Annotated in this window: 127 protein-coding genes and 2 riboswitches (1 of these 129 only partly in view); of the genes, 96 read left to right on the forward strand and 31 right to left on the reverse strand. The window is 37.2% G+C overall.

Annotated elements, in window-relative coordinates:
* A partial coding sequence (locus ACE198_RS03420; protein ID WP_375374853.1) for a transposase occupies positions 1–135 on the forward strand: 135 nt, incomplete at its 5' end.
* Between the two features lie 210 nt (positions 136–345).
* The gene (locus ACE198_RS03425) at positions 346–930 is read left to right on the forward strand and encodes a DUF2087 domain-containing protein (RefSeq protein WP_375374854.1); all 585 of its coding nucleotides are present in this window, start codon (positions 346–348) and stop codon (positions 928–930) included.
* 32 nt (positions 931–962) lie between these two features.
* Here ACE198_RS03425 and mtnK read toward each other — a convergent pair whose 3' ends face one another.
* Together mtnK and ACE198_RS03435 are read right to left on the reverse strand one after the other, a co-directional pair.
* Positions 963–2,147: an S-methyl-5-thioribose kinase gene (gene mtnK, locus ACE198_RS03430; RefSeq protein ID WP_375374716.1), complete on the reverse strand. Its 1,185-nt coding sequence runs from the start codon at positions 2,145–2,147 to the stop codon at positions 963–965.
* A gap of 101 nt (positions 2,148–2,248) precedes the next feature.
* A riboswitch (SAM riboswitch) is annotated at positions 2,249–2,400 on the reverse strand.
* 65 nt (positions 2,401–2,465) lie between these two features.
* The gene (locus tag ACE198_RS03435) at positions 2,466–3,251 is read right to left on the reverse strand and encodes a carbon-nitrogen family hydrolase (RefSeq protein ID WP_375374717.1); all 786 of its coding nucleotides are present in this window, start codon (positions 3,249–3,251) and stop codon (positions 2,466–2,468) included.
* A gap of 124 nt (positions 3,252–3,375) precedes the next feature.
* Here ACE198_RS03435 and ACE198_RS03440 point away from each other — a divergent pair, with 124 nt between their 5' ends.
* The 6 genes from ACE198_RS03440 to ACE198_RS03465 all read left to right on the forward strand — a co-directional run bounded on the left by ACE198_RS03440 (position 3,376) and on the right by ACE198_RS03465 (position 8,504).
* The gene (locus ACE198_RS03440; RefSeq protein ID WP_375374718.1) at positions 3,376–4,596 is read left to right on the forward strand and encodes a pyridoxal phosphate-dependent aminotransferase; all 1,221 of its coding nucleotides are present in this window, start codon (positions 3,376–3,378) and stop codon (positions 4,594–4,596) included.
* Positions 4,597–4,730: 134 nt separating this feature from the next.
* A riboswitch (SAM riboswitch) is annotated at positions 4,731–4,841 on the forward strand.
* A gap of 74 nt (positions 4,842–4,915) precedes the next feature.
* Complete coding sequence (gene mtnW / locus ACE198_RS03445) at positions 4,916–6,127, forward strand: 2,3-diketo-5-methylthiopentyl-1-phosphate enolase (RefSeq protein ID WP_375374719.1); 1,212 nt, start codon at positions 4,916–4,918, stop codon at positions 6,125–6,127.
* Positions 6,124–6,795 (forward strand): 2-hydroxy-3-keto-5-methylthiopentenyl-1-phosphate phosphatase, encoded by a 672-nt coding sequence (locus ACE198_RS03450; RefSeq protein WP_375374720.1) that lies wholly within the window; start codon positions 6,124–6,126, stop codon positions 6,793–6,795. The genes mtnW and ACE198_RS03450 overlap by 4 nt, the downstream gene beginning before the upstream one ends.
* Entirely contained in the window at positions 6,792–7,412 is a 621-nt protein-coding gene (locus tag ACE198_RS03455) for a methylthioribulose 1-phosphate dehydratase (protein ID WP_375374721.1), read from the forward strand. The genes ACE198_RS03450 and ACE198_RS03455 overlap by 4 nt, the downstream gene beginning before the upstream one ends.
* A 40-nt stretch (positions 7,413–7,452) precedes the next feature.
* Entirely contained in the window at positions 7,453–7,983 is a 531-nt protein-coding gene (locus ACE198_RS03460) for a 1,2-dihydroxy-3-keto-5-methylthiopentene dioxygenase (RefSeq protein WP_098572563.1), read from the forward strand.
* A 278-nt stretch (positions 7,984–8,261) separates the two neighbouring features.
* Positions 8,262–8,504 carry an aspartyl-phosphate phosphatase Spo0E family protein gene (locus ACE198_RS03465; protein WP_098572564.1) on the forward strand — a complete coding sequence of 81 codons (243 nt, stop codon included), beginning with the start codon at positions 8,262–8,264 and terminating at the stop codon, positions 8,502–8,504.
* A 47-nt stretch (positions 8,505–8,551) separates the two neighbouring features.
* Here the strand turns inward: ACE198_RS03465 and ACE198_RS03470 are convergent, their stop codons facing one another.
* A complete protein-coding gene (locus tag ACE198_RS03470) occupies positions 8,552–9,286 on the reverse strand; it encodes a ZIP family metal transporter (RefSeq protein WP_098572565.1) in 735 nt (244 codons plus the stop codon).
* Positions 9,287–9,693: 407 nt separating this feature from the next.
* Here ACE198_RS03470 and ACE198_RS03475 point away from each other — a divergent pair, with 407 nt between their 5' ends.
* Genes ACE198_RS03475 through ACE198_RS03490 form a run of 4 tightly spaced genes read left to right on the forward strand, consistent with a single transcriptional unit; the run spans position 9,694 to position 13,157 of the window.
* Positions 9,694–10,518 (forward strand): electron transfer flavoprotein subunit beta/FixA family protein, encoded by an 825-nt coding sequence (locus tag ACE198_RS03475; protein WP_375374722.1) that lies wholly within the window; start codon positions 9,694–9,696, stop codon positions 10,516–10,518.
* 35 nt (positions 10,519–10,553) lie between these two features.
* A complete protein-coding gene (locus ACE198_RS03480) occupies positions 10,554–11,585 on the forward strand; it encodes an electron transfer flavoprotein subunit alpha/FixB family protein (protein WP_375374723.1) in 1,032 nt (343 codons plus the stop codon).
* Positions 11,578–12,873, forward strand: a complete 1,296-nt coding sequence (locus ACE198_RS03485) for an FAD-dependent oxidoreductase (protein WP_098572568.1) — start codon at positions 11,578–11,580, stop codon at positions 12,871–12,873. The genes ACE198_RS03480 and ACE198_RS03485 overlap by 8 nt, the downstream gene beginning before the upstream one ends.
* The gene (locus ACE198_RS03490; protein ID WP_026566270.1) at positions 12,873–13,157 is read left to right on the forward strand and encodes a ferredoxin family protein; all 285 of its coding nucleotides are present in this window, start codon (positions 12,873–12,875) and stop codon (positions 13,155–13,157) included. The genes ACE198_RS03485 and ACE198_RS03490 overlap by 1 nt, the downstream gene beginning before the upstream one ends.
* 136 nt (positions 13,158–13,293) lie before the next feature.
* Here ACE198_RS03490 and ACE198_RS03495 read toward each other — a convergent pair whose 3' ends face one another.
* Positions 13,294–13,641, reverse strand: a complete 348-nt coding sequence (locus tag ACE198_RS03495; RefSeq protein ID WP_098572569.1) for a hypothetical protein — start codon at positions 13,639–13,641, stop codon at positions 13,294–13,296.
* A 223-nt stretch (positions 13,642–13,864) separates the two neighbouring features.
* Here ACE198_RS03495 and ACE198_RS03500 point away from each other — a divergent pair, with 223 nt between their 5' ends.
* Positions 13,865–14,386 carry a hemerythrin domain-containing protein gene (locus ACE198_RS03500; protein ID WP_257148469.1) on the forward strand — a complete coding sequence of 174 codons (522 nt, stop codon included), beginning with the start codon at positions 13,865–13,867 and terminating at the stop codon, positions 14,384–14,386.
* Positions 14,387–14,410: 24 nt separating this feature from the next.
* On the opposite strand, the gene ACE198_RS03505 is transcribed toward ACE198_RS03500, so the two are convergent.
* Positions 14,411–15,652, reverse strand: coding sequence for an MFS transporter (locus ACE198_RS03505; RefSeq protein WP_375374724.1), 1,242 nt, complete (start codon positions 15,650–15,652; stop codon positions 14,411–14,413).
* Positions 15,653–15,887: 235 nt separating this feature from the next.
* Here ACE198_RS03505 and ACE198_RS03510 point away from each other — a divergent pair, with 235 nt between their 5' ends.
* Positions 15,888–16,328, forward strand: a complete 441-nt coding sequence (locus tag ACE198_RS03510) for a MarR family winged helix-turn-helix transcriptional regulator (protein ID WP_251456282.1) — start codon at positions 15,888–15,890, stop codon at positions 16,326–16,328.
* Positions 16,329–16,431: 103 nt separating this feature from the next.
* Positions 16,432–18,126: a M3 family oligoendopeptidase gene (locus ACE198_RS03515; protein ID WP_375374725.1), complete on the forward strand. Its 1,695-nt coding sequence runs from the start codon at positions 16,432–16,434 to the stop codon at positions 18,124–18,126.
* 50 nt (positions 18,127–18,176) lie between these two features.
* Here the strand turns inward: ACE198_RS03515 and ACE198_RS03520 are convergent, their stop codons facing one another.
* The gene (locus tag ACE198_RS03520; RefSeq protein ID WP_375374726.1) at positions 18,177–20,330 is read right to left on the reverse strand and encodes an ATP-dependent Clp protease ATP-binding subunit; all 2,154 of its coding nucleotides are present in this window, start codon (positions 20,328–20,330) and stop codon (positions 18,177–18,179) included.
* Positions 20,331–20,522: 192 nt separating this feature from the next.
* On the opposite strand from ACE198_RS03520, the gene ACE198_RS03525 reads away from it, so the two are divergent.
* The gene (locus ACE198_RS03525; RefSeq protein WP_375374727.1) at positions 20,523–21,572 is read left to right on the forward strand and encodes a YkvI family membrane protein; all 1,050 of its coding nucleotides are present in this window, start codon (positions 20,523–20,525) and stop codon (positions 21,570–21,572) included.
* Positions 21,573–21,605: 33 nt separating this feature from the next.
* Here the strand turns inward: ACE198_RS03525 and ACE198_RS03530 are convergent, their stop codons facing one another.
* Positions 21,606–22,217: a CPBP family intramembrane glutamic endopeptidase gene (locus ACE198_RS03530; RefSeq protein ID WP_375374728.1), complete on the reverse strand. Its 612-nt coding sequence runs from the start codon at positions 22,215–22,217 to the stop codon at positions 21,606–21,608.
* A gap of 145 nt (positions 22,218–22,362) precedes the next feature.
* Between ACE198_RS03530 and ACE198_RS03535 the strand changes: the two genes are divergently transcribed.
* Complete coding sequence (locus ACE198_RS03535; protein WP_222127323.1) at positions 22,363–22,482, forward strand: DUF6254 family protein; 120 nt, start codon at positions 22,363–22,365, stop codon at positions 22,480–22,482.
* Between the two features lie 69 nt (positions 22,483–22,551).
* On the opposite strand, the gene ACE198_RS03540 is transcribed toward ACE198_RS03535, so the two are convergent.
* Positions 22,552–22,740: a YkvS family protein gene (locus ACE198_RS03540; RefSeq protein ID WP_026566278.1), complete on the reverse strand. Its 189-nt coding sequence runs from the start codon at positions 22,738–22,740 to the stop codon at positions 22,552–22,554.
* Positions 22,741–22,990: 250 nt separating this feature from the next.
* On the opposite strand from ACE198_RS03540, the gene ACE198_RS03545 reads away from it, so the two are divergent.
* From ACE198_RS03545 to ACE198_RS03585, 9 genes are all read left to right on the forward strand, one after another.
* A complete protein-coding gene (locus ACE198_RS03545) occupies positions 22,991–23,185 on the forward strand; it encodes a hypothetical protein (RefSeq protein ID WP_098572576.1) in 195 nt (64 codons plus the stop codon).
* 412 nt (positions 23,186–23,597) lie between these two features.
* Positions 23,598–23,864, forward strand: a complete 267-nt coding sequence (locus tag ACE198_RS03550; protein ID WP_026566280.1) for a phosphocarrier protein HPr — start codon at positions 23,598–23,600, stop codon at positions 23,862–23,864.
* On the forward strand, positions 23,864–25,576 hold the full coding sequence (gene ptsP, locus ACE198_RS03555) for a phosphoenolpyruvate--protein phosphotransferase (protein ID WP_375374729.1): 1,713 nt from the start codon (positions 23,864–23,866) through the stop codon (positions 25,574–25,576). Before ACE198_RS03550 ends, ptsP begins: the two co-directional genes overlap by 1 nt.
* 234 nt (positions 25,577–25,810) lie before the next feature.
* Positions 25,811–25,957 (forward strand): hypothetical protein, encoded by a 147-nt coding sequence (locus ACE198_RS03560; protein WP_180230028.1) that lies wholly within the window; start codon positions 25,811–25,813, stop codon positions 25,955–25,957.
* A gap of 114 nt (positions 25,958–26,071) precedes the next feature.
* Positions 26,072–26,707 carry an FMN-dependent NADH-azoreductase gene (locus tag ACE198_RS03565; protein WP_375374730.1) on the forward strand — a complete coding sequence of 212 codons (636 nt, stop codon included), beginning with the start codon at positions 26,072–26,074 and terminating at the stop codon, positions 26,705–26,707.
* A 126-nt stretch (positions 26,708–26,833) separates the two neighbouring features.
* On the forward strand, positions 26,834–27,619 hold the full coding sequence (locus tag ACE198_RS03570; protein WP_375374731.1) for an SDR family oxidoreductase: 786 nt from the start codon (positions 26,834–26,836) through the stop codon (positions 27,617–27,619).
* 86 nt (positions 27,620–27,705) lie between these two features.
* On the forward strand, positions 27,706–28,179 hold the full coding sequence (locus ACE198_RS03575; RefSeq protein WP_098572580.1) for a hypothetical protein: 474 nt from the start codon (positions 27,706–27,708) through the stop codon (positions 28,177–28,179).
* A gap of 162 nt (positions 28,180–28,341) precedes the next feature.
* Positions 28,342–29,220, forward strand: coding sequence for an NAD(P)-dependent oxidoreductase (locus ACE198_RS03580; protein ID WP_375374732.1), 879 nt, complete (start codon positions 28,342–28,344; stop codon positions 29,218–29,220).
* A gap of 74 nt (positions 29,221–29,294) precedes the next feature.
* A complete protein-coding gene (locus tag ACE198_RS03585) occupies positions 29,295–29,474 on the forward strand; it encodes a hypothetical protein (protein ID WP_144548723.1) in 180 nt (59 codons plus the stop codon).
* Positions 29,475–29,524: 50 nt separating this feature from the next.
* Here ACE198_RS03585 and ACE198_RS03590 read toward each other — a convergent pair whose 3' ends face one another.
* From ACE198_RS03590 to ACE198_RS03610, 5 genes are all read right to left on the reverse strand, one after another.
* Positions 29,525–30,679 carry an aminotransferase A gene (locus ACE198_RS03590; RefSeq protein WP_375374855.1) on the reverse strand — a complete coding sequence of 385 codons (1,155 nt, stop codon included), beginning with the start codon at positions 30,677–30,679 and terminating at the stop codon, positions 29,525–29,527.
* A gap of 160 nt (positions 30,680–30,839) precedes the next feature.
* Complete coding sequence (locus ACE198_RS03595; protein ID WP_098572582.1) at positions 30,840–31,040, reverse strand: hypothetical protein; 201 nt, start codon at positions 31,038–31,040, stop codon at positions 30,840–30,842.
* A gap of 155 nt (positions 31,041–31,195) precedes the next feature.
* On the reverse strand, positions 31,196–31,672 hold the full coding sequence (locus ACE198_RS03600) for a YkyB family protein (protein WP_098572583.1): 477 nt from the start codon (positions 31,670–31,672) through the stop codon (positions 31,196–31,198).
* 183 nt (positions 31,673–31,855) lie between these two features.
* Positions 31,856–32,728: a metallophosphoesterase gene (locus ACE198_RS03605; protein ID WP_375374733.1), complete on the reverse strand. Its 873-nt coding sequence runs from the start codon at positions 32,726–32,728 to the stop codon at positions 31,856–31,858.
* 156 nt (positions 32,729–32,884) lie between these two features.
* A complete protein-coding gene (locus ACE198_RS03610) occupies positions 32,885–33,733 on the reverse strand; it encodes a C39 family peptidase (protein ID WP_375374734.1) in 849 nt (282 codons plus the stop codon).
* Between the two features lie 139 nt (positions 33,734–33,872).
* Between ACE198_RS03610 and ACE198_RS03615 the strand changes: the two genes are divergently transcribed.
* From ACE198_RS03615 to ACE198_RS03665, 11 genes are all read left to right on the forward strand, one after another.
* Positions 33,873–35,084, forward strand: a complete 1,212-nt coding sequence (locus tag ACE198_RS03615; protein WP_375374735.1) for an EAL domain-containing protein — start codon at positions 33,873–33,875, stop codon at positions 35,082–35,084.
* Positions 35,085–35,305: 221 nt separating this feature from the next.
* Positions 35,306–35,542, forward strand: coding sequence for a YkuJ family protein (locus ACE198_RS03620; RefSeq protein ID WP_026566292.1), 237 nt, complete (start codon positions 35,306–35,308; stop codon positions 35,540–35,542).
* Positions 35,543–35,692: 150 nt separating this feature from the next.
* Entirely contained in the window at positions 35,693–36,145 is a 453-nt protein-coding gene (gene cbpB, locus ACE198_RS03625; RefSeq protein WP_375374736.1) for a cyclic-di-AMP-binding protein CbpB, read from the forward strand.
* Between the two features lie 55 nt (positions 36,146–36,200).
* Entirely contained in the window at positions 36,201–37,712 is a 1,512-nt protein-coding gene (locus ACE198_RS03630) for an MDR family MFS transporter (protein ID WP_375374737.1), read from the forward strand.
* Positions 37,713–37,745: 33 nt separating this feature from the next.
* Entirely contained in the window at positions 37,746–38,633 is an 888-nt protein-coding gene (locus tag ACE198_RS03635; RefSeq protein ID WP_098572588.1) for a transcriptional regulator CcpC, read from the forward strand.
* A 76-nt stretch (positions 38,634–38,709) separates the two neighbouring features.
* Complete coding sequence (gene dapD, locus ACE198_RS03640) at positions 38,710–39,420, forward strand: 2,3,4,5-tetrahydropyridine-2,6-dicarboxylate N-acetyltransferase (RefSeq protein WP_375374738.1); 711 nt, start codon at positions 38,710–38,712, stop codon at positions 39,418–39,420.
* A gap of 92 nt (positions 39,421–39,512) precedes the next feature.
* A complete protein-coding gene (locus tag ACE198_RS03645; RefSeq protein WP_375374739.1) occupies positions 39,513–40,634 on the forward strand; it encodes an N-acetyldiaminopimelate deacetylase in 1,122 nt (373 codons plus the stop codon).
* A 264-nt stretch (positions 40,635–40,898) separates the two neighbouring features.
* On the forward strand, positions 40,899–41,447 hold the full coding sequence (locus tag ACE198_RS03650; protein ID WP_098572591.1) for a peroxiredoxin: 549 nt from the start codon (positions 40,899–40,901) through the stop codon (positions 41,445–41,447).
* A 64-nt stretch (positions 41,448–41,511) separates the two neighbouring features.
* A complete protein-coding gene (locus ACE198_RS03655) occupies positions 41,512–41,967 on the forward strand; it encodes a TlpA family protein disulfide reductase (protein WP_098572592.1) in 456 nt (151 codons plus the stop codon).
* A 140-nt stretch (positions 41,968–42,107) separates the two neighbouring features.
* Positions 42,108–43,016 (forward strand): DUF4349 domain-containing protein, encoded by a 909-nt coding sequence (locus ACE198_RS03660; RefSeq protein ID WP_375374740.1) that lies wholly within the window; start codon positions 42,108–42,110, stop codon positions 43,014–43,016.
* A gap of 83 nt (positions 43,017–43,099) precedes the next feature.
* A complete protein-coding gene (locus ACE198_RS03665) occupies positions 43,100–43,759 on the forward strand; it encodes a potassium channel family protein (RefSeq protein ID WP_098572594.1) in 660 nt (219 codons plus the stop codon).
* A gap of 85 nt (positions 43,760–43,844) precedes the next feature.
* On the opposite strand, the gene rnjA is transcribed toward ACE198_RS03665, so the two are convergent.
* From rnjA to def, 3 genes are all read right to left on the reverse strand, one after another.
* Positions 43,845–45,512, reverse strand: a complete 1,668-nt coding sequence (rnjA, locus tag ACE198_RS03670) for a ribonuclease J1 (protein ID WP_251456255.1) — start codon at positions 45,510–45,512, stop codon at positions 43,845–43,847.
* 6 nt (positions 45,513–45,518) lie between these two features.
* Positions 45,519–45,728, reverse strand: a complete 210-nt coding sequence (locus tag ACE198_RS03675) for a DNA-dependent RNA polymerase subunit epsilon (RefSeq protein WP_098572596.1) — start codon at positions 45,726–45,728, stop codon at positions 45,519–45,521.
* 500 nt (positions 45,729–46,228) lie between these two features.
* Entirely contained in the window at positions 46,229–46,783 is a 555-nt protein-coding gene (def, locus tag ACE198_RS03680) for a peptide deformylase (RefSeq protein ID WP_098572597.1), read from the reverse strand.
* 178 nt (positions 46,784–46,961) lie between these two features.
* On the opposite strand from def, the gene ACE198_RS03685 reads away from it, so the two are divergent.
* From ACE198_RS03685 to lpdA, 5 genes are all read left to right on the forward strand, one after another.
* Positions 46,962–47,624, forward strand: a complete 663-nt coding sequence (locus ACE198_RS03685) for a YkyA family protein (RefSeq protein WP_375374741.1) — start codon at positions 46,962–46,964, stop codon at positions 47,622–47,624.
* Positions 47,625–48,122: 498 nt separating this feature from the next.
* Positions 48,123–49,238 carry a pyruvate dehydrogenase (acetyl-transferring) E1 component subunit alpha gene (pdhA, locus tag ACE198_RS03690; RefSeq protein WP_251456248.1) on the forward strand — a complete coding sequence of 372 codons (1,116 nt, stop codon included), beginning with the start codon at positions 48,123–48,125 and terminating at the stop codon, positions 49,236–49,238.
* 3 nt (positions 49,239–49,241) lie between these two features.
* Complete coding sequence (locus ACE198_RS03695) at positions 49,242–50,219, forward strand: alpha-ketoacid dehydrogenase subunit beta (protein WP_375374742.1); 978 nt, start codon at positions 49,242–49,244, stop codon at positions 50,217–50,219.
* A 79-nt stretch (positions 50,220–50,298) separates the two neighbouring features.
* The gene (locus tag ACE198_RS03700; RefSeq protein WP_375374743.1) at positions 50,299–51,627 is read left to right on the forward strand and encodes a dihydrolipoamide acetyltransferase family protein; all 1,329 of its coding nucleotides are present in this window, start codon (positions 50,299–50,301) and stop codon (positions 51,625–51,627) included.
* Between the two features lie 4 nt (positions 51,628–51,631).
* Positions 51,632–53,047, forward strand: coding sequence for a dihydrolipoyl dehydrogenase (lpdA, locus tag ACE198_RS03705; RefSeq protein ID WP_375374744.1), 1,416 nt, complete (start codon positions 51,632–51,634; stop codon positions 53,045–53,047).
* Between the two features lie 461 nt (positions 53,048–53,508).
* On the opposite strand, the gene ACE198_RS03710 is transcribed toward lpdA, so the two are convergent.
* Entirely contained in the window at positions 53,509–53,943 is a 435-nt protein-coding gene (locus ACE198_RS03710; RefSeq protein ID WP_375374745.1) for a DUF1885 family protein, read from the reverse strand.
* Between the two features lie 168 nt (positions 53,944–54,111).
* Between ACE198_RS03710 and ACE198_RS03715 the strand changes: the two genes are divergently transcribed.
* Together ACE198_RS03715 and ACE198_RS03720 are read left to right on the forward strand one after the other, a co-directional pair.
* A complete protein-coding gene (locus ACE198_RS03715) occupies positions 54,112–54,411 on the forward strand; it encodes a DUF3055 domain-containing protein (RefSeq protein ID WP_375374746.1) in 300 nt (99 codons plus the stop codon).
* A 165-nt stretch (positions 54,412–54,576) separates the two neighbouring features.
* Positions 54,577–54,699: a GapA-binding peptide SR1P gene (locus ACE198_RS03720; protein ID WP_375374747.1), complete on the forward strand. Its 123-nt coding sequence runs from the start codon at positions 54,577–54,579 to the stop codon at positions 54,697–54,699.
* A gap of 51 nt (positions 54,700–54,750) precedes the next feature.
* On the opposite strand, the gene ACE198_RS03725 is transcribed toward ACE198_RS03720, so the two are convergent.
* A complete protein-coding gene (locus ACE198_RS03725; RefSeq protein WP_375374748.1) occupies positions 54,751–56,223 on the reverse strand; it encodes an aminotransferase class I/II-fold pyridoxal phosphate-dependent enzyme in 1,473 nt (490 codons plus the stop codon).
* A gap of 201 nt (positions 56,224–56,424) precedes the next feature.
* On the opposite strand from ACE198_RS03725, the gene ACE198_RS03730 reads away from it, so the two are divergent.
* Positions 56,425–57,384 carry an NAD(P)H-dependent flavin oxidoreductase gene (locus ACE198_RS03730; RefSeq protein WP_375374749.1) on the forward strand — a complete coding sequence of 320 codons (960 nt, stop codon included), beginning with the start codon at positions 56,425–56,427 and terminating at the stop codon, positions 57,382–57,384.
* 42 nt (positions 57,385–57,426) lie between these two features.
* Positions 57,427–57,699 (forward strand): UPF0223 family protein, encoded by a 273-nt coding sequence (locus ACE198_RS03735; RefSeq protein ID WP_375374750.1) that lies wholly within the window; start codon positions 57,427–57,429, stop codon positions 57,697–57,699.
* A gap of 45 nt (positions 57,700–57,744) precedes the next feature.
* On the opposite strand, the gene ACE198_RS03740 is transcribed toward ACE198_RS03735, so the two are convergent.
* Positions 57,745–58,377 carry a YktB family protein gene (locus ACE198_RS03740; RefSeq protein WP_375374751.1) on the reverse strand — a complete coding sequence of 211 codons (633 nt, stop codon included), beginning with the start codon at positions 58,375–58,377 and terminating at the stop codon, positions 57,745–57,747.
* Positions 58,378–58,554: 177 nt separating this feature from the next.
* Between ACE198_RS03740 and ACE198_RS03745 the strand changes: the two genes are divergently transcribed.
* Together ACE198_RS03745 and ACE198_RS03750 are read left to right on the forward strand one after the other, a co-directional pair.
* Entirely contained in the window at positions 58,555–58,749 is a 195-nt protein-coding gene (locus ACE198_RS03745) for a hypothetical protein (RefSeq protein WP_098572623.1), read from the forward strand.
* 268 nt (positions 58,750–59,017) lie between these two features.
* Positions 59,018–59,815 (forward strand): inositol monophosphatase family protein, encoded by a 798-nt coding sequence (locus ACE198_RS03750; RefSeq protein WP_098572624.1) that lies wholly within the window; start codon positions 59,018–59,020, stop codon positions 59,813–59,815.
* Between the two features lie 30 nt (positions 59,816–59,845).
* Here ACE198_RS03750 and ACE198_RS03755 read toward each other — a convergent pair whose 3' ends face one another.
* The gene (locus ACE198_RS03755; protein ID WP_098572625.1) at positions 59,846–60,031 is read right to left on the reverse strand and encodes a YlaF family protein; all 186 of its coding nucleotides are present in this window, start codon (positions 60,029–60,031) and stop codon (positions 59,846–59,848) included.
* A gap of 162 nt (positions 60,032–60,193) precedes the next feature.
* Here ACE198_RS03755 and typA point away from each other — a divergent pair, with 162 nt between their 5' ends.
* Genes typA through ACE198_RS03770 form a run of 3 tightly spaced genes read left to right on the forward strand, consistent with a single transcriptional unit; the run spans position 60,194 to position 62,663 of the window.
* A complete protein-coding gene (typA, locus tag ACE198_RS03760; RefSeq protein WP_098572626.1) occupies positions 60,194–62,032 on the forward strand; it encodes a translational GTPase TypA in 1,839 nt (612 codons plus the stop codon).
* Between the two features lie 19 nt (positions 62,033–62,051).
* Positions 62,052–62,357 (forward strand): YlaH-like family protein, encoded by a 306-nt coding sequence (locus ACE198_RS03765; protein WP_098572627.1) that lies wholly within the window; start codon positions 62,052–62,054, stop codon positions 62,355–62,357.
* A 15-nt stretch (positions 62,358–62,372) separates the two neighbouring features.
* A complete protein-coding gene (locus tag ACE198_RS03770) occupies positions 62,373–62,663 on the forward strand; it encodes a hypothetical protein (RefSeq protein ID WP_098572628.1) in 291 nt (96 codons plus the stop codon).
* A gap of 81 nt (positions 62,664–62,744) precedes the next feature.
* Here ACE198_RS03770 and ACE198_RS03775 read toward each other — a convergent pair whose 3' ends face one another.
* Positions 62,745–62,945, reverse strand: coding sequence for a YlaI family protein (locus ACE198_RS03775; RefSeq protein WP_098572629.1), 201 nt, complete (start codon positions 62,943–62,945; stop codon positions 62,745–62,747).
* A 171-nt stretch (positions 62,946–63,116) separates the two neighbouring features.
* Between ACE198_RS03775 and ACE198_RS03780 the strand changes: the two genes are divergently transcribed.
* Positions 63,117–63,572, forward strand: coding sequence for a pyridoxamine 5'-phosphate oxidase family protein (locus ACE198_RS03780; protein ID WP_251456227.1), 456 nt, complete (start codon positions 63,117–63,119; stop codon positions 63,570–63,572).
* A 25-nt stretch (positions 63,573–63,597) separates the two neighbouring features.
* Here the strand turns inward: ACE198_RS03780 and ACE198_RS03785 are convergent, their stop codons facing one another.
* On the reverse strand, positions 63,598–64,182 hold the full coding sequence (locus ACE198_RS03785; RefSeq protein WP_098572631.1) for a YhcN/YlaJ family sporulation lipoprotein: 585 nt from the start codon (positions 64,180–64,182) through the stop codon (positions 63,598–63,600).
* Positions 64,183–64,385: 203 nt separating this feature from the next.
* Between ACE198_RS03785 and ACE198_RS03790 the strand changes: the two genes are divergently transcribed.
* A complete protein-coding gene (locus ACE198_RS03790) occupies positions 64,386–65,714 on the forward strand; it encodes a PhoH family protein (RefSeq protein WP_098572738.1) in 1,329 nt (442 codons plus the stop codon).
* 40 nt (positions 65,715–65,754) lie between these two features.
* On the opposite strand, the gene ACE198_RS03795 is transcribed toward ACE198_RS03790, so the two are convergent.
* Positions 65,755–66,252, reverse strand: coding sequence for a peptidyl-prolyl cis-trans isomerase (locus ACE198_RS03795; protein ID WP_375374752.1), 498 nt, complete (start codon positions 66,250–66,252; stop codon positions 65,755–65,757).
* Between the two features lie 221 nt (positions 66,253–66,473).
* Between ACE198_RS03795 and ACE198_RS03800 the strand changes: the two genes are divergently transcribed.
* From ACE198_RS03800 to pyc, 3 genes are all read left to right on the forward strand, one after another.
* On the forward strand, positions 66,474–66,755 hold the full coding sequence (locus ACE198_RS03800) for an Fpa/YlaN family protein (protein WP_251456731.1): 282 nt from the start codon (positions 66,474–66,476) through the stop codon (positions 66,753–66,755).
* Between the two features lie 193 nt (positions 66,756–66,948).
* On the forward strand, positions 66,949–68,154 hold the full coding sequence (locus tag ACE198_RS03805; RefSeq protein ID WP_375374753.1) for an FtsW/RodA/SpoVE family cell cycle protein: 1,206 nt from the start codon (positions 66,949–66,951) through the stop codon (positions 68,152–68,154).
* Positions 68,155–68,221: 67 nt separating this feature from the next.
* On the forward strand, positions 68,222–71,665 hold the full coding sequence (pyc, locus tag ACE198_RS03810; RefSeq protein ID WP_375374754.1) for a pyruvate carboxylase: 3,444 nt from the start codon (positions 68,222–68,224) through the stop codon (positions 71,663–71,665).
* 37 nt (positions 71,666–71,702) lie between these two features.
* Here the strand turns inward: pyc and ACE198_RS03815 are convergent, their stop codons facing one another.
* The gene (locus tag ACE198_RS03815) at positions 71,703–72,611 is read right to left on the reverse strand and encodes a COX15/CtaA family protein (protein ID WP_375374755.1); all 909 of its coding nucleotides are present in this window, start codon (positions 72,609–72,611) and stop codon (positions 71,703–71,705) included.
* 584 nt (positions 72,612–73,195) lie between these two features.
* Between ACE198_RS03815 and cyoE the strand changes: the two genes are divergently transcribed.
* From cyoE to ACE198_RS03850, 7 genes are all read left to right on the forward strand, one after another.
* A complete protein-coding gene (gene cyoE / locus ACE198_RS03820) occupies positions 73,196–74,131 on the forward strand; it encodes a heme o synthase (RefSeq protein ID WP_098572636.1) in 936 nt (311 codons plus the stop codon).
* A gap of 112 nt (positions 74,132–74,243) precedes the next feature.
* Positions 74,244–75,302 carry a cytochrome c oxidase subunit II gene (gene coxB / locus ACE198_RS03825; RefSeq protein WP_098572637.1) on the forward strand — a complete coding sequence of 353 codons (1,059 nt, stop codon included), beginning with the start codon at positions 74,244–74,246 and terminating at the stop codon, positions 75,300–75,302.
* Between the two features lie 31 nt (positions 75,303–75,333).
* Positions 75,334–77,205, forward strand: a complete 1,872-nt coding sequence (gene ctaD, locus ACE198_RS03830) for a cytochrome c oxidase subunit I (protein WP_098572638.1) — start codon at positions 75,334–75,336, stop codon at positions 77,203–77,205.
* Entirely contained in the window at positions 77,205–77,831 is a 627-nt protein-coding gene (locus tag ACE198_RS03835) for a cytochrome (ubi)quinol oxidase subunit III (protein WP_375374756.1), read from the forward strand. Before ctaD ends, ACE198_RS03835 begins: the two co-directional genes overlap by 1 nt.
* Before the next feature lie 4 nt (positions 77,832–77,835).
* On the forward strand, positions 77,836–78,171 hold the full coding sequence (gene ctaF / locus ACE198_RS03840; RefSeq protein ID WP_098572639.1) for a cytochrome c oxidase subunit IVB: 336 nt from the start codon (positions 77,836–77,838) through the stop codon (positions 78,169–78,171).
* 143 nt (positions 78,172–78,314) lie between these two features.
* Positions 78,315–79,220, forward strand: a complete 906-nt coding sequence (ctaG, locus tag ACE198_RS03845; protein WP_257148472.1) for a cytochrome c oxidase assembly factor CtaG — start codon at positions 78,315–78,317, stop codon at positions 79,218–79,220.
* Positions 79,221–79,339: 119 nt separating this feature from the next.
* Positions 79,340–79,804 (forward strand): DUF420 domain-containing protein, encoded by a 465-nt coding sequence (locus ACE198_RS03850; protein WP_098572641.1) that lies wholly within the window; start codon positions 79,340–79,342, stop codon positions 79,802–79,804.
* Positions 79,805–79,874: 70 nt separating this feature from the next.
* Here the strand turns inward: ACE198_RS03850 and ACE198_RS03855 are convergent, their stop codons facing one another.
* Positions 79,875–80,234 carry a YugN family protein gene (locus ACE198_RS03855; protein ID WP_251456209.1) on the reverse strand — a complete coding sequence of 120 codons (360 nt, stop codon included), beginning with the start codon at positions 80,232–80,234 and terminating at the stop codon, positions 79,875–79,877.
* A gap of 191 nt (positions 80,235–80,425) precedes the next feature.
* Between ACE198_RS03855 and ACE198_RS03860 the strand changes: the two genes are divergently transcribed.
* Both ACE198_RS03860 and ACE198_RS03865 read left to right on the forward strand, forming a co-directional pair.
* Positions 80,426–80,860: a CBS domain-containing protein gene (locus ACE198_RS03860; protein WP_098572643.1), complete on the forward strand. Its 435-nt coding sequence runs from the start codon at positions 80,426–80,428 to the stop codon at positions 80,858–80,860.
* A gap of 178 nt (positions 80,861–81,038) precedes the next feature.
* Entirely contained in the window at positions 81,039–82,121 is a 1,083-nt protein-coding gene (locus tag ACE198_RS03865) for a CAP domain-containing protein (RefSeq protein WP_375374757.1), read from the forward strand.
* A 97-nt stretch (positions 82,122–82,218) separates the two neighbouring features.
* On the opposite strand, the gene ACE198_RS03870 is transcribed toward ACE198_RS03865, so the two are convergent.
* Together ACE198_RS03870 and ACE198_RS03875 are read right to left on the reverse strand one after the other, a co-directional pair.
* Positions 82,219–82,497, reverse strand: coding sequence for a hypothetical protein (locus ACE198_RS03870; RefSeq protein ID WP_375374758.1), 279 nt, complete (start codon positions 82,495–82,497; stop codon positions 82,219–82,221).
* Positions 82,498–82,517: 20 nt separating this feature from the next.
* Positions 82,518–83,003 (reverse strand): PaaI family thioesterase, encoded by a 486-nt coding sequence (locus ACE198_RS03875; RefSeq protein ID WP_375374759.1) that lies wholly within the window; start codon positions 83,001–83,003, stop codon positions 82,518–82,520.
* Between the two features lie 148 nt (positions 83,004–83,151).
* Here ACE198_RS03875 and ACE198_RS03880 point away from each other — a divergent pair, with 148 nt between their 5' ends.
* The 5 genes from ACE198_RS03880 to ACE198_RS03900 all read left to right on the forward strand — a co-directional run bounded on the left by ACE198_RS03880 (position 83,152) and on the right by ACE198_RS03900 (position 85,232).
* Complete coding sequence (locus ACE198_RS03880) at positions 83,152–83,559, forward strand: YlbD family protein (protein ID WP_098572647.1); 408 nt, start codon at positions 83,152–83,154, stop codon at positions 83,557–83,559.
* A 19-nt stretch (positions 83,560–83,578) separates the two neighbouring features.
* Positions 83,579–83,818, forward strand: coding sequence for a YlbE-like family protein (locus ACE198_RS03885; protein ID WP_098572648.1), 240 nt, complete (start codon positions 83,579–83,581; stop codon positions 83,816–83,818).
* Positions 83,819–83,926: 108 nt separating this feature from the next.
* Positions 83,927–84,292, forward strand: coding sequence for a hypothetical protein (locus tag ACE198_RS03890; RefSeq protein WP_098572649.1), 366 nt, complete (start codon positions 83,927–83,929; stop codon positions 84,290–84,292).
* Between the two features lie 61 nt (positions 84,293–84,353).
* Positions 84,354–84,797 carry a YlbF/YmcA family competence regulator gene (locus ACE198_RS03895; RefSeq protein WP_098572650.1) on the forward strand — a complete coding sequence of 148 codons (444 nt, stop codon included), beginning with the start codon at positions 84,354–84,356 and terminating at the stop codon, positions 84,795–84,797.
* Positions 84,798–84,956: 159 nt separating this feature from the next.
* Positions 84,957–85,232, forward strand: coding sequence for a YlbG family protein (locus ACE198_RS03900; RefSeq protein ID WP_026566347.1), 276 nt, complete (start codon positions 84,957–84,959; stop codon positions 85,230–85,232).
* 36 nt (positions 85,233–85,268) lie between these two features.
* On the opposite strand, the gene ACE198_RS03905 is transcribed toward ACE198_RS03900, so the two are convergent.
* The gene (locus ACE198_RS03905; protein ID WP_098572652.1) at positions 85,269–85,658 is read right to left on the reverse strand and encodes a DUF7147 family protein; all 390 of its coding nucleotides are present in this window, start codon (positions 85,656–85,658) and stop codon (positions 85,269–85,271) included.
* A gap of 407 nt (positions 85,659–86,065) precedes the next feature.
* Between ACE198_RS03905 and rsmD the strand changes: the two genes are divergently transcribed.
* Both rsmD and coaD read left to right on the forward strand, forming a co-directional pair.
* The gene (rsmD, locus tag ACE198_RS03910) at positions 86,066–86,626 is read left to right on the forward strand and encodes a 16S rRNA (guanine(966)-N(2))-methyltransferase RsmD (RefSeq protein ID WP_098572653.1); all 561 of its coding nucleotides are present in this window, start codon (positions 86,066–86,068) and stop codon (positions 86,624–86,626) included.
* 12 nt (positions 86,627–86,638) lie between these two features.
* A complete protein-coding gene (gene coaD / locus ACE198_RS03915; protein ID WP_098572654.1) occupies positions 86,639–87,121 on the forward strand; it encodes a pantetheine-phosphate adenylyltransferase in 483 nt (160 codons plus the stop codon).
* Between the two features lie 38 nt (positions 87,122–87,159).
* Here the strand turns inward: coaD and ylbJ are convergent, their stop codons facing one another.
* On the reverse strand, positions 87,160–88,374 hold the full coding sequence (ylbJ, locus tag ACE198_RS03920; RefSeq protein WP_098572655.1) for a sporulation integral membrane protein YlbJ: 1,215 nt from the start codon (positions 88,372–88,374) through the stop codon (positions 87,160–87,162).
* Positions 88,375–88,607: 233 nt separating this feature from the next.
* Between ylbJ and ACE198_RS03925 the strand changes: the two genes are divergently transcribed.
* Genes ACE198_RS03925 through ACE198_RS03935 form a run of 3 tightly spaced genes read left to right on the forward strand, consistent with a single transcriptional unit; the run spans position 88,608 to position 90,629 of the window.
* Positions 88,608–89,387, forward strand: coding sequence for a patatin-like phospholipase family protein (locus ACE198_RS03925; RefSeq protein WP_375374760.1), 780 nt, complete (start codon positions 88,608–88,610; stop codon positions 89,385–89,387).
* A gap of 8 nt (positions 89,388–89,395) precedes the next feature.
* On the forward strand, positions 89,396–90,415 hold the full coding sequence (locus ACE198_RS03930) for a SepM family pheromone-processing serine protease (protein ID WP_098572657.1): 1,020 nt from the start codon (positions 89,396–89,398) through the stop codon (positions 90,413–90,415).
* Between the two features lie 7 nt (positions 90,416–90,422).
* Positions 90,423–90,629 carry a hypothetical protein gene (locus tag ACE198_RS03935; protein WP_375374761.1) on the forward strand — a complete coding sequence of 69 codons (207 nt, stop codon included), beginning with the start codon at positions 90,423–90,425 and terminating at the stop codon, positions 90,627–90,629.
* 9 nt (positions 90,630–90,638) lie between these two features.
* Here ACE198_RS03935 and ACE198_RS03940 read toward each other — a convergent pair whose 3' ends face one another.
* A complete protein-coding gene (locus ACE198_RS03940; protein WP_375374762.1) occupies positions 90,639–91,853 on the reverse strand; it encodes a nucleotidyltransferase in 1,215 nt (404 codons plus the stop codon).
* Between the two features lie 254 nt (positions 91,854–92,107).
* Between ACE198_RS03940 and ACE198_RS03945 the strand changes: the two genes are divergently transcribed.
* The 4 genes from ACE198_RS03945 to ACE198_RS03960 all read left to right on the forward strand — a co-directional run bounded on the left by ACE198_RS03945 (position 92,108) and on the right by ACE198_RS03960 (position 94,479).
* Entirely contained in the window at positions 92,108–92,629 is a 522-nt protein-coding gene (locus ACE198_RS03945) for a YceD family protein (RefSeq protein WP_098572659.1), read from the forward strand.
* 89 nt (positions 92,630–92,718) lie between these two features.
* Positions 92,719–92,892, forward strand: a complete 174-nt coding sequence (rpmF, locus tag ACE198_RS03950; RefSeq protein ID WP_026566356.1) for a 50S ribosomal protein L32 — start codon at positions 92,719–92,721, stop codon at positions 92,890–92,892.
* Between the two features lie 112 nt (positions 92,893–93,004).
* Positions 93,005–93,766, forward strand: a complete 762-nt coding sequence (locus tag ACE198_RS03955) for an enoyl-CoA hydratase/isomerase family protein (protein ID WP_375374763.1) — start codon at positions 93,005–93,007, stop codon at positions 93,764–93,766.
* Positions 93,767–93,849: 83 nt separating this feature from the next.
* Positions 93,850–94,479 (forward strand): RsfA family transcriptional regulator, encoded by a 630-nt coding sequence (locus tag ACE198_RS03960; RefSeq protein ID WP_251456189.1) that lies wholly within the window; start codon positions 93,850–93,852, stop codon positions 94,477–94,479.
* Between the two features lie 35 nt (positions 94,480–94,514).
* Here the strand turns inward: ACE198_RS03960 and ACE198_RS03965 are convergent, their stop codons facing one another.
* Entirely contained in the window at positions 94,515–94,994 is a 480-nt protein-coding gene (locus ACE198_RS03965; protein WP_098572661.1) for an N-acetyltransferase, read from the reverse strand.
* Positions 94,995–95,229: 235 nt separating this feature from the next.
* Here ACE198_RS03965 and ACE198_RS03970 point away from each other — a divergent pair, with 235 nt between their 5' ends.
* The 17 genes from ACE198_RS03970 to murG form a co-directional block, all read left to right on the forward strand.
* A complete protein-coding gene (locus ACE198_RS03970; protein ID WP_375374764.1) occupies positions 95,230–96,567 on the forward strand; it encodes an acetyl-CoA carboxylase biotin carboxylase subunit in 1,338 nt (445 codons plus the stop codon).
* A 13-nt stretch (positions 96,568–96,580) separates the two neighbouring features.
* Entirely contained in the window at positions 96,581–96,793 is a 213-nt protein-coding gene (locus ACE198_RS03975) for a biotin/lipoyl-containing protein (RefSeq protein WP_098572663.1), read from the forward strand.
* A gap of 19 nt (positions 96,794–96,812) precedes the next feature.
* Positions 96,813–98,354: an acyl-CoA carboxylase subunit beta gene (locus ACE198_RS03980; protein WP_375374765.1), complete on the forward strand. Its 1,542-nt coding sequence runs from the start codon at positions 96,813–96,815 to the stop codon at positions 98,352–98,354.
* Between the two features lie 121 nt (positions 98,355–98,475).
* Positions 98,476–99,378 carry a 2-dehydropantoate 2-reductase gene (locus ACE198_RS03985; RefSeq protein ID WP_375374766.1) on the forward strand — a complete coding sequence of 301 codons (903 nt, stop codon included), beginning with the start codon at positions 98,476–98,478 and terminating at the stop codon, positions 99,376–99,378.
* Positions 99,375–99,770, forward strand: coding sequence for a DUF3397 domain-containing protein (locus ACE198_RS03990; protein ID WP_098572666.1), 396 nt, complete (start codon positions 99,375–99,377; stop codon positions 99,768–99,770). The genes ACE198_RS03985 and ACE198_RS03990 overlap by 4 nt, the downstream gene beginning before the upstream one ends.
* A gap of 87 nt (positions 99,771–99,857) precedes the next feature.
* Positions 99,858–101,492, forward strand: coding sequence for a bacillithiol biosynthesis cysteine-adding enzyme BshC (gene bshC, locus ACE198_RS03995; RefSeq protein ID WP_375374767.1), 1,635 nt, complete (start codon positions 99,858–99,860; stop codon positions 101,490–101,492).
* Positions 101,493–101,637: 145 nt separating this feature from the next.
* Positions 101,638–102,069 carry a division/cell wall cluster transcriptional repressor MraZ gene (gene mraZ / locus ACE198_RS04000; protein WP_098572668.1) on the forward strand — a complete coding sequence of 144 codons (432 nt, stop codon included), beginning with the start codon at positions 101,638–101,640 and terminating at the stop codon, positions 102,067–102,069.
* A gap of 63 nt (positions 102,070–102,132) precedes the next feature.
* The gene (gene rsmH / locus ACE198_RS04005; RefSeq protein ID WP_098572669.1) at positions 102,133–103,065 is read left to right on the forward strand and encodes a 16S rRNA (cytosine(1402)-N(4))-methyltransferase RsmH; all 933 of its coding nucleotides are present in this window, start codon (positions 102,133–102,135) and stop codon (positions 103,063–103,065) included.
* 61 nt (positions 103,066–103,126) lie between these two features.
* Positions 103,127–103,480, forward strand: coding sequence for a cell division protein FtsL (ftsL, locus tag ACE198_RS04010; RefSeq protein WP_098572670.1), 354 nt, complete (start codon positions 103,127–103,129; stop codon positions 103,478–103,480).
* Between the two features lie 2 nt (positions 103,481–103,482).
* Positions 103,483–105,729 carry a penicillin-binding protein gene (locus ACE198_RS04015; protein WP_098572671.1) on the forward strand — a complete coding sequence of 749 codons (2,247 nt, stop codon included), beginning with the start codon at positions 103,483–103,485 and terminating at the stop codon, positions 105,727–105,729.
* Between the two features lie 116 nt (positions 105,730–105,845).
* Complete coding sequence (locus ACE198_RS04020) at positions 105,846–107,765, forward strand: stage V sporulation protein D (RefSeq protein ID WP_098572672.1); 1,920 nt, start codon at positions 105,846–105,848, stop codon at positions 107,763–107,765.
* Between the two features lie 190 nt (positions 107,766–107,955).
* On the forward strand, positions 107,956–109,416 hold the full coding sequence (locus tag ACE198_RS04025; RefSeq protein WP_098572673.1) for a UDP-N-acetylmuramoyl-L-alanyl-D-glutamate--2,6-diaminopimelate ligase: 1,461 nt from the start codon (positions 107,956–107,958) through the stop codon (positions 109,414–109,416).
* 2 nt (positions 109,417–109,418) lie between these two features.
* Positions 109,419–109,862, forward strand: a complete 444-nt coding sequence (locus tag ACE198_RS04030; RefSeq protein ID WP_098572674.1) for a hypothetical protein — start codon at positions 109,419–109,421, stop codon at positions 109,860–109,862.
* Position 109,863: 1 nt separating this feature from the next.
* Entirely contained in the window at positions 109,864–110,838 is a 975-nt protein-coding gene (mraY, locus tag ACE198_RS04035; protein WP_098572675.1) for a phospho-N-acetylmuramoyl-pentapeptide-transferase, read from the forward strand.
* Positions 110,839–112,191, forward strand: a complete 1,353-nt coding sequence (gene murD, locus ACE198_RS04040) for a UDP-N-acetylmuramoyl-L-alanine--D-glutamate ligase (protein ID WP_375374768.1) — start codon at positions 110,839–110,841, stop codon at positions 112,189–112,191.
* A 96-nt stretch (positions 112,192–112,287) separates the two neighbouring features.
* The gene (gene spoVE, locus ACE198_RS04045) at positions 112,288–113,394 is read left to right on the forward strand and encodes a stage V sporulation protein E (RefSeq protein WP_375374769.1); all 1,107 of its coding nucleotides are present in this window, start codon (positions 112,288–112,290) and stop codon (positions 113,392–113,394) included.
* A 152-nt stretch (positions 113,395–113,546) separates the two neighbouring features.
* On the forward strand, positions 113,547–113,868 hold the beginning of the coding sequence (gene murG, locus ACE198_RS04050) for an undecaprenyldiphospho-muramoylpentapeptide beta-N-acetylglucosaminyltransferase (RefSeq protein ID WP_375374770.1). The gene runs 782 nt beyond the window's last position; 322 of the gene's 1,104 nt are visible here — the first part of the coding sequence; its start codon is at positions 113,547–113,549; its stop codon lies beyond the right edge, outside the window.

Genomic DNA, 113,868 nt, shown 5'->3' on the forward strand with positions numbered 1-113,868 from the left:
AAAGAAAAGCATGGTATGCGTTGGACAACCTTAAGAGGCCTAAAAAAATTGTCCATGCAAGCGATGCTTACTTTTGCTGCCATGAATTTGAAAAAGATGGCCAACTGGACATGGAAAAGTCCAGAAAAGGCCTAGATAAAGGTATAGAAAAGGTCAAAATTTGCTCTTACGAGCAAAAAAACCATAAAAAGGCATTCGATTAAGCTCATCGAATGCCTTTTGTCTACAATCTGAGACACTTCCTTTTGGGAGTGTTTTTTTTAAATTATTGACATGGTAAAGTTAATTTGATATATATCTAATTAGATGGTTATCGAAATTATAAAAAAGTGAGGTAGGAAATTGATCCAATTAGATAAAATCGTATCTTTTTATAAAACAATGGGAGATCCAACAAGAATTCGAATAGTAGCCATATTGGCGAAAGGCCCACTCCACGGTCAGGCGATTGCTGGAAAGCTTGGCCTGTCTGCTCCAACGATTACACATCATTTAAAGAAATTACGGGAAGTTCATGTGGTTTATGACAGAAGAGTCAAGAATACTATCTACTTTTACCTAAACGAATCATTGATAAATCAGCAGGCAAAGGTGTTTACAGAACTGTTAGAAAAAAAGGGAGAGGAGTTGGATGAAATGGTCGAGTCTAGTCTCGAGAGACAAAAAATCATCGAAAATTTCTTTACGAAAACTGGGAAACTAAAAAATATTCCAGCACAACGAAAAAAGAAATTAATCGTATTTGAACACATGATACAGGGGTTAAAAATGGGTGAAAAATACGAAGAAAAACAATTAAATGAGTTTATAAAACAATTCCATGATGACTATGCAACCATTCGCCGGGAATTTATCATTAATCACTATATGTTTCGAGAGAAGGGTATTTATGAACTAAACCCAGAAGAGATGTGGGCAAAAATCGACTAGAAAAGCAATCCAAAGTGGATTGCTTTTCTTACCTATATACGTTCTTTTATAGTTGCGATAAATGATGTTAGATCCTTAATTTCATTTCGTTGTTTTATTAGGATTCTTCCGAGCTCAATCGTTTTTTGTTTAGCAGTGATTCTGGTTTGCTCGTCCTCAATCCCATCTAAATCTGCAACATGTGCAAGGCCAATGGTTCTTCTGATTAATTCACAGCCTGCAAACCCGAGGGTATCCCCAAAAAACTTGGATATCTGATAGTTTAAGAATGTAGAAGTTTTTACAGCAATCTCTTTATTTTCTGTATTCCATAGGAATGTATATTGTTCCTCAAACACATTCCATACGGTTTCAATGTGGTTGATGAAAAGATCATGTTTTTTTTCATTCGCAATAACCTGGAAAAGGAGGTTCGCAAATACTTGACCTAAATCAAAGCCTGCAGGTCCGTAGAAAGCAAATTCAGGGTCAATTACTTTGGTTTCAGAAATACTAGCAAACACACTTCCAGTATGTAAATCTCCATGCAGGAGGGCCTCAGCCTCCGTTAAAAAGCTTTTCTTCAAGACATTTACATGAAATTTTAGTTCTTCATCATGCCAAAGAGCTTCGACTGCTGGACGAAGGCTATCCTCAAATTCATTTGTATCTGCATCCATAAATGGGTCGGTAAAGATCAAGTCCTCAGTGATTTTGCATAATTCGGGATTAATAAATTGTTGGACACGTTCTTTTTTTACTCCAGGGCCTAATCCGTAATCTGAAGTGTAAAATAATGTCTTAGCAAGATATTCACCCAGATGTTTAGCAATTAATGGATAGCTTTCACCTTTAATAAAGCCAGTTCTTGCGATCAAAAGATGGGAAAGATCCTCCATAATAGTTACAGCAAGGACATCATCTGTGAATAATACTTCTGGAACATATTCAGGAGCAATTTGCCCGAAAATTTTTAAGGCATCTGCTTCAATCTTTGCTCTTTTCAGTGTTAATGGCCAGCTTTCACCAACTACTTTTGCATATGGGAGAGCTTGTTTAATAATAATACTTTTTCCTTTTAATTCTTCGACAATATGAAAAACAAGATTGAGATTTCCGTCGCCAATCTCTTTGCAGGAGAGTTTAGCAGTGCCTGGAAAAATATTTAATTCCAGTGCAAGTTCTACCGCACTCTCGTTAGTTAATGGTTGGTATGTTTTCTGTTTTAGTAGACTCATAATGCTCCTCCTTGTTTTTGGGAGGCTTCATTGTGCATTAGGCACAAAAAAGCCTCTTTCTCATTTGAAAGAGGCTCGGGAAGACAAATTGTCTATCGCACCTCTCATCTCTCAGAAAGATAATCCTTCTGTTGGAATTAGCACCGTGCCTTATTGGAATCGTTAAGCGCAGGAAGCACTCTATTATCCAATTTGTTTAAGGTCGGTTGCTGGGCTTCAAAGGGCCAATCCCTCAGCCAGCTCGTGATAAGAGAATATTTATTTAACTGGTGAAAATCATATCAGCAATAAAATAATATTGTCAATATTTTTTGAAAATTAATTATAGTATTCGGGTTTTCTATCGATGAAAATAGGGATCTGTTTACGAATCTCTTTGACTAAATCCGTCTCAATTTCTGCAGATAAAATTTCTTCGCTTTCTTCAGCTTCCACTATTACCTCTCCCCACGGATCGATAATTAAGGAATGTCCAGCGAACTGGTTATTAGGATCTTGACCGGCACGGTTACAAGCAATGACATAACATTGGTTTTCAATGGCTCTGGCAATTAAAAGGGCTCTCCAATGAGACAATCGCTGCGCTGGCCATTCGGCAACCACAAACAGTGCCTCAGCCCCTTCAGATGTATGTGCTCGAATCCACTCCGGAAAGCGAATGTCATAACAAATAGTCCCGGCAAATTTATTATTTTCAATTTCAAAAAGTCCTTTTTGAGAGCCTGCTTCTAAATAAACATGTTCATCCATTAGCTTAAATAGGTGAAGTTTACTATACTGGTGAACGAGTTTACCCTCCTTATTGACGATGAGCAAGGTATTTTTTATACCGTTTTCTTCTCGGTTGGCTACAGATCCGCCAACAAAATTTACTTGGTACCTTTTTGCTGCCTTTTGAAGGAAATCAATGGTCTTACCAGCATGATTATCTGAAATTTCATTTAGACGAGTTAAGTCATACCCTGTTGTCCACAGCTCTGGTAGTACAATGATATCGGGCTGGCCGGCTACAGCCTTTTCAATGAGTCTTTCAGCAGATTGATAGTTTTTATTTGGATCCCCAAAGGCGATATCCATTTGTATACATGAAATTTTTAATTTCACGAATCTTCACCTCGTTTGAACTTTCGGAATTTTTTCTTTACAAGCTCTTATAAAAGTTATATCATTTGTGACTAGAATTTAACAATAGAATTACTTTTATAAATCATAAAAGCAGGTGAGAACCATGAAGCAATTTTCAACATCAGAGATATTAAATAGTCTTCCTAAGCAGTTTTTTGCTTCACTCGTTAAAAAAGTCGGGGAATATATTTCACAGGGGTATGATGTGATTAATTTGGGGCAAGGGAACCCCGATCAGCCAACACCGGCACATATCGTAGCAAAACTTCAGGAAGCCGCGGTGAATCCATTAAATCACAAATATTCTCCCTTTCAAGGGCACCAGTATTTAAAACAAGCTGCAGCTGATTTTTATTTTAGAGAATATGGAGTTCCCATTGATCCAGATAAAGAAGTGGCTATACTGTTTGGCGGTAAGGCGGGTCTTGTCGAAATTCCGCAGTGTTTATTGAATCCCGGCGACACCATCCTCGTGCCCGATCCAGGCTACCCGGATTATTTGTCAGGGGTTGCACTTGCAAAAGCCGAAATGGTAAGAATGCCGCTAAGGGAGGAAAATAATTTTCTACCGGATTATGGTGAGTTGAATGGGAATGTTTTAGATAGAGCAAAACTAATGTTCCTCAATTATCCTAATAATCCAACTGGTGCGGTAGCGACTCATGAATTTTTTGAGGAGACAATCAAACTAGCGAATGAACATGATATCTGTATAGTTCATGATTTTGCCTATGGTGCCATCGGGTTTGATGGTAAGAAACCAGTAAGTTTTTTACAGGTTCAAGGGGCAAAGGAAGTTGGAATTGAAATTTATACCTTATCTAAAAGCTATAATATGGCAGGCTGGCGTGTTGGTTTTGCAATTGGGAATGAAAGCGTCATTTCTGCTATTGAACTTTTACAAGATCATTTGTATGTCAGTTTATTTGGAGCCGTACAGGAGGCTGCTGCGGAGGCCTTAATTGGACCTCAAGACTGTGTAAAGGAATTAAACGAGTTGTATGAGCGAAGAAGGGATGTATTGATAAGTGGGCTTCATTCCTTGGGTTGGAATGTCAGCGCACCAAGGGGATCCTTTTTTGCCTGGCTTAAGGTTCCTGAAGGCTTTTCCTCTACGGAATTTGCTAATATTCTCCTTGAACAGGCACATATTATGGTTGCACCTGGAATTGGATTTGGTGAATTTGGAGAAGGGTATGTTCGGGTGGGACTACTTTCAACAGAAGAACGATTAGCTGAAGCCGTCGAAAGAATTAGTCGTTTAGAAATATTTAAAGAAAACTCCCCGAATGGCGAGCCCCTTAAGGCGGAGACGGAAGAGTAGTTGCACTTATGCGTTCAGAATTTTGTTTAAAATTCTGATTAGCCAGTTAAATCAATTGACATTTTATTTTTTTCTTGCGATAATGCAAATTAAAGTTAAACACACATTAATAACTGAATAATATACGAATCGTTTTCTTATCAAGAGCAGGCGGAGGGAAAAGCCCAATGAAGCCCGGCAACCGACTTAAATCTAGTTTTAAGCACGGTGCTAATTCTTGCAGCAACAAGGCTGATAGATGAGAAGATGTTAGTTAGCGGCTAACCTCTTCTTTGTTGAAGAGGTTTTTTATGTTTGAATAAAAGGAAGTGTTTTTATAATGACTGAAATTATTGCTACATATCTACTAAATAACGAAAAGAAACCATCCAAGAAGGCAGAAGAAATTGCCCTTGGTTTAACAGTTGGGTCATGGACGAATCTGCCTGAATTAGAACAAAACCAATTGCGTAAACATAAAGGAAGAGTTGTATCAGTCGAAGCGAATCCCTCAGAAACAGAAGAGCAAGCACTGATTAAAATTGCCTATCCAACGATAAACTTTTCTAATGACCTCCCTGCTATCTTAACAACCGTTTTCGGTAAACTTTCATTGGATGGAAAAATTAAATTACTTGATTTGCAATTTGATGAGGGATTAAAGAGGCAGTTCCCTGGTCCAAGATTTGGGATTGATGGACTAAGGAATAAATTAAACGTTAATAATCGACCGTTATTAATGAGCATCTTTAAAGGCGTACTCGGGAAAGACCTCACGTTTTTAGTCGAACAGTTAAAACAACAAGCCCTTGGTGGTGTTGATTTGGTCAAGGATGATGAAATCCTGTTTGAAAATGAATTAACACCATTTGAAAAAAGAATTGTCGAAGGGAAAAAAGCACTGCAAGAAGTGTTTGACCAAACAGGACACCGCACTTTATATGCTGTTAATCTAACAGGCAGAACTTCGCAGCTCAAAGAAAAAGCTAGAAAGGCTGCTGAACTTGGAGCAGACCTCTTATTATTCAATGTTTTTTCCTATGGGTTAGATGTGCTGCAGGAATTAAGAGAAGATGATGAAATTGCATTACCTCTTATGGCACATCCTGCTTTCAGTGGTGCATTGGCATCATCACCCGTATATGGAGTATCTCATTCTTTATTACTAGGTAAACTGCTTCGATATGCCGGTGCTGATTTGTCACTGTTCCCATCGCCGTATGGGACAGTTGCATTAGAAAAACCAAAGGCACTGTCGATTGCTAATGAATTAACAAGTGAGGACAGTTTTAAAAAGTCGTTCCCCGTTCCATCGGCTGGAATTCATCCTGGCTTGGTTCCATTGTTAATAGGTGATTTTGGTATCGATTCGGTTATTAATGCTGGAGGTGGAGTACATGGACATCCAGACGGTGCCCGGGGCGGCGGTCTTGCATTCCGACAAGCGATTGAAACTAATCTCCAAGGCAAGTTATTGTCTGAAGGGGCTGAAATGTATCCAGAACTTAAGCTGGCGCTAAAGCTATGGGGAAATGCAGAGGTAACAGTATGACAAAACCTGTAATCTTTTGTGATTTTGATGGAACCGTAACGGAAAGTGATAACATTATCCGGATGATGGAAGAATTTGCTCCTCAGGGATGGGAAGAAATTAAAGATCAAATTCTCACTTGCCAAATTTCCATTAATGAGGGAGTAGGAAAATTGTTCTCCTTATTACCTAGTCAATTGAAGGAAGAGTTGACTGCGTTTGCGATTGAGCATGCAAAAATCCGCCCGGGATTTAAAGAATTTGTAGAATTTTCGCATAAAGAAGAGATTCCTTTATATATTGTTAGCGGTGGGATTGACTTTTTTGTTTATCCGATATTAGAGAAGTTTGGACCATTTGCTGGTATTTATTGTAACGAATCTGATTTTTCAGGTGAGAGGATTAAAATTCTTTGGCCGAACGAATGCGATTCGTTATGTGACAATAATTGTGGCTGCTGTAAGCCGAGCATTATTCGAAAGCTGACCCATGAAAACGACCTGTTCAAGATTGTCATCGGAGATTCGGTCACAGATCTTGAGGCAGCGAAACATGCTAATTTTGTGTTAGCAAGAGATTTACTGCAGGAGAAATGTGAGGAATGGGGCATTAATCATCAAGAATTTAGTACGTTCTTCGAATGTATCGAGGAAATAAAAAAAAGAATTGAGGTGAGGGAATTAAAATGATAAAGGAGAGATGGAATGATCTAGCAGATGTAAAAGATGAACTTGCAAATCGTGACTGGTTTATGGGTACGAGTGGCAATCTAGCGATAAAAGTAAATGATCATCCACTCCAATTTCTGGTTACAGCTAGTGGTAAGGATAAGCGGAAACGTACGGATGAAGATTTTTTACTTGTTGATGAGTTTGGTCATCCTGTCGAACAAACACATTTAAAACCCTCAGCCGAGACACTTCTTCATGTTGAAATTTATCGTAAAACGAATGCTGGCTGCAGTCTTCATGTTCATACAATTGATAATAATGTTATTTCAGAAATATATGGTGATCAGGGTGTGGTCACCTTTAAAGGACAAGAGCTAATTAAAGCATTTGATATATGGGAAGAGGATGCAACCTTAAAAATACCGATCATTCGAAATTATGCACATATACCGACTCTGGCTGCTGAATTCTCTGAACATATTTCAGGTGATACAGGTGCTATTTTAATTCGTAACCATGGAATCACGGTATGGGGGAGAACTGCATTTGAAGCGAAAAAAATACTTGAAGCTTCTGAGTTTTTATTTCGGTATCAATTACGGTTATTAGAACATAAACCATCCCCAATTATTTAACGCAGTCTAATCAACCAAAAATGGAAAGGAAGAATATAAAATGGCATATATTACATTTCAAAACAAAGAAGAGCAAATAAATGTTCAAGAAGAGGTTGCAAGTTTCCTTGAATCTCAAGAAGTTATTTATGAAAATTGGGATATTAGCAAGCTCCCTAGTGATTTGGTAGAAAAGTACCTTTTGAGTGAGGGAGAAAAAGAAGAAATATTAAGTGTTTTTTCTGAAGAAATCGCTGATATCTCTGCTAGACGGGGGTACAAAGCTCAAGATGTCATTTCACTATCAGAAAATACGCCGAATTTGGATGTTTTGCTGACAAATTTTAAAAACGAACATCATCATACAGATGATGAAGTTCGCTTTATTGTCAGTGGTCACGGTGTATTTGTCATTCAAGGAAAAGATGGTGAGTTCTTTGAGGTACATTTAAATCCTGGCGACTTGATTTCAGTACCCGAAAATACAAGACACTATTTTACCTTAGAAGAAGACAGAAAAGTTGTTGCAGTAAGGATATTTGTAACAACCGAAGGATGGGTTCCAATTTACGAGAAGTTAGAAGTTCAATAATAGTAAGAGGAAAACTGGCTGCTGTGTTAAAGCGGCCAGTTTTTTTAGCTCCCAACTTATTAATTTACTGGAATAGGGTTTTTATGAAAAATGAAGAATTTTGTCGCAAAACCGATATATTAAACAAAGAAATTGTCGAAAAACAAAAGAAATAGGAAGTTTTGTCTACTTTTGCGAATGTGTTTACTTTTAGTAAAATTCTTGTCATAATTCATCAAGTAGTCTAAATTTTAGTGGTTTACTGCAATTGGGTAATAGGTAGGGGGAAGCGGAAACACATGTACGAGCATTGTAATAATTATAATGAAATGATTGAAGAGATTAAGAAAAAAAGGCAACTAATGATTAATAGTGCCAACTCACTTGGGTTTACGAGTGAAGTAACTATAAAATATAGTCAAGAGCTGGATGAATTAATAAACAAGTATCAAAAGGCTATGGAAGGATCCTCCAAGCCAAATGATGAAATTAAGTTTGCTTTTAAACAAATGATTATGATTTGGCCTAAAATATTGATTTAATAACAATACAAAAACAACCATTTCGATTAGGCCCCGTTTTTTTAAACCTATGAAAATATATCAATAATGTACACCATGACCAGCAGTCCCATGATAAATGCATAGGTGGACACCCGCTCATTTCCGTCTCCATGGCTTTCGGGTATCAATTCCTTATAAATGATAAATAACATTGCCCCGGCTGCAAAAGAAAGCCCATAGGGTACTAGACCTTGAACATATGATGTCAAGAAATATCCTAATAAAGATGTAACGATTTCAATGGCTCCCGTCAAGGTCGCTATAATGAAGGCCTTCCACTTACCTATCCGCTGATTAATTAAAAATAATGCGACAAGAAGGCCTTCCGGTGCATTTTGAAATCCAATTGCCAAAGCGATAAGATTGCCTGTATCGCCTTGCTCCGACGCGTAACTGACACCAACTGATAATCCTTCAGGAATATTATGCAGCGTAATCGCAGAAATAATTAATAGAGCTTTCTCGTCAAACTGAATTCCAGATTTGTTATGTTGTAAGTCAATATGAGGGATATTTTTTTCTAATAGAGTAAGCGTCCATACTCCTAGACAGATTCCTACAAAAAGTGATGCAAATCCACCGTATTTCAATGCCTCAGGAATTAAACCTATCGTAGAAGCTGCCATCATAATACCAGCACTAAAGGCTAATAAAATATCCTTCCAGCGATGTGTAATAGAATGTTGAATAAATAGAATGAGTAGTGCACCTGCCCCAGTAGATAGCGCTGAAAGTACACTGCCAAAAATAACCTCAGTCATCACATACTTCCTTCCTTATCCAATAATCCTAATCAAGACATCTACAAAATTAGACATGAACTGTGATTTTTATCATTGTTTATATCTAAATATTTCATATAGTTATATTAGTACTATTAATCAAATATTTACATCACGATTAACTACATATCTTACCACAACTTGTCATAACTTCAAATTGTTAATACTTTTATCACTGCCTCTTAGATATTGCATAAAGATTTGTTTGGAATCTTTTACACATCACTAGTTTAAGTAAAATCCAGTAAGAAATTTAGAAATCTATCAATGTTTGGTACTATGCTTCTGTTGCGATACATATATCGTTAATAAAAGCATTTTTCAACCATAAGGGAGCAAACGCTTTCGCTAATTCTAGAGATCATATGGAGGAGGGAAATTCCTACATGCATATTGTCGTATGTGTCAAACAAGTACCCGATACAAAAATTATTAAAATCAACCCAAAAACGAACACACTCGACCGCCGCAGTGCACCTGCTATCTTGAATCCTTACGATGCCCACGCTGTTCAGGAGGCGGTAAAAATCAAGGAGAAAACTGGGGGGATTATTTCTGTTTTATCAATGGGTCCGCCGCAAGCGACTGAAATCATAAGAAAGAGTATAGAAATAGGTGCAGATAAAGGATATCTAATTTCAGACCGTGCCTTTGCAGGAGCAGATACACTGGCAACAAGTTACGCTCTTTCAAAAGCTTTAGAAAAAATAAATAAAGAGCACCCAGTGGATCTGATTATTTGTGGAAAGCATGCAATCGATGGTGATACAGGACAAGTTGGGCCCGGAATCGCAAGAAGGATGGATATCCCGCCAATTACCAATGTAATTGAAGTGACAGAGGTCAATCAGAAAGAAAAGACAGTACTGATAAAACGAAAATTAACAAACGGCTATGAGTTGATTCAGTCAGAAATACCTTGCTTATTAACAGTTGAAAAAGAGATTAATGAGATTGAGTATTCACCAATGACCAACATGATTAAAGCTGCAAGGTATGAACCGATAATTTGGGCAGTAAGTGACTTTGAAAATGTTGAACGATCACAGCTAGGACTAAAAGGTTCACCAACAATTGTAGGGAAGATGTTTACACCGCCTCGTCCAGAAGGTGGAAAAAGACTAGAAGGTGCTATAGATGAGCAGGTTAAGCAACTTATGGACCTTTTGATGGAGAAGAAGGAACTATTAACAATCCAGATATCTAAATAATATAGAACAATTTTTTGTCAAGGGGGGAAATTAATATGAATCTAGACGATTATCGAGGAGTCTGGGTATTCATTGAACAAAATGATGGCAGGGTCGAAGGCGGTTCTCTAGAATTACTTGGTGCAGGAAGAGAGTTAGCAGATAAATTACAAGTCCCATTAGCTGGCTTTTTACTTGGTCATGAAATAAGACCATTGGCTGATAAAATCATTTCTTATGGTGCAGACATTGTATATATGGTTGATCATCCTGTTTTAATGAATTATCGTACAGAATCATATATGAAGGGTGTAATGCTCCTTGCAAAAAAATACAAACCAGAGATCATCCTTTACGGTGCAACACCCAATGGGAAAGATTTAGCAAGTGCCGTAGCTACAGATTTAAACACTGGTTTAACGGCAGATACAACCATGCTGGACGTGGATATTGATAACAGATTACTAGAAGCAAGCAGACCTGCCTTTGGTGGTAATATTATGGCAACCATCCTTTGTAAGAAACATCGACCGCAAATGGCAACAGTGAGACCAAAGGTAATGAAGGCATTAGAACCTGAGTCAAGGAGAACTGGCAAAATCATTGAGGAAAAAATATCACTTCATGAAGAAGATATGCGTACAAAGGTATTGCAAATTGTGAATGACGTAACAAAAAAAGTCAATTTAGCTGATGCCCATGTCATCGTCTGTGGCGGAAAGGGAATGGGAGATTTGCAGAACTTCCAGCTTCTATATGAATTTGCAGAAACCATTGGTGCAACGGTTGGTGGTACACGTGATGTTGTTGAGGCTGGCTGGCTGCCGCATCACCTTCAAATTGGTCAAACAGGTGAGACAGTCACTCCAAAAATTTATTTTGCCGTTGCCTTATCTGGAGCCATTCAGCATGTCGTTGGTATGAAAAATTCTGATTTCATTATCGCGATTAACAAAGATCCCAATGCGCCAATTTTTGATGTTGCGACATATGGAATTGTTGGAGATGCCTTGGAAATCATTCCAAAATTAACCGAACAATTTAGGCAGATTAAATCTGTAAAGGGCGGTGAAATAAGTTATGTCTGAAAAATTTGATGTAATTGTCGTTGGTGCTGGACCAGCAGGTACTTCATGTGCCCTTACCTGTGCAAAAAGTGGACTAAACGTTTTACTACTTGAAAGAGGGGAATACCCAGGGGCTAAAAACGTAATGGGCGGGGTATTGTACCGAAAGCAAATGGAGGAATTAATTCCTGAATTTTGGAAGGAAGCACCTTTGGAACGACCTGTGATTGAACAGCGTTTTTGGATGATGGATAAAGAATCTGTTGTTCAATTTGGATACAAAGGTCTCGAATGGGGTGTAGAACCATATAATAATTTTACAGTCCTACGTGCACAGTTTGATCAATGGTTTGCCAAAAAGGCAGTAGATGCAGGTGCCCTCCTTATAAATGAAACAGTAGTAACTGAATGTATTGTTGAAAACGGTAAGGTCGTTGGAGTTCGTACTGACCGTCCAAATGGTGAGGTATATGCTGATGTCGTTGTGCTTGCAGACGGGGTTAACTCGCTCCTTTCAAAACAGTTGGGCTTCCATAAAGAATTTCGACCAGATGAAGTTGCTTTAACAGTAATGGAAGTGATTAATTTACCAAAAGAAAAAATCAATGATCGTTTTAATTTGGAAGATAATCAGGGGTGTACCATTGAAATCTTTGGGGACTCAACAAAAGGCAACCTAGGAACCGCGTTTGTATACACCAATAAAGAAAGCTTAAATATTGGAGTAGGTACAACACTATCGAGTATGATCAAAGCGAAAATAAAGCCATATGAGCTCCTAGACTACTTAAAAACTCACCCTATGGTAAAACCAATGCTCGCTGGGGGAGAATCGGCTGAATATCTTGCCCATCTCATACCAGAAGGCGGCTACCGTTCCGTTCCTAAAGTGGCTGGAAATGGAGTCATTGTCGTTGGAGATGCAGCACAGCTAGTCAATGCGATTCATCGTGAAGGTTCGAACATGGCGATGTCATCTGGAAAAATGGCTGCAGAAGCTGTAGTTCAGGCACATAGTCGCGGGGATTTCAGTGAATCAAGCTTAAATAGCTATCGTGATGCACTAAATAGTAGTTTCATAATGAAGGATTTAGAGAAATATAAGGATGCTGCACATACCTTTGAGAAGTATCCACAATATTTTAATGAATATGTTCCAATGATGAATAAAGCTATGAGCAAATTCTTTACCGTTGATGGAACACCGAAGCGGGAAAAACAAAAACAAATCATGAAGAGTGTGACTTCAGAACGTGGAACCATCCGTGTGATACAAGATATTTATCGTGCTTGGAAGGCGGTGAAATAATGTCAACGAAAAATATCGAGGAAAAACAGTATCTCCTCCGTTTTAAATGTGATACGAAATCTCATTTGACCGTACTGGATCATGACGTCTGCATGACAAAATGTCCCGATAAGCTTTGTACAGTATTTTGCCCTGCTGAGGTTTATAAGTGGGAAGGAACACGCATGCAGGTAGGCTATGAGGGCTGCCATGAATGCGGAAGCTGTCGGATCGGCTGTCCATATCAAAATATTAAATGGGAATACCCTAAAGGCGGACATGGAATTGTCTTTAGGTTAGCTTAAGTTTCAAATGAAAAAAGTGCTGTCTGCAATCGCAGACAGCACCTTTTTTATGTAAATTTTTCTTTTTTACTATATGTGGGTTATTTCACAAATGAAGGTAAAAAGAAGGTGAAGCAGAAGGTAATATTTTTAGGGGTTAGCTTATCTTCTCTAGAAGCGTTGCTGAAGAAAGTTTATCGTTTTTGCCGGCTGTAACGAGAGAAGATGCAAATGCGTTTGCATGATCAATTAACTCCATGTTTGGAGAACAATAATAAGGCTTTTTCCAATCGAAGTCTCCTTCACAATCAGCAGGGTATATACTTACTTTCCAATGAAAATATATTTTTGTCTGTGGGAGTTGAACCCCTTCTACGGCAATCAGCCAATGGGTTGAAGGTGAGTTCGCATAATATGCACTGGATTCCTGTAAGGCAATTTGGTCATTTACACCAATGGGGATTAGTGCCTTTTGATAAAAATCGTGATAATTTGGGGTTTTCATTTCTTTTCCCTCCCTTATAATTGTCTACCTCTATTATATGAAACATTTAATCTTTTTTTGTGTGATAAATGTTAAAATTATTAAAAAAATTAGTGAACTTTCATTAAACTGACAAAATTTCATTAATTGATTCCCAATGTTACATAAATGTGAGCAAAGTCACTACATAGACTACTGGTTGATTTTATACTTGTACCAATAAAAGTGATTGAGGTGATTGTAGATGAGTGGCTGTATGAGTGCGTTTGGAGGCATGCCCCAAGCTGAATTAAGTAAAGGACTTAAGCAATTAAAAGGTGAACATCCACCGTTATTAAAGCAATTAGATGACATGTACGAGTTGACACAAAAAATTGACCAAGAAATAGGTATTGAGACTAATTTCTCAGCATTAATTACAAGTGTAAAAGAATTTAAGACCGCATTAGACCCCCATTCCGAACGAGAAGAAGGTGTTCTTTTTCCGATGATGGGTGTTTATATCGGAACAACTTCAGGACCTATTGCTGTAATGGAGTATGAGCATGACCAAGCAAAAACCAAAATTGGCGAATTTCTTACAAATATAGAAAATAAATCGGGGGCCATTGAAGAAATGAAAAAAGCAGCACAGCTCGTTCAAAGTGCTTACTTTATCTTAACAGAGCATTTCTCCAAAGAGGAAAATGTTTTATTCCCAATGGCGGAAAGAATGCTAACAGACGAGGAAAAGGAAGAACTATATCAAAAAATCCAGGAAAAATAAAAGGATGGGCTCCGTGCCCATCCTTTATTTTTCCTGCTTATTCCATTCCAAAATCTTCTTATCGGTCGGAAGAAGGAAAGCTATTATACCAAGTATTGGGAGCACTCCGAGCCATCGGATCATTGATTGCAGTCCAATCCAGTCTGCAATATAACCAAGGCCTACAGAACCAATTGCCCCCATACCAAATGCAAGGCCAACTGTTAATCCTGACATCGTCCCAATTTTACCTGGGACTAATTCCTGAGCGTATACTACCGTAACTGAGAAACTAGTCATTAAGATAAATCCAGTGATAATCAGGAAAATAAACGCCAGCGTGGGCGGTGTATACGGAATTAAAATAGAAAAGGGAACGGTCATTAACATTGAGATCGTAATAATGGTTTTCTTTCCAAAGCGATCTGAAAGCGGCCCTCCGAAAAAAGTACCAACTGCTCCCGAAACTAAAAAAGCGAAGAGGAAGAGTTGAGACTGTTTAATCGTCAAAGAATATTCCTTGATTGCATAAAAAGTGTAAAAATTTGTAATTCCAGAAGTGTACCAAGTTCTAGCAAAAATTAATAACAGAATCAAAACTAATGTAGTTTTTACCTCTTTCGTTAACCCTTTATTCGTTCCTGCACTAGATTTCTTTTTCTTTAATACATTTGGAGAAACTATTAATCTCTGATGGTACCAATTAGCGATATAGACTAATAAAATTACCGCAAGTGCAGCGACAACCGTAAACCAGGAAGCTCCAATTTGCCCAAGAGGAACTAAAATTAATGCTGTAATTAAAGGGGCTAGTGCCTGCCCTGTGTTACCGCCGACCTGATATATGGATTGAGCCAATCCACGGCGATTTCCCGCTGCCATATATGCAACTCTAGAACCCTCTGGATGAAATACCGCTGACCCAAGACCAATGAACAGAACTGACAGTACAATCAATCCGAAGCTTGAAGCAAATCCTAATCCAAGAATACCGACTAAAGTGAAAGTGAGCCCAATCGGCAGTGCGTAGGGCATTGGTTTTTTATCGGTAATAAACCCGACAATAGGCTGCATAACGGACGAAACCATATTTAAGGAAAAAGCAATTATCCCAAGTTGGGTAAAACTCAAGCCCATTGATTTTTCCAGAATAGGAAACATCGCAGGAACGACGGCCTGAATGGCATCATTTAATAAATGGCACAATCCAATAATAAATAAAATTTTGTAGATGGTTGCTTCAGAAGTATTGGATTTGCGTGATGGTAAAACTGCTGATTGACTCATAAACATCCCTTCTTTATTAAAGTAGTTGTAAATATATGCTAACCTTATCTTACTATTGAAAGAGGGAAATAAGAAATATTTATTCTTTATTCAACAAAAATTCTTAGCTCCTCTTTGTTGGGTAAATTGACAACTAGTCAAAAATTCCTTATAATAATCTTGAAATCAAGATATTTATAAGAACCGGTCACTTATATTAATGAAATTTATATAAAACTAAAAGGATGAGTTTTTTATGGAAAATAATTCAACTGCTAATTCATTAAAGCTTTTTATCGTCCTTTCAAGAGCATATAAAGCTATTAACGAACATGTAAATAAAGTAATCCAGGCAAACGGGTTAAACCCTACGGAATTTGCCGTTCTGGAACTTCTGTATCATAAGGGTGACCAGCCCATGCAGCAAATTGGCGGGAAAATCTTGCTTGCAAGTGGAAGTATTACTTACGTGGTCGACAAGCTTGAACAAAAAGGAATGTTAAGAAGAATTGCCTGTCCGAAAGATCGCCGTGTCACTTATGCACAAATCACAGAAGACGGGAAAAAATTTATTCAGGAAATTTTCCCTGAACATGCAGAGCAAATCAATAGTCTCATGTCATCGCTTAGTGAATCTGAAAAACTAGAAGCGATTGAATTGTTAAAAAAGCTGGGAATACCTGCTGGTAAATTCTAATACGGTCATTTGGCCGTATTTTTTTTGTTGTCAGGAATGTTAAGCGATAGTATATAATAAAATAGGTGGAAATATTAGAAAAATTTACTAAGGGGTTGTTTCAATGGGGTTTGAAAACTATACATACATACGGCCAAATTTAGAAGAAGTAACTAAAAAATTTAATTCTGCAATTGAGAGTTTTAAAAACGCAACTTCACTAGATGAACAAAACGCGGTAATGAATGAGATTAATACACTAAGAAATGACTTGGGTACGATGTTCAATCTTTGTTATATCCGTCATTCCATTGATACGAATGATGAGTTTTACAAGGAAGAACAAGATTATATGGATGAAATTCAGCCTGAAGTGGAAGGGTTAGTGACAAAGTATTACCAAGTATTGGTTGATTCTAAGTTTAGGTCTCAATTAGAGGCAAAATGGGGGGAACAGCTTTTTGCCCTTGCCGAGGGACAGCTGAAGACATTCAAACCAGAAATCGTTCCATTACTTCAGAAAGAAAATCGATTGTCAACGGAATATACGAAGCTAATGGCATCTGCAAAGATTGACTTCGAAGGGGAAGAAAGAACTCTAGCCCAAATAGAACCGTTCGCTCAGTCAACGGACAGAGAAATGAGAAAAAGGGCAAATGAAGCGAAATTTGGATTTATGGTTGAGCATGAAGCAGAGTTTGATCGTATTTATGATGACCTTGTTAAAGTTAGGACTGAAATCGCTCAGAAACTTGGTTTTAAAAACTTTGTTGAACTTGGTTATTACCGGATGATGAGAACCGATTACAATGCAGAAATGGTTGCCAATTTCCGTAATCAAGTTAAGGAATATATTGTACCAATTGCAACAAAATTAAAGGCGCGCCAACAAGAAAGAATCGGTCTCGATAAGCTTAAATATTACGACGAATCTTTTAATTTTCAAACGGGAAACGCCACTCCAAAGGGCACTCCGGAATGGATTATTGAAAATGGGCAGCAAATGTATGAGGAACTTTCACAAGAAACTGGGGCATTCTTTCAATTTATGCAAGAAAATAATTTGATGGATCTTGTAGCGAAGAAGGGAAAAGCTGGCGGTGGCTATTGTACTTTTATTGAAAATTATAAAGCACCTTTCATTTTTTCAAATTTCAACGGTACCTCTGGAGATATTGATGTTCTAACACATGAGGCTGGTCATGCATTCCAAGTTTATTCGAGTCGTCATTTTGAGATTCCTGAATATGCTTGGCCGACATACGAAGCATGTGAAATTCATTCCATGAGTATGGAATTTTTCACATGGCCATGGATGGATTTGTTCTTTAAGGAAGACACCGATAAGTACAAGTTTTCTCATCTAAGTGATGCCCTATTATTCCTGCCTTACGGGGTATCCGTTGATGAATTCCAACACTGGGTCTATGAAAATCAAGAAGCAACCCCAAAAGAGCGTAAGCTTCAATGGCGTGAAATTGAGAAGAAGTATTTACCTCATAAAGATTACGACGAGAATGAATACTTAGAAAATGGCGGCTTCTGGCAGCGCCAAGGACATATCTATAATTCACCGTTTTACTATATAGATTATACACTTGCACAAATTTGTGCTTTTCAATTCTGGAAGCGCTCGAGAGAAAATCAAGAAGAGGCATGGGCAGACTATGTTAAACTATGTAAATTAGGCGGTAGTATGTCATTCACTAAGTTAGTTGAAGCAGCGAATTTAATCTCGCCATTTGAGGCCGGTTGTGTAGAATCCGTAGTGGGTGTGATTGAAAATTGGTTAAACTCTGTAGATGATAAAAAACTATAAATGAAAAAAGCGAAGCCCTTCTAGAATTTCTAGAAGGGCTTCGCTATTATTTATTTAACCACAGTAACATGGGAAACAACTTTTAGCTCATCTTCTTCAACAATAGCAGTTAATTTTTTAATCTCTGGCTGCTCTAAGATAAAATCCGCTATTTTATCTTCAAGCTGCTCTTGGATGACACGGCGGAGCGGGCGTGCACCGAAAGCTGGATGGTATCCAAGCCTTGCGAGTTTTTCTTTCGCTTCTTGTGTCACCATTAATTCAATCTTTTGTGCCGTAAGCATTTCTTGTAACTCATTAATCATTAAATCGACAATATAAAGGATATGCTCTTTGCTGAGTGAATTAAACTCAATGATACTGTCGAAGCGGTTCAGGAATTCAGGTTTAAAGAAACTGCCAAGTGAGTCAAGGATACTTGCTTCTTCAATCGCCTCGTTTGTACCGAATCCAACATGAACGGTCTTGTGGCCTACGCCAGCATTGCTTGTCATAATGATTACGGAATCCTTAAAGCTCACAATTCTTCCTTGACTATCCGTCAGGCGGCCATCTTCAAGAATTTGCAGGAATAGATGTTGAACATCTGGATGTGCCTTTTCAATTTCATCTAATAGAATAATGCAGTAAGGGTTTCTGCGTACTTTTTCTGTTAGCTGTCCTGCTTCTTCGTGACCTACATAGCCAGGAGGTGAGCCAATCAATTTAGAGATACTGTGTTTTTCCATGTATTCACTCATATCTAGTCGAATCATCGAATCCTTTGAGCCAAATAGTTCTTCGGCAAGTGTTTTAGTTAATTCTGTTTTACCAACTCCGGTGGGTCCAACAAATAAGAAGGAACCGATTGGGCGATGTTTTGATTTTAAACCGGCCCGACTGCGTCTAATTGCTTTCGCTACTTTATTTGCTGCTTTTTCCTGACCGATAACCTTAGACTTTAGATTTTCTTCTAAAGATTTCATTTTTAACTGTTCATCTTGTTGTAGTTTTCCAACTGGAATACCTGTTTTTTCTTCGATGATTTCTTGGATATGAGATACATCCACAAGAGGTCTCTCTATACCTGAAACCTTATTTAATGCTTTTTCCAGTTTGGCTTCTTCATCGCGAAGTGTAGCTGCCTTTTCATAATTCTCGCTTTTCAGTGCCTCTTCTTTTTCAACACCAATCTCTTTTAAGCGCTGTTCAATTTGTTCATTGTTTTGATAATCTGAATTAAGATTTAATTTTGAACCAGCCTCATCCAGTAAATCAATCGCCTTGTCAGGTAAGAAGCGGTCCTGGATATAGCGATGTGACAAGTGAACACAGGCAAGAATTGCTTGCTCAGAATAGGTCACTTGGTGATAATCTTCATATTTCTTTTGAATCCCTTTTAATATATCAATTGCAGCCTCTGGTGTTGGTTCAAGAACATGTACGGGCTGGAAGCGTCGTTCTAAAGCCGAATCTTTCTCGATTTGTCGATACTCCTTAAGTGTGGTTGCACCAACCAATTGAAGCTCACCGCGGGCTAAGGCAGGCTTTAAGATATTTCCTGCATCCATTGACCCTTCTGCGGAACCAGCACCAACAAGAAGGTGGATTTCATCGATAAAAAGAATAATATTTTTCCGGTCTTGTAATTCGGAAATGAGTTGTTTCATTCTCTCTTCAAATTGTCCGCGAATTCCTGTATTGGCAACGAGGGAAGCAACGTCTAGCAAGTAAACCTCTTTATTACGCAACTTACCAGGAACATCTCCTTCCGCAATTTTCTGCGCAAGACCCTCAGCTATCGCTGTTTTTCCCACTCCTGGTTCACCAATTAGGACAGGATTATTTTTATTACGTCTATTTAATATTTCGATAACACGCTTTACTTCTCCATCACGACCAATTACCGGATCAATTAATCCCGCTTTAGCCAGATGAGTTAAATTTCGTCCGAATTGATCTATAAAACTGCTATGTCCGCTTTTTCTCCCAGTTTGTGTAACAGGTTGACTGATGTCATCTTTCCCATGGGCTGCACTTGACATGAAAAAGTCTTCGAACGGGAAACCTTGGAAAAAGTTCATATTTTGACCCAGCCCTGCTCCTAAAGATTGCTTTTCTTTTGCATAACATTCATGACAAAGTTTAATTTCCTTACGCTGCCCATTAATAATCATATTTAATTGTACGTTTGCATTATTTTCATTACATTTTTGACAAAGCATAAGTAAATAACCTCCTATTAAATTATGGAATAATATTGTTTGACTTTGACTATATTTGACCTTATGTCGATAGTATACTCTGACCTTTTTTGACTTTCAAGAGAAATGTTTTGGCAATGCTTTCTAATTAAGGAAAAAAGCTCGTCTTTGTTTGTCCCTATCATCATATATTGATGATAAGGAGGAGATGATGTGAAGAGGGAATGGACGCAAGCGTTTCAGATAGCTGCAGTCTATGTAGGGACTGTAGTAGGGGCTGGTTTCGCCACGGGAAAAGAAATCGTTGAATTTTTTTCACGGTTTGGTTTCTTTGGCTTAATAAGTATAATAATGAGCGGATATCTCTTTATTTCATTGGGGTCGAAATTAATGAGAATGGCTGCACATATAAATGCAAAATCCTATCAAGAGTTTAATGAGTATTTGTTTGGCAAATGGCCAAGTCGTGTCATTAATATCTTTATGCTTTTTATGCTTCTTGGAGTTAGTGCAGTCATGCTTTCCGGAGCAGGGGCTGTATTTGAGGAGCAGTTAGGTTTGCCAAAAGCGGCCGGCGTTTTCTTGACCATTTTTTTATCCTTTTTAGTCATGTTAGTTGGAACAAAAGGTCTTTTTGCAGTTAATACATTTGTTGTTCCACTTATGATAACTTTCAGCCTTATCTTAATGCTCTTTTCAGTGCAAATGCCCCACTTTATCGATCAATTACTTTTTATTCCGCATGCGGATGATGGCTGGAGGAGTGTCATCGCCCCATTTTCTTATGTGGCATTAAATCTTGGCCTATCTCAAGCAGTTTTAGTGCCAATTGCTACAGAAGTGAAGGATGATTGGACGATTAAATGGGGAGGAATTCTTGGAGGGGCTGCTTTAACTATCATCTTAATTGCAAGTCACTTTTCGTTAATCATGCTTCCTAGTTTAGAAATATATAACATCCCAATGGCCATTGTCATGAAAAATTTAGCCCCTTTTTTATTTTGGATTTTTGTTCTCGTTATTTATGGAGAAATTTTCACCTCTGTGATTGGAAATGTGTTTGGACTCGATCGGCAGTTGAAACAATATTCGTCTATTCCGACAGTCCTATCTGTAACACTCATTTTTGTTGTTTCTTATTTAATCAGCCTTGTAAATTATGGGACGCTGCTCTCCTATTTATATCCTTTGTTTGGGTATATTTGTATGATTTTTTTTATTTTACTTTGGATAAAGCCATTACCAACAAGTGTCAGAAAATAAAAAAAAGCAGTTGTTCAGGAGAGCAACTGCTTTTTAATGCAAAGGTAAGAAAATAAACATCATCAAATCAAAAATGATATGAGAAACAATCACCAAAGGCATACTCTTTTTCCAAAGGTACAGATATCCCCAAGCGAAACCAGAAATAAAGGCTGCAAGTACTAATAAAAATGAGCCGGCATAAATATGGACAGAAGCGTACAGGATTGACGCTGCCAAAATACTGAACCCAGGCTTAAACATTTTGCTCAATCTTTTTTGGATAAACCCCCGCCAGAAAAGTTCTTCTCCTGGGGCTGCAACTAATACAAGGGCAATATATTGCCAAAATATTGTAGGAGCAAACCATTTATATAGGTTCCTAAGACTTGTATCATAGGGTAGATGCAGGATCTTCATTCCCCGAATCCCAAGCCAAAAGATACTATATAATAATAAACCGGTAAGTGCCCCAAGAAAAATATACTGAATAAAGGATACGTTATCATCCACCTCTTCTTGAAACATAGCATAAGCGATTAAGATTAAAATCGAACCAGCAAAAATATACCAAAAGATCACTTTATCATGAAAGGAAAAAAATAAAAGTACATGTGCAATAATTAATCCAATTAGTACGCGCGGGTCTTGGAAGAATTTCTTCATTACGCGATCTCCTTTTTACAAAACATAAAATATATTTTATCAAATAAGTTTTTCGAATGGAAATCATTACATCTCAAATTTTACGGTTTCGTTAGGTTAGAACATAAAGAAAAGAAAAAAATAAAAAAGGAAGGGAGTGAAAGAAATGAGCAAATCAAAAAGTGAACAAGAAAGAGAATGGACTGTCCGAAAGCAAGATCAAAATCCACATGGAAAAGTAAAAACAAAAAAGCAATTGGCAAATGAAGCTGGAAAGGGCCAATAACTATATTGGCTAATGTCAAAAAAAAAAGGCAGCCATAATAAGGGCTGCCTTTTCTAGGATACTATTATTTTAATAAGCGCTTTCTTTTATAACTTTATAGTTTTTGTGATTGACAACAGTCCGCTGATCCAATTCTAAATCACGATAATTATCCATAACTGTTAGGTCGACAATGACAGAATTTTCATTTACCTTTTCAACAATCCCTTTCAAGCCACCACGGAATTCTATGATATTTCCAACTTCTGCTTTTCTCATAATGTCTCTCTCCTTTACCTCAAAAACTATAAATAAAATCCAGTTAAATAACAGTTTGCACTACTTTTTTCGTTTCGTAAAGCCTTTTATTTGACAATTATGTTAATTCTTTATTAACAATATAATTATATGAGAAAAAAGGCAACAAAAGAATAGAAAACGCTTTCAAAAATCGCTGAAGAAATTTACAATGCTGGCTTAAGGAAAGGCGGTTGCGTTAAAATAAAATCAGGTGAAGGTGGTGTTTGGAATGACAGAAGAAATGATTACAGATATATTGAATCGCCTCATGTCAGGGGAACTTTCTGAGTATTATGTCACAAATGATCAGTTTATGGAATTTCGTCAGGTGCTAGTGAAAAGGGCAGACTTTAAACATTTCCGCGGGATTGGTCAAAGGGGCGGAGATGTATTGTATCAATATCTAGAGGAGCCAAGAAGTTAATGGCTGACACAGAAGAACTCTCGCAATAGGGAGTTCTTTTTCTATATAGTAATAAAAAATCCGGATAACTAAAATGCTGTAGAAGTTATGTTGAAGGATTTTTTATGTTTATTAAAAAAATGAAAGATTTTGATTGTTTTTGACAGATTTGTGACATAAAATATAAATTAGCTTTTTCAGTTGTTTGAATATGAAGAAAATGATATTCTAGCAATTGTATAAATCAAAACATTATCATCAGAGTTAATAAGCATTACATGTTTGTTTCTTTTTGGGAAAAAATAGTTGGAAAGAAATGATTTTACTATTACTCTTTAGTTAGTTATTGATTTAGTTGACTAAATGATGAGAAATGTTTATTTTTAATGAAGCAAGTTTTATCTTATATAAATACTAAAGGAGTTTGATTAGCATGTCAGAAAAACAATTTAAAATAGTCGCAGAAACAGGAATTCACGCTAGACCAGCAACTTTATTAGTTCAAACAGCAAGCAGATTTGATTCTGAGATTCATTTAGAATATAAAGGTAAAAAAGTTAACTTAAAATCAATTATGGGCGTTATGTCTTTAGGTGTTGGCCAAGGAGCTGATATTACCATTTCTGCAGAAGGAAACGATGCAAACGATGCATTAAATAGCCTTGAAGAGACATTGAAAAAAGAAGGATTGGCAGAATAATGACTTTTTTACAGGGAATAGCCGCATCAAACGGGATCGCTATTGCAAAAGCATACCGTCTTGTTGAACCAGATTTATCTTTTGAATCCAGAACAATTGATGATGCTGCTGCTGAGGTTGACCGTTTCCGCAAGGCTATAGAGAAATCTAAAACAGAACTCGAAGCAATTCGTGACCGTGCAAAAGTAGACCTTGGAGCTGATAAAGCAGCGATTTTTGAAGCACATCTACTTGTATTAAGTGACCCTGAATTAAATTCACCAATTGAAGATAAAATTCAATCTGATAAAGTAAATGCTGAATCTGCATTAAAGGAAACAGCAGATATGTTCATTATGATGTTTGAACAGATGGATAATGAATATATGAAAGAACGTGCAGCAGATATTCGTGACGTAACGAAGCGTGTATTAGCTCATCTATTAGGTGTGCAGCTTGTTAATCCAAGTATGATTGCTGAAGAAGTGATTATTGTTGCTGAAGACTTAACTCCTTCCGACACAGCACAATTAAACAGACAATTTGTCTTAGGATTCACAACAAACATTGGTGGACGTACCTCTCATTCAGCTATCATGGCTCGTTCAATGGAAATTCCAGCGGTAGTTGGAACAAAGGCAGCGACAGAGGAAATCAATAATGGAGATCTTGTTATTGTTGATGGACTTAAGGGTGAGGTACATATTAACCCAACACCTGAGCTTGTTGAACAGTACCGTAAAATTCATAATGAGTACGAAGTTCAAAAAGCCGAATGGGCAAAGCTTGTTAATGAACCAACTGTAACAAATGATGATCACCATGTTGAGTTAGTAGCCAATATCGGAACTCCAAAGGATTTAAAAGGAGTTATTGAAAATGGCGGTGAGGGTGTAGGTCTATATCGGACTGAATTCCTCTATATGGGAAGAGATCAACTACCAACAGAAGAAGAACAGTTTGAATCCTACAAGGCTGTTTTAGAGGGTTTAAATGGTAAGCCTGTGGTTGTTCGTACCCTGGATATTGGTGGAGATAAGGAACTTCCTTACTTGGATCTTCCAAAGGAAATGAATCCATTTTTAGGCTTCCGTGCAATTCGCTTATGTTTAGAAGAGCAAGGCATCTTCCGAACTCAGCTTAGAGCACTGTTACGTGCGAGCAGCTATGGAAACTTAAAAATCATGTTCCCAATGATTGCAACACTAGATGAGTTCCGTGCTGCCAAAACAATTCTTGAAGAAGAAAAGCAAAAACTTCTTGCTGAAGGCCAGAAAGTTGCTGAAGGTATTGAACTTGGTATTATGGTTGAAATTCCGTCAACGGCCGTCTTAGCGGATCAATTTGCAAAAGAAGTAGACTTCTTTAGTATCGGTACAAATGATTTAATTCAATATACAATGGCTGCAGACCGAATGAATCAGCGTGTCTCTTACTTATACCAGCCATATAGCCCATCCATTTTACGATTAGTAAAAATGGTTATTGATGCAGCACATGCACAAGGAAAATGGACAGGTATGTGCGGGGAAATGGCAGGAGATGAAACAGCTATTCCAGTTCTCATTGGACTTGGACTTGATGAATTTTCAATGAGTGCTACATCAATTTTAAAAGCTCGTTCTCAAATCAGGAATTTGAAAAAATCTGATATGGAGAAGCTTGCTCAAGAAGTTTTAAATATGCAAACAACTGATCAGGTTATCGAAGCAGTTAATGCTGCAACAAAGTAAATATATGAAACAAAAAGACCGGCTGAAGATTAGCCGGTCTTTTTGTGATACATACACATATTTTTTTGACTTTTCATATATTTGTCTTTTTTATTATCGATCTTTGAGTATAATATGTAATGCTAAATACCTATTTTAAGGAAGTTCTTTTGGGTGGTTAATAGACAAAAACAGGAAATATATTAGGTGATAATTATACATACTATAGTAGTAATGGTGGAGGTGAAAGGACATATGGAACAAAAACCTGTACATTATGATGGGAGTTCACTACTAGGTCAGGCAACAAATGAGTCATTGGTTAATGAAACATTCCAGATGACTGATGAAATGAGAAGTAATATTGGTCGGAACCCTTACTCCCTTGATACAAATGAATAAATGATGGATGATGGAAGAAAAAGGATTTGTCTTCGGGCAGATCCTTTTTGATTATTTTCCTGCCTTTAAACTGATAATAATAATGTCTTTATTCAAATGAAAGGTGGAGCATGAATGGTACGCGTATTGTATATCACTGCACATCCTCACGATGAAACACAATCCTATAGTATGGCAGTAGGTAAGGCTTTTATTGATAGCTATAAACAAGTTAATTCTGGTGACGAGGTTATACATTTAGATTTGTATAAAGAAAATATACCTCATATTGATGCTGATGTATTTAGCGGCTGGGGTAAACTCCGTTCCGGTCAAAGCTTTGATGACCTAACAGGAGAGGAAAAGCAAAAAGTCAGCCGACTTAATGAGTTAAGTGAGCAGTTTGTGAGTGCCGATAAATATGTATTTGTCACGCCTCTATGGAATTTCTCGTTTCCACCCATTATGAAGGCATATCTTGATTCAGTAGCAGTTGCAGGAAAGACCTTTAAATATACGGAAAAAGGTCCAATAGGTTTGTTAACTGATAAAAAAGCCTTGCACATACAAGCACGCGGTGGATTTTACTCAGAGGGGCCTGCAGCAGAGATGGAAATGGGACACCGGTATATTAGTGTGATGATGAGTTTCTTTGGAGTTCCTTCTCTTGAAGGATTGTTTGTAGAAGGTCATAATGCTATGCCAGACAAGGCGCAAGAAATTAAAGAAAATGCAATTGCAAGAGCAAAAGATTTGGCACATACCTTTTAAAGACAACTCTAGTTTTTGGAAAAGAGGCAGAATAAATCTGTCTCTTTTTTTATGAAATTTTACCAAGTATTCCCTCGATATATCCTGTATACTAGTAGTAGATTTATGAAGGAGGAATCGAACACGATGGAGTTGAATTTAACTGGTAAAACAGCTTTGGTTGTTGCTTCGAGCCAGGGTCTAGGGTTTGCAATAGCTGAACGTTTAGTAAAAGAGGGAGCCAATGTTATGATTTCTGGACGTGACGAGGAAAAGCTAAGACAGAAAGCAAGTCAGCTTGAATCTCTCGGAATGGGAAAAGTAGCCTACCAAAAAACTGACATAATGAATGTAGAGGATATTAATCAGTTGGTAAAAGTAACTGCAGATACATTTCAAAGTATCGATTTGCTAGTGAACAATGCTGGAGGTCCCCCTGCAGGTTCGTTTGAGGAATTAACAGATGATGAATGGCAGAGTTCCTTTGAATTGAATTTATTATCATATGTTCGAATGATTCGTGCAGCATTGCCCTATTTAAAACAACAAGGCGGGAAAATTCTTAACATCGCATCTACTTCAATTAAAGAACCGATTCCAGGATTAATACTCTCAAACACTTTCCGGACTGGCATTGTTGGGCTTTCAAAGACACTAGCGTCTGAGTTAGCTCCATATCATATTTTAATTAATACGATTGCACCTGGTCGGATTGCCACGGACCGCGTTAATCATTTAGATCAAGTAAACGCAGATAAATTAGGGGTTGACAGAGAAACCATTGCATTGAAGGCCAAGGAAGGAATTCCTTTAAAGAGATACGGTACTCCTGAGGAATTTGCAAATGTTGCGGCATTCCTATTATCTGATGCTAATTCTTATATGACAGGCAGTTCATTTTTAGTAGATGGAGGGATGATCAAAGCAATTTAAAAAAGTTTTTTCCTATATTAACCTTTCTTTACGTTTATTACCGATGTAATTTGGCTATGGTAAAAATATTAAGGGAGTGTTATTACATGCTGAAGAATATTCGTTTCATGACTGTTTTGCTCTTGGTTCTATGTGGGTCCATGCTAATGAGTGGCTGTGGTTTACTGTTTTCCAATGAATTAATTGTCAATCGTTATGCAGATGCTTTGTTGACAAAAAATAATGAATTACAGTTCCGATTTCGAATTAACAATGAAATATTATCAGGACAGCAATTATATAAAGTGAAAGTAACTATTCATGATGATAAACTAGCAGCCGCAATTGGTAAAAGAGAAATAGTATACGGCGAAGATCAAGTGTTAAACGGTGAATATTTAGAAGTAAAAGGAAAAAGCGAAAAATATATTTTTATGGACCCGCTTCCACTAAAAGAAGATTTACATATTCATGAACTTAAAAACATGATTGAAAAGAATAATGCCGTTTCGATTGAAGTCTTTAATAATCAAGAAGTTTTCGGCCGTGTCTATCTCACAAACTTTTCATCAGAGTTGTAATTTATGATTATGTTGGAATGAAAAAGGGCAAAATAAAGATGTGCATAATATTGGAGATGGAGCACAAAGACTGGAGCGATTGGGACGCTCCGGTTTTTTTTTGCGATATTTTTAATGGATAATGCTAAAATAAATAAGAAAATAGACATGAGAGGAATGATGATGTTGCTTTCACCAGAAAATACGGTGGTTGGTTTTATTGGTACTGGGGTTATGGGAAAAAGTATGGCAGGTCATTTAATAAATGCTGGATACTCCTTAGTTGTTTATTCAAGGACAAAGGAAAAAGCACAAGAACTTTTAAATCTAGGTGCAGAATGGGCATCAACTCCCAAAGTGGTGGCTGAAAAGGCATCGGTGACATTTACAATGGTAGGTTATCCAACAGATGTGGAGGAAATATACTTCGATGAAGATGGTTTAATTTTTAATGGAACTCCAGGTAGTTACTTTATCGATATGACAACCTCCTCCCCTTCACTTGCGGTTAGAATTTATGAGGAGGCAAAGAAAAAAGGAATTCAGGCTATAGATGCACCAGTATCTGGTGGAGATGTGGGAGCGAAAGAAGCTAAACTTTCGATCATGGCTGGGGGTGAAAAGGGAGCATTTGAAGAGGTGCGGCCTATTTTAGAACTTCTTGGAACTAACGTAGTCTATCAAGGTAAACCTGGTGCAGGTCAGCATACAAAAATGTGCAATCAAATTGCGATTGCTTCAAATATGATGGGTGTCTGTGAAGCGATTAATTATGCTGAAAAAGCTGGTCTGGACCCTGAAAATGTCCTTAAAAGTATAACCACGGGAGCTGCTGGCAGCTGGTCGTTGAGCAATCTTGCTCCTAGAATGTTAGCAGGAAATTTTGAACCTGGTTTTTACATAAAGCATTTTATTAAAGATATGAAAATCGCGATAGATGAAGCAGAACGAATGGAGATGGAAGTGCCAGGTCTTTCCTTGGCCAAGTCTTTATATGATCAATTGGCAGAAAGAGGAGAAGAAAATAGCGGTACCCAAGCGCTTTATAAATATTGGAAGTGATAAATTGGATTGAATAAATTCCTCCTATCTATTTGAAACTATGAGAGATATCTTGATATAGGAGGAATTGTAACATGGCTAAAAGGACGAAAAAGAACGACGCTAAACAAAAGAATAAAAAGGGATTTGATTCTGCAGTTGCCAACGAAGAATTCGCCACTGAAATAGGTTCAGCAGCGGCAAATCAAGCTCATAAAGAAAAAGCAAAAAAAGAAAAAGCACCTAAAAATAATGGGAAATACAAAGGGCAGTAATACTTACATCTTAAGACCCTCACATTCATTGTGAGGGTCTTGAATTTTCCCTATTTCAAGTTTTTCAAGAATGGTTCTAGCCGGTTTAGGCCGAGTTCTAATAATTCCATCGAACAAGCAAACGATAAACGGAAATAGCCCTCACCATATTCTGAGAAAGCACTACCTGGAACAACAGCCACTTTTGTATCTTGAACAAGCTTAAGGCAGAAATCAAAGCTGTTTAATGCGATGGTTTCAGGGATTTTTATAAAGAAATAAAATGCACCGTCTGGCTTAACTACATGAAGTCCCATAGCAGATAAACGCTTGTAAACATACTCTCTTCTTTTTAAATATTCTTCTTTCATAACAATCGCATCATCAATACCTGTTGTTAATGCCGCATAGGCTGCCTTCTGTGCTATGGAAGTGGCACAAGAAATATTATATTGATGAACCTTTAAAATATGTTTTGCGATGCTATCAGGGGCAAATAAAAAGCCGATTCTCCAGCCTGTCATTGAATGGGATTTTGATAAACCATTAATGAGGATGGTTTGTTCCTTTAGAAAAGCAGCAATTGACTTATGTGGCTGATCATAGGTAAGCTCGCTATATATTTCGTCTGCCAGGATAAAGATATTTTTATTCTTAAGATAATCGGCTATTTCTCTTAACTCTGATTCTGTAAGACTCACTCCCGTTGGGTTTGAAGGGTAGGGGAGTACGATACAGCGGGTCTTCTCAGTAATTAAGGGTTTAATCATTTCTAGAGTAAAGCGAAACTGATTTTGTCGAATATCGACATGGACTGCGGTGGCTCCCATCATATTAATAATTGGTTCATAGCCAGGGTAAATCGGCCCCGGTAAAAGAACTTCCGAACCCTCTGTTAAAATAGTCCGAAATGCAATATCGATTGCTTCGCTTGCCCCTGCAGTAACAATAACCTCTGATTCAGGTTTATAATCCAAGCCATATTTAGTTTTAACAAAATTACAAGCAGCTTCCCTTAATTCTATCGTTCCTGCATTATGGGTGTATGAAGTGAAGTTTTGCTTAATCGCATCAATACCGGCCATTTTCACATGCTCTGGAGTAGGAAAATCAGGCTGCCCAATCGTAAAGGAAATTAAGTCATCGACATCGGCTACCATATTGAAAAACTTTCTAATTCCGGAGATTTCGATATTTTTTACGCGTTGATTGATTAAATGCTCCAACATTGTCCATCCTTCCGAGTAAATCTTCATTTCTTTTTATGTATAAAATGATTATAGACTATTTTTGGGTGAAGATTCTACCAAACAGGAATGAAAAAAAACGATCTGAGCTCTCAGATCGTTTTTAGAGGGTGGTGGTGTATTTAAAATGACAGTGTCTTTAGTAGCCATAGTCCCAGTCAACTTCGTCTTCGTGCCAAAATACAGGCGATACAGCACCGAAATTAACTAATTTATTTTCGAGTTTGCAATGACATTGTTCACAACCACACTGTTCTTTAATTTCTTCATAAATAGAATGATCAACATCTTCAATAAATGTAACATTTTGCTCCTGAAAAAGAATCGCAGTTCCTTTCATTGGTAAAGCACCTCTTTGAATTATTTATCTATAACTGTATTGTAAATCTGCTGTGAATACACGTCTATATTTTAGTGATATTGTTCACAAAATCATCACGAAGCTGTTGCGAAAAAGGACAGATGTTCCAAATGAAAAAGCCAGGAGACCTGGCTTCAAGAGTATCTTTCGCCTAATTTTTTGAAGATGGGCTTTTGATAGGTTTTGCTTTTTTTATTTTTCGGTGGAATTTGCTCTAGATCTGAAATACCTGTATAAAGTTGAAGTAATGCTTTTGCTGAATTAAGGGAAAGTGTTGCTTTTGGATTTCTTACTCGTTCGTCTAATTTCCCAAAATGAGGTAGATTTAGAAAGTCAGTTTTCGTTGGAGGCATATGGAATGTGTACCTTCCACATTCAACTAGCACGTCGGACTGCTGTTGACTATTTCGCGGATTTTCAGAAAAATGGAGACCCACTTTTTTCGCTTTACCTTCGTTAATTAATTTCTTAAGTGTTTCCTGTTTTAATTTGTACAATAATTTGGGATTAGGTGCTGTTTTGGCATGGCGATTCACAATAAAGATAGCTTGTGCGAGGTTGTCGATGGTTAGATTTAGATTGATTAGGGGGCCTTTCTGATCACGATTCAAAATATGTTCTCCTTTCAGTTATATAAAACATCTATATTATACCTTTTTTATTAATAAAAAGAAATATAACGTTAATTTCATTGTAAAATATAAATAATCGAATGTACAAACATTATTGTAAAGAACTTTTTCTAATTTAAAAAAACTTCCCATCAAAAATAATGGAAAGGAGTTTTTTCTTGATTACTTTTCGTGTCTAAGCGTAAAAATAGTTAACTCAGGTTTTGACAAAAAGCGAAAAGGGAGGCGAGTGGTTCCAATTCCTCTGTTCACATAGAGTGATAGGGAGGAATCATCACCAACTGAATAAAGACCCTCTGGGTATAATTGGCCAAAGGGGGGAGTCACAAGTGCTCCCAAAAATGGGATTTTAATCTGTCCCCCATGGCTATGGCCGCTAAGTTGCCAATGGACTGGATATTGTGCCGCGGTTTGTGCAAGATCAGGGGCATGCGATAATAATAGTTTAAAAGTATTTTGAGGCACATTTCTTAATGCCAATGGCAGATTGGGATTCCCTAACATCGCATCATCAATTCCGAGCAAACAGATCATGCTTCCATCACTCATTTTAACTGGAGCTGATTCATTTAAAAGGACGTTGAAATCAGAGTTCTCCATGATATTTCTGTAAATATCAGAACCATATCCGCCATGATCGTGATTTCCAAAAATGCAGTATTTTCCAAGTGGAGCATGTAAACCCTTTAAAATCGGCAGCAATTTATTAATTTCTGTATATTGATTGGGCTCATCCATTAAATCTCCAGTAAACAAAATTATATCAGGTTGAAGACTATTAATTTTTTTTGCTAATTTAGTAAATTGGTGAAGACTATACTGAAAACCTAAATGAGTATCACTAAATTGTACTAGTTTTATCCCATCAAAGCTTTTTGGGATTAATGGATGTTTTATTTGAAGTTCTTGTATATCGAGTAAGGAAGGCTCTATTCGGTTAGCATATAGAAATCCACCCGAACTTAAGCCAAGAAGGGTAAGGACTGAGCCAAATGATCGTCTTAAAAACGTTCTCCTCGTCTGTTTTTTAGCCATTTTTTCTACCAGCCTATCTGTTATTTACCAAAAAAGCAGCATCTTTCTGTATTTTCATTAAAAACGATAAATAATGCAAGTGGAAAGGTACTTTGTATGTGTTTATTCATAAAAAGATAAAATATTCATAAAAGCAGCCAAATTTGGCTGCTTTTCCTAATGATAACTAACTGCTCGGCTTTTTAATGCTTTCCACGATGATATAAATTGTTGTTTACCAACCCGTACTTTTTTTCTACCTGATAGGGGGTCATTCAAGTAGACATAATTGTTGTCATACCCTACTAAGACGACGGCATGTAAATCAAGGGGAGTTTTAATATATTGCTTCCCGTGGTACCATCCCTCCCAACGGTCAGGCAGGCGGTAATCCCCGGTTGTCCAAACTACAACAGGATATCCAGCAGATACATGCTCTAATACTTGATCGAAGGGCTTGTTTGTTAAATTAACCGCTCTTCCAGGAAGTTTTTGGTTGATTAAGTCAATCATTGGTTTGTCAAACACAGCATAACCTGCTCTTCGGCCAGTCATATCCCCAACAAAGCCATCAGCAGGGTTTCCCCAACGTAAAATATCACCTTTTGGTGATTTGATTAACGGGTCTGAATCTTTCCGAACAGATCTGTAAAGGTCGAACTTGCTTGTTTTTACCCCGGCATAATTTAACACCATTGCAAGACTTGTGACTTCACAACCGTATCGTAACTCAGGATTTTGCTTAATTAGCACTACGTTCAGCATTACGGATTCTTTTTTCTTTTGGGTGGTAGTAACCGACTTGCTTTTATTTACTTTATTCTTAACATTTATCACTTGCTCTTTTACATCGTGAATATTGTAAGGAGTACTATTTAACTTAGATGTTGAAGAGTTGGGTGTGCTCTCTTCTACTGTTACCGCGGAGAGAGGCTGTTTAATTTCACTGTTATCATTGGTATCAGCATCAAAATGGCTACATCCAAACATAGGAAGGATCATGGTTAATAAACAAAGTCTTTTCAAAACATATCCTCCTTATCATACAACTTGGGTATAGGATATGATTGTTTCTAGGCGGTTATAATGGTATCCTTTTGGAAAAGAACGATAAACCTTACATAAGCGTATGGTATAATAAGAAAAAATTTTTGGAGGTACTTGGATGGATGCTTTGGAAATACTATCGGATCTTGAAAATGTATTTCCCTATTTTCAACCGATTTTTAGTGCCGATCAACAAAGTGTAATTGCCTATGAGGTGTTAGGGAGATATAAATCTGAAGAGAATATCATTAGTTTAGGGAACTTTTTTCAAGATGATCAAATTCCTGATGAATATAAATACGAAGTAGATTTGTTATTAGTTAAAATGGCGCTAGAAAAAGCACTGACCCTAGATGAGGATGTAAGTATATTTTTAAATAGACATGCTGATTTATTAATGTACGGGCATGGTGAGCCTTTCTTACAAGAACTGCTCTCTTTTGAAAAAAAAGGGTTTAATCTCACTCGAATTGTCCTTGAAATATCTGATCGGAATTATTCTGGGGATTTAAATCAATTTGATCACTTACTCCAATATTATCGAACATATGGAATAAAAATAGCCATTGCAAGAATTGATAGTGAAAGTCATTATTTTGAACGGATTGGGCAGCTGGAACCAGATATTTTGAAAATTAACTTACAGGCTTTAAAATCAACATCAACAGGAATAAATTTTAATGATGTATTGTATTCGTTATCCCTGCTGGCAAGGAAAATAGGTGCAACCCTCTTGTTTGAGAATATTGAGATGAGTTATCAGCTGCAATTTGCATGGAAAAATGGCGGCCGCTATTATCAGGGATATTATTTACATCCGCCTGCACCTGACTTTATTCAACATGATTTGTTGAAAGAGCGATTAAGAGATAAGTTTCATGACTTTATTTCCTATGAAAAAAAGAAATTAGAGGCTGTTTATACGACCGCAGAAACCTTTCAAGCTAAGGTCCAAGAGATTGTGATGAAAAACAGGAATGGAACATTTCAAACCCTTTTTCAGGCTTTAATAAAAGAATTAGACCAGATAGCTTTTAGGATGTATGTCTGTGATGAGGATGGCTTCCAGAAATCTGTCAATATTTTCAAAGGGATAGATGGATGGATTGAACAAGCAGAATACATTCATAAGAACTGGAGCTGGCGGCCATATTTTTTAGAAAATATTATTAAAATGAGAAATGAGCGGAAAGGGATCTTATCTGACTTATACTCTGATATAGAAACTGGAGAAACCATTCGTACTTTTTCTTTTCCTATGAATGGGGATGATTATTTATTTATTGATATTGCCTATCAATACTTATTCCAAAACGATCAATTACTTTAAAGGATTGTTATATGTTTAATACCCAAACTTCGGTCACATAGAAAAAATTACCCTATTTTATTATTTTTACTTGGACAAATGGTCAGTGTTATTTTATTCTTTTAATATTGGCATATTTAATTACGTCTGGAAAATTGTGAAAGTCATCCACTCGGATAGAAAAATGCTAAATGAGAAATATAATTGTAGATGTTTGTTTGGTTGGAAAGGAGTCGAAGCATATGTCACAGCTTCAAGGTATATTAACGAGGTTAAAAAATCTTCAGGAAACAGCAAATAGTGGTGAACCAGCACAACGCTATTTCGAAGTTAACGGAGATCGGAAGTGTCAAGTAACATTTCATCCGAAAACGGAGACATTTGAATTAGAAGTCTATAATGAAAAGGAAAAACCAAAACGTTATCAATTTGATAATATTGATATGATTACAATTGAAATTTTTGATTTGATTCAATAAGGGACCTTAAGGGTTCCTTTCTTTTTCATGTCGTGCACAATGGTGCAGGAGGAGGAAACGTTTCCAACGTTACGGTACCAAATTTAACACAGACTCCTGGATACTATGGTAGAATGTAACTGTAGAAAAACAAATTGAGGAGTTACGGCGATGATCAGTCTTCCTAACGATGAATTTTTAAAATTAACGATAAAAGAATTAATGATCCCCTCTGAACGGGTCGCACATGTGCAAATTGGGAATAACCTCGAACATGCCTTATTAGTTTTAACAAAAAGCGGTTATACGGCAATTCCTGTGTTAGATCCCCATTACAAACTTCATGGGTTAATTAGCACACCAATTATTATGGATTCAATTCTAGGATTAGAACGAATTGAGTTTGAACAACTTGAAAAAAAGCGTGTAGAAGAGATTATGAAAAGCTCGGTACCGCGCGTGAAAATTTCGGCATCAATTAAAACATGTCTTGAGTTACTTGTTACTCAACCTTTTTTATGTGTAGAGACTGATGATGGTTATTTTGAAGGAATATTACCAAGAAGCACTTTATTAAATCAATTAAATAAAATAATTAACAAAATTCAAAACACTGAAAAATGATGCTTTTAGGCTCCCGAAATGGGAGCTTGATTTTTTTAACGTTTGAGGTGGTAATATGAGTATCCCTACTGGAAAGATTACCAAAGAAAGTTCACGAAAAAAGCAAACAAAAAAACCACTAGTATTAGCATCAGTGATGTTAGCAATGTTTATGGGAGCGATTGAAGCCACGATTGTTTCCACTGCTATGCCGGCCATAGTTGCAGACCTAGGCGGATTCACCCTTTATAGCTGGGTATTTTCTGCGTACTTATTAATGAATTCTGTAACCGTGCTCATCTATGGGAAATTATCTGACTTATTCGGTCGGAAACCAATACTTACAATCGGTATTATATTCTTTTTAATCGGTTCGATACTATGTGGGTTCGCTACTTCCATGAAAATGTTAATAGTATTTCGTTTGATTCAAGGGTTTGGCGCTGGGGCTGTCACGCCAATCGCGACAACCATCGTTGGTGATATCTACACTACTGAGGAAAGAGCGAAAATTCAGGGATATCTATCTAGTGTTTGGGGTATTTCGGCAATTACAGGACCAGCAGTTGGGGGATTACTTGTTCAATATGTTAGCTGGCATTATGTTTTCTGGATTAACATTCCACTTGGGATTCTTTCATTAGTGGGTCTCTGGATGTTTTTACATGAAGATATCAGTAAGAAAAAACATGAGATAGATTATCTTGGTGCGCTATTGATGACGTTCATGATCTCTTCGCTGATGTTTATTCTTGTGGAGGGTGGAAGCCGCTTTGCTTGGGATTCATGGCAGACACTTAGTTTATTTGCATTTTGTGCCTTAACATTCCTTTTGTTTGTGTTACAAGAGAGCCGTGCTAAGGAACCAGTTATGCCATTTTCGCTATGGAAAGAACGTTCCATTCTTATCGCTAACACAACATCGCTTACAACAGGTATTATGTTAATTGGAATCTCCAGCTTTTTACCAACATTTGTCCAAGGTGTGATGGAACAAACCCCTATTGTCGCAGGATTTACATTGACAACGATGTCAATAGGCTGGCCTATCGCATCCACTCTAGCAGGACGATGGTTAATTACCATTGGCTATCGAAAAACTTCGATTATTGGCGGGGTGTCCTTAATCATCGGCAGTATAACTTTTGTGACAATGTCAGCATCATCTGGGCCACTATGGGCAGCGTTTGGTTCATTTTTGGTAGGATTAGGGATGGGCTTAACATCAACAGCATTTATTGTCTCGATTCAAAGTACTGTTGGTTGGGAACAAAGAGGAATCGCCACCGCATCTAATATGTTTATGCGGAATCTTGGAAATACCATTGGTGCCGCATTACTAGGAGGTATCCTAAATAATCGGCTAAGTCAGTATTTCAGCCAAAATAGACATTCCTATTCAGTGGATGATGTCAATATCCTCTTAAAATCTACTGAACGAGACCAACTCTCAGAATCAGCCCGAAGTATCTTACAGAATGGTTTGACCCATTCCCTTCACTTTGTTTATTATGTTGTCCTTGCATTTGCTGTTATTAGTTTACTATTAATATTATTTATACCGAAAAAGATTGATAGCTCTGTGTAACTTTCACAGGGCTTTTTTTAAGGAGTGGTCCGTTTGTCCTCATTATCTGAATTTCAGCTACTATCTGTATTGGCTCAGGAAATGAATATGCGAAAGGCGTCGGAACGACTATTTGTTTCACAACCCGCCCTTTCACAACGCTTGCAAACAATTGAAAAAGATTGGGGCACTAAACTATTTATTCGCTCACAAAAAGGTTTATCACTAACTCCTGCTGGTGAACATGTCATTGAATTTGTCAATGATGTACTTACCAAGCAAGAAAAGGTTCGTGAAACTATTTATTCTCTCCAATCGGGGGTGTCAGGCACTTTAAAAATTGCTGTTGCTTCGATTGTAGGGCAAAACTGGCTTCCGCAGGTGTTAAAGAAATTTATTGATAGATACCCTCAAGTTAAGATTTCATTAGTGACCGGATGGAGCAGCGAAATTTTAAAATTCTTATATGAGGACCAAGTTCATATTGGAATTATTCGGGGAACTCCTGATTGGAAAGGGGTTAAGGTTCACCTTTTTAATGACCCGTTATATTTAGTTGACAGGGAAATTACTAGTCCTGAACAAGTGTTACATACAGACCGTCCTTTCATTCAATTTAAAAGTGATTCAAATTATTATCAAGAAATTCAGGATTGGTGGATGAGAAATTTTAAGACTTCACCAAAAAGAACAGTAGTCGTCGATCAAATTGAAACCTGTAAACAAATGGCCTTTAATGGTATCGGTTATGCTATACTACCGGCGATAACATTAACGAAAACTGACAGGGAAATTTTCAAAATACCGCTTGTAGATGAGAATAATCACCCCTTAAAACGTGATACATGGCTTTTGGGCTATGAATCAGCCTTTCAACTAAAGCAAGTTAAAGCTTTTGTCGAATTAATTAAGGAATATATCGCAGAATCTTCAGAAGAATAAGGTGGTTTTTCCTTGTTTTCAGTTCTTTTGTTTGATAAAGTAATTTTTAGTAACGACAACAATAGGGGGCCTACTAATGAAAATGATGGATGCAAATGAAATTATTTCTTTTATTCAAAATAGCAAAAAATCTACACCAGTAAAGGTTTATGTAAAAGGTCAATTAGAGGGTATTGATTTTGGTAATGAAACAAAAACTTTTATTAATGGGAATACTGGTGTTCTTTTTGGTGAGTGGTCTGATATTAATGAAATATTAGAAGTGAATAAAGCAAATATTGAAGATTATGTAGTTGAAAATGACCGCCGTAATTCTGCAATCCCTTTATTAGATATGAAGCATATTAATGCACGAATCGAGCCAGGTGTTGTTATCCGTGATCAAGTAGAGATTGGGGATAATGCAGTTATTATGATGGGGTCTGTTATCAATATTGGTGCAGTGATTGGCGAAAAATCCATGATTGATATGGGTGTTGTCCTTGGCGGCAGAGCAACGGTTGGAAAGAATTGTCATATTGGAGCTGGAACAGTATTAGCGGGAGTAATTGAACCACCATCTGCTAAGCCAGTTGTAATTGAAGATGACGTTCTTATTGGTGCAAATGCCGTGGTCCTTGAGGGGGTAACAGTTGGACAAGGTTCAGTAGTTGCTGCTGGTGCAGTAGTTACTCAAGATGTAGCGCCGTACACAGTTGTAGCTGGTATGCCTGCTAGGAAAATAAAAGACATCGATGAAAAAACAAAATCGAAAACTGAAATTATGCAAGAACTTCGACAACTATAAAAGCGGAATTGCCTAGAGGTACTAGGTTAGATAATAAAAGTGGAAGCGTGGATTCTTTCCACGCTTCTTTTATAGGGGGGAAAGGTAATTAAATGAATCATTTTATCAAAATCCGCCGTGACCTTCATCAAATTCCAGAACTAGGATTCCAAGAGTTTAAAACACAGGCATACTTGTTAAATTACCTTGAATCTTTGCCACAAGACCGTATGACCATAAAGAAATGGAAGACTGGTTTGTTTGTTAAGATCCACGGTATCGATCCTCATAAAACAATTGGTTATAGAACAGATATTGATGGATTACCTATAAGTGAAGATACAGACTTACCCTTTTCATCTACACATAATGACAAGATGCATGCTTGTGGCCATGATTTTCACATGAGCATTGCTCTTGGGGTACTTACTTATTTCACAGAGAATCCAATTAAAGATGACCTTTTATTTGTTTTCCAACCGGCCGAGGAAGGACCTGGCGGAGCAGAACCAATGTTAAAATCAGAAGAAATGCAAAAATGGAAGCCAGACCTGATTTTCGCCTTACATATTGCACCAGAGTATCCCGTTGGATCAATAGCATTGAAGGAAGGGTTATTATTTGCAAATACCTCTGAATTGTTTATTGATCTAAAGGGCAAAGGGGGGCATGCAGCAAGACCGCACGAAACGAATGATATGGTTGTTGCCGCATGTTCATTGGTCAATCAGCTCCAAACCATTGTTTCGAGAAATGTTGACCCATTAGATAGTGCTGTTATAACCATAGGGAAAATTACTGGAGGCACAGTTCAAAACATTATTGCTGAAAATGCAAGACTGGAAGGAACGATTAGATCGCTTTCAGCTGAATCAATGAAAAAGGTTAAACATCGCATTGAAGCAATTGTTAAAGGAATCGAAGCAGGCTTTGAATGTGAAGCCTCAATCGATTATGGTTCGATGTATCATCAAGTATATAACACGGAGTCGATCACAAGAGACTTTATGCAATATATTGAAGAAGAAACCAATGTGGATGTCATTGAGTGTAAGGAAGCGATGACAGGTGAAGACTTTGGTTATATGTTAAAAGAAATCCCCGGGCTTATGTTTTGGCTTGGTGTAGAATCACCATATGGATTGCACCATGCAAAGTTAAATCCACAGGAGGAAGCAATAGGTGTAGCAATTAAAGTTATTAGATCTTATTTTTCTCATCTGGGGAATAGATAAGCAGGCTGATTATTTTATTCTGATTCGCAATCATGATAAAATAAAAGAGAATTAAAAGGGAAATTGTTACATATCGTCGTTTTATTCTGAAGTAAATAGGGTAAACTTATGGAGGGGAAATAGGGTTATAATTAATAATAATTATTTAATTAAATTGATTATAATTTAATATTGACTCGAAATAAGTTCTACCCTATAATTAGTATTGTGATAAAGGATAGCAAATGAGAATTGCTATAACCATTAATATTTGGAGGGATTTGAATGCCTGAACGTATGGTAGGTAAACAAGCACCACGTTTTGAAATGGATGCAGTATTGCCAAACAAAGAATTTGGTAAAGTAAGTCTAGAAGAAAACATGAAAAACGATAAGTGGACTGTATTATTCTTCTATCCAATGGACTTTACATTTGTTTGTCCAACTGAAATCACAGCTTTATCAGACCGCTATGAAGAGTTTGATGATTTAGATGCAGTTGTTATTGGTGCATCTACTGATACTATTCATACTCACCTTGCTTGGATCAAAACAGACCGTAAAGAAAATGGTCTTGGTGATTTAAACTACGCATTAGCAGCTGATACTAACCATGTTGTAGCTCGTGACTATGGTGTTCTAATTGAAGAAGAAGGGATCGCATTACGCGGATTATTCATTATCAGCCCTGAAGGTGAATTAATGTATTCTGTTGTGAACCACAACAATATCGGCCGTGATGTTGATGAAACTCTTCGTGTACTTCAAGCATTACAAACTGGTGGTCTTTGCCCAGCTAACTGGAAGCCTGGACAAGCTACATTGAATGTATAATTTGTAGAAAATAGATTGACCTAACCTATTATAGTGTTAGGTCTTTTTAATAGGGGGATACCACATGAAATTACGTGAACCAATGCCAGAATTAACTGGGGCTGTTGAATGGTTAAATGGTGAAGTAACAAAGTCTGACCTTATTGGTGAAAAACCAACATTAATCCATTTTTGGTCGGTCAGCTGCCATCTTTGTAAAGAAGCAATGCCTCAAGTCAACCAATTTCGTGATGATTTTAAGGACAAATTAAATGTGGTTGCTGTTCATATGCCGCGTTCTGAAAACGATTTGAATATCGAGGAAATTAAACAAGTAGCCGCAGAACATGGTATCAATCAACCGATTTTTGTAGACAGTGAACATAAGTTAACAGAAGCGTTCGAAAATCAATATGTCCCTGCGTATTATGTCTTTGACCGTGAAGGGAAGCTCCGTCATTTCCAAGCAGGTGGAAGCGGCATGAAAATGCTCGAGAAACGTGTAAACCGTGTCTTGGATGAATTGGAAAAAACAGAATAATAACCATTGAAAAGCTGCCCGTTGTAATTCAACGGGCAGCTTTTTTATATGACTGTAACCTTGCAGCCTTTTACTCGTCGGTATTTATAAGTAAATATTTATACATGCCATAACAATAAGAATTAAAGGGGTGTTTGAAGATGAAAAATAGAATACGAAGGTTACCTATCCTATTTATTATCTTATTAGTTTGGATTGCTGGTTGCAGTGCGGGCAGTGAGGAAAAAAGTGAAAAAATGTCTCAAAGTAATGATGTGGCTTTAAATAAAGCTCAATCTGGAAGTAGCGAGCAAGCAGACTTTTATTCAGGTGAATCGGGAAAGGCGGAAAAACCAACTGAACCCAATAATATAAAAATTCAAAACCAAATGGTCATTTATCAAGCGGATCTCGAACTACGTGTAAAAAAATTCGATAAAACGGTCCAAACTCTTGAAGAGAAAGTAATCAAATATGGTGGCTATATTACTGAGTCCAATGTGTACAAAGAGGGGAAGGAGCAAGTAAGTGGCAGCATTAGAATAAGAATACCACAAAAAAACTTTCAAGCTTTTTTACATGATGCAGAGAGCCAAGCTGCTGAGGTTCTGCATAGAAGCATTACGGGGCAGGATGTAACGGAGGAATATGTTGATCTTGAATCAAGATTAAAATCAAAAAGGGTAGTGGAAGAGCGGTTAACAGCATTCATGAAAAGTGCTGTAAAGACAGAAGATTTATTGAAAATCTCTGCTGATTTAGCAGTTGTCCAAGAGGAAATCGAGGCCATTGAAGGAAAGATGAAATTCTTAGAAAATCAAACATCCCTATCGACGGTTAACATCACTTTATATGAAAAAAGCGTAGTTATTCCAACGATCGATAAAGACAAGTTAAATACTTGGGAAAAAACAAAAAAACAATTTATGAAAAGTATCAATATGTTGTTGGCTGGCTTATCGAGTTTAGTTGTATTGATTATTGGCAATATCCCTATCATAGCTATTTTATTATTATTAGGATTTCTTTTCGTTTTCTTTTATAGAAAGAAGAAAAACAGACCTGAGTAAATAGAAGTACCATACTATATATCTTTAATGAATAATGCTAAAATGGATCGTAGTAAGAATGTTTGATGCAGAGGGGGAATACTATGAAAATGAGCTTTGCAGTCATTGGGCTGGGCCGATTCGGTGGAAGTATTTGCCGTACACTGACCGATGAGGGGATGGAAGTACTGGCAATTGATAAAAATGAGGAACGTGTCAATGAATATGCTATGATTGCTTCCCATGCAGTTGTAGGTGATACAACAGACGAAGCCGTTTTAAAAAGCTTAGGGATCCGGAACTTTGATCATGTAATCGTTGCTATTGGCGATGATATTCAATCAAGCATACTAACAACCCTTATTCTTAAAGAACTAGGTGTCGTACGTATTACAGTAAAGGCTCAAAATGATTACCATGAAAAAGTCCTCCGTAAAATTGGAGCAGACAGTGTTGTTCATCCAGAAAGAGATATGGGAAGACGTATAGCAAACAATATGGCCTCTAGTAACGTTGTTGACTATCTTGAACTTTCAGATGAACACAGTATTGTTGAAATTGTCGCGAATGGAAGACTTAGTGGTCATACGATTATGGATTTGGACATTCGGAAGAGATATGGTTTAAATATTGTTGCTATTAAAAGAGGAGAAGAGATTATTGTTTCTCCACAAGCGAAAGAAACCTTTCACGCTAATGATGTGTTAATTGTAATCGGAACAGACCAGGATATCGATCGATTTGAAAAAAAGGTATTGGAATAAGAAAAGCTCCAGCGCCTAGGCGCTGGAGCTAGACAATAAAGAAAAGCGGAAGCGCCCCTACAGGTGCTTCCGCTTCTTTTATTATTTACACTTCCATAATGATTGGTAAGATCATTGGTCTGCGTTTTGTTTTTTCGTACAGGAAAGGAGCTAATGTATCGGTAATTTCGTTTTTAATTTCCGACCATTGGCTTGTCTTTCTTTCCATTACCCTATTCAAGTGTTTGGTGATGAGGTTTTGTGCGTCATTGATTAAATCGCCTGATTCTCGCATATAAACAAATCCACGTGAAATTAAATCTGGTCCTGATGCAATTTTAAATTCTTTCATATTAATACTTACCACCACAACCACTAACCCCTCTTCTGAGAGGATCCTACGGTCACGTAAGACGATATTTCCGATGTCGCCTACTCCGCTGCCATCAATATAAACGGAACCAGATGGGATCTTTCCTGCAACTTGTGCTGTATCCTCGGAAAGAGCTAATACTTCACCATTATCCATGATAAAACAGTTTTCTTCTTGTACGCCACAATCAACGGCAATCTTAGCATGCATTCTTTGCATACGATATTCACCATGAATAGGCATAAAGAACTTCGGTCTGATTAAGCGAAGCATAAGCTTTTGTTCTTCCTGTCCACCGTGACCAGAGGTATGAATATTACTGAGTTTTCCGTGAATGACTTCAGCACCTGCTCTGTAGAGCATATTAATAGTTCTGCTCACGCTGATTGTGTTCCCAGGAATTGGTGAAGATGAAAAAACAACGGTATCTCCGGGAATGATTTGAATTTGTCTGTGTGTACCATTTGCAATTCTTGATAGGGCAGCCATCGCCTCGCCCTGACTTCCAGTACAAAGGATAGTAACTTTATCAGCAGGCAGTCGATTAATTTGATTTGCTTCAATAAAGGTCTCTTTAGGTGCATTAATATACCCTAATTCAAGTCCAATATTTATGGCAGCTTCCATGCTGCGTCCAAAAACTGCAACTTTCCTTCCATATACCACGGCAGCCTCTACTACTTGCTGCAATCGGTGAATATTCGATGCAAAGGTAGCAAATATAATTCGGCCATCCACTTTACGGAAAATATCGTTAATACTGTCGCCTACGCGGCGTTCTGACATCGTAAATTCAGGTATTTCACTATTCGTACTGTCTGAGAGTAAACAAAGTACGCCTTCCTTACCGATTTCGGCCATTTTAGTTAAATTAGCTGGTTCACCGACAGGAGTAAAATCAAATTTAAAATCACCAGTATGAACAATTTGACCTGGTGGTGTTTTAACAACAATTCCATAAGAATCAGGAATACTATGAGTGGTGCGGAAAAAAGTAACCGATGTTTTGCGGAACTTAATGACATCGTCTTCTTTTATATCAATCAGCTTTGCATTTCTTAATAAGCCGTGTTCTTCAAGTTTATTTTTAATTAATCCAAGAGCCAGTTTGCCACCATAAATTGGAACATTGACTTCACGTAATAAATAGGGAATACCACCAATATGGTCCTCGTGTCCATGAGTAATAAATAAACCTTTTATTTTTTCTTGATTTTTAACCAGATAGGTATAATCCGGAATAACATAATCAATGCCTAATAGCTCGTCCTCTGGAAATTTTATGCCGGCATCAATTAAAATTATTTCATCCTGGAACTGAACTGCATATGTGTTTTTGCCAATTTCGCCTAATCCACCCAGGGCAAAAACTGCAGTTTGATCATTCTTAACAAATTTCATAAATTATCATTTCTCCAATACGTTATAGTCTTCATTTTGTTGTTCATAACTAAGGTGTGCTCCCTTAACTTCTTGAACGGATTCAACATTATAGCCACGGTCAGCAATTTTTGAACGGACGTCTCTTACTGATTCACCTTCAATAAAAAGGGTTTTTGTATTCTCTCTGACAGGTACTTCTGTGATGCTTTCCTGATAATATACTTTAAATATCATTACAATATCGCTCCTAACTTGGGACATAGCTTTTTCTATTATATAAAACATTTTCATCTTTTTCATTTATTTTCTTTGGAAAACATTAGTCTTGTATGAAAAGTATGTAAAAAGAATCGTTATTTTTACAATTTACAATAATGAAGGAGCCCTTCGCAAGTTTGAAGGGCCCTAAATAAATTTAGGCAATGTATTTATGCAATAGATTTTTTTCGTAGTAAATCATTCCACTGTTTTAAGAGCTTCTTTCTAAGCTTCTTTAACATAGTGGATCATCTCCTTATCTCCTATTTTATACGAACCTTGTCCAATGTAAAGTAAGCTATGGCAGATTATTGAAGTTTTTTTAAAATAAGAGTATTTTTACTTTATTATATGAAGAAAATGCTGATTCAATCATGGTTAAACATGGAATTAGATTGACAATATAAAATTCAGTTAAAAAAGAACCGACCCTTGGGCCAGTTCTTTTATGTTTTTACAACTTCAAATATGGCGATTTACCGCTCGATTGCAATGGCACCTTCGATCGGTCTTAATGGATCTTCATGATTAATATAATCATAAAACATAATCCCATTTAAATGATCAATTTCGTGTTGAAAACAAATAGCAGGAAGTCCTTTTAAACGAAGTTTCACTTCTTCACCGTTTAGAGTTGTTCCCTTTACCGTGATTCTTGCATATCTCGGGACGTAGCCAGGAATCGCTCTATCAACGGACAGGCAGCCTTCGCCTGAGTTCAAATAGGATTTTTCAACAGAATGGCTAATAATTTTTGGGTTAAATAGCGCATAACTATAAAGAGTCCCTGTCTCATCCATTAAATGGACAGCAATCATTCGTTTTAAGACATTGATTTGTGGGGCGGCTAAACCGATTCCAGGGCGCAGGCCGTATTGTATAGACATTTCAGGATTTTGGCTATTAATGACATATTCTAATAAGCTGCTTAGTATTTGTTTATCCTCTTCAGAAGGCGGCATGGATACTTCTGCTGCCACTTTTCTAAGGGAAGGATGGCCATCTCGTATGATATCACCCATCGTTATCATGAAACACTCACTCCTGTACTCTAACTGAATTATTGATAATAATTAGTCTATCAGACAATTAATAAAAAGTTAACAATTGATTAAAGCTCACCTGATGAATCCTTTTCACAAACTTGTTATTGTCAAACAAACCAAGTGCCGATATAGTAGAATATGGAATAAGCAGGAGGTTTAAAACATGTCATTTATAAAAAATTCTGGTTTTATTTTTTTTATATTGGTTTTGGCAGTGATTTTTGCAGGATGTACAAAAGAAAAAACACCTGAAGAAAAAATGTATACCGTGTTAGAAAAAGTCGTAACGGCAGAAAAGGTATTCGAGGAACAACAGAATCCGCTTTTTGAACTTGAAAAAAAGGAAAAAGCGATTTATGACCAAATTATTGAACTCGGCATGAAAGAATATGATCAAATCGTTAAGCTTTCAGATGAAGCCCTTTTATTAGTAGATCAAAGAAAAGAACTTATGGATAAGGAAACAAACAGTATCAAGCTCTCAGAAAAGGAATTTTCAAAAGCTAAAAAAATAAAGGATAAATTTGAAGATCCAAGCCTTACGAAATTAGCTAATGAAATGTATGAGACGATGATGAAAAGATATGAAGCGCATGAAGAGTTATACACTGAATATAATGAAGCCCTTAAAAATGATAAAGCATTATACGAAATGTTTAAAAATAAAAACCTCCCACTTGATGATCTTGAAGCCCAAGTAAATAAACTCAATGAAACATATAAAAGGATTTCTAATGCAAATGAAAAATTTAATATGCTGACAGAACAATACAATGACAAAAAGTTGTCATTTTATAAGCAGGCCGGACTTAATTCAAGTAACTAAATAGTATTTAATATAAAAAAATCGGCATACCATGCCGATTTTTTTATATTATAACAACTTCGAAAAAAGAATATATATATATAACAGATTTTGAAATCTAATGATACAGAAGGAATAATAAACAATTAATTAGCAACATGTTAGTGTTGAAAAATATTAATATATACTATTTGACGTGTAAAAACTAATGAGGTAAACTTGTAAAAGAGTTCATTAATTGTATCAATGATGTTACATAAAATAGTGGTACAGAATAAAATAATTGTGAGGTAAAAGAAAATTTGTTTTATCTTATCTTTTCTGTGAAAAACTATTTATTAGTATGTGAAGAACTAAGATAACCAAAATTCTATGTAATATCACGGGTTTATCCAATACAAAGTATAAAATGGATAGGACTTATTATCTGCTTTTATTCTTTAGGTTTTGGGTAATCTAACTTAGTGGATAATATTTTCAAAAATTTAGCTCCTGAATTGAAAGGAAGAGGTGACCTAAATGGTTTCTAAAACTCAAAACGCTAAGCTTGATGCGAAGAAAACACTAGAAGTTGTTGAAGAACAATTTCAAACACTTCAAATTCTAAATGAATCTGGTGAAGTCGTTAACGAAGCGGCGATGCCAGACTTAAGCGATGAACAACTACAAGAATTAATGCGTCGCATGGTCTATACACGAATTCTTGACCAGCGTTCTATTTCTTTAAATCGTCAAGGAAGATTAGGTTTCTATGCTCCAACTGCAGGGCAAGAAGCTTCTCAATTAGCTTCACAGTTTGCATTAGAAAAGGAAGATTTTATTTTACCTGGATATCGTGATGTTCCTCAAATTGTTTGGCATGGCTTACCGTTATCTCAAGCATTTTTATGGTCAAGAGGACATTTCCAAGGTATGCAAATTCCGGACGGAGTAAATGTTCTTCATCCTCAAATAATCATTGGTGCCCAATATGTACAAACTGCCGGTGTTGCTCTTGGTTTTAAAAAGCGTGGAACAAAGGCAGTAGCCATTACTTATACCGGTGATGGAGGTACATCACAAGGGGATTTCTATGAAGGTATGAACTTTGCAGGTGCCTATAAAGCTCCAGCTATCTTCATTGCTCAAAATAACCGATTCGCGATTTCAACTCCTGTTGAAAAGCAATCTGCTGCCAAAACTCTTGCTCAAAAAGCTGTTGCAGCTGGAATTCCAGGAATTCAAGTTGATGGTATGGATCCACTTGCTGTTTATGCTGCTGTCCGTGAAGCACGCGAGAGAGCAATTAATGGTGAAGGTCCAACATTCATTGAAACTTTAACATATAGATATGGTCCACATACTATGGCTGGTGATGATCCAACTCGTTATCGTACAGCAGATCTTGACAATGAATGGGAAAAGAAAGATCCATTAGTTCGTTTCCGTAAATTCCTTGAGAACAAAGGTCTTTGGTCAGAAGAAAAAGAAAATGAAGTAATCGAACAAGCGAAAGAAGACATTAAAGAAGCAATTAAATTAGCTGATGCTGCACCTAAACAAAAGGTTACCGACTTAATGTCTATTATGTATGAAGAAATGCCTCAAAACTTAAAAGAACAATATGAAATATATAAAGAAAAGGAGTCGAAGTAAGCCATGGCTCAAATGACAATGATTCAAGCAATTACAGATGCATTACGTTCGGAATTACGCAACGATCCCAATGTTTTAGTATTCGGTGAAGACGTTGGTGTAAACGGTGGTGTATTCCGTGCAACCGAAGGGTTGCAACAGGAATTTGGCGAAGATCGTGTATTTGACACTCCACTCGCTGAATCAGGAATCGGCGGCTTAGCAGTAGGTCTAAGTTTACAAGGATTCCGCCCAGTTCCCGAAATTCAATTCTTTGGATTCGTATTTGAGGTAATGGATTCCATTGCTGGTCAGTTAGCCCGCCAACGTTTTCGTTCAGGTGGAAAGACTAGTGCGCCAGTAACGTTTCGTTCGCCATTTGGTGGAGGGGTACATACTCCTGATATGCACGCTGACAGTTTAGAAGGACTTATGGCTCAGACACCAGGAGTAAAGGTTGTTATTCCGTCAACTCCGTATGATGCTAAGGGGCTGCTCATTTCATCTATCCGTGACAATGATACAGTTGTTTTCCTTGAGCATATGAAGTTATACCGTTCTTTCCGTCAAGAAGTTCCTGAAGAGTCATATACAATTCCACTAGGAAAAGCTGAAGTTAAACGTGAAGGTACAGACGTTACAATTGTTACCTATGGTGCAATGGTACATGAGTCATTGAAAGCTGCAGAAGAGTTAGAAAAAGAAGGTTTTTCTGCGGAAGTAATTGACTTACGGACTGTAAGCCCGATTGATATTGAGACAATTATTGCATCCGTTGAAAAAACAGGCCGTGCGATTGTTGTTCAAGAAGCACAAAAACAAGCTGGTATTGCAGCAAATGTTGTTGCTGAAATAAATGATCGTGCAATTTTAAGTTTGGAAGCACCAGTTTTACGTGTGGCTGCTCCAGATACAGTTTTTCCATTCCCGCAAGCAGAAGCTGTTTGGCTTCCGAATTATAAAGATGTAATTGCAACAGCTAAAAAAGTTTTAACCTTTTAATTAACTTATTTAATCGTACACTAATATTTCTATAGTTATGTTGCTCAAAAAAACATGTAATTTAGGAGGATGAATCCTAGTGTCATTTCAATTTAAAATGCCTGACATCGGTGAAGGTATACATGAAGGCGAAATTGTTAAATGGTTCGTAAAACCAGGTGACAAAGTTCAAGAAGATGATGTACTTTGTGAGATTCAAAATGATAAAGCTGTAGTAGAAATCCCTTCCCCTGTTGAAGGAACAGTAGTTGATGTATTAGTTGGCGAAGGAACTGTCGCTACAGTTGGACAAGTTTTAGTAACCTTTGATGCTCCTGGTTACGAAAACCTTCAATTTAAAGGCGATGAACATGCTGATGAACCGAAACAAGAAGAGAAGCCAGCGGCAGCAGCTCCTGCGCCAGAGGTTAAACAAGATGCAGCACCACAACCAGCAGCAGTAGCAGTGGCACCGCAAGTTGAAGTAGATCCAAATCGTCGAATTGTAGCAATGCCGTCTGTTCGTAAATACGCTCGTGAAAAAGGAATAAATATCCAGTTGGTTCCAGGTACAGGAAATCTTGGACGAATTTTAAAGACTGATATCGATGCCTTTGTCAGCGGTGGAGCTGCACCTTCAGCACAAGCTGTTACTAATGCAGCTGCAGTAACGGAACCATCTGAAGTGGAAGCACCAAAAGCAGCCGCTGCTATTCCACAAGGTGAATACCCAGAAACACGCGAGAAGATGAGTGGTATTCGGAAGGCAATTGCTAAGGCCATGGTTAACTCTAAGCACACTGCACCACACGTAACACTTATGGATGAAGTGGATGTAACTAAACTTGTTTCACACCGTAAGAAGTTTAAAGAGGTAGCTGCAGCCAAAGGCATTAAGCTTACATTCTTACCATACATCGTTAAAGCATTAACAAGTGCATTACGTGAATTCCCTGCATTAAACACATCACTAGATGATGCAACAAGTGAAATTATTCATAAGCATTATTATAATATTGGAATTGCAGCTGACACAGAAAAAGGCTTACTTGTACCAGTTGTAAAAGATGCAGACCGTAAGTCAGTTTTCACAATTTCTAACGAAATCAATGAATTAGCTGGAAAAGCACGTGACGGAAAACTTGCTCCTAATGAAATGAAAGGTGCTTCATGTACGATTTCCAACATTGGTTCAGCGGGCGGTCAATGGTTTACTCCAGTAATTAATCACCCTGAAGTTGCCATCTTGGGTGTTGGCCGTATTGCAGAAAAACCAATCGTTAAAAATGGTGAAATTGTTGCGGCACCAGTATTAGCTTTATCTTTAAGCTTTGACCACCGCATGATCGATGGAGCAACAGCACAAAATGCATTAAATCATATTAAACGTTTGTTGAACGATCCAGAACTATTGTTAATGGAGGCGTAATATAATGGTCGTTGGAGATTTCCCAATTGAAACAGATACTATAGTCATCGGAGCTGGTCCAGGAGGATATGTTGCAGCTATTCGTGCAGCACAGCTTGGACAAAAGGTGACAATTGTTGAAAAAGAATATGTAGGCGGCGTTTGTTTAAATGTCGGTTGTATTCCATCGAAAGCGTTAATTTCGGCAGGACACCGTTACGAAACAGCCATGCATTCGGATACTTTTGGAATTACCGCAGAAAATGTAAAAGTGGATTTTACAAAAGTTCAAGAATTTAAGGCAGGCATCGTTAAAAAGTTAACAGGTGGTGTCGAAGGTTTATTAAAAGGTAATAAAGTAAACATTGCTCGTGGTGAGGCCTATTTTGTTGATGCCAATACATTACGTGTTATCAATGAAGATTCAGCACAGACTTATACCTTTAAAAATGCAATTATTGCAACTGGTTCTCGTCCTATCGAGCTCCCAGCCTTTAAATATTCAAAACGTGTTCTAAATTCTACAGGTGCACTTAACTTAAATGAAATCCCTGAAAAAATCGTTGTTATCGGCGGTGGAGTAATCGGAATTGAACTAGGTGGTGCTTATGCAAACTTTGGCAGCCAGGTTACCATTTTAGAAGGTGCGGAAGAAATACTCGGTCTTGGCGTTTTTGACAAGCAAATGGCTGCTCTTGTAAAGAAAAGCATGAAGAAAAAAGGTGCAGAATTCTTTACAAAAGCATTTGCTAAGGGCGTTGAAGAAACTGAAAACGGCGTTGTTGTAACGTTCGAAACAAAAGGCGAAGAAAAGAAAATCGAAGCAGATTATGTGTTTGTAATGGTCGGAAGACGCCCTAACACTGATGAAATGGGATTAGAACAAGTGGGTGTTAAGTTATCTGACCGTGGTTTGATTGAAATTGACAAACAATGTCGCACGAACCTTAGCAATATCTATGCTATTGGTGATGTTGTTGCTGGTCCTCAATTGGCACATAAAGCATCATATGAAGCGAAAATTGCTGCTGAGGCAATTGCTGGTCACACCTCTGAAATTGATTATTTAGGTATTCCTGCAGTTGTCTTCTCTGAACCTGAACTTGCTTCAGTTGGTTACACAGAAGCCCAAGCAAAAGAAGAAGGAATTACTGTAAACGCGGCTAAGTTCCCATTTGCTGCTAATGGTCGTGCGTTATCATTAGACAGTGGTGATGGATTCTTGAAACTAATTACTCGGAAAGAAGATGGACTTGTAATTGGGGCACAGATTGCTGGAACAAGCGCATCAGATATGATTGCAGAATTAGGCCTAGCGATTGAAGCAGGAATGACTGCAGAAGATCTTGCTATGACCATCCATGCACATCCAACACTTGGAGAAATCACAATGGAAGCGGCAGAAGTTGCATTAGGAAGCCCAATCCATATTATGAAATAATTTAGAAACAAAAAAGTCCTTTTCGCTAAATAGCGGAAAGGACTTTTTCTATTTAGGATGATTTGATTTATGTACTGAGGCGTAAAAATATCCCTGGTATCATAAAAACAAAATATATCTCTCGTTTTTAGAACATATACTTAAAAGAAACAGCATTCTAATATCAATTTTGAATGTATTAAGAGTGGTGATAAATATGAGGGTCTATATTGTCGTGATACTACAATTTATCATTTGGAGCGGTTATACATTTATTGAATGGTTGTCAAAGCATGACCAGCTTATATATAAAGTCATCATGTTTTTTGTGTTTTTTTATCTAGCCTTTTTAATTGGAAATCATGTAACCAAATCAGCGCGTAAAACTCTTTTTATCACTACCTTAAGCCTCGTTATATACACTTCGATTCACTATACCATGGAAATGTTTACGCACTAAAAAAGCCCCTCAAGGAGCTTTTTTATTTTCGTGGATAATAATACATGATCCGTTCATTGAATAGATGGAGTTCCCCTTGCAGTTTTTTCGCAAGGTATTTACAAAATTCATTGGCTTTTCCTTTATCACCGTAAGTAGATTGATCAGGTAAAGTGACTTGTATGTATGTTTGTTCAAATTCCTGACCGTCTTCATTACGAATCGTTTCCTGATCAATTCCAACTAAAATGGCATAGTAGCGTTCATCATTTGAGTGTAAATAGAACCATTTTCCTTTGGCCTCTGTTGTTTCTTTCATTTCATATGGGAAGGCTGACTCTCCGTATTCCCATCCTATTTGGTTTCCTGTTTTTGTTGTATTTTTTTTATACTCGTGAAATAAATCTTTTACTTCCTCAATTGTTACATTTTGTTTAGCAGATGAAGGCACTAGCTTAATGTATGCGTTAACAGCCATCATCATTCCCCCCCACTAGTCAGTTAATATTAACTATCTCTATTCTAGCACTGAATAAAATCTTATGACAACTGCCGCATGAAATAATTGTACAAGTTTCTTGTTTCTTGTTAAAATTTGAATTATAATAATATTCTAAATATTAAATTCTGAAAGAAGGAGGAACTTATGGGAATTTTTGAGAAGCTCTATGATGAGCATGAAAATTCAAAAGTGAGATTTATTGGATTTACCACGGAAAGTACTCGTTATGATTTTGGAATTATTTATACCAACATGTTTTTTGGGAAGCCGTTAGTTGTTTGCATGCAAACAGGCCGATCCACTCTCCTTGACCCCAAAGATATTGAAGATATTGATTACCTTCAAACTATATTCCGTATACCAGACCAACAGCAGGCCGAAGATTTAGCTGACTTCTTCAGAGAAACACTCCCATCCATCCCATTTATCACCCAATATGAGTAATAATTCAAAAAAGAAGGCCTGTTTAGGCCTTTTTTTTACGAATATTTTTTAAATGTGATATACAATTTGGGCTTGAAATTTATAATGTGATATATTATTATGTGTTTAAGGATATATAAATACTTCGCTTTAATGACATTCATTAATGAAAAGGGGATTGAGCAAATGGGTACTTTAGTATGCCAAACATGTAATTCTACTATTGATCATTTTGAAGATGAAAAAGTAACGGTGCTTTATTCTAAGTGCAATTGTTGCGAGGATCATCATACAGAGGAAGATAAATAATAGCTAATAAAAATAAAACAGGATTCCTAAATGGAATCCTGTATTTTTGTTCTATTTTATTGCTTTATACTCCTTAATCACAAGAAGTGATTTGAGCTCATCATCCTCCGGTCCTTGTACAGGAAGGCCAGCTTCGAGGTTTTTCCGGATGTAATGGAGGTTTTCCTTTGTAATAATTTCACCAGGGATAAAAATTGGGATACCTGGTGGATAAACCATCACAAATTCTGCAATAATTCTTCCTTCTGATTCTTCAAAAGGAATAACTTCTGTTTCCGCATAAAATGCATCTCTAGGTGTTAATGCAAGCACTGGGATTTCAGGTAGTAGAACTTCTACAGGCTCAATTCTATCGGTACTGTGCTGGCATATGTCCGCTAATTCCTTGAGAGCATTTACTAGTAAGTCAGCTTCAGTTTCTGTGTCTCCAAGTGTGATAATACAAAGAATATTATATAAATCGGAAAGTTCCACTTCAATATTATGTTTTTCTCTTAGCCATTTTTCTACATCATAACCAGTTAATCCTAATTCTTTTACTGAAATAATTAATTTAGTTGGATCGTAATCAAAGGTAGCTTTTGATCCTAAGATGTCTTCACCAATACAATGTAGATTTTTGATTTCATTAACTCTTTTTCGAATCGATTGTGCTAATTTAATGGTATTATCAATTAATTCCCTTCCCTTAGTAGCTAATTGCTTACGTGCAACATCGAGTGAAGCAAGCAATAAATACGAAGTAGAGGTGGTAGTAAGCATACTTAATATGGATTGGACATGTTTGGCAGAAACGAGGCCTTCTTTTACATTGAGAATCGAACTTTGAGTCATCGAACCACCTAGTTTATGAACGCTGGTAGCTGCCATATCTGCACCTGCTTGCATTGCAGAGAGTGGAAGTTCTTCATGAAAATGAATATGCACTCCATGGGCTTCATCAACTAAGACAGGGATATCATATGAGTGTGCAATTTCAACAATCTTTTTCAAATCCCCGGAAATACCAAAATAAGTTGGGTTGATAACTAATACTGCTTTCGCATCTGGATGCTGTTTAAGAGCTCTTGCCACGGCATCAGGAGTGATTCCATGAGATATACCTAGTTCCTTATCAATTTCGGGCTGGATAAACACTGGAATAGCTCCTGAGAAAACAATGGCAGACATGATAGATTTATGAACATTTCTAGGTACGATAATTTTATCATCTGGACCACAAACAGCCATAATCATCGCAATTATCGCTCCGCTTGTGCCTTGTACAGAAAAGAATGTTCTATCTGCACCAAAGGCTTCGGCTGCTAAATCTTGCGCTTGTTTGATAATCCCTTTTGGCTGATGTAAATCGTCTAGCGGACCAATATTTATTAAGTCGATAGACAGGGCGTTATCCCCGATAAAGTTACGAAATTCAGGATCAATCCCAGCGCCTTTTTTATGACCGGGAATATGAAACTGAATTGGATTCTTCTTTGCATGTTCTAATAAACCGCTAAATAACGGTGTTTGATTTTGAGACAATTTATAAACACACCTCTTTGTAAAAAATACTCTAATTATGTCGAATTTCAATAATAAACAAAGGAATTATAGCATTATTCCCATTCATTGCAAAGAAATTTATGTTATTCCTTATCCAGTTTACGATAGTTTCCCTTTAACACAGGAAAATTACCCTAAAGTAACGAAATAACAAGTAGAAAGTTTTTAGGAGGGCTTCAATTGGAATGGAAAACACGAGTGACTCAATTATTAAACATACGTTATCCGATCATTCAAGGGGGATTAGCCTATTTAGCCTATTCTGAATTAGCGGCGGCTGTTTCAAACGCAGGTGGTCTTGGGCAGATCACAGCTATGTCATTAGCTGAACCTGAACAACTTCGAGCAGAAATACGTAAAGTAAGACAACTAACAAACAATCCTTTTGGGGTGAACTTTGCGATTGGACAGCATGGCAGACCATTTGCCGATTTTCTACAAGTGGCTATTGATGAAAAGGTTCCGGTTGTTTCAATGACAGGAGGAAATCCTGCTCCCATATTTGAGCAATTAAATGGTACACAGATAAAAACACTTGTCCTTGTTGCGGCCAGAAGACAGGCAGTTAAGGCAGAGGAACTTGGTGCAGATGCTGTTATGGTTGTGGGGCAGGAAGGTGGGGGCCACCTTGGCCGAGATGATGTAGGTACAATGGTACTGGTGCCTCAAGTGGTAGATGCTGTTTCTATACCTGTTATTGCTTCAGGGGGAATAGGTGATGGACGTGGACTAATGGCTGCCCTTAGTTTAGGTGCAGAGGGTATTGAAATGGGTACAAGATTCATTGCAACAAAAGAATGTGTTCATGCCAATGAACTATATAAGAATACCTTAGTGGAAGGCAATGAATCTGGCACAGTGGTGATTAAAAGGACTATCGGTGCTCCGGCTAGAGCATTAGCTAATAGTTGGACAGAAAAAATTCTAGAAATTGAAAAAAACAATGGGGGATATGATGATTTAAAAGATTACATTAGTGGAACTGCAAACCAACGCTATATTTATGATGGTGTACCTGATAATGGTTTTGCATGGGCAGGGCAAGTGATGGGTTTAATAAAAGATGTCCCTACAGTTGAAGAATTATTTCATCGAATGATACATGATGCTGAGCAAATTCGTGCAAAATGGGGAAAATAAGTATATGATTCTGTTTAGTTGATTTAGTAAGAAGGTGAAATTATGGAATACCAATACCCTATTAACCATCATTGGAGTACAGAAGAAATTGTGGATGTAATTGCATTTTTTGAAACAATTGAAAAGGCATATGAACAGGGAATTGACCGCGATGTCGTATTGAAGGCATATCGCCGCTTTAAAGAAATCGTTCCCAGCAAAGCCGAAGAAAAGACAATTTGTAATGAATTTGAAGAAATGAGTGGCTATTCTTCTTATAGAACTATAAAAAAAGTAAAAGATGCAGCCTCCGGGGATAGAATTAAAATGAAATAGGATAAACACGATCCTGCACCTCTTGTGCAGGATCTGATTTTTTTCTTACTTTCTATTTTGTGAAATTCGATATAAAGTGGCAACTTTCTCAAAAACACCCTCAATTTGCTGAATTAATTGATCAGAACCTAATTGAATGACTTTTTCTCTTTCAATTGTATAACCACATAATAATTCTGCTTTTTTTACGTTATGCAGGCGGTCAAAAAGCGAACGAAGTTCTTCCTTTGATAAATGACTGTGGGCAATGGTCTCTGGTTTTGTATGATCCACTGACCAAACATAGTCCTTTGGTGTATCTTTGTAAATTTTTGCTATTTTTTTTGAAAATCTTTCAGCAATTAATTCTTTTTGCGGTGCTTCATAAATAACAGCAAACCATATAAACAAATGGGTATTCCACATGCCGATTTGAAAATGGGGGAGCATCTTATAACCACGAGGATTATTTGAGAATGCAACCCAGGTATCTTTAGGCGGATTAATGGTCCTTCTAGCATGTTTTGCCACATGAACAAACATTTCATCATCCGTATGTGAAGAAATGAAAGGGGCGAAATAATTTCCTAATTCTCCCAATTTAGGTCTGACCGTTTCCTTCAAAGCCTCCATCCTTGCCTCTAAACCATCTATTAAAAAAACATCAAAATCTTCGTTTGTAAATCCTGTAAAACCCATATATAAACCTCCAAATAAACATTTGTTTCTAATTGTAGCATAACAATCAGAGAGACCTATAGTTTGATGCTTTCTAGGTTAGAGCACATATTTGTTGCAACATATCTCCCTGACTCATATTATACAGTAAAAAAATAATCTGAAAAATGAATCAAATCCAGGAAGGGGAGGAGAAACGTGAAACAATTGATGAATACCTCACTAAAAAAAGCAAGCGAAAAGGAAAGGACTGCAGTATTAAGATTGGAAATGGATTATGAATTAGCTACATTATTCGAAGCGATTGAAGAAAAGAATGAGAAAAAAATGAAAGAATGCAAACAAAAATTAGAAAAAATCCGCCAAGAATTATTACGATTAAAAGCACTTTGATAAATTTATGATGTTTTTTATCCAAGGAGAAATAAAGCAGGATGGAGAGAAATAGAATATACTCTGAACTTATCAAAACGAACTCCAGCAAAAATGAAGGGGGTTCGTTTATTATTGTCCTTTTTGATGTGGTACGTGTACCTCTTAAAAGTTGATGTGTTCTAACAATTTGATTAAGCTAAAGGTACATTATTTAATTTATCATGCATCATACTACATACATTGAAATCTAGACAGGAATTTATTTAGATGTGTTTGGAGGAGTGTTATGAACTGGGATCAAATTTATTCTCATGCAAAGGAATGGGTTAATGACGCTGGAGCTAGAATTAGATTATCTTTTGATGAAACATTGAATATTCAAACGAAGTCAAATGCTAATGATTTGGTTACAAATATGGATAAAGAAATTGAGCAATTTTTTATTAGTAAAATCAGAGCGGTATATCCCGATCATAAAATATTGGGAGAAGAAGGGTTTGGAGACACACTTGAAAGTCTTGATGGTGTGGTTTGGATGATTGATCCAATCGATGGAACGATGAATTTTATACACCAACAAAGAAATTTTGCTATTTCTCTTGGGATATATGAGAATGGGATTGGTAAAATTGGACTCATTTACGATGTGGTCCATGATGAACTGTATCATGCCAAAAAGGGAAATGGAGCCTATTTAAATGAAAAGACTCTGGTACCACTCAAGGATACACTGGTTAAGGAATCCATCATTGCACTAAATGCAACATGGGTAATGGAAAATCACCGTATTGATCATAATTTAATGATACCTCTAGTGAAAGATTCACGGGGAACAAGGTCATATGGTTCAGCAGCCCTTGAAATGGTGTTTGTTGCGACAGGAAGGGTTGACGCATACCTCTCGATGCGCTTATCGCCTTGGGATGTTGCTGCAGGAGCAGTAATTATTGAAGAACTAGGCGGGGTGGTTACAAATCTAAGGGGAGAAAAACTTAATTTTCTTGCACAGGATTCATTATTTACTGCAAATCATGGATTGCACCAATCAATCTTGAAGGACTACTTAAAAGAGGGTAGATGGTAAAAAGAAGAAGCCGATGCAGGCTTCTTCTTTTTATAATTCTCCATTTTCACGCATTTTTCTTTTTGTTTTAAAGCCCATCCCCATAATTACGATAATTGCAATGATACAGCCAAGTGCACCGATTATGCTTTTTTCGCTAATTGCAATGCCAATCCCCATTATACTCGCGGCTGCAAGGATGGCATAAACGAGTAATGACCACTTCACGTTTTTCATTTTTTGATACCCCTTTTTTAGTTCAAAAATTGAGTGCTTTAGTATAATTTTAATTCTACAATAAAATGGTTAGGGGTTTCCACTTTAATTGTGGTATAATGTTTTAGTTGTGAATGGGAAACTACAAATAGACTTATTTTTAGAATATAGGAGTGGAATTTTTTGAATATAAGAAATGATATACGTAATATTGCGATCATTGCCCACGTTGACCACGGGAAAACAACATTGGTAGACCAATTGTTGAAACAATCTGGAACATTTCGTTCTAACGAGCATGTTGAAGAACGTGCTATGGATTCGAATGATTTAGAAAGAGAGCGTGGAATCACCATCCTCGCGAAGAACACGGCGATTCAATACAAAGATACTCGTATCAATATTTTGGATACTCCAGGACACGCTGACTTTGGCGGAGAAGTGGAACGGATTATGAAAATGGTTGATGGGGTATTGCTAGTAGTTGATGCCTATGAAGGCTGTATGCCACAAACTCGTTTTGTTCTTAAAAAGGCATTAGAGCAGAATTTAACTCCAATTGTTGTTGTTAATAAAATTGACCGTGACTTTGCAAGACCTGCAGAAGTAATCGATGAAGTTATCGATTTATTTATTGAACTTGAAGCAAATGAGGATCAACTTGAATTCCCAGTTATTTACGCTTCAGCGATTAATGGTACAGCAAGTACTAACCCTGAGAAGCAAGATGAAAATATGCAATCCTTGTATGATGCAATTGTTGAATATATACCTGCTCCAGTTGATAATCGTGAAGAACCATTACAATTTCAAGTTGCACTTCTTGATTACAACGATTATGTTGGCAGAATCGGGATCGGCCGTGTTTTCCGCGGTACGATGAAGGTGGGTCAACAAGTTGCCTTAATGAAATTAGATGGTTCAGTGAAACAATTCCGTGTGACCAAGATTTTCGGTTTCTTTGGATTAAAGCGTCAAGAGATCCAAGAAGCAGTAGCGGGAGATTTAATTGCAGTATCAGGTATGGAAGATATCAACGTTGGTGAAACAGTTTGCCCGGTTGAACATCAAGAAGCACTGCCAATCCTAAGAATAGATGAACCAACATTACAAATGACATTTGTTGTTAACAACAGTCCATTTGCAGGTAGAGAAGGTAAGTATTTAACTGCAAGGAAAATTGAAGAAAGATTACGTGCTCAATTGCAAACAGATGTAAGTTTACGAGTGGATAACACAGATTCACCTGATGCATGGATCGTTTCTGGCCGTGGTGAACTTCATTTATCAATCTTAATTGAAAACATGCGTCGTGAAGGCTATGAACTTCAAGTTTCTAAACCGGAAGTTATTGTTAAAGAAATTGATGGTGTACGTTGTGAACCAGTGGAAAGAGTCCAAATCGATGTACCTGAAGAGCATACTGGTTCTGTAATGGAATCAATTGGTGCCCGCAAAGGCGAAATGCTGGATATGATCAATAATGGTACCGGCCAAGTTCGTTTAATCTTTAATGTGCCAGCACGTGGATTAATTGGTTACACTACTGAATTCTTAACTATGACTCGTGGTTATGGAATTATTAATCATACCTTTGATAGCTACCAGCCGATGTTACCAGGCCAAGTTGGTGGACGACACCAAGGTGTGCTTGTCTCAATGGAATCTGGAAAAGCTTCGACATATGGTATCATGCAAGTGGAAGACCGTGGAACTATTTTTGTTGAACCAGGTACTGAAATTTACGAGGGGATGATCGTGGGTGAAAATACTCGTGAAAATGACATCACCGTTAATATTACTAAAATGAAACAAGCAACAAATGTGCGTTCAGCTAACAAAGATCAAACATCAGTGATTAAAAAGCCGCGCATTATGACCTTAGAAGAGTCATTAGAATATTTAAATGATGACGAATATTGTGAGGTTACACCGGAATCAATTCGTCTTCGTAAGAAAATTCTTGATAAAAATGAACGTGAAAGAGCTGCTAAAAAGAAAAAATATGCTGAACAGAGTTAAGTAAAAGGAGTGCAAGAAGATGGAAGGATTCTCTCCTAGCCTTAGATTTTTCATTGAACTAACAGATGTAAAAACCGCTGTGTGGTTACAGTATGTATATATTGTTATTTTAGCGGCCATTGTCTATAAGTTAGGCTTTGCAAAAAAATTGCCTCTTTTGAAAAACATTGTTATTTATATTTGTCTCTTGATTGGATGCTTTGTGATGCTGATTTTTTCTTATGCGTTGCCAATCGCTGAAGGACTCGCAGGTGCGGCCGTGTTATTGATTATCTATAAAATACGCTTACATCAGACGAAAAAGCATCAGGCAGAAGCGAAATAACGGGGGTTTTGGTAAATGAAATCCGTACAGGATACACTATATAATTGGCTTACAATTAAGGTTGTATGCGACGCACGGCCTGATGATACAGCAGCTCGAGATACATTACACCTTTTTGAGGAAATGCTGGCGGATCTTAACCTCTCGAACATTGAGGTAACAACAGATGTAGTCATGTATTATGTTTCCTATCAACAAGGAGAAGAAACGAAAAATACTCGCTTTCCGCGGGAATTAATTGAAGTCATGCTGCAGCAGATTAATCATGAACCAGAAAAATATGAGAACTACCCTATCGAAGAATAATAAAAAACCATCAAGTCATTCCAGTTGGAATTGACCTGATGGTTTTTTTTTACTCACCTCATAGGGTCTGGATTTTTCGTTTTACCAATCGTCTTCCTCAGTTTTATTACGAAATAATCGAAAATTTCCTGTTTCAAATCTGGCATTCGTTTTTTCTGTTATTCTTGAATTGCACTCTTTACACATATATGTATGGATGGGACGATTGCGAAGTCGTTTAGCAACAAACGATTCATCCTCGATTGCTTCGATTTTATCGCAAATTACACATTTAACTCTCATAAGACACCTCTTTAACTATTTCTAATAACCGATGTTTCCTCTAGTATATCATGGCAGAATGTTTGTAAGTAATCAATGGGTTAAATTTGATGAAAGAATGGGATAGTAGTAATATGAGAATATCTGTTTCTTTAAACAGAGCAAAGGACTAATGTAAGGGGATGTAGAAAAATGGCAAATCAAGTAGAACCAGTGCTAATTAAGCCTTTATATGATGAACTGCAAAAAGAGCGGTTCGTGACATTGGCAACAGTTGATTATGAAACAGGGGGTCCTAATGTCAGCTCGATTTCCTGGGTGCTTGCAAAGGATGAAAGTACCATCTATTTTGCAGTTGATAATCGCTCTAGGATCATCGAAAATATTCATAAAAACAATCAAGTGGTTATTAATTTGATTGCGAACGAATCTACATATGCTATTCACGGGAACGCTCAGGTAAAAGAGGAAAGACTGCAGGATGTTCCACTAAAACTTGCTCTAATCCAGGTGGACATTACTGCTGTAAGGGATGTAATGTTTTATGGTTCAAAAATAGTCACAGAGGTTCAATATGATAAAACCTATGATAAAAATGCTGCCCAAAAGTTAGACAATCAAGTAATGGATGCAATAAGAAAAGCTTAGGAATTACCCTAAGCTTTTTGCTTTTCTATTTGTAGTGGTTAGATTGGTCTTCTTGTTCTTTTTCCAGCTTCTTTTGATCGTTAGAATTTAGCTTCTTATCTGGCTTTTCAGGGGCATTTTTAGGGCTTGGGGTAAGTATATCTCCAGGGATCTCGGGCATTAATCGACCCGCTACATCGGCAAGTTCTTCCATAATCCCTTGGATTGGCCTTCCCTTATTAATATCCTCTTGAATCTCTCGCAAACGCTGTGTTGTATCCGCATCGGCTACGACTACTGATTTGGCACCATACGGATCCTTTTTTAAACTTTCAGCCACGGAATACTTAATAGACCCTACTTGTGAACGATCAATTTTTGCGTTTACATCAATTCCGACAATTGCATATCTTCCTAAAACGACAGCAGTTGCATCTTTAACATTTGGAATACTTGTTGCAAGTTTTACCAATCGTTTGGAGATTTCTTGCCCTGTTTTTCGATCAACATTTTCAATATAACTGTTTTTTACTTTAACGGATGAATCATTTACATTGTTTGAGAGCTCCTTCTTTGTACTGCAGCCCGCTAGGATGAGCAATAATGCAGTTATGATTAAGGTTTTCTTCATTTTTATTCCACCTCCGCAAGCTTTATAAATAATTGAGATAAAGTCAAAATCATTTATCTGAATTGAATGTCTCACTAACATTTATTGTGCGGAAATCCTTCTATCTTTATTCCAATAAACATATATTTTACCAAAGTCCAATCTAGCAGAAGGGTTGTTTGCAAGATGCAATCCAAACAACAAGTAAAGCAGGAGGCGTTGCTTTGAGTAAGATATACGTGTTAGATACGAATGTCTTGTTGCAAGACCCGTATTCACTCTTCTCCTTTGAAGATAATGAGGTTGTAATTCCTGCAGTGGTTCTTGAAGAAGTGGACTCAAAGAAAAGGTACATGGATGAAGTAGGGAGAAATGCAAGACAAGTATCAAGGTTAATTGATGGTTTTAGAGCTTCAGGAAAACTCCATGAAAAAATTCCTCTTGAAAACGGAGGGACCATCCGAATTGAGTTGAATCATCGTACCTTTCATGAACTTCAGGATATATTTGTAGAAAAAACAAATGATAATCGAATTTTGGCTGTGGCGAAAAATTTATTTTTAGAAGAACAAACCAAAGAAAATGGAAAGCCGGTTATTCTAGTAAGTAAGGATGCTCTTGTCAGGGTCAAAGCAGATGCAATTGGTTTAGATGCCGAAGATTTTTTGAATGATCGAGTGGTTGAAATTGATCATATCTACACAGGCTTTTTTGAAGTGTTGATTCCCATCGAATTATTGGGTCGTTTTTATGAAAAAGGTGAACTGAATCTCTCGGAGATAGCAAATCACCCATTTTATCCCAATCAATTTTTAGTAATGAAAGATGCATTGGGCAGTTCTGCCTCTGCCATAGGAATGGTAGATAAAACCAGTAAGAAAGTAAAAAAATTAGCTTTAAATCAAGAGCATGTTTGGGGCATCCATTCTAGGAATGTTCAGCAGACAATGGCAATTGAATTGTTATTACGAAAAGATATTCACTTAGTTACATTAACTGGGAAAGCAGGAACAGGGAAGACGCTGTTAGCACTTGCTTCTGGTTTAATGCAAACGGAAGATTTCCGGGAATATAAAAAACTTTTAGTGGCAAGGCCGATAGTACCGGTAGGGAAGGACTTAGGTTTTTTACCGGGAGAGAAACAGGAGAAGCTTCGACCATGGATGCAGCCCATTTTTGATAATCTAGAATTTCTATTCAACACCAAAAAGCCTGGTGAACTTGATGCGATTTTAGCAGGACTCGGATCAATTGAGGTGGAGGCATTAACGTATATTCGTGGCAGAAGTTTACCGAAGCAATTCATCATAATAGATGAAGCGCAAAATTTAACGAAGCATGAGGTGAAAACGATTCTTACGCGTGTTGGAGAAGGTAGTAAAATTGTGTTAATGGGAGACCCTGAACAGATTGATCATCCTTATCTAGATGCATATAACAACGGCTTAACGTATGTTGTAGAAAAATTTAAGGATCAGTCTATTTCAGGACATGTTAAATTAATGAAAGGGGAAAGGTCGGGATTAGCTCTTTTAGCTGCAGACTTACTCTAAATTATATAAAAAAATAAAACGGGCGCCAAAGGCACCCGTCTTATTTTATGGTAAAGCTCTTTACGTTTTTAATCGGACTTGTAAGATTTGAGCCATCGCCAAAATAGACATGGATTGGACCGTCTCCTGTAAGTGGCTTTCCATTATTGGAAAATCCTAAGATAAAATCATTGGCCTTTTCTAGAGGGTATTCATATTCACTGTCAATACAATGTATAACAAATGTATTTGCATCACTAGAAGGTTCTGAATTTTGTAGAAAGGGTTTTAGTGGTATACCAAAGGTCCCAGTCAATACCTTTTCTTTTTCAAATTTCTTTTCAGTTTTCAATGTGGGCGGGTAAATCGCACCCTCGATAATTTCACGGTCCCAATGTTTGGATACTGCTTTCGTATACTCTTCCATTGATTCAGTATTCTCTAGTTTTGTTGTAAAATAGGTGGTTAAATCAATACGTCGGTCGTCAAAAATCCATACACCTGGATCAAGTGTAATTGTATACTTCACGTTTCCTGAAATGATAATGATATTTTCCATAGTTTATTCCCCCTAAACCTTTGCATAATTAGTATAACTTCTTTTTGGCAAAATGTCATAATAGTAAAATCAGGTCCGCGATAAGATAAATCATATTTGAAGAACAAAAGTCTCAACTTGCTACTTTATTTAATCGACTTCATTGTTCTTGCAATTTTCCGTTGTAAACGGTAAAATTTATAGATAAGTTGAATTATCGCTCTGAAATGGGGGGATTTATGTTGGCCTCTGAAATGATCGTGAATCACCAAGAAAAAGCATTTGCCTTATTACAGGCTGACGCAGAAAAAATATTAAGGCTAATCAAAGTACAAATGGACAATCTCACAATGCCCCAATGTCCTCTTTATGAAGAGGTGCTGGATACGCAAATGTTTGGCCTATCAAGAGAGATAGATTTTGCTGTTCGATTAGGTTTAATAGATAGTAAAGATGGTAAAGCAATCCTCGATACATTAGAGAAAGAGTTATCAATGCTTCATGATGCTTCATTAAGGAAATAGTTGCATAGGAACTCAAACAATTACTGTTCATTGTTTGGGTTTTTTTGTTAATTATGAGCAGGTGATTTCATATATTATTGGGCCTACTCCAATATTAATTTGTTGTAACAAATTAACCTTTCCTCAAGAAATAATGTATATTTTCTATTATAATAGAGTGATATAAATCAATATTGAAAATGAGGACCAATAAATGCTAAAAAAAATATTGAAATCATATGATTATACGTTAATTATTGCTACTATCCTTTTGTGTACTTTTGGACTTGTTATGATTTACAGTGCCAGTATGGCTTCCGCAGTTCAAAGGTATGGTTATCCACCTGATTACTTTTATCAAAAACAAAAAGTATGGTTGATGATTTTTACTGTAATCTTCCTTTTCACTGCAATTCTTCCATATAAGATCATGATGTTCAAAAAAGTTCTGGTATTAATTGTGCTAGCTTCTCTTTTATCTTTGTTAGGTTTATTTGTATTTGGGGTAGAAAAAAATAATGCGCAAAGCTGGTACTCAATTGGGAGTTTCTTATTCCAGCCATCGGAGTTTGTTAAGTTGGCAGCTATCATTTATTTGGCAGCCGTCTATGCGAAAAAGCAAGCCTATATCAATCAATTTAACAAAGGGGTTCTCCCACCTTTAGTTTATCTTTTTATTATATGTGCACTTATTATCATTCAACCTGACTTTGGTACTGCTGCGATTATTATGTCCATCGCAAGTACGATGATTTTGTGTTCTGGGCTGAGTTTTAAAAGTATCGGCAAATTACTTATTATAGTAATGATCGTTCTTTTGCCGCTTGTTTTGGTCTCCTGGGGAAAGTTTTTTTCTGACGAACAACAAAGTCGTTTTGCCGTATTAAACAATCCGTTTGCTGATAAGTACGTAAATAATGAAGGATTTCACTTAGCTAACTCCTACATTGCAATTGGTTCGGGCGGGATTAATGGATTAGGCCTAGGGAAGAGTATTCAAAAACTTGGCTATCTTCCAGAATCACATACAGATTTCATCATGGCGGTAATTGCCGAAGAATTAGGGATTTGGGGTGTGGGATTCGTTATTATTCTTCTCTTTTATATTGTATTGAGAGGAATATATGTCGGATTACAATGTAAAGACCCTTTTGGGAGTCTCCTTGCTTTTGGTATCTCCAGCATGATTGGTATCCAGACGTTTATCAATCTAGCTGGTGTATCTGGGTTAATTCCTCTTACTGGTGTGCCGCTGCCATTTATAAGCTATGGGGGTTCCTCTCTCTTAATGCTTGCAGCGGCAACAGGAATACTTGTTAATGTTGCAATGTTCAATAAATATGAAAAGAAATATAAAAATAACCAGGAACAAATGGATAATCGAGTTAAACAAAACGATGGTAAGGTTTTTTATATTTAGTCAAAACGCGAAGAACATTTAAGCTCTTCGCGTTTTTAAAAATACATAGAATAGAAGGTGCTTTTTTGTGACTAGACAAATTAATAAAGTATTGGTCGCCAACCGTGGAGAAATTGCCATAAGGGTTTTTCGTGCTTGTACAGAACTGAATATTCGAACTGTTGCAATTTATTCTAAAGAAGATTCTGGAGCCTACCATCGTTACAAAGCTGATGAGGCTTATCTCGTAGGGGAAGGGAAAAAACCGATTGATGCCTATTTAGACATAGACGGCATTATTGCAATCGCCAAAAAAAGCGGTGCGAATGCCATTCATCCAGGTTATGGTTTTTTGTCTGAAAATATTCATTTTGCAAAGCGTTGTGAAGAAGAAGGAATTATTTTTATTGGACCACAAATAACACAACTAGATATGTTTGGGGATAAGGTTAAAGCAAGGCATCAAGCTGAGCTTGCTGGAATACCAGTCATTCCAGGAAGCCCAGGTCCGGTAAGAGATGTAACTGAGGTAGAAGATTTTGTGGAAGAACACAAGCTGCCAATTATCATTAAGGCTTCTCTTGGCGGGGGCGGCCGCGGGATGAGAATTGTGAAACACCTAGATGAAATCCGTGAAGCATTTGAAAGGGCTAAGTCAGAAGCAAAGGCTGCTTTTGGTAATGACGAAGTATATCTGGAAAAATTAATTGAAAATCCAAAGCATATAGAAGTTCAAATTATTGGTGATAAGCATGGGAATATAGTTCACCTTTTTGACCGCGATTGTTCCGTCCAAAGGCGCCATCAAAAGGTTGTAGAGGTTGCTCCAAGCGTCTCCATATCTGATGAATTACGAAAAAGAATATGCGAAGCTGCCGTACAATTGATGAAAAATATAAATTACTTGAATGCAGGTACAGTAGAATTTCTTGTTTCAGGAAATGATTTTTATTTTATTGAAGTAAATCCAAGGGTTCAAGTAGAACACACAGTCACAGAAATGGTAACGGGTATTGATATCGTTCAAACACAAATATTGATTGCCGAGGGACATGATATACATGGTCCGATAGTTGGTATACCTTTACAAGAAGAAATACAAATTAACGGATTTGCAATTCAGTCAAGGGTAACAACGGAAGACCCGCTAAATAATTTTATGCCCGATACAGGAAAAATTATGGCCTATCGTTCAGGTGGAGGTTTTGGAGTACGTTTGGATGCAGGAAATGGCTTTCAAGGTGCTGTCATTACACCGTATTATGACTCGTTATTAGTAAAACTATCAACTTGGGCGCTGACCTTTGAACAAGCAGCCTCAAAAATGGTTCGTAATTTGCAGGAATTCAGGATTAGAGGAATTAAAACGAATATACCATTTTTAGAAAATGTCGTGAAGCATGAAAAGTTTAGGAACGGCGAATATGATACCTCATTTATCGATACGACTCCGGAATTGTTTATTTTCCCGTTTCGTAAAGACCGTGGGACAAAAATGTTATCCTACATTGGTACAGTCACTGTAAATGGTTTCCCGGGAATTGAGAAGAAGAAAAGACCAGTTTTTTCGAAGCCAAGAATTCCTCATTTACCTTATGATTTTCCTTATCAAGAGGGCACTAAGCAAATCCTTGATAAGGACGGTGCAGAGGGCCTTGTTGAATGGGTTAAGAATCAAAAAGAAGTCTTATTAACGGATACGACCTTTCGTGATGCACATCAGTCACTTTTAGCTACCCGTATGCGTACAAATGATATTCTTCATATCGCTGAGCCTTCTGCAAAACTTTTACCAGATTTATTTTCTTTTGAAATGTGGGGAGGCGCAACTTTTGATGTGGCATACCGCTTCTTAAAAGAAGATCCATGGGACCGATTAATTTCACTTCGTAAGAAAATTCCTAATGTTTTATTCCAAATGTTGATACGTGGAGCGAACGCGGTAGGATACAAAAACTATCCTGATAATTTGATCCGTGAATTTGTGGATCAATCTGCTTCGGGCGGAATTGATGTTTTTCGAATTTTCGATAGTTTAAATTGGGTAAAGGGAATGGAAGTTGCGATTGATGCGGTTCGTCAAACTGGTAAAATTGCTGAAGCATCCATTTGTTATACAGGGGACATTTTAGATCAGGCAAGGACGAAATACAATCTTCAATATTATAAACACTTGGCTAAAGAGTTGGAACTTCAAGGGGCTCATATACTAGGAATTAAGGATATGGCTGGATTATTAAAGCCTGAGGCAGCGTACATTCTTATTTCAGAGCTAAAAGAAACAATTGATATTCCTATCCATCTTCATACACATGATACCAGCGGAAATGGTCTTTTTACGTATGCTCGAGCAATAGAGGGAGGAGTCGATATTGTTGACACGGCATTAGGAACAATGGCGGGCCTAACATCGCAGCCTAGTGCTAATTCATTATTTTATGCTCTTGAAGGGACATCAAGGCAACCGAAAGTAAACATCAATGCATTAGAAAAATTGTCATATTATTGGGAAGATGTCCGCAAATATTATCAAGATTTTGAAAGTGGTATGGTTTCGCCTCATACTGAAATATATCAACATGAGATGCCAGGAGGTCAATATAGTAACCTCCAACAACAAGCCAGAGCGGTTAGCCTAGGTGACCGTTGGGATGAAATAAAGGAAATGTATTCACGTGTAAATCATATGTTTGGGGATATTGTTAAAGTGACGCCTTCATCAAAAGTTGTTGGTGATATGGCATTATTTATGGTTCAAAATGATTTAACTGAGGAAGATGTACTAATAAAGGGAGATACGCTGGATTTTCCGGACTCAGTTGTTGAACTATTTGAAGGATCGCTTGGTCAGCCATATGGTGGTTTTCCAGAAGACTTACAACAAGTAATCTTAAAAGGAAAAAAACCATTGGAAGTTCGCCCAGGTGAATTGCTTAATTCAGTGGATTTAAAGAAAATTAAAGAAAAATTGTTTAAAGAACTAGGCAGACAAGTAACGGATTTTGAGGTTATTTCTTATGCTTTATATCCTAAGGTATTTATGGATTACATGAAAATAGAGGAGCAGTACGGCGATATCTCAGTACTTGATACCCCAACATTCCTTTATGGAATGCGACTGGGTGAGGAAATTGAAGTGGAAATTGAAACAGGGAAAACACTGATTGTTAAACTTGTCTCTATCGGTCATCCTCAAGCAGATGGTACGAGGGTAGTTTACTTTGAATTAAATGGTCAGCCGCGTGAAGTCTCCATAAAGGATGAAAGTATTAAATCTACGGTAGTTTCTAGGTTAAAGGCTGATCCGAAAAATGAAAATCAACTAGCTGCGACAATGCCGGGAACCGTGGTAAAGGTGATCGTCGAAAAAGGTGAAAAAGTAGAGCGCGGTGATCATTTAATGATTACCGAAGCGATGAAAATGGAAACGACCGTTCAAGCACCGTTTTCAGGAATTGTTAAGGATATTTATGTTTCAAGCGGTGATGCAATACTAACGGGAGACCTTTTAATTGACTTAACGAAAAATTAAAAAAAGTTGCTAGGGATCTTATTCCCTAGCAACTTTTTTAATGATAATTTTTCTTAGACCTAGAATATAACAAAAGAAAATAACTTAAAACCCCAAACAAGCAAGTAATAAAGAATGCATGTAAAAGCGCAATATAGAGATTTAAACGAGTGAAAATAATCAAGGCCCCAGCAATCACTTGCAAGGTAACAAGGATGAAGGAAATAATCCAACCCCAATAAAGAACTCTTTGCTCTTTATATTTGCGGATTGTCAAAATAAGGATATAGGTAATCCAAATAAAGATCAGACCAGCTGCTGCCCGGTGCCCCATTTGCACCCATTCGTACAAGTTAGAGGGGAAACCTGGGGAGTCATTTAAACAGAAAGGCCAGTCTCGACAAACAAGGCTAGACTTAGTATGACGAACAAGTGCACCAGTGTAGATTACAAGATAACTATAAATGGAAACACCGACAATATGGAACCCCATTCTCTTATCAATATAAAGTTTTTCTGCATTAAATTTCTTATCAATTTCAAAAATTAAAAGTGTTAACAATAACACCGATGAAAAGGAGATAAGAGAAATACCGAAATGTAAGGCTAGGACAAAACTTGATTGTCCCCATTTTACTGCAGCTGCCCCGATTAATGCTTGTAATAGTAAAAAGAAAAAGGAAAGGAATGAAAGAAATTTCGTTTCTCTTATATGCCCTATCGCCTTCCATGACCAAACAGATAGAATGAGAACCATAATTCCACCTAATCCGGAAACAAGCCTGTGGGCAAGTTCAATAGCTAATTCTGGTGTTATAGCCAACGGAAGGAATTTACCATGACAAAGTGGCCAAGACCTCCCGCAGCCCATTCCAGAACCGGTCTTTGTCACTAATGCACCGCCGATTAGAATAAAAATCATTCCGATGGTAGTGGCAACCGCTAACCACTTCAAAGATCGTCGCAAATAAGTCACCTCTTAAAAAGTTCAATAATTTGTCATTGGATAAACCTGACAGTATAATAAATGGAAAAGAACAAGATTTTTAAAATCCCTATTAATAATACCGAATAATGTCGAAAAAGAACAGAAATTAAGTATAGATTATTAAATAACTTTTAGTAATAAAAAGGTCCTGAATAACAAATGATTAACACTATTATTATAGTGGAAACAGTTGAAACTTTGCTTTTAGTCTGTTAGTAATAGATAAGGGTATATATTATAGAATGATTCATATATAAAAATAAGAGGTCCTAACCATAAAATTCATACATTAGTCATGAAATAATGAATTCTGTTACAATTTTGTATAAAATTATTCAAAAAAAGTTCACAAAAATATCGGAAAGTGTGATTTAATATACAGAGAAAGTGTTTTAAAAATCACTATTCTTTTTTGATAATTATTATTCAAGTCGAAAAAAATTTATTGATTTTTTCTGATGAGCATTCCTTTTTATTACAAATGAGGGCATAAATAATGAAGTATCAATATTACGTACTTAAATGATGAATGTTTTGTTATTTAGGTTTAGGAGGAGAAACAAATGTCTGACTCTAAGGCTTACGGAGATGCTGCTATTGATAATGGCGCTGCGGGCCTGAATACTAATTTACAAACCACAGCTTGGAAAGACCTTATGGCCCTAATAAAAATAGGGATTGTAAATTCCAACCTTATTACTACTTTTACTGGTTTATGGTTAGCACTACATTTTACTGGGCAAAGCTTTCTAAATAATTTAGATATTGTCTTTTTTACCGTAGTTGGTTCTTCATTAATTATCGCTGGGTCCTGTGCAATCAATAATTATGTTGATCGCGATATTGACCATTTAATGGAAAGAACGAAAGCACGGCCAACTGTAACTGGGAAAATAGGGCCGGTAAAAGTTCTTTCATTAGGTATTTTACTCATTGGACTGGGAACACTGTCTTTATTCTTTACTACGATGACTGCAACAGTAATTGGACTGCTTGGAGTTTTTAGCTATGTTTTCCTCTATACCCTGTGGTCGAAGAGGCAATTGGTTTCCAATACAATTATCGGTAGCATTTCAGGAGCCGTACCTCCGCTTATTGGGTGGGCAGCGGTCGATGCAAATCTTGATATTATGGCATGGTCATTGTTTGTTTTAATGTTTGCTTGGCAGCCACCACATTTTTATGCATTGGCGATGAGAAGAGTTAAAGAATATAAAGCAGCTGGTATTCCAATGCTACCGGTAGTGAAGGGGTTTAAAACCACCAAAATTCACATCGTTCTCTGGGTTGCTGCACTTCAACCGATTCCGTTTTTTCTAACCAAGTTAGGAATCCCATTTCTAGTACTTGCTATCTTATTAAATATCGGGTGGCTGGCATTAGGGATTTATGGATATAGAATCAAAGATGACATAAAGTGGGCAAAACTAATGTTTGTTTACTCTTTGCAATACTTAACTATTATTTTTGTAGCAATGGTTATCGTTACATTGATTTAGTTTTGCAATTGATTGTTTCTAAATGAAATTGGAGGAAACAGTCATCCTACATACTTCTTTGATCCACCAAATGTTTTATAATTTATTAGTGAAAGAGGGGTTTGATTAAGCTATGAAAAGGCTTGCAAAGTGGCGTTTGATTTCGTTATTTTCGATTTTAGCGCTTGTACTCTCCGGATGTGGCGAACCGTACCTTTCCACGTTAAAGCCTGCCGGTGAAGTTGCGAAAACGCAATATGATTTAATGAAGTTAAGTACTTTAATCATGGTTGGGGTTATTATTGTTGTCGCGATCATTTTCATTTTGATCTTGGTTCGTTTTAAACGAAAGGATGACAGAATCCCAAAACAAGTAGAAGGAAGTCACAAATTAGAAATTATTTGGACTGTTGTACCGATTCTTTTACTATTGATTCTTGCCGTTCCGACAGTAGCTGCAACCTTTAAGCTTGCAGATGTATCACCAATGGACAAGAAAAATACAAAAGCGCTTGTTATTAATGTGCGCTCACATTTATACTGGTGGGATTTTGAATATCCTGGACAGAAGATTGTAACAAGTCAGGATTTAGTTGTACCTACGAATGAAAAAGTGTACTTCAATTTAAAGTCTACTGATGTTAAACATTCATTCTGGATACCAGCTGTTGGTGGAAAACTTGATACTAACACTGATAATATCAATAAATTCTGGTTAGAGTTTGATGATAAACAAGCCAACGAAGCCGGAAATCTTTTCTATGGGAAATGTGCAGAACTTTGTGGACCATCCCATGCATTAATGGACTTTAAAGTAAAAGCAATCAGCAGAGATAAATTTGATGATTGGGTTGCTTCGATGCAGAATGTGAAAGAGCCAGCTAAAGCACAAGGCACTGTTGCTGCACAGGGACAAGAAATTTTCAATCAAAGCTGTATCGGTTGTCATGCCGTAACACCATCAAATAAAATGCCTGAGACAGCACGTCTTGCACCAAATTTATCAGATTTTGGTAATCGCACTCGTGTAGCAGGTGTTTTGGATCATAATAAAGAAGAGTTAAAAAATTGGATCCGTAACCCGGAAACATACAAACCTGGAAACATGATGACAGGTAAATACCCTGAAATGTCTGAAGAACAGCTTAATGCCTTATCAGAGTATTTAATGGGATTAAAGGTTCAGAAATAAAAGGGGAATTGGTTGAAAGGGAGGTAAAATTGTGAGTACCTATGCTCAAAAAAAGGGATTTGGGGCAACTTTATGGGACTTTTTAACAACTGTTGACCATAAAAAGATCGCTATCCTATATCTCATTGCAGGTGGATTTTTCTTCTTAGTAGGCGGACTTGAGGCAATATTTATCCGCATCCAACTTGCAGTGCCTAATAATGACTTTGTTAGTGCCGGATTATTTAATGAAATTATCACAATGCATGGAACAACAATGATTTTCCTTGCTGCAATGCCGCTTGTATTTGCATTTATGAATGCGGTAATGCCATTACAAATTGGAGCACGCGACGTTGCGTTTCCATTTGTAAATGCTCTAGGATTTTGGTTATTCTTCTTTGGTGGAATATTTCTAAATCTCTCATGGTTCTTAGGTGGAGCTCCTGATGCAGGTTGGACATCTTATGCGTCACTTGCACTTCACTCAAAAGGCCATGGTGTAGACTTTTATATCTTAGGTTTACAGATATCTGGTATTGGAACCTTGATTGGTGGTATTAACTTCCTAGTTACCATCATTAACATGCGTGCTCCGGGTATGACATATATGAGAATGCCTTTGTTTACTTGGACTACATTTGTTACTTCTGCACTGATTTTGTTCGCATTTCCTCCATTAACGGTTGGTTTAGTTCTAATGATGTTCGACCGATTGTTTGGTGCGAATTTCTTTGATGTTACATTAGGTGGAAATACCGTAATTTGGGAACATCTATTCTGGATCTTCGGACACCCAGAAGTATATATATTAATACTTCCGGCATTCGGGATTTTTTCGGAGATTTTCCCAATTTTCTCAAGAAAACGTTTATTTGGTTACTCTTCCATGGTTTTTGCAACGGTATTAATTGGTTTCCTAGGCTTCATGGTATGGGCTCACCATATGTTTACAACTGGTTTAGGACCTGTAGCTAATGCCATTTTTGCAGTAGCTACTATGGCAATTGGTGTACCGACAGGAATTAAAATATTTAACTGGCTTTTAACAATGTGGGGAGGAAGTGTTAAATTTACCACTCCTATGCATTGGGCAATGGCATTTATTCCATCATTTCTTGCGGGTGGAGTAACAGGGGTAATGCTTGCCTCCGCAGCAGCAGATTATCAATACCATGATACTTATTTCGTTGTTGCGCACTTCCATTACGTTATTGTTGGTGGTGTAGTATTTGCAGTATTTGCAGGCACACATCTCTATTGGCCAAAAATGTTTGGAACAATGTTGAATGAAACGCTAGGTAAAATTACTTTCTGGTTGTTCTTTATCGGGTTCCATTTAACCTTCTTTATCCAACATTTCTTAGGTTTATGGGGAATGCCGCGACGCGTATTCACATACCTTCCTGGTCAAGGATTTGACAGTGCCAACATGGTTAGTTCAATAGGAGCTGCCTTTATGGGCTTAGGTGTTATTGTAATGTTATATAACATCATCGTAACATCTGTGAAAAATGTTAAAGTCGGTAATGATCCATGGGGAGATGGAAGAACCCTAGAATGGGCAATCCCTTCACCACCACCGTTCTATAACTTTAAACAACTTCCACTTGTTCGTGGGTTAGATGCATACTGGTTAGAAAAAATGGATGGTAAAAAAGGAATGACTCCGGCTGAGCCGCTTGGTGACATTCATATGCCTAATTCATCTTTCTTACCGTTTATGATGGCTTTAGGATTATTCATTGCAGCTTTTGGAGCAATGTATCATGTAAATGATAAGGCTTGGGCTTTACCAGTAATGATTATTGGATTGTTAGTAACGTTTGGTTCCATGTTCTTACGTTCAGTAAAAGATGATCATGGATTCCATATTCACAAAGAGGACTTAATGGATGACGATGATAAGGGGGTAAAGGCATAATGCACGCTGATGAAAAATTTACTTATGAAACATGGCCTGCAGCGCCGGAAAAATCAACCCTTGAATCAAAAAATAAATTTTTAGGTTTTTGGTTTTTCCTAGGGGGAGAGACAGTTCTTTTTGCCTCCCTCTTTGCCACATACCTTGCTTTAAAGGATAAAGTTCCAAGTTCAAGTCATCCTTTAGCAAAGGATTTATTTGAATTACCGTTAACATTTGTTGCGACAATGCTGCTCTTAACCAGCTCATTAACAAGTGTGTACGCAATGTATCATATGAAGAATTTTGCCTTCAAAAAAATGATGGTTTGGCTTGGTCTTACAGCTCTATTAGGTGCAGGGTTCTTAGGATTAGAGGTTTACGAATTTACCCATTATGTCCATGAAGGGCATACATTTACAAGCAGTGCTTTCGGATCTGCCTTCTATACACTAGTTGGTTTCCACGGGGGCCACGTTGCTTTTGGTTTACTTTGGTGTTTAACATTGATGTTAAGAAATTCTAAACGTGGCTTAGACCTTTACAACGCTCCAAAATTCTATGTGTTTAGTTTATACTGGCATTTTATTGACGTTGTTTGGGTATTTATCTTTACAGTAGTATATTTAATGGGAATGGTGGGATAAACTGATGGCTAATCAACAATTAAATTCAGGTAACCCAAGAGTAGACATTGAATATCGTCGCAGGAAAAATGCAGAAGAAATGAAATATCAGTTAGTTTCTTTTGCCTTAATGATTTTTTTAACATTAATTGCTTTTGCAGCTGTATATATTAAAGGGTTTACTTCATGGTTTACTGTACCGTTTATTATTTTATTAGCAGTGGTTCAAGTTATATTCCAACTATATTATTTCATGCATATGAGCCATAAAGGGCATGAAGCTCCATCACTCTTTTTATACTCAGGTGTGTTGGTTGGAGCAATAACTATACTTGCCTTTTCAACAATTATTTGGTGGTAATAGGTTCAAAAAAAGAAAATCGGCTACTAGCCGATTTTCTTTTTTAAGAGCAAGAAATGGAAGCTTCCATTTCTTTGCTTATCGTTTTAACCAAGGGTATAATAGAGTCAATAATTCTTTTAATTCAAAAAGAGGTGATTTGGGTGCTTACTTTAGATATTTTTGGTTTTAAAGCACTTTGGAGCCCGTACTTTTTATTAATCTTAATTGTAGTTACTGCAGGATACTTTGTACTTACAACAAAATATAGAACCTGGTTTCCAAATAGTGAGCCCTTAACGAAAACACAAGGTAGTTTGTTTCTTTTATCAATAATCCTTCTGTATATCATTAAGGGATCGCCAGTCGATTTATTAGCCCATCTTATGTTTTGGGTTCATATGATTCAAATGGCTGCTTTAGTATTGGTGGTACCACCTATATTAATTATTAGTATCCCAAATTGGGTATGGAGGAAAATTTTTAGCATTAGCGCAGTCAATTCTATCTTTACAGTTTTAACAAAGCCGCTAATTGCCTTGATTGTTTTTAATGGCTTATTTTCCTTTTATCACGTACCAATAATTTTTGACCATGTCATGCAAAATGGTTGGCTGCATGCTATTTATTCTATCCTATTATTTGTTGTTGCAACTTTCATGTGGTGGCCGTTACTTAATCAATTGCCAGAACATGAGACATTAAGTGGACTAAAAAAGGTGGGTTATATTTTTGCAGATGGAATTCTGTTAACACCTGCTTGTGCCTTAATTATCTTTGCAGATACTCCAATGTATGCGACCTATTCTGACCCACAGGTTTGGGGACAAGTAATGAGTTTATGTGTCGGTTCTGCGAACTTTGATAGCTTGAATTTAAGTGGTCCCGAGCTTTTTAGTTCGATGTCACTGCTTCATGATCAGCAGCTTGGTGGAGTATTAATGAAAATTATTCAAGAAATCATTTACGGAGTAATTCTTGGACATGTTTTCTTTGAATGGTATCGAAAAGATCAAGACGATACTGAACAAGAAATGAAGCAGCAGCTAAATCCTCTCCTTATAAAATAATCTCCCATACTCTTGGGAGATTTTTTTACTGTTTAGAGGAAATTTCATGTTTATCCGTTGAATTGTAAAGGTAGTTGAACTACTATTATTGTAGAATAAAAGAAAAGAGAGGATATGGAATGAACTCCTTACCGATTTTACCCACGATCAGTACTTCATTTATCGTATTAAGTGCTATTACCGTTGCCATTGGATGGTGGCAAATTGCGCACAGGAAGATTGAATCTCATAAAAAAACAATGGTTTTGGCTGCTATTTTTGCTGTGATATTTTTTATCATTTATGCTTCCCGGACAATCTTTATTGGAAACACGTCGTTCGGTGGGCCAGAAAATATTAAAATTTATTACACCATATTTTTAATCTTTCATATTACACTTGCGACAATTGGAGCTGTGTTCGGTGTAGTGTCTATTCTTACCGGATACAAAAATAAACTTTCTATCCATCGCAAACTTGGCCCAATAACAAGTGTTATATGGTTTTTTACAGCAATCACTGGAGTTGCTGTATATCTATTGCTTTATGTATTTTATCATGGCGGAGAGACCACTTCGATGATTAAAGCAATCCTAGGACTGTAAAATAGGGTCCTTGCAACTTCAAAATAAAAAAGACGCATTACTCCATGCGTCTTTTTTATTATATTTTATTTTATAGAGCAAATTTACTTACTTCGGCTTTCACAGCATCAAGGATTTTTTTACATTGGTTCACAAGTGAGGCAGGGAAGTTTTCACCTTCACCATATTCCACACCATGCGGATAGTAATGTTTACCTAATAGCGGGGTCATTAATTGAATTGTTGCTTTATCAGCCCCAATATCACCTTCTATCGCATGTCCGCGAACGCGCAGATAAAATACCCCTTCTTTTAATTCAAACTTGCGGTCATATGTAACACGTTCATAGTCCCATTGCCCCTCGCGCACTAAACCGTGGTCTAACATGACTTCATCTAGTCGGTTTAAGTCAGCCTTTAACTTTTCAATCTCAGTATTCTCGAATTTCATAAATAATCCCTCCTAAAAACGATACCATTACCCCAATGTTTCTTTTATCAGTAAAGCAATTATTATTCAATTTTAATAATAGTTGAAAATCAAGCAACTTGCAATGAATAGATTCAGGCGAATAAAACATTATTGGATGGAAAACCTAGAATAATGATAAGCTGTAATAATTATACCATGGGGGTAAGAAAATGGAAAATATCAGGGATATTATGACGGAAGACGTTGAAAGTTGTACTTTATTGGATAATGTATATGAAGTGGCTTTAAAAATGAAAGAGTTAAATGTAGGTGCTATCCCGATTCTTGACCAGGACAAGCTTGTGGGCATGATAACAGACCGTGATATTGTCGTAAGAGGTGTGGCAGAAAAACATCCTGGGTCTACCAAGGTAGAAGATATCATGAGTAATCAACTGATTACAGTCACACCTGATGCTTCAAGCAAGGAAGCGGCAAAAATAATGGCAGAACATCAAATCCGCCGTTTACCTGTGGTCGAAGGAGATAAATTAGTTGGAATTGTTTCATTAGGTGACTTCGCCATCAGAGAATTAACTGATGATCAGGCAAAGGTCGCCTTAACAGAAATATCTGAACAAAACTTTAATAATGTACAACACTAAGAATTATTATATAAAAAAAATAGTCCATTAAAAGAAAACAGGTACTCAGTGTACCTGTTTTCTTTTAATCAGTTCATTTATCTGATATTTATGATAATCACTATTATTATTCAAGCTATAGATGATATAATAATTTTATCTATACATATAATGATAGAAAAAGTTCCAGAGAGGGTGAATGCCTCTGCGTATACTGTCAAAAATTTTAATCCTTTCAGCTGTTTTTTTAACCATTGGTTTTTATGTCAGTATAAATGAAAATAATGAAGATACTATTTTAATTAAAGAAAATAATACATCAGAAGTAAAAGAACAAAATATAAGCCAAAACCCAGTGAATAAACCTAGTAAAAAAATTATCTCAGAGAAACCAAAAGAAGGTTTGGCTTTATTAATTGGAAAAAATGAAGAGGATTTAGTAAAGGAACTTGGTAGCCCATTACGGATTGATGAATCTATGTATGGCTATCAGTGGTATATTTATAATCAAAATTCTAAAGGCTATTTACAAGTGGGCGTAGAAAATAAGCGTATTGTTACGATTTTTGCCATTGGTCAGAATTTAGATGTAGCACCATTTGAAATTGGACAACCAGTTGAGGAAATTTTTAATACACACTATATTGATACGAATGTTAATCTCGAATTTAAGGGAAATTCTTATCGCTTTGAACTAAACGATACTGATTTAAATCTTCGGCCGATGGTACAATTGGGTGATATTTTTGTTCAACTATATATAGATAAGTTCACAGGAAACCTTTCAAGTGTTCGTTTCTTAGATGCGTCTACACTAATCAAACAGCGTCCCTATGAACTGGTTTATAATGGAGTCTTAATTCAGGCTCCTGAGCCTAGCGAGGAAAGGCAGCGCAAGATTGAAGAAGACACCGAACAACAGATATTTGACATTACCAATGTCTTAAGAGAAAGAAGCAAATTAAAGGTTTTAAAGTGGGATGAAAATACGGCTAAAGCAGCGTTTCAACACAGTAAGGACATGTCAGAAAACAATGACTTCTCACATACATCTAAGAAATTTGGAGACCTCGACAAAAGATTAAAAACTGCTGAAGTGGTTTATAAGTCTGCAGGTGAGAATATCGCGGCAAACTATACCGATGGCCCTGCTGTGGTGGAAGGTTGGCTCAATAGTAAAGGTCATCGGGAGGCACTATTAAATAAGGAGTATTCACATCTTGGAGTAGGAGTTTATGAAAAATACTATACACAAAATTTCATTCAAAAAATAGAACAATAAAAAGGTGACGTTAAGGTCACCTTTTTTCAATAACATATTCGTTAAATACAAATTTATTATCCTTCCACATTCCATATACTTTAATGGTATCCCCTACTTAAAAGGAAACTTTCTGAAAGCCTTTAGTAATGGGCGTAATCTTTTGAACTGTAATTAATTTTGTTTCTGTTTGCAATCTTAATGATTGAACATGAATATAACGGTGATAATAAAACCGTTGTTTCTCCTCTATGATGCTTTTAATTTCCCCAATTAAAATTGCTTCGTGCTGGACGTGACCAGTACTAGCCCACTTTGAATCATTTTCCTTCATCTCTTTTTTTGTAAGCCAATAAAAGTAAAGGAAAATAATTGGAATGACGATGGCGGTGACCATTATGTATCAAACTCCCCTGGTCATGATTTGTTAATAATAAAGAATGTACCTGTCGCATAGGCCATTTTTTTTCCATCGCTCCGGTAGGCTTCTCCTGATATTACCATTGTTTTGCTGCCCTTATGGACTATCTCCGCTTTACAACGAATCGTTTCTCCAATACCTGGTGCTATGTAATGGATATTTAATTGATTAGTAACAGCCCCAAATCCTTTTGGCAAATAGTAATTAGCCAAACTACCCATCGTAGTATCAAGAACAGTAGCAGTAATTCCGCCATGGACGATGTCTAGATTATTATTTATTATTGGATGAATGGGAATGGTAATTTCGCAAGTATTCTCTACAAATTTCCTGTCCATTTGAAGAATCCCGTCAATATAGGTAATGCGGTTTTGATTAATTTTTTGTTTTAGCCCTTCTAAGAGGAAGGTAAGTGAACTGAGATCTGCTTCTGAACCATTTTCGATACATGTTTCTAATAATTGTCGTAATTCATCTTTCATTCTAGATACCTCTTTCAATCCTTATTCTTCTGCCATCTTATCATTTACAGAAAAAATATTAAATATATTTATCCTGCGTGGTCCTTTCACATTTTGAATGATCTTTCATAATGTATTATTGGCAGTAATATGGGTTGAGGTGAGAAAAATGACACAAAAACAATTACACCCTACCGTTATACAATTTAAAGAATTTGTTAAAAGCAATCCTAAACTTGTCCAGGAAGTACGGAGGGGGAAGGCAACCTGGCAGGAGTTATATGAAGAGTGGTATTTGTTAGGGGAAGAGGATACTCGGTGGGAAACGATTGGAACTAGTGATGAATCAGCTGCTGAAGAAGCAAGCACAGAATCAAAAGGTGATTGGATTTCGACAATTATGGGGATGGTTAAGAAAATGGATCCGAATCAGATGCAAAACCATATTAATAACTTAAGTCAGGCCCTCGGAGCAGTCCAAAGCGTCCTTTCGCAATTTCAAGGAAACAATGCAGCGGGGGGGGCAGCAAAACCACCTGAAGGACCAAAACATCCCTTTTTGTTTAGAAAAGACTGATAGGAAGGGGCTTTAATTTATGAGAAGAGATGTCCTTGAATATATTGAAAGTCAGAAGGATTTAAAGCAGTTTATCCGCGAACAACCAATCTGGTACCGAAAGTTATCAAGAAATCCATATGATTTACAAGCACTTGAAATTGAGTCCTTACACTATTATAAAAAGACCATTCCAGATCAAGTGAATAAATTTTCAAATAGTGTACAAATGGCGTCCATGATGTATCATATGTTTCAGGCAATGAAAAATCAAAATTAACTAAGTCCACATGTTTATTTTGTGGCTTTTTTTGTGTGTTAACAAGAGGATTAAGACTAAAAAATGAAATGGAGGCGAACAATACAATCAAAGAAGGAGTGAATCAAAATGAAAAAACAGCTTCCGCAGGTAGTCCTTATTATTTTTTTGATTGGAATGCTTTCCGGATTTAATCATATTAAGCCAAGGACCGAAATACCTTCATTATTTGTCCACCACCAAATAAAAGGAGAAACAGTATTAATTAATTGTGTTGTTTCAGGAATTAGTTTTCGCGAAACCGATCATTCAAAGAAGAATTTAGGAAAGCTTGTGATATGGATTGATGGTAAGAAAAAATCAGAAGTTAATGCGGCAGCATTTATCATTAAAGGGCTTTCGCCGGGCAGCCACAGGGTTAAACTTGAAGTTGTGGATTTAAATAATCAACCGTATGGAATGGAAAAAGAATTTATGGTAAATATCACTAGATAAACTGTATTTTTCGCATTACTAACACTTTCATGTTAAAATATCATTGGAGGTGGGCGTAATCGTGCTTGCTACATTAGAAAGAGTTGAATTATTGGAACAGGCTGAACAACTAGCAAAAATGGTTCTGGAATCCGAAATTGCAGAACAATATCAAATTTGTTTATATAAATTGCAAAGTAATAGGGAGTCACAGCGTAAAATAAAGCGTTTTGTTAGTCTAAAGGAATTATATGATGAGGTTCAACGCTTTGGAAAATACCATCCTGATTATAAAAAGGTAATGACCCAAATCCGCGAAAGTAAAAGAGAAATGGATTTGGATCCACTAGTAGCGGAGTTTAAATTGGCAGAAAATGACCTGCAAGACCTTCTAGATGCAATCAGCATCATCGTAGGTGGTGCTGTTTCAGAACATATAAAAGTCCCAACCGGCAACCAGTTTTTCGAAACAAATTCCAACCATAGAAGCGGCTGTGGCGGTGGAGGAAGTTGTGGGTGTGGATGAGAAAATCAGCTAATGTTAGCTGATTTTTTTTCTTTAGAGTACAGTAAATATTTTTTTACTACCATATAATATGGATAAGAATTAAAGTTTGAATTGAAATGAAGCGTTTTTATATGCTAGACTTAGTTAAAATGATGGTTCTGTTGAAGGGGAAATAGTATGTTTGTTCAAAGACAAGGATTGGTGGTTTGGCTTTACTCATTAAAACAAGCTAAAATGCTTAGACGCTTCGGAAATGTACATTATGTTTCAAAAAAGCTAAAATATGTTGTACTGTATTGTAATCAACAAGAAGTAGATGAGATTATGGAAAAGTTGAATTCTTTTTCGTTTGTAAAAAAAGTAGAACCTTCATATAAACCATTCTTAAGAATGGAGTATGAAAATTCAGCACCCGATAAAGCAAAAGAATATGACTATAAAATGGGTATTTAAAAAGGTGAGGGAATATATTTAGTCCCTCACCTTTTCCTATTGTAGTGGTAATAAATAATGATTAAGCCTCAGAATCCCAATTAGGTATTGGAAATAAAGTTCCTTTTCATAAAAGATGGAAGATGGCTTAACCGATAGTTCGTGAATTTGTTTATTATACGCGGCAGCAGTTTGGGCAAAAAGTTCATACCTTTTATTAGGACAATAATTTGGATTCGGAATGCCCTCACGACAAACATAAAGTGGTTGGAACTTTCCTGGGTCAGTAGGTTTTAAAATAACGACCAAGGAAGTTAGTTCTCTGCCATCTATTTTTGTGTGAAGTGCAAGCAGATGTTGAAGACGGTGCTGATTGGCATTAATAAGTTCTAGTAATTCATATAAATCTGAATATCCCTCACCTAATTCAATAAAACGCTGGATCAATTAAAAACGCTCCTTTAGAATGAATCAATACTTCAATACTTTATCACTTAAAAAGGATTTTTTGAATAAAAAACAAAAAAAAACCTGCAGAACTTTCTGCAGGGTCCTTCCACATCCTCATAAAGGATAGAAGGCAAAGGGAGAGGAGAAACCGGAGGAAGAACTTATGGGGAAACGTAAGTCTTCTCCGCGGTTGGCAACAACATCCTCGAATTGATGTTGTTAATTACATTATTTCCACAACCCAAAAGCTTATACGTGTTTTATGATAAAATTTCGAGATATAACAATCTTTGGTGTGCTTCGACAAAATAATTAAGATATCATCCACAGAAATTGTCTAGTTTTAATAAACTATGGTAGGATGAATTAAGAAATTATTTCTGAAAAAATGTGGTGATAGGTAAGTGAGAGTGGTTTCAGGCAGTTGTAAAGGAAGACCGCTGAAAGCAGTTCCCGGAAATACGACGAGGCCGACAACGGATAAGGTCAAAGAAGCTATATTTAATATGATTGGTCCTTATTTTGATGGAGGGATTGGGTTAGACCTGTTTGCTGGCAGTGGTGGATTAGGTTTGGAGGCACTTAGCAGAGGATTGGATAAAATTATATTTATTGATCGAGAGCCAAAAGCTATTCAAGTGATTCAGGAAAACATAAAAGCCTGTAAATTTGAGGACCAGACAGAGGTTTACCGTAATGATGCTGACAGAGCACTTAAGGCTCTCATTAAAAGAGAGATTTGCTTTGATTACATATTTTTAGATCCGCCATACAAAAAACAGCAACTAGTCAATTTAATGGAAAAGATGGATAATCAGAATGTAGTGAACAAGGATGGAATCGTTGTGTGTGAGCATGGCTTTGATGTTGAATTACCCAAAGCAGTAGGACGATTTAGCCAAATAAAACATGAAAAGTATGGGATGATTGCGGTAACGATTTATATTCGAACAGATATTGAGTAAGGGGGAATCAATTTGACGAAAATAGCCGTTTGTCCAGGAAGCTTTGATCCAATTACATTTGGTCATTTAGATATTATTAGAAGAGGTGCCAAAGTATTTGATACCGTTTATGTTAGCGTTTTAAATAATTCATCTAAAAATCCATTATTTACTGTTGAAGAGCGAATGAATCTCATCAAGGCTGTAACAAAAGATCTTCCGAATGTTAAAGTAGATGTTCATTCAGGCTTACTGGTTGATTATGCAAAGGCAGTTAATGCTAATGCCATCATCCGTGGATTGCGGGCAGTTTCGGACTTTGAGTACGAAATGCAAATTACTTCGATGAATAGAGTGCTAAATGATGAGATTGAAACCTTTTTTATCATGACGAATAATCAATATTCCTTCTTAAGCTCAAGTATTGTTAAAGAAGTGGCGAAATATAATGGGGATATTTCGTCCCTAGTCCCGCCAATTGTTGAAAAAGAATTACAAAAGAAGTTTAAAGGGTAAATGAAAAAAGAGCCAGGCTATGCATGCCAGCTCTTTTATTATTGTTTTTTTAAGCGGGAAAACAAAATAAGCACATAAACTATGAGTGAGATGATGGTGATAATCGGCCCAATGACAATCATTTTATGAAATAGAGGGTCTGCCCATGAGCCATTCTCGAAAAAACTGACTGGCAAGGCATTTGAAGGCTGTTCATTCCCATTAAAACGCAAATAAACGGGCTTCCATAAGATCAATGCAAACAAACTTGCGAAAATACCTTGAAGGATTCTCGCCATAAAAAATGGTTTAAATCGAATATCTGTTTGTGCCAGGATACTAGCAACTTGGGCTTGGACACTAAAACCACTAAAGGCTAAAATAAAGCTGGTAATCATCGCCTTTTGTAAAAGTGTTGCATCTGGATTTTGACTCGTTAATTGACTGCCTAAAGTGATCTCAAATAAACCTGAAATAAACGGAATACTTAACATTTCAGGGAAGGACAGCGCAGATAGCAGCACCTCAATAGATTTTGCTAATGTGGCCGTAATATGTAAATGATAAAGTATTTTGTTTATCACAGAGAAAAGAATGATAAACCCGCCAACCATTAATAAGGTTTGAATAGAAGAATTAACGGCATCCCCAAGTAGTTTTCCAATTGGTCGATTATCTTTTAGTCTCGTTTGATGCAAAGCTGATAAAGCTGAACGGATTTTGAACTTTTTTCTTTTCGGAGGGATTTCATCAGGTGATTCTTTTCCATAAAAGCGCATGATTAACCCAACACAAATATTTCCTAAATAATGAGATAGTGCAAGGATAACCCCTAAATGTGGATTATAGAAAAATCCTACCGAAACAGCCCCGAAAATAAATAATGGATTTGATGAATTTGTGAAAGAAACAAGTCTTTCCGCTTCAATTCGTGTTAACTGGCCTTCTTCTCTTAATCTTGCTGTGAACTTTGCTCCAGCAGGAAATCCAGAAGCCATCCCCATAGCCCAAACAAATCCGCCCACACCAGGAACCTTGAAAAGAGGTCTCATTAGTGGTTCCAATAATACACCAATAAATTTTACAACCCCGAAGCCAATTAACATTTCAGAAACAATAAAAAATGGTAATAAGGATGGAAAAACTATTTCCCACCACATATTTAAGCCACGGATAGATGCATCCAAGGACTCTTGTGGATAAAATATTAGCGAGCCAGCTAGAATGGTGACGGATATGGATAAAAAAATTGTTTTTAATTTGGACCGAAACAATGAAGAGACCTCCTCCCGAGGAAATCGTTGAACTGTGCAATCGATTAAATGAATGGTAAAATAAAGAAATATTCCATCCTGACTTGTCCTCATATAACACAAATATACTCATAGAACGTTTATTTAGACCATAAGATTGAACGAGATTTCACTTTTACATGGAAGGAATTCGTAAAGTCCGTCAATTAAGAAATCAATTATTTTGATTAGGTATTGATAGGAGGTCTATAATTATGGAGCACCCAAAAATAGGCTTGGCGCTTGGTTCAGGAGGTGCACGCGGGTTTGCTCATTTAGGTGTCATTAAAGCATTGATAGACGCTGAAATTCCGATTCATCTGATTGCTGGCAGCAGTATGGGAGCACTAGTTGCAAGTTTTTACGGTGCAGGTATTGATATGGATCGGTTATATAAATTATCCACTGCCTTTAAGAGGAAGTACTTTTTGGACTTTACAGTTCCAAAAATGGGCTTTATTTCAGGTAAAAAGGTAAAAGAATTTATTAAGGTATTTACCCACGGTAAAAATATTGAGGAGCTCTCGATTCCAATTGGAATCGTCGCTACTGATTTATTGACGGGTGAAAAGGTGGTATTTAAAAAGGGTCCTGTTGCAGATGCAGTCCGGGCAAGCATTTCGATACCCGGAATTTTTGTACCCGAAAAATATAATGGCAGAATCCTTGTAGATGGCGGCGTATCTGATCGCGTTCCTGTTTCTGTCGCTAAAGAGATGGGGGCAGATATCGTTATCGCTGTAGATGTTTCAAGGGTAAAGAGGAACGCAGAAATTACCTCTATCTATGATGTCATCATGCAGAGTATTGATATTATGCAAGCAGAGATAATTAACAATCGGGAAATTGCTGCAAGTGTAATGCTTCGTCCCCCTGTCGAAACTTATAGTTCACGAGCCTTTACAAATATTGAAGAGATTATTAATATAGGCGAGGCTGAAGCGAAAAAACATCTAACGCAAATAAAAACCGTGATTGAACAGTGGAAGGGGTAAAAATTGCGATGCGCAAAAAAATATATATAGGGTCTGCACTAGTTATTACGATTATCTTTGTTTGGGGAATGTTTTATTCATTGCCATACTATGTCTCCAAACCGGGAATGGCGAAGGAACTGGGACCAATCATCAGTGTTGAAGGCGGCGATAAGGATGAAGGAAATTTTATGCTTACGACGGTTAGAATGGGTAGAGCTAATGTTTTCTCTTATATAGAAGCAAAAGTTAGAAAATATGAGGAGCTTTATCCACTTGATATGATATTAAATAAAAAAGAAACCGAAGAAGAATACAATGTACGACAGCTCCATCTTATGGCGGGTTCGAAATTAAATGCCATTGAGGTAGCTTACCGGAAAGCGGGTCTGCCTGTTAAATATAAATATAAGGGAATTTATGTGGTTCAAGTGATTCCTGATATGCCTGCATATGGCAAACTTTCCGCGGGTGATCGGATTTTTAAAGTGGATGGGAAGCAATTTCCTTCCTCGGAAAAATTCATTGGTTACGTGAGTAATAAACATGCTGGTGACAAGGTAGAATTAACCTATTTACGAAATAAAAGTACAAAGACTGTTACATTAAAACTCCAAGCTTTTAAAGAAGATCCTCGAAAGGTTGGAATTGGGATTTCGCTCGTTGATGATAAAGAAATAATGGTTGATCCAAAAGTTAAGGTAAAGACGGATGAAATTGGTGGACCTTCCGCAGGATTCATGTTTTCTTTAGAAATCTATAACCAGTTGACCGACGGTGACCTGACAAAAGGGTATCAGATTGCAGGTACAGGGACCATTGAAGTGGATGGGACGGTTGGTCCTATAGGGGGAATTGAACAAAAAATAGTTGCAGCGGACAAAGCAGGCGCAGAAATCTTTTTAGCCCCGAATGAAAAAGGAATAAAGAGTTCCAATTACCGGGATGCTGTAAAGACGGCCCGTGAGATAAAAACCAACATGAAAATTGTTCCTATTGATACATTTGACGAAGCTGTTAGCTACTTAGAAAAGCTAAAGGAAAAATAATAAAAAGATGGTGCGCCTGCATCATCTTTTTATTATGGTTAAGTTAAGAAATATTGTTGACTTTGGCACCCTGTTGATTGGAGCGGAAGGCGCGAGACTCCTGCGGGAGTACGGGGCTGGGGAGACCCCGCAGGTGCTTAAGCGCCGAGGAGGCTCCCCGCAACGCCCGCGGAAAGCGAAGCGTCTGGAGCGGAAATCAACAGGCCCTTTATAACGGATCTTTTTACTTTATATAAATAGGTGGCTGCTGATATTCTTGATGGATCATTTTATTTTTTAAATGGTTAGGGAGCCCAAGTGAAAAAACCCTTGCTGCTTTAATATCTAGGTTAATCTCTTTTCCTTTAAAAGAAGAAAGTTTCGATATTAGGGGGAGACTAAGATGAGCCTTGTTTTTATTTAGGTATTCTTTGCCCTTGGTGGTCATACCAAGAAGTCTTAAATAAGAGGCTTTTTCTGAGATCATTGCCATGTCCTCTTTTTTTGAATTAGTTAATATATGAACACATAATCTTTGCAGTCTTGTCCAAGTATAACGTTTCGTTTTAATTTTTTGCATAAACTCAAGATATGTATCAGCCTCTCGTGCCGCAGAGAGAAGTCTATTTTCAAGCCCCTCTTCCATTTCATAAATATTCCTCAGCTCTTCAGGGCTCGAATGAATTAAACGAAATTGAAGATAACTCCAATAGTTTTCCCATTGGTGAAATACTTGATAAAATTGTAAATATTCATTTAGCAATTGTTTGGTAGCCTTTGGTACATATTGGTCTATAGCAGATTTTCCATCGCTATCAGCAAAGATAGCTTTTCGGATACTGGTTGCACTTGCAATCGTTGCAGAGGTAAAATCCTGATCATGGTAGTTAGCGTTTTTTCGAGGTATCGTCATTGGGATGACATTCGACTTTTGTTGTTTTATAGCTTTTATGTATTCGAGTCCAAGTATATTATTTGGCTTAGCTAAATCCAAATATTTATCCGAATCTGGCAATTGCCCAAATGCAAGGGATAAAGCTTTCGGATAACTGACACCTGTGCTTAGGAACTGTTTAATGTTTTCATTAAATAGATGTTGCTTCGCTTCTAAGTGATCAATTGTACGAAAGAAATCGGATATGTCTCCGCTCTCGCTTCCAAAACAGAGGCAATGAGTGCCCACTGCATCCAACATTGACACAGCACCATTTGCGAAGGTTTCTGCTTTTTGAGTGGCGAAGCAATAAGGTAGTTCAAAAACAATATCTACTCCATTTAACAATGCCATTTTGGTTCGCTGCCATTTGGACACAAGTGCAGGTTCCCCGCGCTGTAAAAAGTTCCCGCTCATTACTGCAATAACAATATCAGCTTCTGCTGCTTCCTTAGATGCCTGTAAATGATAGGCATGCCCATTATGAAAAGGGTTGTACTCTACGATTAATCCAACAGCTCTCATTTGTTTTCTCCTTAAAACTTTAAAATCTGTGTGATTTTTGCTTTTCTTAACATTATAGCAATATTTTAAGGAAACCAATCAAATTATATGGTAAGATATTAAGGATGTTTGCAAAAGGCTAATCTGGTTAAACTAGTATTGGAAACAGATAGGTGCATTTTGCTTTTTAATCATCTGACGGGGTGTAAAGAAAAAACATTGACAAAAAATTTATCGAAGGCTATAATTACCTTTGTTGCCTTGGGGTGATTCAATTGAAATGGACATTAAGTCAATTACAAAAATATCGAAACAAGGAATTTATTATTGATGAGATAGTTCGTGTGGATGAGATCAAACAAGATGATCCGACCATCCGGGAAGTTTCTCCGATGCATATTACAGGTCGGGGCGATATCGATTCAACAAAAGTAACGTTCCATTTAAAAATCGAAGGTTACTTAATACTTCCATGTTCTCGTACTTTAGTGGATGTTAAACTTCCAATTAATGTCGAAACAACTGAAACGTTTCTCTTGCAAGGTTCAGTTTATGAAACTGAAGAGGAAGCATATCAAGTGAAAGGTGAAGTGATTGATGTGATGCCGATCCTTCGAGAGATTCTTTTACTTGAGGTACCAATGCAAGTTTTTTGCGAAGATGTTAATCGTGAAGATGCTGCTCCACAATCTGGCAAGGATTGGGAAGTTGTTCATGGAGAAGATCAATCTAAAAAAATTGATCCGAGACTAGCAGGTCTCGCAAAGTTTTTCGATGAAAACAATTCTTCTTCGTAAATTTAATCGACAAATCTAAGAAGCAAAGTGAAGACCCAGCATTCCTGGCCTTCATTACTTTCTTAATACTCTTTAAGGAGGTGGGAAGAATGGCTGTACCTTTTAGAAGGACTTCTAAAACTGCAAAAAGAAAACGTCGTACTCATTTTAAATTAAACGTACCTGGTATGGTAAGCTGCCCAAACTGTGGTGAAATGAAACTTTCACACCGTGTATGTAAAGCTTGCGGAACATACAAAGGAAAAGATGTAGTGAACGACTAATTTTAAGGTAAGATAGAAAGCACAAGGGGTTATTTCCCTTGTGCTTTTATCGTTTCTTTGGATTTATACATACTCATTTTTGCGAAATAATAAAGAAGGGCTGTGTTATAGGTTGTCGTACAAAATTGAAAAACGTGATATGGGTTATTTGGTATTTACCATTACTAGAAGTGAAAAAAGAAATGCTATTAATTTTGAAGTCATGGAAGGATTGGCTGAAGCAATAAAAAAATCTTTTCACCCTGATATTAAGGCACTAGTTATTACCGGAGAAGATGATCTTGCTTTTTGTTCAGGGGGAGACTTGTCTGTTTTTCATTCCCTTCGCACAAAGGAAGAAGCTTATCGGATGCTCTCAAAAATGGCGAATATCCTTTATTCGCTGCTTACATTGCCTATTCCGACTGTTGCTCTCATTAATGGAACAGCAGTTGGCGGTGGTTGTGAACTTGCGGCTGCTTGCGATTATCGTATTGCGCGAGAAGGTATATTGGCAGGGTTTATCCAAGGAAAGCAAGCGATAACAACGGGATGGGGCGGAGGTTCAATTTTAGCTGAAAAGCTGCCTGCTTCCATTGCAATGAAGCTTTTAATGGAAGCAGAGATCCAAACTGCCTCATATTTAAAGAAAATTGGGTTTATTAACTCACTATACACGGATGACTCTCTCCAGGCTTGTGATAGATACCTTGGACAGATGATATCTAACGATATAAGTGTATTAAAATCCTATAAAAGAATTTGGATTAGAAAGTGGGAAGAAACAAAACTGCGTGAAAGAATAGATGAAGAGATTAGAGAGTGTGCAACCCTTTGGGAAAGCGAAATTCATCATGAATATGTAAATGCGTTTATACGAAAAAACAATGAATAAAGATGAAAAACACAGGGCTTGATTAAGTCTATCTTTTCTAGTAGATGCATATGTATTATAAAAACACTAGGAGGGATGATTTCATGTCACCGACTCGACAAGATGCATGGTCCCAAGATGAAGACTTGTTGCTTGCTGAGGTTGTGTTACGACACATCCGGGAAGGCGGGACGCAACTGCAAGCATTCGAAGAAGTAGGGAAGCAGCTCACACGTACTTCAGCAGCCTGTGGCTTTCGTTGGAATTCGTTTGTTAGAAAACAATATAAATCGGGCATTGAGTTGGCTAAAAAGCAGCGTAAAGAGTTAAAAAAACAGCCAGTTTCAAATGAAATAGAATCATTTGAAGAACCAGTTAAAGTAGAAGCTGTGCCCTCTCCAACAGGAAATGAACAAGGAAGCACAATTACATTTTCGACGGTGATCCATTTTTTAGAGGGACTCCAACAAAAAGCACTAGCCTCATCCAACAATGAAGCGGAACGGAAGAAATCTAATGAAAAAATCAAAGAGTTGGAAAAAAAGGCATACTACTTGGCAGCAGAAAACGAAAGATTATCTAAAAATTTAAAGGCTATTGAAGAGGATTATCGTTCGTTAATTGAAATTATGGAAAGAGCTCGGAAAATGGTAGTTCTTCAAGATGAGGACCGGCAACAAAAAGTAAAATTCCAGATGGACAAAAATGGTAACCTCGAAAGAGTAGAAAAGTAGAAAAAGCGGACCAAATGTCCGCTTTTTTATTTGTATTAATTATGCTGTTGTGCCTCTACGCCTGAAGGGTACCAAACCAATGGATTTTCTCCGCGGTCACGCTCCATATCGTAATCGACATTCGCAAAGCCCATCTTTTCCCAAAAATCTCTTGATTGTACTCTTGGATTCGTCTTAATCGGGAGACCAAAGCTGCTTTTCGCAAATTCGACAAGCGCCTTGCCATAACCCTTACCTTGATAATCCGGTAATACCTCAAGTTTCCATAACTCTAAGTAATTTTGCGGCGGATAAAAATAGCGGTCAAACTTTGCATCAATTTGGTATAGACTCATTCGAGCTACTAATTTGTCTCCAAAATAAATTCCGTAAAAAGGTGAGTCACTATTATTATCAACCATATTTGCTTCAAGATCTTCAAGCATTGATAATTCTTGAATCCCATATTCTTTGAATTTTTTAAACTCTTCTAGTGTTTTAAAATTTACTTTGAGTCTTTCCACTTTTACTGCCATAGTCAACCTCCTAAATATGATTACTCATAATCTTGTATATATTCATTTGCTCTTGAATAACATGAACTGAAGTAATTTTGGCATTTTTCAAATGAATCACTCTAATTATATAACAAAAACTCAAAAAATTCTTCAAATAAGTTCAGAAAGCGTTTTCAAAAATTGCAGGAAATTCAGAGAATCGTGTAGAAACATATAAATGGTGGAATAAACAGGGTACGAAAGGGGAAAAAGCGTGCAAAAAATTTTAATTGCTAATCGAGGAGAAATTGCCCTTCGGATTATTCGAACCTGTCAGGAGATGGGGATTGAAACAATTGCTATTTATTCCGAGGCTGATAAGGAAATGCCCTTTGTAAAAGCAGCAACTATGGCTTTCTGTGTGGGGGAGCCTCCTGTAAACAAATCCTATCTACAAGTAGATAAAATTTTAGAAATAGCAAAACGAGAGAAAGTAGATGCAATTCACCCTGGTTACGGCTTTTTATCTGAAAATGCTACATTTGCTAAACGAGCAATAGAGGAAGGTATTATTTTTATCGGCCCGAACCCGGCAACTATTGAATTAATGGGTGACAAAATTATTTCTCGTCAGACGATGGAAAAGGCGGGTGTCCCGGTGGTTCCCGGCAGTGGCTGCGGTATAAAAGCTATTGAGGAAGCAATTGTTCTTGCAGATACAATCGGCTTCCCAGTTATGCTGAAGGCAAGCGGCGGCGGCGGCGGGATAGGAATGGTATTTTGTGAAGATGAGCAAGCGCTCGTTAAGTCTTTTGCCCAGACAAAAGCAAGAGCAATGGCCTATTTTGGCTCTGACGAAGTCTTTATCGAGAAGTATATCAAAGATGCAAGACATGTCGAAGTCCAGGTGTTTGGAGACAGCCATGGAAATATTGTTCATTTGTTTGAAAGAAACTGTTCTGTTCAAAGAAGACATCAAAAAGTAATTGAGGAATCTCCGTCACCTTGTTTATCGGACCATTCTCGAAATATGATGTTTGAAACAGCCTTAAAAGCGGCGAGTGCTGTTAATTATACAAATGCAGGAACTATTGAATTTATTGTTGATGAAAAGGAAAATTTTTATTTTCTAGAAATGAACACTCGCCTTCAGGTTGAACATCCGGCAACTGAAATGATAACTGGTCTCGATTTAGTGAAATGGCAAATCCTCATCTCTCGAGGTGAACGGTTACCATTGCTCCAAGATGAAATCACATTGTCAGGTCACGCTATTGAATTTAGGCTTTATGCTGAAGACCCTGTTCGTTTTTTTCCGTCGCCAGGTAAAATCAGCAGGCTTGAATGGGGTCATTCGGCGGGAGTAAGAATTGATTCAGGTTATGATGAAGGAAGTGTGGTTACACCGTTCTATGATCCAATGATTGCGAAAGTTATTATTCACAATGAAACACGTGTAAAAGCATTAGAAGAAGCGGTTCGCTTCTTTAAAGACTTAAAAATTGAAGGGATTAAAACTAATGCACCACTTTTCCTTAATGTACTAACAGATAATGATTTTCAAAAGGGAAAGTACACCACAAGCTTTTTAACCAAAAAATTAGTGAACTAGGGGGAGAATGAAAATGAAAGAAATAACAGCAAGTATGGCAGGTACTGTTTTAAATATATTCGCAGCAAAAGGGAATCAAGTACAACTTGGTCAGGAAGTCGTGATGCTTGAATCTATGAAAATGGAAATTCCAATTGAAAGCACTTCAGAAGGTTTAGTATTAGATGTAAAAGTAAGCATTGGTGATTTCGTTAATGAAGGCGACGTATTGATCGTCCTAGAATAAAGTTTGAGGGGTGAAAATCATGTCTGTAACCAATACATTGAATGAGCAGTTAAATGAGAACCGTAAAATAATTGAAGCTGGTGGACATCCAAAATATCATGAGAAGGCAAAAGAGCAAAAGAAGTTGTTTGTTCGTGAACGTCTTGCCTTATTGTTCGATGAAGGTAAATACGAAGAAGATGGTAAATTTGCCAATTTTCAAGCTGGTGATCTTCCTGCAGATGGTGTTGTCACGGCGATTGGGAAAATTAATGGCCAAACGGTTTGTGTTATGGCGAATGATTCAACCGTTAAAGCTGGTTCATGGGGAGCCAGGACAGTTGAAAAGATTATTCGTATTCAAGAAGTTGCCGAAAAACTAAAGGTTCCATTATTCTACCTTGTTGATTCAGCCGGGGCTAGAATAACAGATCAGTTAGAGATGTTTCCAAATCGTCGCGGGGCAGGAAGAATCTTCTACAATCAAGTGAAACTTTCCGGGATGATTCCCCAGGTTTGTATTTTGTTTGGCCCTTCCGCGGCTGGTGGAGCATACATTCCTGCCTTTTGTGATATCGTCATCATGGTTGACCAAAATGCTTCTATGTATTTGGGGTCACCAAGGATGGCTGAAAAAGTAATCGGTGAAAAGGTTACACTTGAGGAAATGGGCGGTGCGCGGATGCATTGTTCAGTCTCAGGCTGTGGGGATATTCTCGCTTATAGCGAAGAGGAAGCAATCGAGTCAGCCAAAAAATATATCAGCTACTTCCCAGCAAGCTTTAAAGAAAAACCAAAGATGACACCTGGTGTAGAAGCAAAACAAGGCCGCGAGCTGGAAGCGATTATCCCAGAAAACCAAAACGCTCCGTTTGATATGTATGAATGTATTGATAAACTTGTGGATAATTCAAGTTTTTATGAAATTAAGAAATTGTTTGCCCCTGAATTGATAACGGGGTTAGCAAGAATCGATGGAAGACCGATTGGAATTATTGCTAATCAGCCGAAAGTGAAAGGCGGTGTTTTATTTGTAGATTCTGCAGATAAAGCAGCAAAATTCATTCAACTCTGTGATGCTTTTCATATTCCGCTTTTATTTTTGGCAGATGTACCTGGGTTCATGATTGGAACAAAGGTGGAGCGTGCGGGCATTATTCGTCATGGGGCCAAGTTAATTGCAGCGATGAGTTCGGCCACTGTCCCGAAAATTTCTGTCATTGTTCGAAAAGCCTATGGTGCTGGTCTATATGCTATGGCTGGCCCAGCTTTTGAGCCGGATTGCTGTATCGCTTTACCGACCGCACAAATTGCAGTTATGGGTCCAGAAGCAGCAGTCAATGCTGTTTATTCGAACAAAATTAATCAAATAGAAGACCAGAAAGAAAAAATAGCTTTTGTCCAAGAAAAGCATAAAGAATATAAAGAACATATCGACATTTATAAGTTAGCATCGGAATTAATTGTTGATGAAATTGTCGCACCAACAGAATTACGAAATGTTTTGATTCAACGCTTTGCTTATTATGAAACCAAGGATTTTAATTTTAGCATACGTAAGCATCCGGTATACCCCGTTTAACTTTATTGGCCCTATTCGGTGTTTGTCGAATAGGGCTTAATTTTTTTCTAATTCTTAGTAACAAACTATCGTCAGCTTCTGATAGAATATGGGTAAAGACGACTAAAAAAGAGGGATTACCATGAGGGTTGGAATTATTGGTGCTGGGTCAATTGGCCTCCTATTCGCAGCGTATTTTAGCAGGATATTAGATGTTACGGTATACACTAGAACACCAGAACAAGCAACAGAGATAAATAAATATGGAATTGTGCTGAAGAAAAACGGGGAACAAACAATTTCCAACACGAAGGCATTGCCAATAAACGAATGGAAGGGAATTGAGGATCTTACCATCATTTCCATTAAGCAATATCAACTTCGGCCAATTATTGAAAAAATAAATCAGTTGCCCATTCTTCCTAACAATCTCTTATTTTTACAGAATGGTATGGGCCATTTAAAACAGCTTGAAACCATCCCGAACACTAATATTTTTGTTGGTGCAGTTGAGCACGGAGCGCTGAAGGAAAATTCATATACCGTTTCCCATAATGGTGAAGCTGTGACTAAAGTGGCTGTATTTAAAGGGAACCCAACATTTTTGTTTGATTGTATTTCTTTTGCACCATTGGAATTTCCACTTGTTTTTAAGGATGATTATTTTACAATGCTGCAGAGTAAACTAGTTGTCAATGCCGTTATTAATCCATTAACCGCCATCCTCGAGGTGGAAAATGGCAAATTAATAAAAAATGAATACTATTTTCAGGTCCTAAAGAATTTATATTCCGAGGTATCTTCGATTTTAAATTTAGATAATACTGAAGAACAGTTGCAGCAAATTATTACTATTTGTAATAATACTTCTGCTAATCGTTCCTCCATGCTTAAAGATATAGAAGCACACAGAATGACAGAAGTGGATGCAATATTGGGATATATTTTAGAAGTGGCAGAACATAAAGGGATGAAGTCACCTCAAGTGGCTAACCTATATTACTTAATTAAAGGAAAAGAGATGATAAAGGAGGAATACGCTTGATTACTTTTCTATCCTATTTCATTTCTGTTTTCTTTGCGATACCATTTTTAGGATTCCTGTTTGTTTTTATAGTCACGAAACTCGTGACAAAAAGCACGCGAAAGGCAGTTCATATATCACTAGATTCTACAACATTTCTATTTATAATATCTGTTCATTTTTTAATTGTAACTATATGGGAAAAATCATATTTTTGGGTAATAATATTAATTATGATTTTAATTGCGATGATTTTTGTGTTGGTTCATTGGAAAGTAAAAGAAGAAATTCTCATAAAAAAAGTGATAAAGGGTTTTTGGCGTTTTAATTTTCTCCTGTTTCTTCTTGCTTACCTCACCTTAACATTATATGGATTAATTCATCGAGCATTGATTTTTACTTTTACCAACTGAATTATAAGCCAAAGTTTTTTCAAATTAAGTTGGTAGTGGTATACTCTTAACAGAATGAATTTGGGTGATCAGAAAGGAAGTACAAGAATGGAGATTTTAAATCTCTCTTTACCAGCAGCCAATCGGTTTGCTTCGAATTATTTGGAACAATCTCCAGAAATCCAGCCTTTTTTTCATTACCGGTTTAATGATGGAACCGATGATGCCAAACGGGTTGCTGAACTTAGTAACCGATCATTTCCTCGCTTAGAGGTTGCTGAACATATTGAGAGCTTTATGAAGCGGTTTCCATCGTCTGAAGCTGTTATAAAGTCAATCGATAAACTTAAAACAAGTAATAGCCTCGTCGTTATTGGGGGACAGCAGGCAGGTATTTTAACAGGCCCGCTATATTCAATACATAAGGTAATCTCTATTATTAAATTGGCTGAGCAAAAAGAGGCACAGCTTGGCGTACCAGTGGTTCCTGTATTTTGGATTGCGGGAGAAGACCATGATTACCAAGAGGTTAATCATGTGTTTGTACCTGTGAATCAAAAGGTTGATAAATGGACATATCCAGAAAGAGTCCTGCAAAAGAAAATGGTTTCTGATATTCAGTTAAACAAAGAAGTCTGCATTTCTTGGGTACAAAACTTAATAGAGAATTTTGGTGAGACAGAACATACCAATACACTTTTAGCTTTTGCTGTAAAACAAGTATCCATCTCAACTAACTTCGTCGATTTTTTTGCAAATATTATTATGGAATTGTTCAAGGATTATGGGTTATTAATCGTTGACTCAGGTAACAATGAGTTTCGGAAGGTGCAGAAAGAATTTTTTAAAAAGCAAATCCTTAACCATGAAATGATTACACACAAGCTACTGGAACAACAAAGGCGTATTGATGAAAAGGGTTTTCCGGTAACGATTGATGCTAGTGAAAGGAATGCGAACCTTTTCTACTATGATCAGAAAATGAATGATCGGATTTTACTTGAATATGACTGTGATAATGATTGTTTTGTGGGGAAAAATGGGGCTCTCACCTTTTCAAGAGAACAATTAGTGGAGCTTGCTGAGGAGAATCCAGCCTCATTAAGCAATAATGTGGTGACGCGGCCGTTAATGCAGGAATGGCTTTTCCCATCTATTGCTTTTATTGCTGGGCCGGGAGAAATTTCTTACTGGGCAGAACTAAAACTAGTGTTTGAATATTTTCAAATCAAGATGCCCCCTATTGTTCCTCGTTTAAACATTACGTTCCTTGATCGATCTGTTGAAACAGACGTTTCTGAACTACGTTTAAACTTAAATGAAATATTAAGCACTGGAACAGAAAAAGAGAGAATTCAATTTCTTGAAAAAATAAAAGATAAAGAAGTGGTTTCGCTATTTTCCCTTGCAAAAGAACAATTAGTAAATCAGTACCGATTAATAGAAGGTAAGACAGCTGAGTTGGATCGCGGCCTATTACCATTGTTAAAGAAAAATGAAAGTTACTTACTTAAAGAACTCGGGTTTATGGAAGCTAAATTATATGAGGCCGGAAAGTTGAAACACGACAATATCCTTAAAAAATATGATCGTGTGGATCTGTCATTAAGGCCGGATGGTTTTCCCCAAGAGAGGGTTTGGAATATATTTTACTACCTAAATCAATATGGGTTGAATTTAATTCATGACTTAATGTCAGGTACCTTTGAATTTGATGGTCGGCATAAGGTAATAAAAATGTAGAAAACTTCACAGCAGTGAAGTTTTTTTTTGTGTGAAGTTTCTGGATAAAAAAGGATTTCATGGTTTTAAGAAGAATAGTTTAAAAATAGGTGGTGGAAAGTGGGGGAATGTGGTACATTTTTAATAGAAAGTGGGGGTCATGGGTATGTTCATGGGTGAATACCATCACAGCATTGATAATAAAGGCCGACTGATCGTGCCCTCCAAATTCCGCGATGAACTTGGTGAAATGTTTATCATTACACGTGGATTGGATCAATGTTTGTTTGGTTACCCGTTATCAGAGTGGGGGCTGATTGAAGAGAAATTAAAAGGCTTACCTCTGACAAAAAAAGATGCCCGGGCTTTTACTAGATTCTTCTTTTCAGGTGCAACCGAGAGTGAACTTGATAAACAAGGAAGAATTAATATCCCTGCACCACTTTTGCAATATGCAAAGTTGGAAAAAGAATGTGTAATTTTAGGTGTTTCCAATCGAATTGAAATTTGGAGCAAACAGATTTGGGAAGACTATTTTACCGAGTCAGAAGAATCTTTTGCAGAAATTGCAGAAAATATGATTGGCTTTGATATATAATGGATAAATTATGTTAATATATTTTCTGTTATATATTGTTCGATTGGAAAAGGTGGTTACTACATGTTTGAACATACAACTGTGTTGTTAAAGGAAGCTGTTAATGGCTTAAATATTAAGCCTGATGGAATTTATGTTGATTGTACTTTGGGTGGAGCGGGGCATAGTTCGCTTATTCTTTCAAAACTTGGAGCCCGCGGTAAACTATTTGCATTTGACCAAGATGAAACTGCAATTGAACACGCAAAAGAGAAGTTGGCTGAATATGGGGATCGTTTAGAAATCATTAAAAGCAATTTCTTGTATTTGAAAGAAGAACTTGAAAATAGAGGAATTGTTAAAGTGGATGGAGTACTTTACGACCTTGGAGTTTCTTCTCCGCAATTGGATACTCCTGAAAGAGGCTTTAGCTATCATCATGATGCACCACTAGATATGAGAATGGATAATGAAGCCGATATTTCTGCCTACGATGTGGTTAATCATTGGGCCTATGAAGACTTGGTGCGCATCTTTTTTCGTTATGGTGAGGAGAAGTTCTCTAAACAAATAGCTCGTAAAATAGAAGCAGCAAGGATGGTAAAACCAATTGAAACGACGGCAGAATTAGTTGAACTGATTAAGGACGCGATTCCGGCCCCTGCAAGAAGAAAAGGTGGACATCCAGCTAAGCGAGTTTTTCAAGCAGTCAGAATTGCTGTGAATGATGAATTAGCGGTGTTCGAACAGTCAATAAATCAAGCGATTGACATGTTAAACCCTGAGGGAAGAATAAGCGTTATAACCTTCCACTCTCTTGAGGACAGAATTTGCAAAGCAGCCTTTAAGAAAGCAAGTGAAACTCCTAATTTACCTCCTGGTTTACCAATCATTCCTGATGAGTATAAACCGATATTAAAGTTAATTTCGCGGAAGCCGATCCTTCCATCTGATGAAGAATTAGAGCAAAATAATCGCGCTAGATCTGCTAAGCTAAGAGTTGCCGAAAAGCTGTAAGGAAAAATTCAGAAATTCAAAACTAGATTTAAAAATAAATAATAAGCTGGAGGGGAAGAGTTTGAGTAATCTTGCCAGGAAGAATGTAGAACAGCAACACACGGAGGAGAAAGTCCAACAAAAGAGACAAGTCATTATTAAAAAATCCTGGCTCACTCCAGGGGAAAAAATTATTGGAATAGTCTTTGCTGGATTTGTATGTTTTGGTGCCGTTCATATTATTTCAAATCAAGCAAAAATTTATGATGTTAACAAAGATATACAAATTATGGAAGCTAAGGTATCGGAACAACAGAAAGTAAATAGTGATTTGCAGGTTCAAGTAAGCGAATTAAGTGCATACGATCGAATTTATAAAAAGGCCAAGGAAATGGGCCTAATTAAAAACGAAAATAACGTCAAGGTAGTGCATTAGAAATGAACAAGAAACAGCCATATATGAATGCAGGAGCAACCCTTTTATTTGGATTTTTCGGTTTGCTCTTTTTTGTTTTACTTTTCAGGTATTTTTCAATTCAAATCACTGGTGAAGTTGATGGACAGCCTCTTGCTGCAAAGGCTCAAGAAAAATATAGCAGAGAAGGGAATTTGACCGCCTTAAGGGGCGATATCTTAGACCGGAATGGTAAAGTGATTGCTGAAGATACAAATGCCTACACGTTAATTGCTATTTTAGATAAAAAGATGACAACAAATTCAAAAAAGCCGCAGCACGTAAAAAACCCGGAGAAAACGGCACAAGAATTGGCAAAGTATCTAGAAATGGATGAATTAGAGATTTACAGTATCTTAACAAAAGGAATAAAAAGTCATAAATTTCAGGTTGAATTCGGCAAGGCAGGCAGAGATATTACCCACGAAACAAAGAATAAGATTGAAAAACTTAAACTTCCAGGGATTACATTTATCCGTGATTCCAAGCGCTTCTATCCTAATGGTGTATTTGCTTCCCACTTAGTTGGTTATGCTGATCGGATTGAACAAAAGGACAAAAGTATTAAATCAGTGGGTAAAATGGGGATTGAGAAAAGTCTAAATGATGAATTAACGGGTACAAATGGGAAGATTAATTTTGAAAGTGATTTGTGGGGTTATATACTTCCGGATGGAAAAGAAAAAATTACTCCTGCAAAAAATGGGAATGATGTTTATTTGACCATCGACCAAAAGATTCAAACCTTTTTAGAAGATGCCATGAACAAAGCAGCTAAGGAATATAAACCGGAGAAAATCATTGCGATTGTGGCTGATCCGAAAACCGGTGAAATATTAGCAATGGGACAACGGCCTTCTTTTGATCCAAAAACAAAAGAAGGAATTGAAGACGGCTGGCATAATGAAGCGATTGAAACTTCATTCGAACCTGGTTCGACCATGAAAATTTTTACGCTTGCCGCAGCCGTCCAGGAAAAGGTGTTTAATCCCAACGAAATCTATCAATCTGGTTCATATCAAGTAACGAAAAGGGATAAAGCAATTCATGATCATAATTACTCGGGATGGGGGCCGATCACCTATCTTGAAGGGGTACAGCGTTCATCAAATGTTGCTTTCGCCAAAATAGCTAAAGAGAAGCTTGGCTTTGAAAAGTTTCGAGAATATTTAACAAAGTTTGGCTTTGATCAGCCCACAGGAATTGACCTTCCCAACGAAACATCTGGGAAAATCCAATTTACCTATCCGATTGAAAAAATTACGACGGCTTACGGGCAGGGCACTGCAATAACTCCCATACAGCAAATTCAAGCAGCAACAGCCATTGCAAATGGCGGGAAAATGATTAAACCGCATGTGGTAAAAAAAATTGTCAATCATGATACAGGTGAGGTTATTAAATCAGGGTCCTCTAAAGTTGTTTCAACACCAATCACAAAAGAAACGGCCAAGGAGGTTCGGGATATCCTTGAAACAGTTGTTACCTCACCCAAGGGTACTGGCGGCCGGTATAAAATTGATGGATACAGTGTCGCTGGGAAGACGGGAACAGCTAATATTCCTGGACCGAATGGCGGGTATTTACAAGGTGCTAATAACTATATGTTCTCATTTTTAGGGATGGCACCAAAGGATGATCCGGAATTAATTGTTTATGTTGCTGTTCAGCAACCTGAATTAGAGGGGCTTGAAACTGGTCAAGGTGCAATACCTGTTTCTGCTATATTTAACCCAGTCATGAAAAACAGCCTGCATTACTTGAACATTAAGCCTTCTCAACTTGAAGAGGCACAATTGAATAAACTAGAAGATTTTAAGGGGAAATCGGTTACTGAAGCTGTAGCTGAATTAAAAGGAAAAGGAATTGAACCTATCGTAATTGGAAAAGGAGCAGAGGTTGTCAGGCATTTACCAGAGTCTGGGACAACTGTTTTACAGGGTGAGAAGGTAATCATACAAACAAATGGTGAAATATTTGCCCCTGATATGACAGGTTGGTCACTTAGAGATGTAATGAAAGTAGCGAATATTGCCGGATTGAAGTTAAATTCAAAGGGAAAAGGGTTTGTAACCCAGCAAAATATTAAACCGAAAACACATGTTCAAAAAGGAGATTTTTTAATCGTTGACTTAAAGACTCCTGAAGAGCAGTGGAAACAGGAAAATAATGAAAAAACAAATACTCAAGGTCAAACTGAGGAAAATACAGAGGATCTAGTCCAGGATTAATAGAAAATCCCGCTGTCTTAGCGGGATTTTTCCTATCTAATGACCAAAACCTGCGTTCTAAGAAAAAAAGTACAAGCATATAAATGAACGATAGAAAAAGGAGGGTCGTTCAAACTATGCGTGTTTCAAATGTTACTGTCCGTAAACGATTAATGATTGCACTATTTATTGGTATTCTCACCTTCTTAATAATTGATATTCGGCTTGGATATGTCCAATTTGTCCTTGGTGATTGGTTAACAGCAGGTGCTAAAGACTCTTGGAGCCGTAATATTCCCTTTGAACCTGAACGAGGAGAAATTGTTGACAGGAACGGGGTGCCTCTTGCCACAAATATTAGTACTCCAACCGTCTGGGTTGTTCCAAGACAAATTAAAGACCCGGCAACAACCGCGGAAAAGCTTGCCTCCGTTTTAAATATGTCAAAAGAAAAGGCCTATCGGGATATTACACTGAGAGAAAGAATTGTTCGGATTAAGGAAGGCAGAAAAATTTCACATGAGAAGGCCAAGGAAATCAGATCCCTAGGACTCGAAGGTGTCTATATTGGTGAAGATTCTAAGCGGCATTATCCAATGGGGAGCTATTTATCACATGTTCTTGGGTTCGCAGGAGTTGACAACCAGGGGTTGATGGGACTAGAACAATATTATGATAAAGAACTAAGTGGTGAACGGGGCTCTGTTAAATTTTATGCAAATGCTAAAGGGGAAAGAATGAACGATATGGCAGATGATTATGAGAAGCCGACAAACGGTCTCGCATTGAAGCTGACAATCGATTCAAAAATCCAAACGATAGTAGAAAGAGAGTTAGATATCGCGGACGCAAAATATAACCCGGATGGGATTGTTGCCATTGCAATGAATCCGAATAATGGAGAAATATTAGCCATGTCGAGCAGACCAACTTTTGATCCGGCTAATTTTCAAAATGTTCCTCAAGAGGTATATAATCGAAATCTTCCTGTATGGTCAACGTACGAACCAGGGTCAACATTTAAGATTATTACCCTTGCGGCAGCTTTGAATGAAGGAAAAGTGAATTTAGAAAAAGAGCATTTCCATGATTCGGGTTCGGTTCAGGTTGCGGGGGCGAGGTTAAAATGCTGGAAACGAGGGGGCCATGGAGATCAGTCCTTTTTAGAGGTTGTTCAAAATTCCTGCAACCCTGGATTTGTCGAATTGGGACAAAGACTCGGGAAAGAAAAATTGTTTAAATATGTGAAGGATTTTGGTTTTGGTCAAAAGACCGGTATTGATTTACAAGGAGAAGGAACAGGGATATTATTCAATTTAGACCGTGTTGGCCCAGTTGAACAAGCAACTACAGCCTTTGGACAAGGAGTATCAGTAACACCTATCCAGCAAGTTACGGCTGTATCTGCGGCTATTAATGGCGGAATTTTATATAAGCCATATATTGCAAAAGAGCTCATCGATCCAATTACAAACGAAGTCGTAATGAGAAATTCCCCAGTGGAAAAACGCAGGGTAATTAAGGAAGAAACTTCAAAAGAAATTCGCCATGCCCTTGAGAGTGTAGTTGCCCAGGGGTCAGGGGGAAGGGCGTTTGTTGATGGTTACCGAGTTGGCGGAAAAACCGGAACAGCCCAGAAAGCACAAAACGGGAGATATTTAGAAAATAACTTTATCGTTTCCTTTATTGGATTTGCCCCTGCAGATGATCCGCAAATTGTTGTCTATGTGGCAGTTGATAATCCAAAAGGAGTTACAGCCTTCGGTGGTACAGTCAGTGCTCCAATTGTTGGTAATATTATGAAGGATAGTTTGAGTCAGATGGGGATTAAACCTCGAAAGGGTCAAATTGAAAAAGAATTGAAATGGCCGGATACACCGTTAATAAAATTACCGGATTTCACAGGTTTAACAAAAATGGAACTAATGGATCAACTGATAAATCTAAAGATTGATGCAAGTGGTGAGGGTGATGTGGTCGTTAGACAATCCCCTGAAGCAGGTACCAAAGTTAAGGAAGGGTCAAAAATTAGGCTTTATTTTGGTAAAGAGGATTAATGCAATTAAAAAATTCATTAAATTAGAGGCGGTCGGAATGATTTCCGCCGCCTAATTTTTTCATTAAGCTTTGATTACTAAATAGCAAAATAAAATGTTTTAATGTAAAATAAGATGGAACTTTCTTAAGAAGAATTTTCAAAATGATAATTAGTCAATGTATGTACGGTTATGAGAGGATTTGAGAGAAATGAAGCTACAAAAGCTGCTTAAGAATTTGCATCTTCTAGTTCCTTATTTAGGTGAGGATCCAGAAATAACTTCGATTGAAAACGATAATAGGAAGGTGCAAAGCGGGAGCTTATTTATTTGTATTAAGGGATACACAGTAGACGGCCATGATTTTGCAGAATCTGCAGTAAAAAGCGGGGCAGCTGCTGTATTGGCTGAGCGTCCGTTATTACTAGATGTACCTGTCATTCTTGTTAAAGATACAACGAGAGCAATGGCAGTGCTAGCTGATGCTTTTTATGAACAGCCAACGAAAAACTTGCACTTAATAGGAATTACCGGAACAAATGGGAAAACAACTACCAGCCATTTAATTGAGAAAATATTCTCCGATGCCAATCAAAAAACAGGTCTAATTGGCACGATGTATACTAAAATAGCTGAAAAGACGATTGAAACAAAAAACACAACCCCGGAAAGTTTAACACTTCAAAAAACCTTTAGACAAATGGTTGAAGCAGGTGTTGATATAGCAGTAATGGAGGTTTCCTCACATGCATTAGATCTTGGCCGAGTACATGGCTGCGATTATGATGTGGCTGTGTTTACAAACCTAACGCAGGACCACTTGGATTATCATAAAACAATGGATGAATATAAGCGTGCTAAGAGTTTATTATTTGCCCAGCTGGGTAATACATTTGATCAGAAAAAACCTAAGTTTGCCGTATTAAATGCAGACGACCCTGCTTCTGATATGTACCGCAGGTCGACTGCTGCACATGTTATTACATATGGAATCGATAATATAGCTGATCTTCAAGCAAAGAATATTCAAATGACTTCTTCAGGTACCCAGTTCGAGCTTGTGGTTCATTCGGAAAAATATCCGATTAAAATGCAATTAATTGGTAAATTCAGTGTGTATAATGTTTTAGCAAGTATTGCGGCGTCCGTTGTGTCCGGCATTGATATTAAAGCAGTTATCCAGTCGATCGAAGGTGTAAAAGGAGTATCAGGCAGATTTGAGCTTGTAAATGCAGGACAGGATTTTACTGTTATTGTTGATTACGCCCACACACCAGACAGTCTTGAAAATGTATTAAAAACGGTTCAGCATTTTGCTAAGAAAAAGGTTTTCGTTATAGTTGGCTGTGGTGGTGACCGTGATCGTACGAAGAGACCATTGATGGCTCAAATAGCCTGCCAATGGTCCACAAATCCCATCCTAACTTCGGATAACCCAAGAAGTGAAGACCCATTAGCCATTTTGAAGGACATGGAAGCAGGAGTGCAAGGTTCAGCATACCGAATGATCCCTGACCGCAAAGAAGCGATTCAAACTGCTATTCGAGAGGCATCAGCAGGTGATGTAATCTTAATCGCAGGCAAAGGTCATGAAACCTATCAAATTATTGGCAATGAAGTTCACGATTTTGACGATCGGTTAGTTGCTCGGGAAGCGATTGAGGGGAGATAGCTATGTATTTAGCTTTAAAAGACTTGGTAAGTCTATTTAAGAATAGTCGTGGCGTCAAGGATAACCTGCTATTTGTTACAGTTTGCGACCAAGCTCACACAGCACAGCCTAAAGGATTATTTGTATCATTAACTAAAAACGCTGGGGAACTTTCTGATGCAATCTCGAACGGGGCAATAGCAGCGATTTGGGATCAAGGACTTGAACTTCCAAGCTATATACCAAACCAGTTTCCACTATTCTTTACACCAGACCCGGCAGAGGCGATTGTAACTATCTTAAATTGTTATCATGAAAAATTAAATGGAGAAACAGATAAAATTATGGAAATAACTAACTTTAAAATTTCAAATAAAAAACTTCTTAATAAAAATAAAGAAACATATGATATAGCTGTGATGTTAAACGAAATTACAAGCAAAAACGACGCTGAAGGGAGGGAATAAAATGCTCGAGCAAGTTATTTTCTTCACAATAATTATGGGATTTCTTATCTCGGTATTGCTTTCTCCAGTTTTTATTCCCTTCTTAAGAAGGTTGAAATTTGGACAAAGCATTCGTGAGGAGGGACCAAAATCCCATCAAATAAAATCAGGCACACCGACTATGGGGGGTGTGATGATTTTATTTTCGATTGTTATTACAACACTTGTCATGACGGGTAAGTTTTCTGAACCGACTGTTAAAACATATTTGCTGCTTCTTGTTACACTTGGTTTTGGATTGCTTGGGTTTTTAGACGATTTTATCAAAGTTGCTCTTAAAAGGAATCTAGGATTAACTTCCAAACAAAAGCTGGCAGGTCAAATTATTATTTCAGTAATTTTTTATTTTATTTATAAACAACAAGGTTTTTCTACCGAAATAAGCATTCCATTTACAGATTCCACAATTGATTTAGGATGGTTCTTCATTTTCTTTATCATATTCTGGCTGGTTGGCTTCTCCAATGCTGTAAATTTAACAGATGGACTGGATGGCTTGGTGTCAGGCACCGCTGCCATTGCATTTGGTGCATTTGCAGTTCTTGCATGGAATCAATCACAGATAGAAATTGCGATATTTTCTGTGGCGGTGGTAGGTGCTGTACTAGGATTCTTGGTATTTAATGCCCACCCGGCAAAAGTTTTTATGGGAGATACAGGTTCTCTAGCACTCGGTGGTGCAATTGCAACGATTGCTATTCTTACGAAGCTTGAAATTTTACTTATTATCATTGGTGGAGTATTTGTTATTGAAACGTTATCAGTTATTTTACAGGTTATTTCCTTCAAAACGACGGGTAAACGGATTTTTCGTATGAGCCCTTTACATCATCATTATGAATTAGTTGGCTGGTCGGAATGGCGGGTGGTCGTCACTTTTTGGAGTGTTGGATTAATTCTTGCGATACTAGGAATCTATATTGAGGTGTGGTTATAATTGAAACAGATTAAATCTTTCAGTCATAAAAAAATTCTTGTCCTAGGTTTGGCGAAAAGCGGGGTAACAGCTGCCGCCCTATTACATAAACTTGGTGCATTTGTCACAGTTAATGATAAAAAGCCATTTTCGGAAAATCCAGAAGCTCAGGGATTATTAGAACAGGGGATTAAAGTGATTTGTGGGGATCATCCTATTGAGTTGCTTGATGAAGGATTCGAGTTGATTGTCAAGAATCCCGGTATTCCATATAACAACCCTATGATTGCAGGCGCTATAGAAAAAGGGATTCCTGTAATTACTGAGGTTGAACTTGCTTATGAAATATCTGAAGCTCCATTTATTGGGATCACAGGGACCAATGGGAAAACAACAACAACAACATTAGTTTATGAGATGCTAAATGAGGGGCAGAAGCACCCGTTAATCGCAGGGAATATTGGTACAGTGGCATCAGGGGTAGCCGAAGAAGCTACGTCAGAAAATACGATAGTCATTGAATTATCCTCTTTTCAGTTAATGGGAATTGACACATTTAAACCTAAGATTGCCATTCTAACGAACCTTTATGATGCCCATTTAGATTATCATGGGACAAAAAAGGAATATATTGCTGCAAAGGCAAACATTACAAAAAATCAAACGGAAGTTGACTACCTTATTGTCAATGCCGACCAAGAAGAAACATTGGAAGTTGCGCGTCACTCTAATGCCAGAATTATTCCTTTTTCGACGAAGAAGAAGCTGACTGAAGGTGCTTATCTATCTGATGGCTGGATTATGTTTAATCATGATAAAGTGATGGAAATTGAGAATATAGCTTTACCAGGCAATCACAACCTTGAAAATATCTTATCCGCTATGGCTGCAGCAAAGCTTTCAGGTGTAGAAAATAAAGCCATCCAGCAGGTTCTTCGAACATTTACTGGTGTCAGGCACCGTCTGCAATTCGTAACTGAAGTGAACGGACGAAAGTTTTACAATGACTCGAAAGCAACGAATATTTTGGCAACGGTAAATGCCTTGGCTGCTTTTGAATCCCCGGTAGTTCTCCTTGCGGGTGGTTTGGATCGCGGAAATGAATTTGATGAACTACTTCCTTATTTGAAAAATGTAAAAGCAATGATAACCTTTGGGCAAACTGCACCTAAAATGGAACGAATAGGGAAGGAAGCGGGAATAAAACGAATCAAGCGTGTCGATAATGTTGACATGGCTGTGCCTGAGGCTTATCGATACTCTGAATCAGGTGACGTGATATTATTATCTCCTGCATGTGCAAGCTGGGATCAATATAAAACTTTTGAGGTCAGGGGAGACATTTTTATCGATGCGGTGCATAAGCTTAAGTAAGGGCTTGTCTTAGTCGAAAAGTTCACTTTTCAAGTGCACTTGACACTAGGCAAAATTAGAGGTTCTGCTAAGCCCTAAAACTAGCAGTTGAGGTGTATGGTGGTGCCGACAAAGAGAACTACTCCTGATTTTATTTTAATGATTGTAACATTCACACTTTTGGCAATAGGGCTAATCATGGTTTACAGTGCAAGTGCTATTTGGGCTGAATATAAATTTAATGATTCCTTTTTCTTCGCGAAAAGGCAAACTCTTTTTGCCGGGGTTGGAGTGGCTGCCATGTTTTTCATCATGAACATCAATTATTGGACGTGGCGGACCTGGTCCAAAACCTTTCTACTGGTTTGTTTTTTGTTACTTATCCTTGTGTTGATTCCTGGAATTGGAAATGAAAGGAATGGTTCTCGTAGTTGGATAGGTGTTGGAGCCTTCTCAATACAGCCTTCTGAATTTATGAAACTGGCAATGATTGCTTTTTTGGCTAAGTATCTTTCCGAACGGCAAAAGTTGATTACTTCGTTTAAGAAAGGTCTTATTCCTTCATTAGGTCTTGCCTTTCTTGCCTTTTCAATGATCATGCTTCAACCTGATTTAGGCACAGGTACGGTGATGATGGGAACCTGTGTTGTGATGATTTTTATTGCAGGTGCTCGTGTAAGTCATTTTGCCTTTCTGGGACTGTTGGGAGTCGCGGGATTTATTGGTCTTATTGCCTCCGCTCCGTACCGTATTAAACGGATCACATCTTTTTTGGATCCTTGGTCGGATCCGCTTGTAACGGGATTTCAAATTATTCAATCACTCTATGCAATTGGTCCTGGTGGATTGTTTGGGCTTGGACTTGGCGAGAGCAGACAGAAGTTCTTCTACCTACCTGAACCCCAGACAGACTTTATCTTTGCGATTCTTTCTGAAGAACTAGGCTTTATTGGGGGATCATTTATATTACTCTTATTTGCATTGTTGTTATGGAGAGGAATACGAATCGCTTTAGGTGCACCAGATTTATACGGCAGCTTTCTAGCTGTAGGAATCATCGCCATGGTAGCGATTCAAGTCATGATTAATATTGGTGTTGTTACAGGTCTAATGCCTGTTACAGGCATTACCTTACCATTTTTAAGCTACGGGGGTTCTAGTTTAACATTGATGTTAATGGCGATAGGTGTTCTTCTTAATATCAGCAGGTATTCGAGATTATGAACCTTCACCCTGTTTAGCGGCAGGGTTTTTTTATTTTAGGCTGTGTTAATTTACAATTAGGTAACATTCTTTTTTCATTTGCGTTATTTTGTGAGTTTTTATAGTAAGATAGGGTAGGCATTAGGTGTTAAATAGTTAATGAGGTGGAAAAAATGAAAATAGTAGTTAGTGGCGGAGGGACTGGCGGGCATATTTATCCTGCTCTCGCACTCATTCGTGAAATCCAAAAACAGAACAAAGAGGCACAATTTTTATACATAGGAACAACCAATGGCTTGGAAAGCAAAATAGTTCCGCGGGAGAATATTGATTTTAAAGCGATTCATATAACTGGTTTTAAAAGAAAACTATCCTTTGAAAATGTAAAAACGGTTCTCCGCTTCCTAAAAGGAGTGAAAGACAGTAAAAAAATGTTAAAGGAATTCAAACCAGACATTGTCATCGGAACAGGCGGGTATGTATGCGGACCTGTAG

The organism is Neobacillus sp. KR4-4, assembly GCF_042136325.1.
Lineage (GTDB): Bacteria > Bacillota > Bacilli > Bacillales > Cytobacillaceae > Neobacillus.

What these genes read in the sequence shown, in the direction of transcription:
- mtnK (WP_375374716.1), bottom strand. Translation starts at nt 2,147, where the DNA reads ATGAGTCTACTAAAACAGAAAACATACCAACCATTAACTAACGAGAGT.
- ACE198_RS03440 (WP_375374718.1), top strand. Translation starts at nt 3,376, where the DNA reads ATGAAGCAATTTTCAACATCAGAGATATTAAATAGTCTTCCTAAGCAG.
- mtnW (WP_375374719.1), top strand. Translation starts at nt 4,916, where the DNA reads ATGACTGAAATTATTGCTACATATCTACTAAATAACGAAAAGAAACCA.
- ACE198_RS03450 (WP_375374720.1), top strand. Translation starts at nt 6,124, where the DNA reads ATGACAAAACCTGTAATCTTTTGTGATTTTGATGGAACCGTAACGGAA.
- ACE198_RS03455 (WP_375374721.1), top strand. Translation starts at nt 6,792, where the DNA reads ATGATAAAGGAGAGATGGAATGATCTAGCAGATGTAAAAGATGAACTT.
- ACE198_RS03460 (WP_098572563.1), top strand. Translation starts at nt 7,453, where the DNA reads ATGGCATATATTACATTTCAAAACAAAGAAGAGCAAATAAATGTTCAA.
- ACE198_RS03465 (WP_098572564.1), top strand. Translation starts at nt 8,262, where the DNA reads ATGTACGAGCATTGTAATAATTATAATGAAATGATTGAAGAGATTAAG.
- ACE198_RS03470 (WP_098572565.1), bottom strand. Translation starts at nt 9,286, where the DNA reads ATGACTGAGGTTATTTTTGGCAGTGTACTTTCAGCGCTATCTACTGGG.
- ACE198_RS03475 (WP_375374722.1), top strand. Translation starts at nt 9,694, where the DNA reads ATGCATATTGTCGTATGTGTCAAACAAGTACCCGATACAAAAATTATT.
- ACE198_RS03480 (WP_375374723.1), top strand. Translation starts at nt 10,554, where the DNA reads ATGAATCTAGACGATTATCGAGGAGTCTGGGTATTCATTGAACAAAAT.
- ACE198_RS03485 (WP_098572568.1), top strand. Translation starts at nt 11,578, where the DNA reads ATGTCTGAAAAATTTGATGTAATTGTCGTTGGTGCTGGACCAGCAGGT.
- ACE198_RS03490 (WP_026566270.1), top strand. Translation starts at nt 12,873, where the DNA reads ATGTCAACGAAAAATATCGAGGAAAAACAGTATCTCCTCCGTTTTAAA.
- ACE198_RS03495 (WP_098572569.1), bottom strand. Translation starts at nt 13,641, where the DNA reads ATGAAAACCCCAAATTATCACGATTTTTATCAAAAGGCACTAATCCCC.
- ACE198_RS03500 (WP_257148469.1), top strand. Translation starts at nt 13,865, where the DNA reads ATGAGTGGCTGTATGAGTGCGTTTGGAGGCATGCCCCAAGCTGAATTA.
- ACE198_RS03505 (WP_375374724.1), bottom strand. Translation starts at nt 15,652, where the DNA reads ATGAGTCAATCAGCAGTTTTACCATCACGCAAATCCAATACTTCTGAA.
- ACE198_RS03510 (WP_251456282.1), top strand. Translation starts at nt 15,888, where the DNA reads ATGGAAAATAATTCAACTGCTAATTCATTAAAGCTTTTTATCGTCCTT.
- ACE198_RS03515 (WP_375374725.1), top strand. Translation starts at nt 16,432, where the DNA reads ATGGGGTTTGAAAACTATACATACATACGGCCAAATTTAGAAGAAGTA.
- ACE198_RS03520 (WP_375374726.1), bottom strand. Translation starts at nt 20,330, where the DNA reads ATGCTTTGTCAAAAATGTAATGAAAATAATGCAAACGTACAATTAAAT.
- ACE198_RS03530 (WP_375374728.1), bottom strand. Translation starts at nt 22,217, where the DNA reads ATGAAGAAATTCTTCCAAGACCCGCGCGTACTAATTGGATTAATTATT.
- ACE198_RS03535 (WP_222127323.1), top strand. Translation starts at nt 22,363, where the DNA reads ATGAGCAAATCAAAAAGTGAACAAGAAAGAGAATGGACTGTCCGAAAG.
- ACE198_RS03540 (WP_026566278.1), bottom strand. Translation starts at nt 22,740, where the DNA reads ATGAGAAAAGCAGAAGTTGGAAATATCATAGAATTCCGTGGTGGCTTG.
- ACE198_RS03545 (WP_098572576.1), top strand. Translation starts at nt 22,991, where the DNA reads ATGACAGAAGAAATGATTACAGATATATTGAATCGCCTCATGTCAGGG.
- ACE198_RS03550 (WP_026566280.1), top strand. Translation starts at nt 23,598, where the DNA reads ATGTCAGAAAAACAATTTAAAATAGTCGCAGAAACAGGAATTCACGCT.
- ptsP (WP_375374729.1), top strand. Translation starts at nt 23,864, where the DNA reads ATGACTTTTTTACAGGGAATAGCCGCATCAAACGGGATCGCTATTGCA.
- ACE198_RS03560 (WP_180230028.1), top strand. Translation starts at nt 25,811, where the DNA reads ATGGAACAAAAACCTGTACATTATGATGGGAGTTCACTACTAGGTCAG.
- ACE198_RS03565 (WP_375374730.1), top strand. Translation starts at nt 26,072, where the DNA reads ATGGTACGCGTATTGTATATCACTGCACATCCTCACGATGAAACACAA.
- ACE198_RS03570 (WP_375374731.1), top strand. Translation starts at nt 26,834, where the DNA reads ATGGAGTTGAATTTAACTGGTAAAACAGCTTTGGTTGTTGCTTCGAGC.
- ACE198_RS03575 (WP_098572580.1), top strand. Translation starts at nt 27,706, where the DNA reads ATGCTGAAGAATATTCGTTTCATGACTGTTTTGCTCTTGGTTCTATGT.
- ACE198_RS03580 (WP_375374732.1), top strand. Translation starts at nt 28,342, where the DNA reads ATGTTGCTTTCACCAGAAAATACGGTGGTTGGTTTTATTGGTACTGGG.
- ACE198_RS03585 (WP_144548723.1), top strand. Translation starts at nt 29,295, where the DNA reads ATGGCTAAAAGGACGAAAAAGAACGACGCTAAACAAAAGAATAAAAAG.
- ACE198_RS03595 (WP_098572582.1), bottom strand. Translation starts at nt 31,040, where the DNA reads ATGAAAGGAACTGCGATTCTTTTTCAGGAGCAAAATGTTACATTTATT.
- ACE198_RS03605 (WP_375374733.1), bottom strand. Translation starts at nt 32,728, where the DNA reads ATGGCTAAAAAACAGACGAGGAGAACGTTTTTAAGACGATCATTTGGC.
- ACE198_RS03615 (WP_375374735.1), top strand. Translation starts at nt 33,873, where the DNA reads ATGGATGCTTTGGAAATACTATCGGATCTTGAAAATGTATTTCCCTAT.
- ACE198_RS03620 (WP_026566292.1), top strand. Translation starts at nt 35,306, where the DNA reads ATGTCACAGCTTCAAGGTATATTAACGAGGTTAAAAAATCTTCAGGAA.
- cbpB (WP_375374736.1), top strand. Translation starts at nt 35,693, where the DNA reads ATGATCAGTCTTCCTAACGATGAATTTTTAAAATTAACGATAAAAGAA.
- ACE198_RS03630 (WP_375374737.1), top strand. Translation starts at nt 36,201, where the DNA reads ATGAGTATCCCTACTGGAAAGATTACCAAAGAAAGTTCACGAAAAAAG.
- dapD (WP_375374738.1), top strand. Translation starts at nt 38,710, where the DNA reads ATGAAAATGATGGATGCAAATGAAATTATTTCTTTTATTCAAAATAGC.
- ACE198_RS03645 (WP_375374739.1), top strand. Translation starts at nt 39,513, where the DNA reads ATGAATCATTTTATCAAAATCCGCCGTGACCTTCATCAAATTCCAGAA.
- ACE198_RS03650 (WP_098572591.1), top strand. Translation starts at nt 40,899, where the DNA reads ATGCCTGAACGTATGGTAGGTAAACAAGCACCACGTTTTGAAATGGAT.
- ACE198_RS03655 (WP_098572592.1), top strand. Translation starts at nt 41,512, where the DNA reads ATGAAATTACGTGAACCAATGCCAGAATTAACTGGGGCTGTTGAATGG.
- ACE198_RS03660 (WP_375374740.1), top strand. Translation starts at nt 42,108, where the DNA reads ATGAAAAATAGAATACGAAGGTTACCTATCCTATTTATTATCTTATTA.
- ACE198_RS03665 (WP_098572594.1), top strand. Translation starts at nt 43,100, where the DNA reads ATGAAAATGAGCTTTGCAGTCATTGGGCTGGGCCGATTCGGTGGAAGT.
- rnjA (WP_251456255.1), bottom strand. Translation starts at nt 45,512, where the DNA reads ATGAAATTTGTTAAGAATGATCAAACTGCAGTTTTTGCCCTGGGTGGA.
- ACE198_RS03675 (WP_098572596.1), bottom strand. Translation starts at nt 45,728, where the DNA reads ATGATATTTAAAGTATATTATCAGGAAAGCATCACAGAAGTACCTGTC.
- def (WP_098572597.1), bottom strand. Translation starts at nt 46,783, where the DNA reads ATGATAACGATGGGTGATATCATACGAGATGGCCATCCTTCCCTTAGA.
- ACE198_RS03685 (WP_375374741.1), top strand. Translation starts at nt 46,962, where the DNA reads ATGTCATTTATAAAAAATTCTGGTTTTATTTTTTTTATATTGGTTTTG.
- pdhA (WP_251456248.1), top strand. Translation starts at nt 48,123, where the DNA reads ATGGTTTCTAAAACTCAAAACGCTAAGCTTGATGCGAAGAAAACACTA.
- ACE198_RS03695 (WP_375374742.1), top strand. Translation starts at nt 49,242, where the DNA reads ATGGCTCAAATGACAATGATTCAAGCAATTACAGATGCATTACGTTCG.
- lpdA (WP_375374744.1), top strand. Translation starts at nt 51,632, where the DNA reads ATGGTCGTTGGAGATTTCCCAATTGAAACAGATACTATAGTCATCGGA.
- ACE198_RS03710 (WP_375374745.1), bottom strand. Translation starts at nt 53,943, where the DNA reads ATGGCTGTTAACGCATACATTAAGCTAGTGCCTTCATCTGCTAAACAA.
- ACE198_RS03715 (WP_375374746.1), top strand. Translation starts at nt 54,112, where the DNA reads ATGGGAATTTTTGAGAAGCTCTATGATGAGCATGAAAATTCAAAAGTG.
- ACE198_RS03720 (WP_375374747.1), top strand. Translation starts at nt 54,577, where the DNA reads ATGGGTACTTTAGTATGCCAAACATGTAATTCTACTATTGATCATTTT.
- ACE198_RS03735 (WP_375374750.1), top strand. Translation starts at nt 57,427, where the DNA reads ATGGAATACCAATACCCTATTAACCATCATTGGAGTACAGAAGAAATT.
- ACE198_RS03740 (WP_375374751.1), bottom strand. Translation starts at nt 58,377, where the DNA reads ATGGGTTTTACAGGATTTACAAACGAAGATTTTGATGTTTTTTTAATA.
- ACE198_RS03750 (WP_098572624.1), top strand. Translation starts at nt 59,018, where the DNA reads ATGAACTGGGATCAAATTTATTCTCATGCAAAGGAATGGGTTAATGAC.
- ACE198_RS03755 (WP_098572625.1), bottom strand. Translation starts at nt 60,031, where the DNA reads ATGAAAAACGTGAAGTGGTCATTACTCGTTTATGCCATCCTTGCAGCC.
- ACE198_RS03765 (WP_098572627.1), top strand. Translation starts at nt 62,052, where the DNA reads ATGGAAGGATTCTCTCCTAGCCTTAGATTTTTCATTGAACTAACAGAT.
- ACE198_RS03770 (WP_098572628.1), top strand. Translation starts at nt 62,373, where the DNA reads ATGAAATCCGTACAGGATACACTATATAATTGGCTTACAATTAAGGTT.
- ACE198_RS03775 (WP_098572629.1), bottom strand. Translation starts at nt 62,945, where the DNA reads ATGAGAGTTAAATGTGTAATTTGCGATAAAATCGAAGCAATCGAGGAT.
- ACE198_RS03780 (WP_251456227.1), top strand. Translation starts at nt 63,117, where the DNA reads ATGGCAAATCAAGTAGAACCAGTGCTAATTAAGCCTTTATATGATGAA.
- ACE198_RS03785 (WP_098572631.1), bottom strand. Translation starts at nt 64,182, where the DNA reads ATGAAGAAAACCTTAATCATAACTGCATTATTGCTCATCCTAGCGGGC.
- ACE198_RS03795 (WP_375374752.1), bottom strand. Translation starts at nt 66,252, where the DNA reads ATGGAAAATATCATTATCATTTCAGGAAACGTGAAGTATACAATTACA.
- ACE198_RS03805 (WP_375374753.1), top strand. Translation starts at nt 66,949, where the DNA reads ATGCTAAAAAAAATATTGAAATCATATGATTATACGTTAATTATTGCT.
- cyoE (WP_098572636.1), top strand. Translation starts at nt 73,196, where the DNA reads ATGTCTGACTCTAAGGCTTACGGAGATGCTGCTATTGATAATGGCGCT.
- coxB (WP_098572637.1), top strand. Translation starts at nt 74,244, where the DNA reads ATGAAAAGGCTTGCAAAGTGGCGTTTGATTTCGTTATTTTCGATTTTA.
- ACE198_RS03835 (WP_375374756.1), top strand. Translation starts at nt 77,205, where the DNA reads ATGCACGCTGATGAAAAATTTACTTATGAAACATGGCCTGCAGCGCCG.
- ctaF (WP_098572639.1), top strand. Translation starts at nt 77,836, where the DNA reads ATGGCTAATCAACAATTAAATTCAGGTAACCCAAGAGTAGACATTGAA.
- ACE198_RS03850 (WP_098572641.1), top strand. Translation starts at nt 79,340, where the DNA reads ATGAACTCCTTACCGATTTTACCCACGATCAGTACTTCATTTATCGTA.
- ACE198_RS03855 (WP_251456209.1), bottom strand. Translation starts at nt 80,234, where the DNA reads ATGAAATTCGAGAATACTGAGATTGAAAAGTTAAAGGCTGACTTAAAC.
- ACE198_RS03860 (WP_098572643.1), top strand. Translation starts at nt 80,426, where the DNA reads ATGGAAAATATCAGGGATATTATGACGGAAGACGTTGAAAGTTGTACT.
- ACE198_RS03865 (WP_375374757.1), top strand. Translation starts at nt 81,039, where the DNA reads ATGCCTCTGCGTATACTGTCAAAAATTTTAATCCTTTCAGCTGTTTTT.
- ACE198_RS03870 (WP_375374758.1), bottom strand. Translation starts at nt 82,497, where the DNA reads ATGGTCACCGCCATCGTCATTCCAATTATTTTCCTTTACTTTTATTGG.
- ACE198_RS03875 (WP_375374759.1), bottom strand. Translation starts at nt 83,003, where the DNA reads ATGAAAGATGAATTACGACAATTATTAGAAACATGTATCGAAAATGGT.
- ACE198_RS03880 (WP_098572647.1), top strand. Translation starts at nt 83,152, where the DNA reads ATGACACAAAAACAATTACACCCTACCGTTATACAATTTAAAGAATTT.
- ACE198_RS03885 (WP_098572648.1), top strand. Translation starts at nt 83,579, where the DNA reads ATGAGAAGAGATGTCCTTGAATATATTGAAAGTCAGAAGGATTTAAAG.
- ACE198_RS03890 (WP_098572649.1), top strand. Translation starts at nt 83,927, where the DNA reads ATGAAAAAACAGCTTCCGCAGGTAGTCCTTATTATTTTTTTGATTGGA.
- ACE198_RS03900 (WP_026566347.1), top strand. Translation starts at nt 84,957, where the DNA reads ATGTTTGTTCAAAGACAAGGATTGGTGGTTTGGCTTTACTCATTAAAA.
- ACE198_RS03925 (WP_375374760.1), top strand. Translation starts at nt 88,608, where the DNA reads ATGGAGCACCCAAAAATAGGCTTGGCGCTTGGTTCAGGAGGTGCACGC.
- ACE198_RS03930 (WP_098572657.1), top strand. Translation starts at nt 89,396, where the DNA reads ATGCGCAAAAAAATATATATAGGGTCTGCACTAGTTATTACGATTATC.
- ACE198_RS03935 (WP_375374761.1), top strand. Translation starts at nt 90,423, where the DNA reads ATGGTGCGCCTGCATCATCTTTTTATTATGGTTAAGTTAAGAAATATT.
- ACE198_RS03940 (WP_375374762.1), bottom strand. Translation starts at nt 91,853, where the DNA reads ATGAGAGCTGTTGGATTAATCGTAGAGTACAACCCTTTTCATAATGGG.
- rpmF (WP_026566356.1), top strand. Translation starts at nt 92,719, where the DNA reads ATGGCTGTACCTTTTAGAAGGACTTCTAAAACTGCAAAAAGAAAACGT.
- ACE198_RS03960 (WP_251456189.1), top strand. Translation starts at nt 93,850, where the DNA reads ATGTCACCGACTCGACAAGATGCATGGTCCCAAGATGAAGACTTGTTG.
- ACE198_RS03965 (WP_098572661.1), bottom strand. Translation starts at nt 94,994, where the DNA reads ATGGCAGTAAAAGTGGAAAGACTCAAAGTAAATTTTAAAACACTAGAA.
- ACE198_RS03975 (WP_098572663.1), top strand. Translation starts at nt 96,581, where the DNA reads ATGAAAGAAATAACAGCAAGTATGGCAGGTACTGTTTTAAATATATTC.
- ACE198_RS03980 (WP_375374765.1), top strand. Translation starts at nt 96,813, where the DNA reads ATGTCTGTAACCAATACATTGAATGAGCAGTTAAATGAGAACCGTAAA.
- ACE198_RS03985 (WP_375374766.1), top strand. Translation starts at nt 98,476, where the DNA reads ATGAGGGTTGGAATTATTGGTGCTGGGTCAATTGGCCTCCTATTCGCA.
- bshC (WP_375374767.1), top strand. Translation starts at nt 99,858, where the DNA reads ATGGAGATTTTAAATCTCTCTTTACCAGCAGCCAATCGGTTTGCTTCG.
- mraZ (WP_098572668.1), top strand. Translation starts at nt 101,638, where the DNA reads ATGTTCATGGGTGAATACCATCACAGCATTGATAATAAAGGCCGACTG.
- rsmH (WP_098572669.1), top strand. Translation starts at nt 102,133, where the DNA reads ATGTTTGAACATACAACTGTGTTGTTAAAGGAAGCTGTTAATGGCTTA.
- ACE198_RS04015 (WP_098572671.1), top strand. Translation starts at nt 103,483, where the DNA reads ATGAACAAGAAACAGCCATATATGAATGCAGGAGCAACCCTTTTATTT.
- ACE198_RS04020 (WP_098572672.1), top strand. Translation starts at nt 105,846, where the DNA reads ATGCGTGTTTCAAATGTTACTGTCCGTAAACGATTAATGATTGCACTA.
- ACE198_RS04025 (WP_098572673.1), top strand. Translation starts at nt 107,956, where the DNA reads ATGAAGCTACAAAAGCTGCTTAAGAATTTGCATCTTCTAGTTCCTTAT.
- ACE198_RS04030 (WP_098572674.1), top strand. Translation starts at nt 109,419, where the DNA reads ATGTATTTAGCTTTAAAAGACTTGGTAAGTCTATTTAAGAATAGTCGT.
- mraY (WP_098572675.1), top strand. Translation starts at nt 109,864, where the DNA reads ATGCTCGAGCAAGTTATTTTCTTCACAATAATTATGGGATTTCTTATC.
- spoVE (WP_375374769.1), top strand. Translation starts at nt 112,288, where the DNA reads ATGGTGGTGCCGACAAAGAGAACTACTCCTGATTTTATTTTAATGATT.